Below are 95,708 nucleotides of genomic sequence, written 5' to 3'. Positions count from 1 at the left end.
CGTCGGCTACCGCGACAACGGCCACACCGTCACCATCGCCGACTCCGCCGACCCCGCCCAGGCCTCCTACCGGATGAACGTCGACAACCTCGCCGACTGGATCGCCACCCGCGGCTACACCGCCTGACCCCGACCCAGCCGAACACCGACAACGACAAGGGCCGGCCCCCACAAGGGGCCGGCCCCTGTCGTCGTACCCCGCGTGATCAGCCGAGGGACGGTCAGGCGACCGGGACCGGCGGGCCGTCGCCGACGAGGCGGAACGACGATTCACCCACCGGTTCCACGAGGCCGTCCCGCACCAGCCCGGTGAGCGCCCGGGCCCGCTGCACCTCGTCGGCCCACACCTGGTCGAGACGCTGGTGCGGCACCGGGCCGGTCGCCTCCCGGAGCACGCCGAGCAGCAGCCCGCGCACCTGACGGTCGGTGCCGGCGTACCGCTGGGGCCGGCGGGACGGACCGGCGGGAGCCTCCCTGCCGGACGCCCGCCACGCGCAGACCGACTCGACGGGGCAGCTTCCGCAGCGGGGCGACCGGGCGGTGCAGATCACCGCCCCCAGCTCCATGAAGGCCGCACTGGCCAGCGCGGCGGCGGCCGGCTCGGCGGGGAGCAGCTCCTCGGTGGCCACCAGATCGGCCGGGCGGGTGGCCGGGCCGGCGTCCGGCTCGCCGGCGACCGCCCGGCAGACCACCCGCCGCACGTTGGTGTCGACCACCGGGTGGCGCTGACCGTACGCGAACGCGGCCACCGCCCGGGCCGTGTACGTCCCGACGCCCGGCAGGGCCAGCAGCTGGTCCAGCCGCTCCGGCACCCGGCCGCCGTGGCGCTCGACGATCGCGACGGCGCAGTCTCGCAGCCGTACCGCCCGACGGGGGTAGCCGAGGCGTCCCCACATCCGGATCGCCTCCGCCGGGCTGTCCGCCGCGAGCGCGGCCGGATCGGGCCAGCGGGCCAGCCACGCCTCCCAGGCCGGCAGCACCCGCACGACGGGCGTCTGCTGGAGCATGACCTCGCTGACCAGGATCGCCCACGGGGTCACGTCGGGCTTCCGCCACGGCAGGTCGCGGGCGTTCTCCTCGTACCACCGGCTGACCAGGGTGGCGAAAGTGGGCTCAGTCATCGCGCCGCCGATGATGTCACGCGGCGGGGCGCCGACGCGGCGCGGGCGGCGGGCTCCCGACACCCGCCCGTGCCGTCCCGCTGGCTGGGCGACCTGGGCGGGGCGCCGCGGAGCCGCCCGGCGGATCGGGCAGAATGCCCGGATGAACGAGCTCGCGATCACCGTCATCGGCCGGGACCGGCCGGGCATCGTGGCCGACGTCGCCGAGGTGCTCGCCCGGCTCGGCGCGAACCTCACCGACAGCACGATGACCCGGCTGCGGGGGCACTTCGCGATGACCCTGGTCTGCGTGGGGCCGGCCGCCGCCGACGTCGAGGCCGCGCTGGCGCCGCTCTCCGCCGACGGCCAACTGCTGGCGACCGTACGCGAGGTCACCCCCGACGGTGAGACGGCCCCGGCCGGCGAGCCGTACGTGATGGCGGTGCACGGTGCGGACCGGATGGGCATCGTGGCGGCGATGACCCGCGTGCTCGCCGACGCCGGCGGCAACGTCACCGACCTGAGCACCCGGCTGACCGGGTCGCTCTACGTGGTCGTCGCCGAGGTGGAACTGCCGCCGGGCGCGGCCGACGAGGTGGCCGGACGCCTCGCGGCGACGGCCGCGGACCTGGGTGTCGGGGTGACCCTCCGGCCGGCCGACCCGGACCTGCTGTGACGGGCGACGAGCGGACCCCGGAGACCGAGGCGTACGCGGGCCTCGGCGACTGGACCCCGGAGTCGCTGGACCTGCCGGGGGAGGTCCGGCCGGTGGTGTCCGCCCCGGACCAGGTGCTCAGCCGGCCCGGCGGCGAGGTCGACCCGACCGCCGAGGAGACCGTACGCCTGGCGGCCGACCTGGTCGCCACCATGCGCGTCTCGCCGGGCTGCGTCGGGCTGGCCGCCCCGCAGATCGGCGTGGGCGCGCAGGTCTTCGCGGTCGACGTGACCGGCCACCCGAAGGCGGTCACCGTGCACGGCACCTTCGTGTTGTGCAACGCCCGGGTCGTCGAGGCGAGCCGGTGGAAGGTGGCCCGGGAGGGGTGCATGTCGGTGCCCGACCTGACCGGCGACGTCAAGCGGGCCAGCCGGCTGGTGGTGGAGGGCGTGCTGCCCGGCAGCGGTAGGTCCGTCCGGCTGGTGACCGACGGATTCGAGGCGCGGGCGCTGCAGCACGAGATCGACCACTGCGCCGGGCTGCTCTTCCTGGACCGGGTGGCCGGCGCCCACGCCGTCTACCAGCGCAAGGTGTATCTCTGACCGGCGACCCAGTGTCGCCGTCGGGACACCGTCGGCAGACATGACCGTCGCGTGTGGAGGGTGGGAACGGTGAGCTGTCGACGACTCGGCGCGTCGCGCCGGGCTGCCGCGCCCCGCGCCGCTACGGTGGGGGCATCATGCGTCTGACGGTCGGCCCCCTGCCACCCGCCGTGTACTGGCGGCGTCGCGCCGTCGTACTCGGAGCGGGGCTTCTCTTCCTGATTGTCCTGCTCTATTCGTGCACCGGTTCGGACCGGAACGCCGGCAGGAGCGGCGACGCGCAGCCCTCGGCGGGCGCGGCGTCACCCGGCGCCTCACCGGAGGCGACCGGCCCGGTGCTCAGCCCGCAGACCGGGGAGCCCTCGCCCGGCGCGTCGGGCGGCCCGGGCGCCGCCGACCCCTCGGGCGGCACGACCACCACCGACACGCCGCCGCCTGCGCCGGTCGTGCCGGCCGCCGACGACGGCACCTGCACGGACGCCGAGATCACCGTGACCCCGGTGGCCCTGCCCACGTCGGTGGTCCGGGGCGCCGTGGTGGACCTCCAGCTGAAGATCAAGAACCGGTCCGAGCGGACGTGCAGTCGCGACGTCGGTGCGGACGTGCAGGAGCTGTTCATCAAGTCGGGGGCCGAGAAGATCTGGTCGTCCGACACCTGCGGCACGGGCAAGGGCTCCGATGTGCAGTCCTTCACGCCCGGCTTCGAGCGCTCCTACCAGGTGGGCTGGAACGGCCGCGACAGCAGCAAGTGCGCCAGCGGGGTGGCGGCCGGCCCGAATCCGCCGGCCGGGACCTACCAGGTCTTCGCCCGGGTGGGCACCAAGCTCAGCGAGCCGGTGAAGCTCACCGTCACCGACGGCTGAGCGACCCCGGGGCCGCCCGGTGGCGAACGCCGGACCGGCCGGCAGGACGGACCCGCGCCGGGCCGCCCGGGTCAGACGTAGCGCTCCAGGATGGACGCCTCGGCGAGTCGGGACAGCCCCTCCCGGACGCCGCGCGCACGGGCGTCGCCGACCCCCTCGACGGCCTGGAGGTCCTCCACGGTGGCGCCGAGCAGGCGCTGGAGGCTGCCGAAGTGCACGACGAGGCGGTCGACCACGGTCACCGGCAGCCGGGGCACCTTGGCCAGCAGCCGGAAGCCGCGCGGGCTGACCGCGGCGTCCAGCGCGTCGGAGGCGGCGGGATAGCCGATCGCCTTGGCGACGGCGACCAGGTCGATCAGCTCGGTCGCGCCGAGCAGATCCAGCTCGACCAGCGCCTCGTCCAGGGTGCGGGACTTCCGGCCGGCCGGGAGGTAGTCCCGGATGACCAGGGTGCGGTCGGCGTCGACGCCGGCCATCAGCTCGTCGAGCTGGAGGGCCAGCAGGCGGCCGTCGGTGCCCAGCTCCACCACGTAGCCGGCGATCTCGTCGGCGATCCGGCGGACCATCTCCAGCCGCTGCACCACCGCGACCGCGTCCCGTACGGTGACCAGGTCCTCGATCTCCAGGGCGGAGAGGGTGCCGGAGACCTCGTCCAACCGGAGCTTGTAGCGCTCCAGGGTGGCGAGCGCCTGGTTGGCGCGGGACAGGATCGCCGCCGAGTCGTCCAGCACGTGCCGCTGGCCGTTGACGTAGAGGCTGATGATCCGCATCGACTGGCTCACCGAGATCACCGGGTAGCCGGTCTGCCGGGCGACCCGCTCGGCGGTGCGGTGGCGGGTGCCGGACTCCTCGGTCGGGATGCTCGGGTCGGGCATCAGGTGCACGGCCGCCCGGACGATCCGGGTGCCGTCGCTGGAGAGCACCACCGCCCCGTCCATCTTGCACAGCTCGCGGACCCGGGTGGCGGAGAACTCGACGTCGAGCGGGAACCCGCCGGTGCAGAGCCCTTCGACGACCTTGTCGTAGCCGAGGACGATCAGCGCGCCCGTCCGGCCGCGCAGGATCCGCTCCAGGCCGTCGCGCAGGGCGGTGCCCGGGGCCATCAGTGCCAGGTTGGCCCGCAGCGGGTCGCCGGCGCCCCCGGCGCCGCCGGTCACGCTCACGCTGATCGGGCGGGCGGGCGAGCCCACGGCGCCGGTGCGGGCGTGGGGTGTCGCGCCGGCTGGCTTGGTGGTATCGCGGTCGATCGGCACGGGCACAGTCTACGGACTGCCCTGCGGTGGGTGCTGTCGTGGTTACTGTGATGTGTCGCGATGTCCCAGCTCGCCCGGCCCGGGGGCCGGCGCCCCGGCTGTCCGGTATCGCCCGTGCGGTCCCGTCGTCGGCCCACCGTCGGTCACTCCGCGGACGCGCGCGCGACGGCCTGGAGCGCCGAGCGGACGTCCGTGACCTCGATCACGGTCATGCCGCCGGGGGTTACGCCGGTGCTGTCGGGGCCGCACCCGGTCGGCACCAGCGCGAGCCGGAACCCCAGCCGCGCCGCCTCGGCCAGCCGACGCGGCACCGCGCCGACGCGGCGCACCTCGCCGGTCAGCCCGACCTCGCCGATCGCCACCAGGTGCGGCGCGATGGCCAGGTTGAGCCCGCCCGAGGCGACGGCGAGGGCGACGGCGAGGTCGGCCGCCGGCTCCACCACCCGGATGCCGCCGACGGTGGCCGCGAAGACCTCCCGGTCGTGCAGGGTCAGCCGCTCGGTGCGCCGCTGGAGCACGGCCAGCACCATGGCGAGCCGGGCCGAGTCGAGCCCGGACACCGTGCGTCGGGGCGAGCCGGCGACCGTCGCGCCGATCAGCGCCTGCACCTCGGTGACCAGCGCCCGCCGGCCCTCCATCGCCACCGTCACGCAGGTGCCGGGCACCGGCTCGGAGTAGCGGGTCAGGAAGAGCCCGGACGGGTCGGCCAGGCTGCTGATGCCGCCCTCGTGCATCTCGAAGCAGCCCACCTCGTCGGCGGCGCCGAACCGGTTCTTGACGCCGCGCACCATGCGCAGCGAGGAGTGCTTGTCGCCCTCGAAGTGCAGCACCACGTCGACGAGGTGCTCCAGCACCCGGGGGCCGGCGACCTGGCCGTCCTTGGTGACGTGGCCGACCAGCACGGTGGCGATGCCGCGCTCCTTCGCCACCGCGACCAACGCCGCGGTGACCGCCCGCACCTGGGTCACCCCGCCCGACACCCCCTCGGCGCCGGTGGTGGAGATGGTCTGCACCGAGTCGAGCACCAGCAGGCCCGGCTTGACCGCGTCGAGGTGGCCGAGCACCGCGGCGAGGTCGCTCTCGGCGGCGAGGTAGAGCTGGTCGTGCAGGGTGCCCATCCGCTCGGCGCGCAGCCGGACCTGGCTGACCGACTCCTCGCCGCTGACCACCAGCGAGGGGCTGCCGGCCCCGACGGCCCACTGCTGGGCCACGTCGAGCAGCAGGGTGGACTTGCCGACGCCCGGCTCCCCGGCGAGCAGCACCACCGCGCCGGGGACCAGACCGCCACCGAGCACCCGGTCGAGCTCGCTCACCCCGGTGGGCCGCGCCCGCGCCGGGGCGGCGCTGATGGTGGCGATCGGCCGGGCCGGCTCGGCCGGCATCCGCGAACTGACGACCTTGCCCGAGACGGTCGGGCCGGTCACGGTGCACTCGACCACCGAGCCCCACTCGCCGCACTCCGGGCACCGCCCGACCCACTTCGGCGGCTGGTGCCCGCAGGCGTCGCACTCGTAGGCCGGTCGGGGCTCGCGGCTGGCCGCCCGGCCGCGCCCGGTGGCAGCGCCGGCGCGCGGGGACGTCGATCGGGAGGTGGTCACAGGGGGACGTTAGTCCCCGGGTACGACGAAGACACCGCCGGCGTGGTGGTCGCCACGTCGGCGGTGTCGTCGAAGTCGGGAGCGGGGGTCAGTGGCCGCCGCCGTGGCCGCCCTCTTCCTCCTGGCCCTCGTAGCCGCCCTCGCGCTCGATGATCGGCGACGGGGGCGCGGCCGGGGTGAGCGGCACGGCGACCGGCGCGGGGCCCGTGACGGTGACGCCGTTGCCGAAGTCGAAGGTCAGGAAGACGTTCTGGCCGGAGCGCAGCGACTCGTTCAGGCCGATGAGCTGGAGGACGCGGTCCGCCTGGGTGTTGAGCTGCACGTAGCTCAGCGGCGGGATCTCGATCCGGGCCGGCTCGCCGGCGGGCGCGGCCGGGCTCTCCGGGGCCGCCGGGGTCTCCGTGGCGCTCGGGCTCCCCGTGGCGCTCGGGCTCTCCGTCGCGCTGGGGCTCCCCGTGGCGTGCGGGCTCCCCGTGGCGTGCGGGCTTCCCGTGGCGTGCGGGCTTCCCGTGGCGTGCGGGCTCGGCGACTCCGACTGGGTGGGCGTCGCCGACGGGCTGGCCGCGGCACCCTTGCCGGTGATCACGATCTCGCGGGCGCTGTCGGTGGTCACGGTCACGGTGACCGGCTGCTCGGAGTCGTTGTAGATCACGGCGTTCAGGACGGCGTTGGCACCCGCCTTGTAGCCCTCGACGCCCGGGAACTCGACCAGCAGGCCGCGGACCGCGTAGTCGCCGTTGCGGGCCGAGAGGTTGACGCCCTGGACCGACGGCTCCTTGTTGGCGGTCTCGGCGACCTGGCCGGTGCCGCAGCCGGACAGCAGCAGCCCGGTCGCCGCCGCCATCCCGGACAGCAGCAGGGCCGCCCGCCGGGAACCCCTGATCGAGCGCGTCACGTCGGTCCTCCTCGTCACGATCCCACCCGGTGCTCACGCCGGGCACGGTGGCCATGCCCGCGCAGACCGCGCTCCAGGGTAGTTGGGCCTGATCCACCCCCGCACGCCGACCCGGGGATGCCACCCCCGGGGCGGACCTCAGACCAGGCGACCGTTCGTGACCAGCAGGACGACGTCGATGAGGGCGATCAGCATGACGGCCCGGAACGCGGCCACCGGCCGACCCCCGGCCCGGGCGGTGGCGCGCCCGCCGTACCAGCTCAGGGGCGGCACCACGACGGCGGCCGCGACCGCGGCGACGCCGACGCCCGACGGGCGCCCGGGCGGCCCGAGGACCAGGGTGGCGGTCGCCGCGAGCAGCAGGGCGGCGGCTGCGGCGCGGCTGCCGGCCGGGCCCAGCCGGTGCGGCAGCCCGCGCACCCCCGTCCGGGCGTCGTCGGCCAGGTCGGGCAGGACGTTGGCGAAGTGGGCGCCGGCGCCCAGGCAGGCCGCGGCGGCGACCAGCCAGACCGGTGGGGCCGGCGCCCCGGGCAGCGCCAGGACGACGAAGGCGGGCAGCGACCCGAAGGAGACCGCGTAGGGCACGACCGACACGGGTGTCGACTTCAGCGGCCAGTCGTAGAGCAGCGCGGAGACCAGCCCGACGGTGGCGCAGAGCGCGGCGGCCGGGTTGGTGGCCAGCGCCAGCACCGGGGTGGCGAGCGCGGCCACCGCCGCGGCCACGGCCGTGGCGCGCCGGCCCACCGCGCCGGTGGCGACCGGCTTGTCGGTACGCCCCACCGTGGCGTCCCGGTCGGCGTCGAGCGCGTCGTTGGCCCAGCCGACGGCGAGCTGGCTGGCCGCCACGGTGAGCGCCACGGCGAGCACGCCGGCCGGCCGGTGCCCGACGCCCCAGGCCAGCAACCCGGCCACCGTGGTGACGGCGGCGGCCGGCTCCGGGTGACTCGCCCTGACCAGCCCTAGCACCGTTGACGACATGAGGGAAGTCTGGTCGTTACCGGGCAGTCGTGCCACGCTCGGTCCATGCGAGACGCGGGCCGCACCCTGCCGCGCAACGATCCGCGCCAGTACGACGACCTGGCCGGCGAGTGGTGGCGCCCGGACGGCGTGTTCGCGATGCTGCACTGGCTCGCCGAGGCGCGGGCCGCCCTCGTGCCGCCGGCGTCCCGCCCCGGCGCCCTCCTGGTCGACCTCGGCTGCGGGGCCGGTCTGCTCGCCCCGCACGTGGCCGGCAAGGGCTACCGGCACGTCGGCGTCGACCTCACCCGGTCGGCCCTGGCGCAGGCCGCCGCGCACGGGGTGACCCCCGTCAACGGCGACGCCACCGCCGTCCCGCTGGCCGACGGCTGCGCGGACGTGGTGGCCGCGGGCGAGATCCTGGAGCACGTGCCGGACTGGCGGCGCGCGGTGGCCGAGGCGTGCCGGCTGCTCCGACCCGGTGGGCTGCTCGTCCTGGACACGTTGAACGACACGGCGCTGAGCCGGCTGCTGGCCGTCCGGGTCGCCGAGCGGCTGCCCACCGTGCCGAGGGGCATCCACGATCCACGGTTGTTCGTGGACGCCCGGGCGCTCGTCGCCGAGTGCGCCCGGCACGGTGTCGGGCTGCGCCTGCGGGGCATCCGCCCGGGCGTGCCCGGGCTGCTCGGCTGGCTGGCCCGCCGGGTCCTGGCCGCCTGCCGGCCCCACCGGACGGGCGCCGGCGGTCCGGGGGTGGCGCCGGCCGACCGTCCGCACCCGACGGTGGGCGGCCCGGCACCCCGGATCGTGCCGACCTGGTCGACCGCCGTTCTCTACCAGGGTCGTGGCACGCGGAGCGGATAGCGGGGCCGGTCGCTGGGTAGGGACAGGCCGAGAAGGGGGCTGTATGACGCAGCACGCGCTGGAGGCGGCTCGCCGCCTGGCACCGAGGCTGGCCGCCCGCGCGGCCGAGCACGACCGGGACGGCTCGTTCCCGGTCGAGGACTTCCGGGATCTGCGCGAGGCCGGGCTCCTCGGCCTGATGGTCCCCACCGAGCTGGGCGGGATGGGCGCGACCTTCGCCGAGTACGCGGCGGTCGCCACCGAGCTGGCCCGGGGCAACGGGGCGACCGCCCTGGTGTTCAACATGCACGCCTCGGTCACCGGCGCACTGGGCGCGGTCACCGAGGAACTGGCCGAGGCGCTCGGTGTGCCGGTGGAGGCGTTGGCCGCCCGGGACCGGCTCCTCACCGCCGCCGCGCAGGGCGCCTGGTACGCGGTGGCGATGAGCGAGCGCGGCGCGGGCGCGAGGCTGTCCCAGCTCAGCACCGTCTACGAGCCGGTCGACGGCGGTTGGCACCTGAAGGGCAGCAAGACGTTCTGCTCCGGGGCCGGGCACGCCGACGGCTACCTCGTGGCCGCCCGCAGCGCCGCCGACCAGTCGGTGGTCTCCCAGTTCCTGGTGCCGGCCGGGGAGGGGCTGACCGTCGAGCCCACCTGGGACTCGCTCGGCATGCGGGCGACCTCCTCGCACGACCTGCACCTGGATGTGACCGTGCCGGCCGACCGGCTGCTCGGCGGCGTGGAGGGGCTGGCCCTCGTGGTCGCCCAGCTCATGCCGCACTGGCTGGTGGCCAGCTACGCCGCCGTCTACGTCGGGGTCGCCCGGGCGGCGGTCGACGCCGCGGCCGAGCACCTCAACGCCCGCGGTCTCGCCGGGCTGCCGGCCGTCCGGTCCCGCCTCGGCCGGGCCGACGCGGCCGTGGCGGCGGCGCACCTGGCGGTCGCGGAGGCCGCCCGCCGGGTGGACGAGGCGCCGGGGGACGCGGAGACCAACCGCTGGGTCTGGCGGGCCAAGCTGCTCGCCGGCACGACCGCGGCCGACGTGGCGGCGTCCCTGCTGGAGGCGGCGGGCACGTCCGCCACCCGGCGGGGGCATCCGCTGGAGCGGCTCTACCGGGACGCCCGCTGCGGCTCGCTGCACCCGGCGACCTCGGACGTCTGCGCGGACTGGCTCGGCATCGCCGCGCTCGGCGGGGACCCGGACCGGGACGGATCGGTTCCTCGTTGGTGACCGTGAGGTGTTCGCCGGGGTCGCGGACGGAAGCGGCCCCGGTGCGGGGGACGGCGGCCCCTCCCGGGGCGGGGCGGGCCGCCCGGCGCGCAGGGCCGGACGAGAGGTGGGCATGGTGGCCGTACCGGTGATCGCGGGGCTGGGGACGGCGCACCCGCCGTCGGCCGCGCAGGGCGATTTGTGGGAGGGCTTCTTCTCGAAGCACTTCTCCGGCGGCACGCGGGCGCTGGCCGAGCGGATCTTCGCCCACTCGGGGGTCACCCGCCGCCAGGCGGCGGTGAACCCGCTGCTGGAGGACGTCTCCGACTGGCCGACCGAGCGGCGGATGCGCCGCTACCAGGTCGAGGCGCTGCCGCTGGGCAAGGAGGCGGTCGGCCGGGCGCTGACCGCGGCCGGCCTGGCCGCCGGGGACCTCGGCCTCTTCGTCGTCTGCTCGTGCACCGGGTACGCCACCCCGGGGCTGGACATCCTGCTCGCCCGGGACCTGGGCATGGCCCCGGACACCCAGCGCATGTTCGTCGGCCACATGGGCTGCTACGCGGCCCTGCCGGGGCTGGGCGCGGCGAGCGACTTCGTCACCGCCCGCGGCCGGCCGGCGCTGCTGCTCTGCGCGGAGCTGACCAGCCTGCACATCCAGCCCTCCAGCGCCCGGGTGGACACCCAGCAGATCGTCTCGCACGCGCTCTTCTCGGACGCCGCGGTCGCCGCCGTGGTCGTCCCGGGCGGCCGGGGGTACGCCCTGCGTGAGGTCGCCTCCGTCACGGACACCTCGACCGCCGACCACATGACCTGGGACGTCACCGACACCGGCTTCCGGATGGGGCTGTCGCCGAAGGTGCCGCAGGTGCTCTCCAGGCACGTCCGGGGCCTGGTCGAGGGCCTGTTGGGCCGGCACGGCACGGCGCTGTCCGACGTGGACGGCTGGGCGGTGCACCCGGGCGGCCCGCGCATCCTCAACGTGGTCGAGCGGGAACTGGCCCTGCCGCCGGAGGGGCTGGCGGCGTCGCGGGCGACGCTGGACGAGCACGGTAACTGCTCGTCGCCGACGGTGCTGCTGATCCTCGATCGGCTGCGCCGGGCCGCGTCGCCGCCGCGGCGGGTGGTGATGCTGGCGTTCGGGCCGGGCCTGACCCTCTACGCCGCGCTGCTCGAACGGCGGGACTGACCGGGACGCCGTGGGCACCCCGAGGTTACCCTCTGGTAATGGACGCCGAGGCGGCAGACCGGCCGGGACGTGTGCCGGACGCCGGTGAGCACGCGACACCCGTCGGGGTCGACGACCGGCCACGCGCGACGGTGCTGGCCGTGGCGATGCTCGCCGCCCTGGTCGGCGGTGGCTGGTGGTGGCAGGCCCACCCGCCCCGCAGCGGTCCCGTGGCGACCGCGTCGAGCGCCGCACCGGACGCCCCGCTCCGGGTCGTCGTGCCGGCGCAGTCAGACCGGGGCGCCACCTTCCGGGTGGATCCGAGCACCGGTGCCGCCTTCCGCGTGGACATGGTGCCGGAGGGGCCGGATCCGCGCCGCCTGGTCGAGGGGCGGCTCGACGAGGCGGCGCGGCGCAGCAGCCTGGGCAGCTTCCCCGGCACCATCTGGACGACCCGCGTCCGGCTCGACGGGACGCAGAGGCACGTCCGGCAGGCGTTCGCCGAGGAGGGTGTCCGCCACCTGCTGCAGTACCGGTGCGTCGGCCCGGGCGAGCTGCTGGTGGTGGTGGACGGGGCGCGGGCGGCCGACCCGATCACGAGCGCCTGCGACGGTTCGGTCACCTCCACGGAGGTCACCGGCACCGGCGGGCCGTTCCAGGTCTTGCTGGCGAGCGCCAACGCCCAGCCGCTCCGGGTCGAGGCGCAGCTCGTAGCACTGCCCTGACGCGCTCCGGCCCCGCACGGCCGTCCCGAGACGCGGCTCGTCGCCGTGCCCTGACGCGGCGCCGGGGCACGGGCACCGGCGGTCCACGGTGGACCCGGCTCAGGCGGCGAGGCCCGCCAGCTCGGCGCGGTAGTCCTCGGCGGAGCGGATCTCGGGCACCACCGCCACCAGCACGCCGGCCCGGTCCACCAGCAGCGCGGTGGCGGCGCCGGGGCGCGACGGCAGGTGCAGGAACGCGCGCAGCCCGCCGGCCGGGTCGGCCAACGGCCGCAGGGTGGCCCCGGCGGGTAGGGGCGGGGCGGGCGCCGGCCGGCCTCCGGCGACGGTGACGACGGTGACCCCGGTGGGCGCCAGGGCGGCGGCGGTGGCCACGTCGTCCGGGCAGGGGCACCCGTCGACCAGGATGATCATTGCCGGCAGCAGTCCGCGTAGCGGCACCGGTGACTGCCGCGCGTCGACCAGGTCCAGCGCCGGCAGCGGTCGACCCGTCATCCCGGGCGTCGGTGCGTACGGCGCGGGGGCGGCCTCCGGCGCGGACCGGCCGGCGCGGGGCCACGTCACCGCCACCAGGCCGGCGACGGTGGCCAGCACCGCCACCAGCAGGACCAGCAGGGGCAGGGCGAGCGGGGACCGGGCGACCCGGGATCGGCCCTGACGGGCCCTCGCGCGCAGTTCGCGGCGGACCTGCTCGGCCTCGACCGCCAGGGCGGAGGCGTCGTCCGGCACGACCACCCGACCCCACTCCGGCGGCAGGTCGGGCAGTCCGGGGCCGTCTGCGTCGGGCTTGCCCATCGGACCCCCAGGACGTCTCGGTGAGCGGACAGCGGCTCGACCTCCAGCGTCCCGCACGGGGCCTCCTACCGCTACACCTGGGCGCGTAACCGGACGGCGGGATACCATGGGAGGAGCGCATAGCCCTTGATCTCGACGTTCGCGTCACTCGTACCGGCCCGTCATCTACAGGTTACGGAGCGTGTTCGAACCATCGGTTTGGCGGCCTGTCAAGCCGAAGAAATACCTCTCACAGGGCCCCTGAGCTGCGCCAACGGTCAGGACAGCGGTGAGACATCGGTGCCTGAGCGTGTTACCCTAGACACAGCGAAAGGGGTTTCGAACCTATGGTTTTCAGTGTCGGCGAGACCGTTGTTTACCCCCACCACGGGGCCGCACTCATCGAGGCAATCGAGACTCGGGTCATCAAGGGCGAGCCTAAGCAATACCTCGTCCTGAGGGTCGCGCAGGGTGACCTGACGGTCCGGGTGCCCGCCGAGAACGCCGAGATCGTGGGTGTGCGCGAGGTGGTCGGCGAAGAGGGCCTCGGCAAGGTCTTCGACGTGCTCCGTGCACCGCACACCGAGGAGCCGACCAACTGGTCGCGGCGTTACAAGGCGAATCTTGAGAAGCTGGCCTCCGGTAACCCGCTGAAGGTCGCCGAGGTCGTTCGCGACCTGTGGCGCCGGGAGCGGGAGCGGGGCCTTTCCGCGGGTGAGAAGCGCATGCTCGCCAAGGCCCGCGACATTCTCGTCGGCGAGGTCGCGCTGGCCGAGAAGAGCACCAAGGACGAGGCGGAGACGCTGCTCGACAAGGTGCTCACCGAGGCCTAGTCCCCACAGCATCGTCGTACCCGATTCGTAGCGAAGAAACCACCGAGGACCGCGACGTGACCGCGCAGCTCAATCCGCGCGGTGACGTCGCGGTCCTCGTGCCTGCGGCCGGTGCCGGCGTACGCCTCGGGCCCGGCCGGCCCAAGGCGCTGCGCCTGCTGGCGGGGGAGCCGCTGCTGGTGCACGCCGTCCGCCGGCTCGCCGCCGCGCCCTCGGTGCACACCGTCGTCGTGGCCGCCCCGGCGGCCGAGGTGGCGGCCGTCCGTGACCTGCTCGCCCCGGTCGCCCCGGTGACCGTGGTGCCCGGCGGCGCGGAGCGGCAGGCGTCGGTGGCCGCGGCCCTCGCCGCGGTGCCCGCCGGCCCGGAGATCGTCCTCGTGCACGACGCCGCCCGGGCGCTGACCCCGCCCGACCTGGTGGAGTCCGTGGCGGCGGCCGTCCGCGCCGGTCACGACGCGGTGATCCCGGTGCTCCCGGTGGTCGACACGATCAAGGAGGTGGGCGCCGGCGAGGTCGTCCTCGGCACCGTCGACCGATCCGCCCTGCGCGCGGTGCAGACCCCGCAGGGTTTCCGCCGGGCGGTGCTGACCGCCGCGCACGCCGCCGCCGGCGATCCGCTCACCGACGACGCCGGCCTGGTCGAGAAGCAGGGCGTCCCGGTGCTCTGCGTCCCCGGCTCGGAGTACGCGCTGAAGGTCACCCGCCCGTTCGACCTGGCGTTGGCCGAGCACCTGCTGGCCGCCGGCGGCTGACGCGTACCCTCGTCGCATGATCGTTCCCCGGGTCGCCATCGGCACCGACGTGCACGCCTTCGAGGCGGGCCGGCCGTGCTGGGTTGCCGGCCTGCTCTGGCCCGACCAGGACGGCCTGGCCGGGCACTCGGACGCCGACGTGGCCGCGCACGCCGCCTGCAACGCGCTGCTCTCGGCGGCCGGCCTCGGCGACCTGGGCGCCAACTTCGGGGTGGGCCAGCCCGAGTGGGCCGGCGCGTCGGGCGTCGCCCTGCTCGCCGAGAGCGCCCGCCGGGTGCGGGCCGCCGGCTTCGCGATCGGCAACGTCTCCGTGCAGGTGATCGGCAACCGGCCCAAGATCGGGCCGCGCCGCGAGGAGGCCCAGCGGGTGCTCTCCGAGGCGGTCGGCGCGCCGGTCACCGTCTCCGCCGCCACCACCGACGGCCTCGGCTTCCCCGGGCGCGGCGAGGGCCTCACCGGGATCGCGGTGGCCCTGGTGTACGAGGCTCCGGCCGCCTAGGCTCGCCGCGATGTCCAGCGACGCCACCTCCGACCGCTCCGCCTTCCACGGCTACCTCCAGCGCGCCCAGCTCCTCGCGGAACTGGGCCGCTACGACGAGGCCGCGGCCGAGGTCTCCTACGCGGTCGCCCTGGAGCCGGCCAACGCCGGGGCGCTGACCATGCTGTCCCGGGTGCACCTCGCGGCCGGCCGGCCGACGGAGGCGCGCACCGCCGCCGACGCCGCCGTCGCCGCCGCCCCGGACGCCGTGCCGGCGCTGCTCGCCCGCGCCCTCGCCCTGACCGACCTGGAGGAGTACGCCGAGGCGGCCCGGACCGCCGACCGGATCCTGGCGCTCGGCCCCGACGACGCGTACGCCCAGCGCAGTGCCGCGGCGATCCTGGCCGGCTCGCGCAACGGGCAGCCGGCGCTGAACGCGGCCTGGCGCGGGGTCGAGCTGGCCCCCGAGGAGCCGGAGGCGCACCTGGTGCTCGGCCTGGTCGCCGCCAACATGGAGCTGTTCGACCTGGCCGAGCGGGCCTACCGCGAGGCGCTGCGGCTGGATCCGCAGCTCGCCGAGGCCCGGCACGACATCGGGGTGCTCCGGCTGGAGCAGCGGCGCTGGAGCGAGGCGCTGGAACACCTCGCGGAGGCCGCCGCGATGAGCCCCGGCCGGGTCGACTCCGGCCGCACCATCTCGGCCGGCCTCCGTCAGCTCGTCGTCTACGGCGCGGGCTGGACGATGATCACCGCCGTGCTGATCGCCTGCATGGCGCCGGGCAGCGCCGGCCTGTCCCGGATCGCGGCGGCGTTCGCGGCGCTCGGCGGGGCGCTCGTGGTGTGGCGCTTCGCCGCCAAGCTGCCCGGCCTGACCCGGACCGTCCTGCCCGGCCTGCTGCGCTCCGACCGCACGCTGGCCCTGGCCGTCTACGCGGCGGCCGCCGCGCCGGCGCTGATCCTGCTCTACGCGCTGGTCGGCACCCCATGGCCGCTGGTGCTCGCGATCGCGATGGCCACCGCCGCCGAGATCGCCGTCCTGTCCCGCGTCACGGCCTGACCCGTTCTCCGGCTCGGTCACGAGCCGTAGGGGTCGCCGAGGGGCTGGCGGGAACGTGGCCGCCCCGCTCCGCGCCGGACACCGTCGACCTTCCGCGAGCCGGTCAGTGACCGGGGCGGACGGCGTAGTCGCTGAGGGCGGGCTCCACGGCGGTGAAGGCGGTGTGCGCGTGGACGGCGACGATCGCCGCGATCTCGTGGTCGGCGTGACCGTCGAGCGTCAGGCGCAGCAGCTCGTCGCGGAGGAGCCGCAGGACGCCGCCGAGCTGGGCGGCGGCGACGCGCGGCAGGATGTCGTCGGGCGCCGCGCCCGTCTCCTCGGCGAACGCCCGGGCCAGTGCCCGTTCCCGGTCGTCGTGGAACTCGCGTAGCCGGGCGACGAGGGCCGGACTGCCGGTGATCATGCGGGCGAACTCCGGGCCGGTGAAGCCGATGACCGGGTCGTGTGCGGCCACCGCGGCCAGGTGGGACCGACGCAGCGCGGCCAGGGCCGACTCGCCCGGCGGGCGTTCGCGCAGGGCGGCGACCGGCCCGTTGACGAAGGCGTCGCGCAGGTCGAGCGCGAGGTCCTCCTTGCGCGGGAAGTAGTTGGTGACGGTCGTCTTGGCCACCCGCGCGGCGGCTGCGACCTCGGCGATCGTCACGTGGTCGAAGCCCCGTTCCAGGAACAGCCTGGTCGCCTGGTGCGAGATGTTCGCCCTGGTCCGGCGCTTCTTCGAGGCCCGCAGGCCGGTCGTCTGTCCGCTCACTGGGCCATCATACCTGTACTCATCCTAATTTTATTCTTGACACAATTCTTGGTTCGTCATAAGTTTAGGTCGTGCCCTGGACGCGTTCGCCGGGCCGGTGGAAGGGAGACCGCTCATGACCGTCACCGATTCCGTAGGTGCCTACCTCAAGGGCATCGGCCGGGTTCCGCTGCTGACCGCCGAGCAGGAAGTGGAACTGGCCACGCGCATCGAGGCCGGGGCGATCGCCCGGGGGCGTCTCGACGCCGACCCGGATGGTCTCGGCGGGGACGAGCGGGCGAGGTGGGAGCGGCTGGTCGCCGACGGCCGGCGAGCCCGGCGTCACATGATCGAGGCCAACCTCCGGCTGGTCGTCTCGATCGCCCGGCGCTACGTCCGGGAGGGCGGGCTGCCGCTGCCGGACCTAATCCAGGAGGGCGTCATCGGGATGATGCGGGCGGTGGAGAAGTTCGACCACCGGCGTGGGCTGAAGTTCTCCACCTACGCCACCTGGTGGATCAAGCAGGCGCTCGGTCGCGCGCTGGCCGACCAGAGCCGGACGATCCGGGTCCCCGCGCACATGGCCGAACTCATCAACCGGGTGAACCGCACCCGCCGCGACCTGCTGTGGGATCTCGGGGAGGAGCCGACCCCCGCGCGGATCGCGGTCGAGCTCGGCCTGACCCCGGAGAAGGTCGAGCAGGCGCTGCGGTACGACCGGGAGCCGGTCTCCCTGCACGCCCCGATCGGCGGGGACGGCGCGCAGCTGGGCGACTTCCTCGCCGACGACGCGGCGGATCCGGCCGCCGAGGTGGCCGCCTCCTCCCTCCGCTCCTACCTGGACACGGTGCTGGCGGCCCTGACCGAGCGGGAGGCGACGGTCATCGCCCAGCGGTTCGGCCTGGCCGACGAGCAGCCGCGCACCCTGGACGAGATCGGCCGGGCGCTCGGTCTGACCCGGGAACGCATCCGCCAGATCGAGACCAAGGCGATGACCAAGCTCCGGCACCCCACCCGGACCCGCGTCCTGGCCGACCTCCTGGCCTGAGCGGAAGGGGCGTCACCGGGCCCGGCCGGGGCGCCCCGGGTGCGGCGTGGCTGCCGTCCGGCCCGCACGTGAGCGCAGCCGGCGTGATCGTGGCCCGGTGCGAGGTCACGATCACGCCGGCTGGCGGCTGCCGGGCACGCCTCAGCCGCGGCGGGCCCAGGTCCAGGCGTAGCCGTCGTCCTCGCACGCCTGGGCGGCGTCGCAGAGGTCGAGCGGGCGGAAGGTGTCGACCATGACGGCCAGTTCGTCGAAGTAGTCGGCGCCGATCGAGCGCTCGGCGGCGCCCGGCTGCGGACCGTGGGTGAAGCCGGAGGGGTGCAGCGAGATCGAGCCCTGCTCGATGCCCGAGCCGCGCCGGGCCTCGTAGTTGCCGCCGGTGTAGAAGAGCATCTCGTCGGAGTCGACGTTGTGGTGGTTGTACGGCACCGGGATGGCGTCCGGGTGGTAGTCCACCTTGCGCGGCACGAACGAGCAGATCACGAAGTTCGGACCCTGGAACGTCTGGTGCACGGGCGGCGGCTGGTGGATCCGGCCGGTGATCGGCTCGAAGTCGTGGATGGAGAACGCCCACGGGTACATGTGGCCGTCCCAGCCGACGACGTCGAACGGGTGGTGCGCGTAGACGTAGCGGGTCCAGCCACGGCGGTGCCGGACGAGCACCTCCACGTCGGTCCCGTCCACCAGCAGCGGCGCGTCCGGCCCGCGGACGTCCCGCTCGCAGTACGGCGAGTGCTCCAGGAACTGGCCGCGGACGGAGAGGTAGCGCTTGGGCGGGCCGATGTGGCCGGCCGCCTCGACCGCGAGCAGGCGGGTCGGCTCGTCGCCGGTGGGCACCAGCCGGTGGATCGTCGAGGTGGGGATGACGACGTAGTCGCCGGCGACCGCGTCGAGGACGCCGAACGTCGACTCCACCCGCAGCGTGCCCGACTCGACGTAGAGGCAGTGGTCGCCGGTCGCGTCGCGGAACAGCGGCGACGGCCGGTCCGCCAGCACGTACGCGATCCGCACGTCGTCGTTGGCGAGCAGGTACTGCCGGCCGAGCACCGGGTCGGCGCCGGCCCCGTCGAGCTTGTGGGTGCGCAGGTGGCGGGGCTTGAGCGGCAGGTTGGGCACCCGGGTGAACGCCGGCGGCGCGAACTCCTCGGCCGCGACGATCGCGGTCGGCGCGTGCCGGTGGTAGAGCAGGGACGAGTCGGAGGAGAAGCCCTCCTGGCCCATCAGCTCCTCGGCGTAGAGGCTGCCGTCGGGCTGACGGAACTGGGTGTGGCGCTTGCGGGGCACCTCGCCGACGCTGCGGTAGTACGGCATCTCGCCTCCCGGTTCGTCCCGTTCATCGAAACCCACGACGTCCGATAGTCGGACGCTGTTGTCCGTTCCTTGTAGCGTCCCGTACATTCTTGTCTCGTGTCAACGCAGGTGCCCGCGCTTCTCGACGGCCTCGTCGACGACGCCGCCGTCTTCCCGCCCGGCAGCGCGCCGCTGCCCGACGCCGTCGCCGCGCACCGGCGGCACCGCACCTCCTGGTACGCCGACCTCGTCGGCCCGCTCCTGGTTCCCGCCACGCGGCTGACCGAGCTGGCCGGCCTGCTCGACCCGGGAGAGCGGATCGAGATCGGCGTGATCGGCGACGTGCCGCTCGCCCGGCTCGACGAGGCGCGGACCGGGGTCGACCCGCGCATCCTCGTCCGCCAGGTGGAGGCGGCGGTCGCCAAGCGCGGCGAGGACCCGCTGCCGGGCCTGACCGAGCTGGTCGAGCTGGCCCGCCGGGCGAACCGGCCCGAGGCCGCCGGCGCGGAGGAGCTCACCGTCTACGCCGAGGTGCCGCTGACCTTCGGGCTCACGGGGGCGCTGGACGCGCTCGCCGAGGCCCGCGCCGGCGGGCTGCCGGTCGCGGCGAAGTTCCGCACCGGTGGGCTTGCCGCCGAGCTCTTTCCGACCCCGGCCGAACTGGCCGCCGTCATCGGCGCCTGCCGGGACCGGCACCTGCCGTTCAAGCTGACCGCCGGGCTGCACCAGGCGGTCCGGCACCTCGACCCGGAGACGGGCTTCACCCACCACGGCTTCGCCAACGTGCTGGCCGCGACGCTGGCCGCCGCCGACGGCGCCGGGGTGCAGCGGATCGCCGAGCTGCTCACCGCGACCGACCCGCGCCCGCTGGTGCAGTGCGTGGAGAGCGACCTGGCCGCGCCGCGCCCGCTGTGGGCCGGCTACGGCTCGTGCAGCATCCTGGAACCACTGACCGATCTGATCCGGCTGGGGCTGGTGAACGGGGGCTTCGACGCATGACGTGGGTGACGGGTGCCGACGGTTCGCCGTACGGGGTGGCCAACCTGCCGTACGGGGTGTTCCGCCACGGCGGGCGCGAGCCGCGCGTCGGCGTACGGATCGGCGACTTCGTGCTCGACCTGGCCGGCGCGGAGGCGGCCGGCCTGGTGCTGGCCGCCGGGACGCTGGGCCGGCCCGCCCTCAACGACTTCATGGCCCTGGGCCGCCCACAGTGGACCGCGGTCCGGCAGCGGGTGACCGAGCTGCTCACCGACGCCGCCCACCGGCCGGCGGTGGAGCCGCTGCTGGTGCCGCTGGCGGAGGTTCGGATGGCGCTGCCGTTCGAGGTCGCCGACTATGTCGACTTCTACTCCTCCGAGCACCACGCGGCCAACGTGGGGCAGATCTTCCGCCCCGGCCAGCCGCCGCTGCTGCCCAACTGGAAGCACCTGCCGATCGGCTACCACGGCCGGGCCGGCACGGTGGTCGTGTCCGGCACCCCGGTGGTGCGGCCCAGCGGGCAGCGGGCCACCCCGCAGGGCCCGGTGACCGGCCCGTCCGTACGCCTCGACATCGAGGCCGAGGTCGGTTTCGTGGTGGGCGTGCCCAGCGCGCTGGGCGACCGGGTCTCCGTCGACGACTTCGCCGACCACGTGTTCGGCGTGGTGCTGGTGAACGACTGGTCGGCCCGGGACATCCAGGCGTGGGAGTACCAGCCCCTCGGCCCGTTCCTGGGCAAGTCCTTCGCGACCTCGGTGTCCGCCTGGGTGACCCCGCTGGACGCGCTCGGCGACGCCTTCGTCCCCGCACCCGACCAGGATCCGCCGGTCGCCGACTACCTGCGCGACGTGCCGCACCTCGGGCTCGACCTGCGCCTGTCGGTCGAGTGGAACGGCGAGCGGGTCAGCGAGCCGCCGTTCGCCACCATGTACTGGACCCCGGCCCAGCAGTTGGCCCACCTCACCGTCAACGGCGCCTCGCTGCGCACCGGCGACCTCTACGCCTCGGGCACCGTCTCCGGCCCGGAGCGGGGGCAGGTCGGCTCGTTCCTGGAACTCACCTGGGGCGGGACCGAGCCGGTGAAGTTCGCCGGGGGCGAGACCCGCACGTTCCTGGAGGACGGCGACACGGTGACCATCACCGCCACCGCGCCGGGGCCGGACGGCACCACCCTCGCCCTAGGCGAGGTGACGGGGACGATCCGCGCGGCGCGCTGACCCGTCCGCCCGCCCCGCGCCAGAGGTGTTCGCACGCGCCGGACCCCGGTCGCACAGATGGTGCGACCGGGGTCCGTCGTTGCCCCGTTGATCGTCGCGGATTCCGACGCCATGCCACGCCGCGCCGGGCCGGATGCCCCCTTTCCGGTCGTCGGCCCGGCCGCCGGCTGGTGTCCCGACGACAGGAAGGGTGACGACGATGAACGATCTCCCGGGTGCGGTCTGGCGTACCAGCAGCCGCTCCAACGACCAGGGCCTCTGCGTGGAGGTGGCGGACAACCTGGTCGACGTCCTCGGTGTGGTGGGCGTACGCGACTCGAAGGACCAGGCCGGCCCCACGCTGGCGGTCAGCCCGCCGGGCTGGGCGGCCTTCGTCGGCGCGATCCGGGCCGGCCAGTTCGGCCGTTGACGGGCCGCTACTCGTGATCGGGGCCTCCGGCGGTGGAATTTCCGCTCCGGGGGCCCCGTTCCGCGCTCACCCGGCGTACCGTCGGTGCCACGGGAGGTGGCATGTCGACGGTGGCGGTCACGCAGTTCGTGGAGGCGCACGACGCCGACCTCTGGCGGCTGCTGACCGACCTGACCACCCGCACCCGGCGTTTCACCGGCCCGGTGGAGGTGCTGACCCCCGGCCGATTCGGCCCGGGGACCGCCTGGCGGGAGACCCGGTCCCAGCCCGACGGCACGGCGCTGGTCGAGGAGTTCGTCGTCATCGAGGCCGAGCCGCCCCGACGGCTGGTGCTCGGCTCGAGCGGCGCCGGGGTGGACTACCGGATCACCTGGACGTTGCGCCCGGTCGAGCGGCGCCGGCGCGGCTGCACGGCCGTCACCGTCGAGCAGGAGTCGTCGCCGACGGCCCCGTACGGCCGGGTGGTCGCGCTGCTGCTCGGCGGGCTGGCCGCCCGGGCGGTCGAGCGCGCGCTGCGGCGGGATCTCGCCGACCTGGCCGCCGCGGCCGTCACGGGCGCCGCCGAGGCGGCCTGAGCGCGGCCGCCGCCGGTCGGCAGGTGCTTCCGCCTCTGCCGGGCGACCGACGCGCCCGAGGGGCGCCCGGCCGGGCCTGCGGGCTCCGCCTCCACCGGTCGGCCGCGCCCGGCGCGGCTCCTGGGCGGTGAGCCGGGCCCGGCGCAGCCGCGCGGGTGCGCCGCCCGACCTGACAGGGCTCTGACCGGCCCCGCTGGGTAGGGTGCCGGGCGGAGGTGCGCATGGGGTTCCCGAAGGGCCGGCGGCGGATCGTGGTGGCGGTCGCGGCGCTGCTCGCCACCGCCGTCCTCGCGGCGACGGTCTACCGGGTGCTCGCCCCCGCCGAGGTCAGCACGCCCGCGCGGGGCACGTACCCGGCGGCCGCCGATCCCGCCGTCGGCGTGGTCGGCCGGCTCCCGGTCGCCCCGCTGATCGTGGACGGCCGGCTGCGGGTCTACGCCGCCCACCGCCAGGTCTACGCGGACCGGCCGGTCGACGGCCGGCACCGGACCACGCCGTACTGGTCCTACCGGCGCTGGCCGGCGGAGCTGGACTCGGTGGTGGCGAGCGGGACGACGGTGGTCACCCGCTGGTCGGACGGGCGGCTGGTGGCGCTGGACGCGCGTACCGGCCGGGTGGCCTGGGACGCGGACGGGCCGGCGCCGGTCGGGGAGCGGACGGTCCGGCGCACCGGAGCGGCCACGGTCTGGGCCCCCCGGGGCGTCTTCGTCGCCCGGGCGCCGGACGGTCGGCAGGTCGTGGCGGCGGCCGGGGCGGAGTGGATGCGTGCCGTGGACCTGGCCGACGGCCGTGAGCTGTGGCGGTCGCACACCACCGTGACGGTGCCACCCGGCGCCGGCGCCGGCCCCGACCCGGCCGCCGGCTGTCGCGATGTCGTCGGCACGACCGGCTCGGGCCAGTTGCTCATCGTCGATTCCTGCGCGGGTCCGGCCGTGGTGGAGTTCCGCGACGCCGCGACCGGCGCGGTCGGTGTTCGCTGGCGGCCGCCGGGCGCCGGCGACCGGCTGGTGGCCACCCCCGTGGGCTGCGGGAACGGCCGGACCGGGTGCGCCGGCCTGCGGACGGCCGCGCCGGGCGACGACACGGGCCGGGGCTGGCTGCTCGGCGCCGGCGAGCCGGTTCCCGCCCCGGCCCTGGACCGGCCGGACGCCGAACTCGTCGGCGGGACGGCGGTGGCGGTGGTCGACGGGGTGCCGGTCGGGCGCTCGGCGCGCACGGGCGCGGAGCTGTGGCGTCGTCCCGACCTGCCCGAGGCGCGGCTGATCGCCGTCCAGCCCGGTCGGGTGCACCTGCTGACCGAGGCGAACGACCTGGTGACGCTGGACCCGGCGACCGGGACGCAGCGGTCCTGGTTCGCGTTGAACGCGGGCTCGGACGGCATCGGCTGGGCGCCCGGCGCGGCGTACGCGGCCGACGGCTTCGTGGCCGTGGAGCGGCTCCGCGAGCCGGTCGACCCGACGGGCGACGACCAGCGCTACTACCTCACCTCGGAACCGGTGATCCTGGCCGCGACGTGAAACGCCGGAGCGGCCGGACATGCTCGACAAAACGGACATAAGTTACCTATAGTCCCACTGTGCGTCTCCTGGCCGCCCTCTTGGGCGCGATCCTGATCCTGGTCACCGCGTCGCCCGCCGACGCCGCGCCGTCCGGCCGGGCGGTCCGGCTCGCCCGGACCGTGGGGGTGGACATCACCGTGCCCGCCGCGGTGAACCTCGGCGCCGGCTTCGTCGGCGGCACCCTGACCGGGCAGTTGGGCGTGGTCGAGGTGCGCGACTCGCGCGGGCCGGTGAATCCGAACTCCTGGGTCGCGACCGTCTCCGCCACCGTCTTCGTCACCGGCGCCGGTGGTCCCCAACGCACCATCGCCCCCGGCCGCATCTCGTACTGGTCCGGGCCCGCGGTGAGCAGTGCCGGTGGCGGCACGCTGGTGCCCGGGCAGCCCACCTCGGCGCAGGCGGTGACCCTGGACGTCCCCCGCGAGGCGTTCCGCAAGAGCACCGGCACCGGCAGCAACGAGGTGTCCTGGCGGCCGACGATCCGGATCGCCATCCCGGCCGACGTCGTCAGGGGGGCGTACCGTGGCACGATCACTCACTCTGTCGCCTGATGAGCGATTTGTCCGAAAAATGGGTTAGGGCCCACTCCGGCGCGTCTAGCGTCCCTGCCATGAAGAAGCCACTTCTTGCCCTGACCGCCGCCGCGGCCGCCTTGGTGGCCATGGCGGCGCCCGCTGCCGCCGCGCCGACCGGCGACACCATCGTCACCTTCACCGTGGCCACCGCCGACCTGAACATCACCGTGCCGGCGTCGGTGAACCTCGGTTCCGTCTTCTCCGGCGGCGTCCTCACCGGCGAACTTGGCACGGTGACCGTCACCGACAGCCGAGCCGCGCTGAATGCCACGTGGACCGTCACCGTGTCGGCCAGCTCCTTCACGACCGGCGCCGGTACGCCGGCGGAGACCATCTCGCCGGGCCTGGTGGAGTACTGGTCCGGTGGAGCGACCAGCACCACCGGCGCCGGCGTGTTCGTGCCGGGGCAGCCCACCCAGGCGGACGCGGTCAGCCTGAGCGTGCCCCGCACCGCCTTCTCGAAGACGTCGGGCAGCGGCAACAACACCGCGAGCTGGGCGCCGGACATCCGGATCGCCGTCCCGGACACCGCCGTCGGCGGCACCTACACGGGGGTGATCACCCATTCGGTGGCATGACCGGGCAGGTGCCCTCGCCCTGGCCGTGAGCGTCCTCGTCACGGCCGGGGCGCCGGCGTCGGCCGCGCACCCCGCGCCGGCGTCGGCCGTCCGCGCCCCGGCGCTCGCGGAACCGGAGGGCCCGGAGGCGGACGTGCCGGCCGCCGAGCCCGACGGGCGGAACGGCCGGCACCGGCCCTCGGCGCGACCGAGCCCGGGCGGCCCCTCCACGACGGTCGGGATACGCCTGATCGACGCCCCGGTCGACCGGCGCGACGACACCCGGGCGCACAAGTACATCGTGGACCACGTCCGCCCCGGCACGACGATCATGCGGCGGGTCATGGTGCGGAACAGTTCGGAGGTCCGCCGGACCGTCGCCCTCTACGCCGCCGCCGCAAACGTCGGGCAGAAGGGGTTCGTGCTCGCCCCGGACCGCACCGAGAACGAGCTGAGCAGCTGGATCCGCATCGCGCCGGCGGAGGAGGTGCTGGCTCCCGACGAGGAGGCGGAGGCCCTCGTCACCATCACCGTGCCGCGCCGCGCCGAGGCTGGCGAGCGGTACGCGGTGATCTGGGCCGAGGTCGCCGGTGTGGACGGGCGCAACGTGCGCAACGTCGGCCGGGCCGGGATCCGGGTCTACCTCTCCGTCGGGCCCGGCGGCGAGCCGCCCTCCGGCTTCGAGATCGGCCCGCTGACCGGCGGGCGGGAGAAGGACGGCACCCCCGTGCTGACCGCCGAGGTGCGCAACACCGGCAGGCGGGCGCTCGACCTGGCCGGCGAACTGCGGCTCGCCGAGGGCCCCGGCGGGCTCTCGGCCGGGCCGGTGAAGGTGGAGGCGGGCACGCTCGCACTGGGCGGCAGGGCCACCGTCCGGGTCGCGCTGGACCGTCGGCTGCCGGACGGCCCGTGGGCGGCGACGCTCGACCTCGCCAGCGGCTGGACGAAGCGGTCGGCCACCGGGCAGGTCAGCTTCGGACCCGTACCGGTGGCGGCCGTCACCGCCGTGGACCGCTCCGGCCAGGTGCTCACCGGCGGGCTGGCCACCTCGGGTCTGGTCCTGGTGCTGTTCGCGGTCTACGCGTACCGGCGTCGGACCCGGGTCCGGCAGCCGGCGACGGTCGCCTGAGATTCGCCGGTCCGGTCCGCGAGGGGATGGCGGACCGGACCGGCACGGGCCTCAGACCAGGGCCGCCTCGGCGGCGGCGAGGAAGGCGTCGTTCTCGGCCGGGGTGCCGATGGTGACCCGGACCCCGTCGCCGGGGAACGGCCGGACGATCACGCCCCGCGCCTCGCACGCCTTGCCGAAGTCGACCGCCCGGTCCCCCAGCGGCAGCCAGACGAAGTTCGCCTGGCTGCCCGGCACGTCCGGGACGAGCTTGCGCAGCGCCTCGGTCACCCGGTCGCGCTCGGCGACGACGAGGGCGCACCGCCGCTCCACCTCGTCGGCCTGGGCCAGCGCGGCCAGCGCGCCCGCCTGCGCGGCCATGCTGGTAGAGAACGGCGTGACGACCTTGCGCACGGCCGCCGCCACCGCCGGCTGGGCGACCAGGAAACCGATCCGCAGGCCGGCCAGGCCCCAGGCCTTGGAGAGCGTCCGCAGCACGACCACGTTCGGCCGGTCGAGGTAGGTGAGCCCGTCCGGCACCTCGGGGTCGGTCACGAACTCCCGGTACGCCTCGTCGATCACCACGAGCACGTCCTCGCCGACCGCGTCGAGGAACCGGTCCAGCTCGGCCCGGCGCACGGACGTGCCCGTGGGGTTGTTCGGGTTGCAGACCAGGATCATCCGGGTCCGGTCGGTCACCGCCGCCGCCATCGCGGCCAGGTCGTGCCCGTGCCCGGCGTCGTTGGGCACCCGCACGCTGGTCGCGCCGCTGGTCGCCGCGATGATCGGGTACGCCTCGAAGGAGCGCCACGAGTAGAGCAGCTCGTCCCCGGGCAGGCAGGTGGCCCGGACGAGGTGCTCGGCCAGCGCCACCGAGCCGCAGCCGGTGGCGATCCGGTCGGCGTCCACGCCGTACCGCTCGGCCAGCGCCTCGCGCAGCGCGACCACGCCCATGTCCGGGTAGCGGTGCACCCCGGCGGCGGCCTCGGCGACGGCCTCCACCACGCCGGGCAGCGGCCCGTACGGGACCTCGTTGCTGGCCAGCTTGATCGCCTCGGGGAGCCCGAGCTCGCGGGCCAGGTCGGCCGGGCTGCGGCCGGGCACGTAGTTGGGCAGCGCGTCCAGGTCGGCGCGGGTCAGCCGCAGCGCCGGCTGCTGGCGTCCGGTGTCGGTCATGGGGTGTCTCCCGAGGGGTCGGTGCGGTCGTCCGGGGCGGTCCGGCGGGTGCGGGGGAGCTGGACCACCACGGTCTGCGCCCGCTTGTCGTGCAGGGCCTGACGCAGCGGGTGGTCGAAGAGCGGGGAGAGCGCGTCGACGAGCTGGAGCAGCAGGCCGAGGCCGCAGCAGTACCACAGCAGGGTGGGCAGGCCGAGGGTGTTCCACCGGCGCAGCGCCCGGCCGAAGCCGAGCGGCTCGTCGGCGGCCGTCGGGACCACCCTGACGCCCACCACGCGCTTGCCGAAGGTCTGCCCGTTGGCCGCCGTCGTCGGCACCTCGTACGCGAGCCAGAGCGCGGTGGCGATCAGCAGGATGACGACCTGGAGGCCGCCGGCCTGCTCGCTGGGCTGCGGCAGCCCCTCGGTGGAGGTGTCGCCGGCCATCGCCCGCCGGAACACCTCCCGCCAGTACGGGGTGACCTCCTCGACCAGCCGCCACACGAACCAGCCGTTGACCACGGCGTTCAGCGCGAACACGATGGCGAAGTCGATCAGCCGGGCGACCAGCCGGGCGCCGAACCCGGCCAGCGGCAGACCGTGCGGGCGGGGCTCGGGCGGCCGGCCGGGCCAACTCCCCGGCGGCCAGCCGGGCGGTGGGCCCTGCGGGTGCGCGTGGGCCCCCGGCGGCTGCCAGGGGTGGGGCTGGCCGGGATGCGGCTGCCCGGGGTGGGGTTGCCGGGCCGCGGGCGCGCCCGGTGCGGAGACCGGGGCCGCGGGCGGCGTCGGGGCGGGCACGGGCGGCGGCTCGGCCGGCGGCGGCCCCTCGGGCGGGGTGGCGTCGACGGGGATCGGCGCGCCGATCCAGCCCTCGCCGTCCCAGTAACGCCGGGTGTCCGGATCGGCCGGGTCGACGTACCAGCCCGGTTCGACGCTCACGGCCTGGCCTCGCTGCGCTCGCTCACGCAGACACCTTAACGACGACGGTGCCGGCGAACTTGTCGTGGAGGCACTGCTGCCAGGGCTTGTCCCACAGTTGCCAGAGCCCGTCGAGGTAGCTGAGGCCGGGCAGGAACATCGCGGCGACGTGCTGCACGGCGTACCGCTTGCCGGCCATCCGCCGGTCGAGCGTGCGGGCCGGATCGAGCGGCACCACTCGCAGCTTCATCACCTTCTTGCCGAACGTCTGCCCGGTGCGCTTCATGTACTCCACGTGGTAGAGCCAGTAGAACCCGAGCATCAGCACGAACAGGCCCAGTTCGAGCAGGAGCAGCGGCAGGAAGAAGTCGGTCATGAACGCCCCGGGGTCCGGCTCGACGAGGGTGCCGTCCGGGTTGGTCCGGGTCAGGTCGTCCATCATGTTCCAGAAGAACAGCAGGAACGGCGGCAGGAAGAGGACCATCGCCACCAGCGTGCTCAGCCCGACGTCGATCAGCGCGGCCAGCAGCCGGTCGGCGAAGCCGGCGAGCGGCTGGCCGCCGGGGCCGAGCGGCGGCGGGGCGGGGTGCGGGGCCCAGCCCGGGGACGGCGGAACCCAGCCCGGCGGGGGATGCCCGGGCGGGGCATACTGCGGCGGCACCGCGTACCCCTGGCTGGTCGGACCGGAGGGCGGCGCGAAGCCGCCGGCGGCGGGCGAGGGCCCACCGGCCGGCGGCGTCGGGTACGACGGAGGCTGCGTCACGCTCGACAGTGTTACAGGTTGCCGCGCTTCTCCTGCTCCCGCTCGATGGCCTCGAAGAGCGCCTTGAAGTTGCCCTTGCCGAAGCCGAGCGAGCCGTGCCGCTCGATCAGCTCGAAGAAGACGGTCGGGCGGTCCTGCACCGGCTTGGTGAAGATCTGGAGCAGGTAGCCGTCCTCGTCCCGGTCCACCAGGATCTTGCGGGACTTCAGCTCCTCGATGGGCACCCGCACCTCGCCGATGCGGGCGCGCAGCTCCGGGTCGTCGTAGTACGAGTCCGGGGTGTCCAGGAACTCGACGCCGGCGGCGCGCATCGCGTCGACGCTGGCCAGGATGTCGTTGGTGGCCACGGCGATGTGCTGGGCGCCCGGGCCCTGGTAGAACTCCAGGTACTCGTCGATCTGCGACTTCTTGCGGGCGATCGCCGGCTCGTTGAGCGGGAACTTCACCTTGCGCGTGCCGTTGGCGACGACCTTGCTCATCAGCGCCGAGTAGTCGGTGGCGATGTCGTCGCCGATGAACTCGGCCATGTTCGAGAAGCCCATGACCCGCTTGTAGAACTCGACCCACTCGTCCATCCGGCCGAGCTCGACGTTGCCGACCACGTGGTCGACGGCCTGGAAGAAGCGCTTCGGCTGGAGGCCGGCGTCGATCATCGGCTGCCGGTCCACGATCGGCTTGCGGGCCACGAAGCCGGGCAGGAACGGGCCGGTGTAGCGGGACCGGTCGACAAGCGTGTGCCGGGTGTCGCCGTACGCGGCGATGGCCGCCATCCGGACGGTGCCGTGCTCGTCGCTGACGTCGTGCGGCTCGACCAGGCCGGTCGCGCCCTGCGCGGTGGCGTGCGCGTACGCGGCGTCGACGTCCGGGACCTCCAGCGCGATGTCGGAGACGCCGTCGCTGTGCTTGGTCACGTGCTCGGCGCCGGGGGCGTCCGGGCGGACCGCGCCGGTCAGCACGAACCGGGCCGAGCCGCTGGTCAGCACGTACTGGGCGTGGTCGCGGTAGCCCTGCTCGGGCCCCCGGTACGCCACGCAGGTCATGCCGAACGCGGTCGAGTAGTAGTGCGCCGCCTGCTTGGCGTTGCCCACCAGGAAGTGCACGTGGTCGAGGCCCTTGACGGGGAACGGGTCGCGGCTGATGTCGTGGTCGACGGCACCGACGAGCACGTCGATGTCGACATCGTCGGTCGCCTGGGGTCGGTCGATCGCCTGGGTCATCGCGGTCTCCCTCAAGTACCGGTCGGCCTCGTGGCCGCCGCCGTGGTCTGTGCGGTCTTCTGTGGCGAGGATCGCGGTGACCCGGCGCACTGGGCAACTGTCAGCGTTGGAGCTGGTCAGGTTGCGCATTAAGTAGGGTGTTCAGTCATGAACGCTGGTCAGGCTGTACAGCTCGACACCCTCGACGCGCGGTTGATCGAACTGCTCACGGAGGAGCCGCGGATCGGGGTGCTGGAGTGCTCCCGCCGCCTCGGGGTCGCCCGGGGCACCGTGCAGGCCAGGCTCGACAAGCTGGTCGAGCGGGGGGTCGTCGGCGGGTTCGGCCCGGAGATCTCCCCGGCGGCGATCGGGTTCGCGGTGACCAGCTTCGTCACCCTGGAGATCAGCCAGCGGCACGGGCACGACCGGGTCGCCGCGCACCTGGCCGCGATCCCCGAGGTGCTGGAGGCGCACACCATCACCGGCTCCAGCGACCTGCTCTGCCGGATCGTGGCCCGCTCGAACACCGACCTCCAGCGGGTGATCGACCAGATCGTCTCGTACGAGGGCATCCGCCGGGCCTCGACGATCATCGCCCTCGCCGAGCAGATCCCGTACCGCACCCTGCCGCTCGTGCGCTCCGCCGCCGCCAAGGGGTGAGGGTCCCGAGGCGACACCACCCCTCGGGCTCGGGGAGAAAGGGCGGCGACACGGCGGCGCGGGACCACGGGAGCACGGCGGTCGTCGCTACCGTGTGCGTGTGGCGAAGGCGGGCGGCCCCGGGTGGCGTGGGGGGCTGCTGCTCGCGCTGATCGTGGTCGTCGTGCTCGCCGCGACCGGGGTGTGGAACCCGTTCCCCGCCGTGTGGGACTGGGTCGACCGCAGCGAGCCGATCTCCGAGCCGGACGTGGTCTGGCAGCAGCGGGTCGGCGGCACCCCGCGCAGCGTCACCATCGCCGGCGAGACCGTGGTGGTCGAGCAGCGCACCCGGGTGGAGGCGCGCAGCCTGGCCACCGGCACCCAGCTGTGGGAACGCAAGGCCGACTGGTCCGCGGTGGCCGGGGGCGACCGGGACCCGGTCGTCGTCGTGGGCAAGCTCCTGGTCAAGGGGTACGAGGTGCTCGACCCGACCACGGGCGCCACGCGGCGGCGCGACGGCGACGCGGTGGCCGTGTGGACGTACCGCAACCTGCTGCTCGACGCCCGCTGCGTCGACGCCACCGACTGCACGATCAGCGCCTGGGAGCCGCGTGGCACCGCCCCGCTCTGGACGGCCTTCGTCCCCGGGGTGCGCAGCGGGCTGCTCGGCGACAACCCGGGGCTGCTCGGCACCCGCCGGCTCGACGCCGTCCGGGTCGACGAGGACGTGGCGGGGCCGGAGGCGGTGCCGCCGCTGCTCGGGTTCCCCATCGACGGCCGGGTGCACGTGCTCGACACCGCCACGGGCCGCGTGCTGCAGAACGTCGAGCCGGGCCGGGACGAGCGGCTGTCGGTGGTCGGCGGCCGGCTGCTGCGGATCACCGCCCGCTCCCAGGACGGCACCTGCTACTTCGCCATCTCGGGCCGCGACCCGGCGACCGGCCAGGAGACCTGGCAGCGGGCGGGGGTCAACCTGCGCACCGCCGACAACGCCGGCTGCGTGCAGCGGGAGGATCCACAGGGCGCGCGGAACGTGCTGATCGGTGTCGCCCCGGACGCCCGCGAGGCGGTCCTCGACGGGTACGACGGGCGGCTGCTGCTGGTCACCGCCGCCGGGCAGCGGCTGCTCGCGGTCGACGACCGGTACGCCCTGGTCCGGGCGGCCGACAAGCGCGCGGTGGTCAGTCACGAGCTGGGCGGCGGGCGCGTCCGGTGGACCCGTCCCGCCGGGGCGAAGGCGGGCGCGGCGCTCACCCCGTACGCCGCCGTGATCGCCGACGAGAAGCCGTCCCGGCTGGTGGCGCTCGACCCGCGGACCGGTCGCGAGCTGGCGAACCTGCGGACCGCGGCGAACGCCCTCGCGGTCGGCCCGAACGGCATGATCATCGGTGAGGGCCGGGAGATCGGGTACGTCCGCTTCGGCGGCGCGGCCGTCGCACCGCCGCCCCCGGGCGACGGCGGCGTCCCCCGCCCCGGCGGCACGGCCGGGGTGCCCGCGCCGGCGGACAGCTGCGGCCCGAAGCGGGAACTCTGCCCCGGGTGAGAGCGCCGTCCCAGGACCCACCCGGCGGGTGACACTGATCGACCCTTCTGCCCTAGGCTTTCCGCTCATGAGCAGTGCCGCCGCGTTCTCGTACGCTCCCTTGCTGCCGACCGGTCCCGACCAGACGGAATACCGCCTGGTCACCGACGAGGGCGTCGACGTCGTCAACGGTCCGGGGGGTCGCCGGTTCCTCACCGTGGAGCCGACGGCGCTCACCGCGCTGACCGCCGAGGCGATGCACGACATCGCGCACTTCCTGCGCCCCGCGCACCTGGCCCAGCTGCGGTCGATCATCGACGACCCGGCGGCCTCGCCGAACGACCGCTTCGTCGCGCTCGACCTGCTCCGCAACGCCAACATCGCGGCCGGCGGCGTCCTGCCGATGTGCCAGGACACCGGCACGGCGATCGTGATGGGCAAGCGCGGCCGGCACGTGCTCACCGACGGCCGCGACGCCGAGGCCGTCTCGCGCGGCGTCTACCAGGCATACACCCGGCTCAACCTGCGCTACTCGCAGCTCGCCCCGCTCACCATGTGGGAGGAGCGCAACACCGGCAGCAACCTGCCGGCGCAGGTCGAGCTCTACGCGGAGGACCCGGACGGCCACCCCGACGCGTACAAGTTCCTCTTCATGGCCAAGGGCGGTGGCTCGGCCAACAAGTCGTACCTCTACCAGGAGACCAAGGCGCTGCTGAACCCCACGCGGATGATGCAGTTCCTGGAGGAGAAGCTGCGGCTCATCGGCACCTCGGCCTGCCCGCCCTACCACCTGGCCATCGTCATCGGCGGCACCTCCGCCGAGTACGCGCTGAAGACCGCCAAGTACGCCAGCGCCAAGTACCTCGACACGCTGCCCACCTCCGGCTCGATGACCGCGCACGGCTTCCGGGACCTGGAGCTGGAGGCGGAGGTGCTGGAGCTGACCCGCAACTTCGGCATCGGGGCGCAGTTCGGCGGCCGCTACTTCTGCCACGACGTGCGGGTGGTCCGGCTGCCGCGGCACGGCGCCTCCTGCCCGGTGGCGATCGCCGTCTCCTGCTCGGCGGACCGGCAGGCGGTCGCCAAGATCACCCCGTCGGGCGTGTGGCTGGAACGGCTCGAGACCGACCCGGCGCGTTTCCTGCCCGACGTCACCGACGAGACGCTGGACGCCGAGACGGTCGTCAAGGTCGACCTCAACCGGCCGATGGACGAGATCCGCGCCGAGCTGTCGAAGTACCCGGTGAAGACCCGGCTGTCGCTGACCGGCCCGTTGGTGGTCGCCCGCGACATCGCCCACGCGAAGATCGCCGAGCGGCTGGACGCGGGCGAGCCCATGCCGCAGTACCTGCGTGACCACGCCGTCTACTACGCCGGCCCGGCCAAGACCCCGGAGGGCTACGCGTCCGGCTCGTTCGGCCCGACCACGGCCGGCCGGATGGACGCGTACGTGGCGAAGTTCCAGGCCGCCGGCGGCTCCCAGGTGATGCTCGCCAAGGGCAACCGCTCCGCCCAGGTCACCCGCTCCTGCCAGCAGCACGGCGGGTTCTACCTCGGCTCGATCGGCGGCCCCGCCGCCCGGCTCGCCCAGGACTGCATCAAGCACGTCGAGGTCCTGGAATACCCGGAGCTGGGCATGGAGGCGGTCTGGAAGATCGAGGTGGAGGACTTCCCGGCCTTCATCGTGGTCGACGACAAGGGCAACGACTTCTTCGCCGAGGTCACCAAGCCGGTGCTGACCGTCGGCCGCCGCTGACCTCGCGTACGCGGGAGGGGCGCCGGGCAGCAGCCCGGCGCCCCTCGTCGTTTCCGTACGTCAGCTCGCCCGGCTGGCGTAGAACGTGCCGCTGAAGGTCTCCGACACGATCCCGTCGCCGGTGCGGGTGTACACGGTGATCCGGTGCAGCCCGGCGGTCGTCGGGGTGTAGCCCACCGACGCCGAGCCGTCGGCGCCCGCCGCGACCGTCTGGGCGGGGAGCCCGTCGAACGAGTAGACGAACTCCGTCACCCCGGGCATGCCGGGCTGGAAGACGAAGGTCCCCGGCGTGCCGGCGACCGCCCCCTGGAACTTGTTGATCGGGTACTCGACGGAGCTGACCGTGGGCTTGGTCGCCAGGTAGAAGCGGTAGGTGCCCTCACCCGACGGCAGGCCGCCGGCCGTCCGGCTGCGGACGTACACGTCGTTGTAGCCGGGCTTGGCCGGCGTGATCGTGACCGTGGCCGTGCCGTCGGCGACCGCGGCCACGGTCTGCTCGGGACCGTCGTTGAGCCGGTAGGTGTACTCGACGACGTCCTCCATCCGGGGCGTGAAGGTCAGGGTGCGCGGCTGGCCGTACCCGGCCGTCGGGTCGCCGTCGGTGATCGTCGGGCTGGTGGTGCGGACCCGGAACCCGTAGCTCGTGGCCGGGGAGCGGTTGCCGGCCGCGTCGACCGCCTCGACGCTCAGCGTCATCGGCCCGTCCCGGTCCGGCGTGATGGTGACGGTCGCCGAGCCGCCCGGCGCGTCGGCGGCCACGTAGATCGCCGGCCCGGACATGAGGGTGTACCGGAATCCCACGGCGTCGGTGTCGCCGCCGGCCGAGAAGGTGAACCGGCCCGGGATGCCCGGACCGCCGTACCACCCGTCGCCGGCCGGGTAGTCCGTGGAGCTGACCGTCGGCTGCGCGGGGCTGGTGGTGTCGACGGTGAACCGGCACTCCGGCGACCAGGGGGAGGTGCCGCCGGCCCCGTCCGTGGCGCGGACGGCGAAGGCGTACGTCCCGTCGACCAGCTGACCGGCCGTGACGTCGTACCGGAAGACCGACCCGGCGGCCTTGGCCGGGGACGTCCACTCGGTCCGCCCGGTCGGGTCGCTCACCGGCCACCAGGCGAAGGTGGCGGTCACCGGCTCGGTGTTCGGCGGTACCGCGTCGGGGTCGGTGACCTTCGCCGCCAGGTACGGCGTGGTCGTGCCGACGTAGAGCCCGTCGGCGCAGGGGGACCCGCTGACTCCCAGGTCGGTCGGTACGTCCGGCGGCGTGTTCGCCTCGATGGAGATGCCGAGTTCCCTGATCCAGCGGCCGTACGGCAGCTTCTCCTCGTGGTCTCCGGCGATCCGCGCCATGAAGGTGATCGAGGTCTGTCCGGCCTCGACCGCCTGCCGTACCGCCTCGGTGAGCGGCACTTCCAGCTGTCCTCGGCAAGGAGCGGTCGGCGCGATGTCAGCAACCTTCTCTCGAACCGCGGGCGACGTCTCCCAGGTCGGTGCGCTGGTCGGTACGTCGGTCCGCCACAGCTCGATCTCGCGTGGCTTCGAGCAGTCGTTGACCGCCGTCTCCTCGGTGACACCGAGGGCACGGATGATCTGCTTGCCCTGGAACGGGGAGAGGTTGTAGGTGAAGTAGGCCCGCGAGGTGTGTTTGTCGTCGTCGGACTCCCAGGTGCCGACCGGCACGGTGCCGTCGGTCTCGGCGGAAGCGGTCGACGGCTGACGGGCGTCGGTCCAGCTGCCGCTGGTCGGCAGGATGAACCGGCTCGCCCCGGCGGTTGCCGGCCCAGCGGTCAGGACCAGGGCGCTGGTCGTGATCAGGAGGGCGGCGAACCCCGCGGTGGGGAGGATCCGGCGCGTGCGCCGGGCGGCCGAACTGATGGGACTCCGTGGGTCGGGCAAATGGACCTCCGTGACGTGAGAGTTCCACGATCTTAAGTTCTTTGAATTCTTTGGGGGCCCCGTTTTCCGCCGCCGTACCCGCCACTGATCGTCCACAGGCCGCCGGACGCATGCCTGTAAGCGTGGCTTTGGGCAGGCCGGCGAGATGTGACGGAACGGTCAGTGCGATCATCTGCGGCCCGGCGCTCGGCGCGGCAGGATGGTACGCGTGACGACTCCAGAGGCGACGGGCTACCGGATCGAACGCGACTCGATGGGCGAGGTGGAGGTGCCCGTCGAGGCGCTGTGGCGGGCCCAGACACAGCGCGCGGTGCAGAACTTCCCGATCTCCGGCCGGGGGATCGAGCCGGCCCAGATCCGGGCGCTGGCCCAGATCAAGGGGGCGGCGGCCGAGGTCAACGGCGAGCTGGGCGTGATCGACGCGAACGTGGCCGCGGCGATCGCCGCCGCGGCGGCGCACGTGGCCGACGGCGGCTACGACGACCAGTTCCCGATCGACGTGTTCCAGACCGGGTCCGGCACGTCGTCCAACATGAACACCAACGAGGTCATCGCCACGCTGGCCAGTCGCGAGCTGGGCCGGGACGTGCACCCGAACGACGACGTGAACGCCTCGCAGTCCAGCAACGACGTCTTCCCGTCGTCGATCCACCTGGCCGCCACCGAGGCCGTGGCGCGGGACCTGCTGCCCGCGCTGGCCCACCTGGCGGAGGCGCTGGAGGGCAAGGCGGCGGAGTTCGAGACGGTGGTCAAGGCCGGGCGTACCCACCTGATGGACGCCACCCCGGTGACCCTCGGGCAGGAGTTCGGCGGGTACGCCGCCCAGGTGCGCTACGGCATCGAGCGGTTGGAGGGCGCGCTGCCCCGGCTGGCCGAGCTGCCGCTCGGCGGAACCGCCGTGGGCACCGGCATCAACACCCCGCTCGGCTTCGCCGCGAAGGTCATCGAGAAGCTGCGCGGATCGACCGGGCTGCCGCTGACCGAGGCGCGTAACCACTTCGAGGCGCAGGGCGCCCGGGACGCCCTGGTGGAGACCTCCGGGCAGTTGCGCACGATCGCCGTCGGCCTCTACAAGATCGCCAACGACATCCGTTGGATGGGCTCGGGCCCGCGCGCGGGCCTGCGCGAGCTGCGCATTCCCGACCTCCAGCCCGGCTCGTCGATCATGCCGGGCAAGGTCAACCCGGTGGTCGCCGAGGCGATGCGGCAGGTCTGCGCCCAGGTGATCGGCAACGACGCAGCCGTCGGCTTCGCCGGCTCGCAGGGCGACTTCGAACTGAACGTCATGCTCCCCGTGATGGGCCGCAACCTGCTGGAGTCGATCCGGCTGCTCGCCGCGTCGAGCCGGCTCTTCGCCGACCGCCTCGTGGTCGGCCTGGTCGCGGACGCCGAGGTCTGCCTGGCGTACGCGGAGGGCTCGCCGTCGATCGTCACCCCGCTCAACCGCTACCTCGGGTACGACGAGGCCGCCTCGATCGCCAAGGAGGCGCTGGCCAGGCAGGTCTCGATCCGCGAGGTGGTGATCTCCCGGGGGCACGTCGACTCCGGCAAGCTGAGCGAGACCCAGCTCGACGAGGCGCTCGACCTGCTCCGCATGACCCACCCCTGAGCGGTGCCGCCCCTGGCCGGGTGTCGGCCCCAGGTCGCTTCAGGACGGCAGCCGGTTCAGGGGCGGGTGGCGGCCTTGCGGGCCCGGTAGGCGGTGACGGCGGCCCGGTTGCCGCAGCCCGCGTCGCAGAACCGGCGGGAGCGGTTCTTCGACAGGTCGACCAGCACGTTCGCGCAGTCCGGGTGGTCGCAGATCCGCAGCCGGCTCAGCTCGCCGTAGCGCACCAGGTCCGCCACCGCCATCGCGGCCTCCACGGCGATCCGGGCCGCCAGCGGCGCGTCGCGCGGCACGGCGTGGAAGTGGTACGGCTCGTCGTCGTGCTTGATGAGCTGCGGCAGCGCGTGGTTCTCGCGGAGCAGCCCGTTGACGACGGCGACGACCTCGTCGGTGTCGGCGTACCAGATGCGGCGTAGCCGGGGGCGCAGGTCGCGGACCGACCGCAGCTCGGCCTCGGTGTGCTCGTGCCGGCCGGTGTAGGCGTGCGCGAGGTAGAAGGCGTCCAGGGCGGCGATGTCGGGCAGGCCGTCGCCATCGGGGCCGTCGGTGTTGACGAGCGCGGCGGCCGCGATCAGGGAGCAGTCCGTGTCATGGGCGAAGAGCAACTTGACTCCTGTCGGGGGGCCGACCTAGCGTCATGAGCATACCGACGATTGACTGATGACAGCTAGGAGCGGATCGATGCGCCAACCACCCGCCGCCGGGCTCGGCCTGGGCCTCGCCCTGCTCTCCGCCGTCACCTTCGCCACCTCCGGCACGTTCGCCCGGTCGCTGATCGACGCGGGGTGGTCCGCCGAGGCCGCCGTGGTCGCCCGGGTCGGCATCGCCTCCCTGGTGGTGGCGATCCCGGCGGCGCTGTCGCTGCGCGGCAAGTGGGACGTGCTGCGGCGCAACCTCGCCACGATCGGCGTGTTCGGGCTGCTCGGGGTCGCGGCGGCACAGGTCTGCTTCTTCAACGCGGTCCGCTACCTGCCGGTCGGCGTCGCGCTGCTGCTGGAGTACCTCGGCATCATCCTGGTCGTGGGCTGGATGTGGCTGGTCCACGGGCAGCGCCCCCGCCGGCTGACCGTGGCCGGCTCGGTGGCGGCCCTCGCCGGCCTGTTCTTCGTCCTCGACCTGACCGGCGCCACCCGGCTCGACCCGGTGGGCGTGCTCTGGGGGCTGGGGGCCGGGGTCGGCCTCGCCGGCTACTTCGTGCTCGCGGGGCGGGTCGACGAGGGTCTGCCCTCGGTGGCGCTGGCCAGCGGCGGCATGGCGGTCGGCGCGGCCGTCCTGTTGCTGCTCGGGGCGGTCGGGGCGCTGCCGCTGCGGGCCACCTTCGGTGAGGTCACGTTCGCGGGGCAGCGCACCAGCTGGCTGCTCCCGATCGCCGGCCTGTCGTTGGTCGCCGCGGTGGTCGCGTACCTCGCCGGGATCGCCGGGGCCCGGATCCTCGGAGCCCGGCTGTCGTCGTTCGTCGGGCTGACCGAGGTGATGTTCGCGGTCCTCATCGCCTGGCTGGTGCTGGGCGAGCTGCCGACCGTCGTGCAGCTCCTCGGCGGGGCCCTGATCGTGGCCGGTGTCGCACTGGTGCGCGTCGACGAGCTGCGCGCGCCCCGCGCCGAGGAGCACCCGGAGCCGCGACCCACCGAGGCCGCCCTGTCGTAAACCGTCGTCGTGCTGACCACGGTGGTGTTCGACGCCGACGAGACCCTGCCCGACCTGCGTCCGGCGGTGACCGGTGGGCGGGTGGCCGTACTCGGGGAGACGCGGCGGCTGACACCGCCGTCGGGCAGCCCCTCGGCCTCTGAGGGCCCGGCAGGCGGGTCAGTTCCGCCAGCCGCGGGCCGCCAGGGCGGCGCGGACCTCGACCAGCAGGGCCGGGAACTCCTGGCGCAGGCGTCGGCTCGTCGCGGACAGCACGAGCCAGCCCGCTGCGGCGAGCTGGTCGAGCTGCGGGTGGTCGAGCTGCGGGTGGTCGGCGTCGACGTGTCGGCGTCCGGCGTACCGGACGGCGACCCGGTATCGCGGCCAGGCCAGGTCGGGACGCAGGACCAGCCCCGGGGCCAGGACGACGGGGTGCCGGGCGACCGGGCGCGGCAGCCCGGCCAGCACCAACCGGACCCGCAGCTGCGACTCGGCCGGCGACCCGGCGTCCGGATCTGCCAGGTCGAATACCCAGCGCGCCCGCCGGCCGCCGGGTCGGTCGGCGTTCCGGTCGGCGGTCTCGGCGAGCTCGTCGCGGCTGGTGAGGCCCTGTCCGAGCAGGGCGTCGACGATCCCGACCGCACGCAGCGGCTCCAACCAGACCGCCGTCTCCCACGCCGCCGCGGCCGGCGCCGTCCTGGGCGGTGGCCCGGCGGTCCGCAGTGTCGCCGTCATCGCGTCGTCGGTCGGACGGGCGGACGCGTGGGGCCGGTCGCGCGACAGGTCGGCGACCGGCGCCGGTGCGGACGGTGGCGTCGTGGGCGGCCCCACGGAGTGCGCCCGCAGGCCGCGCTGGGGGCTCACCCGGATCGTCCTGGGCAGGAGGACGTGCACGTCGTCGGTGAAGGCGGCGGCATGCGCGACGCCGTGCAGGTACGCCGCCGAGGGGCCGGCGGCCACCGCCTCGGGCGGCAGGCGAAGGGTGGCCGCCCGGCACGCCAGGGCGTGATCGCGGTCGAGCCGGGCATCGGCGTACACGTCGTGGCGCAGACGCGTCCAGGCGGAACTGCGGAGCTGGTGCTCGGTGACGAGGCCGCGCCGGATCGCGTCGGAGCCTCGGAAGACCTGCCAGGCCAGGGCGCTGGGCCGGTGCGGTGAGGGTGGCATGTGGACCAGCGTCGCGGCCACTCCGCCCGCCCCGACGCCCCTGTGGACGAGCCGGCCCGCCTGCCGGGCGGCCCGCTGTGGACGACCACCACGACGACCGGCGGATGTGGTAAGGGCCCGCTGGCCGGCGAGCCACCGCGGGCCGGTCAGCCACCGCGGATCGGTGAGCCGCCGCTGGCCGGCGAGGGCCGTGGGCCGGCGAGGGCCGTGTTCCGGTGAGCCACCGCTGGCCGGCGAGCGGCCGTGGGCCGGCGGTCGGCGGGCGGTCAGGAGAGGGCGGCGGCGATGGCGGTGGCGGCGGCGAGGACCTGGGCGCCGACCGTCTCGCTGTCCAGCGGCGCCAGCGCGACGACCCCGACGCTGGCCTCCAGGCCCGGCACGCCGAGCACCGGTGCGGCCACCCCGTACGCCCCGGCCTGGAGCTCCCCGGCGGTGCTCACCGGGCCGGCGGCGCCCGCCCGGCCGGCGAGGATGGCCCGCCCGGCCGCCCCGCGCTCCAGCGGGTGCCGCGCCCCCGTCCGGTACGCGACGTGGAACGACGTCCAGCTCGGCTCCACCACGGCGAGCGCGACTCCCTCGCCGCCCTCGACCACGGTCAGGTGGGCGGTCGCGCCGGCCTGCTCGGCGAGCCGGCGCAGCGCCGGCAGCGCCCCCTCGGCCAGCAGCGGCTGGGCACGCCGGGCCAGGTGCAGCACCCCCGCGCCGAGGCGCAGCCGGCCGTCGCCGTCGCGGCGCAGCATCCCGTGCGCGGTCAGCGCGCTGACCAGCCGGTAGACCGCCGCCCGGCCGATGCCCAGCCGGTTCGCCGCCTCGGTGACGGTCAGCCCGCCCGGCGCGTCGGCGACCAGGTGCAGCAGCCGCAGCCCCCGGTCCAGGGTCTGCGCCGTCTCCCCGCCCCGCGCCGTCGTGTCCACGCCGAGCAGCGTACGACCCGGCTCCGGCCGACCCCGGAAAGCGTGGACGGCTACCCTTGTACGGTGACGCTACGCCTGTATGACACCGCCACTCGATCGGTGCGGGACTTCGTCCCGCGGGAAGCCGGCAAGGTGGGGGTCTACCTGTGTGGTCTCACCCTCCAGGCCCCGCCGCACATCGGTCACCTTCGCTCCGGCGTCAACTACGACGTGCTGCGCCGCTGGCTGCTCGCCGCCGGCTACGAGGTCACCTTCATCCGCAACCTGACCGACATCGACGACAAGGTCCTGGTCAAGGCGGTGGAGCGGGGGCGGCCCTTCTGGTCGATCGCGTACGCCAACGAGCTGGTCCTGGCCGAGTCCTACCGGGCGCTCAACGTGCTGCCGCCGACGTACGAGCCGCGGGCCACCGGGCACATCCCGGAGATGCACGAGCTGATCGCCAAGCTGATCGCCGACGGGCACGCCTACCCGGCCACCGACGGCTCCGGCGACGTCTACTTCGACGTCTGCTCCTGGCCGGCCTACGGGTCGCTGTCCAACCAGTCGGTGGACGCGATGCAGTCCGCGGGGGACGCGCCCGACCGGGGCAAGCGGGACCCGCGCGACTTCGCGCTCTGGAAGGGCGCCAAGCCCGACGAGCCGGCGGACGCCTACTGGCCGTCGCCGTGGGGGCGGGGCCGGCCGGGCTGGCACATCGAGTGCTCGGCGATGTGCTGGCGCTACCTCGGCGCCGAGTTCGACATCCACGGCGGCGGGCTGGACCTCACCTTCCCGCACCACGAGAACGAGATCGCCCAGTCGCAGGCGGCCGGGCTGCCGTTCGCCCGCTACTGGGTGCACCACGGGCTGCTCAGCATCGGCGGCGCCAAGATGGGCAAGTCGCTCGGCAACGCCCTCGACCTGACGTACGTCGACTCGCTCGGGGTGCGCCCGGTGGAGCTGCGCTACTACTACGCCGCCGCGCACTACCGCTCGCGCATCGACTACTCGGAGGAGGCGCTGCGGGAGGCGGCCGTCGCGTACCGCCGCATCGAGGGCTTCGTGCAGCGGGCCGTCGAGCGCGTCGGCGCCGGCCAGCTCGGCGAGCTGCCGGGCGCGTTCGCGGCGGCGATGGACGACGACCTGAACACCTCCGCCGCGCTCGCCGTCCTGCACGAGGTGGTTCGCGACGGCAACACCGCGCTGACCGACGGCGACGATGTGACCGTCCGCACGGCGCTGGCCGCCGCCCGCGCCATGCTGGATATCCTCGGGGTCGACCCCCTCGACCCGGCGTGGACCGGTGGCGGCCGCGCGGACGACCTGCGCGCCGTGGTGGACTCCCTGATCGCGCTGGCCCTGGAGCAGCGTGCCCAGGCCCGCGGTCGCAAGGACTGGGCCGCCGCCGACGCGGTACGCGACCAGCTCAAGCAGGCCGGCGTCGTGGTGGAGGACACCCCCCAGGGCCCCCGTTGGACTATTGGAGAGCAGGACTGATGGCCGGCAACTCGCAGCGCCGTGGCCGGCGACTGACGCCGAAGGCGGGAGCCCCGAAGGGCTCCGGTGGCAAGAACAAGGACGCCCTCGCCGGGCGGGGCAGGACCCTGCCCGCCGACGAGCGGCCCTGGCACAAGGCGTACTCGGGCACCGAGAAGCTGCCCCAGCGCACCGCCTGGAAGCAGGAGAAGGAGCGCCGGGCGGCGGCCGAGGAGGGGCGCGCCCCCAAGATCGGTCAGCCGGGCAGCAAGGACACCACCTGGGGCAAGGGCGGTGGCCGGGGCGCGCCGGGCGGCGGGCGCGGCACCGTCGGCCGGGGCGGTCGGCCGGCCGGCCGCGGCGGCCCCCGGGTCGCGCCGGGCCGCAAGTCCAACCCGTCGAAGGACACCCCGGAGCTGCTGGTCGGGCGGAACCCGGTGCTGGAGTCGCTGCGCGCCCAGGTGCCGGCGACCGCGCTCTACACCGCCCAGGGCATCGACATCGACGACCGGGTCAACGAGATCGTCCGGACGGCCGCCGACCGGGGCATCGCCATCCTGGAGATCAGCCGCGCCGAGTTGGACCGGATGACCGGCGGCGTCCTGCACCAGGGCGTCGGGCTCCAGGTGCCGCCGTTCGCGTACGAGCCCTTCGAGGACCTCGTCGCGGCGGCGCTGGAGCAGACCGCCCCGCTGCTGGTGGCGCTGGACGGGGTGACCGACCCGCGCAACCTCGGCGCGGTGATCCGGTCCGCCGCCGCCTTCGGCGCGCAGGGTGTCTTCGTACCCGAACGGCGTGCCGCCGGGATCACCGCGACCGCCTGGCGGACCAGCGCCGGCGCGGCCGCGCGGGTGCCCGTCGCCCAGGTGACCAACCTGACCCGCTCGCTCAAGGCGTGCCAGGACGCCGGCTTCGTGGTGGTCGGCCTGGACGCCGACGGCGAGACCGACCTCTACGACCTGGAGGCCGCGGTCGGCCCGCTGGTCGTCGTGGTCGGCTCCGAGGGCCGGGGGCTCTCCCGGCTGGTCGGCGAGACCTGCGACCTCACGGTGAGCATCCCGATGGTCTCCGAGGTCGAGTCGCTCAACGCCAGCGTCGCCGCCGCGGTCACCCTCGCCGAGGTGGCGCGCCGCCGGGCCGCCGAGGGCTGAGCCCGCTGACACGGCAGAGGGGCGGTCCGCCGGTGGCGGGCCGCCCCTTTCGCTCGTTCGTGGGTCCTACAGCTGCCGGCTCCAGGCGAAGATGACCAACGCTCCGAACAGGGCGACCACCACCGTGGCCGGGATGAGCCAGGGCGCCCGTCGTGCGCCGTGCAGAGCGAGCGTCAGCCGCTGGTGGATCGCGGCGATGCCGGCCAGCGCGGCCAGCCCGGCCAGCGCGAACGGGATGCCGATCAGGAAGTGCGCGAGCCAGGCGCCGGCCAGGGTCGGACCGCCCCACGCGTCGTCGAACGGGCCGGGCTCGACGAAGCCGTACAGGGCGCCGCGTGCCACGGTGAGCAGCGTGGCCCCGAGGGGCACCAGCGCGGCGGCGCCCAGCAGCAGGCTCAGCACGGCGTGGTTGACGACGGCCACCGGCCCCGGCCGACCTGCCGGCTCCACATCCGGCCGGCCCCGCAGGCGGGCGCGCAGGGCGCCCCACCACCCGGCGACCGACGGCCCCCGACCGAGCAGCCCGGCCGGTAGCGCGGCCACGGCGACCGGGACCAGCGCCGCGCAGTAGAGCAGGCTCCGGATCGCCGAGCGGCCCAGGCGGTACCCGCTGCCAGCGCGTGACACAGGGGCCTGGGGCGGGGTGTGGACCATGGTCGGCACGGGCTCCTCGGTTCGCTACGAGTCGCGTCGAACCTATGCCGGGCCGGCGCGGCGGCGCTTCGGTGACAACCCGGATGCCGGCCCGGAGACGACGATGGGGGTGTCCACCGACCGGCGGACACCCCCTCTCGTCGTACGTCAGATGCGGTTGCCGGTGGCCGCGTTGAACACGTGGCTGCGGCCCTCGCGCGGCTTGACGAACACGGTGTCGCCCATGTTCGGCATGGTGCGCCGGTCGGTGCGGACCACGAAGCGCTCGTTGTTGCCCTCGAGCGCGGCGTGACCGTAGACGTTGGCGTCCGAGCCGAGGTCCTCGACCAGCTCGACGACGACCGGCATGCCGCCCTCGGTCGGGCTGACCAGGTCGCAGTCCTCCGGCCGGAAGCCGACGGTCACCTTGCCGTCGCCGCCCTCGGCGCGGGCGGCCTCGACCTGCTCGCGGGTGAGCGGGATGTGCATCTCGGCGAACGCGGCACCCCGCTCGTTCAGCGGCACGGTCTTGATGTTCATGGCGGGGGAGCCCATGAAGCCGGCGACGAAGACGTTGGCCGGGGTGTCGTAGAGCGCCCGCGGGGTGTCGACCTGCTGGAGGACGCCGTCGAGCATGACCGCCACCCGGTGGCCCATGGTCATGGCCTCGATCTGGTCGTGCGTGACGTAGACCGTGGTGACGCCCAGCTTGGCCTGCAGCGACGCGATCTGGGTACGGGTCTGCACACGCAGCTTCGCGTCGAGGTTCGACAGCGGCTCGTCCATGAGGAAGACCTGCGGCTCGCGGACGATCGCCCGGCCCATCGCGACCCGCTGGCGCTGACCGCCGGAGAGGGCCTTCGGCTTGCGGTTGAGGAACTCCTCCAGCTGGAGCAGCCCGGCCGCCTCCTTGACCCGCCGGTCGATCTCGGCCTTCGAGGTCTTGCGCAGCTTGAGCGCGAACGCCATGTTCTCGTACACCGTCATGTGCGGGTAGAGGGCGTAGTTCTGGAAGACCATCGCGATGTCGCGGGCCTTCGGCGGCAGGTGGGTGACATCCCGGTCGTCGATGTAGATCGAGCCCTGGTCGACGTCCTCCAGGCCGGCGAGCATGCGCAGGCTGGTGGACTTGCCGCAACCGGAGGGGCCGACCAGGACGAGGAACTCGCCGTCGCCGATCTCCAGGTCGAGCTGGTTGACGGCGGGACGCTCCGTGCCCGGGTAGATCCGGGACGCCTTGGAGTAGGTGACCGTAGCCATGGTCAGGTGCTTCCTTTCACCGGCAGGAACGTGCCGGACGATCCGAGTGGAAGGAGCGGCCGGCACGTGCGTGCGCCGGCCCACGGGCGACGCGCCGATGATCGAGGTGTCATCCGTGTCACTGCACGGTAAACGGCTTTCCGTATCCTGCCAAGACGGGGAGCATCGGGTGGGACGGATGGCATACGCATTCCGGGCACTCGGGCACGGGGAGACATCAATCGACCCGGACGCTTGGCGGGCAGGTCCGAGATGACGACGTTTCCCGTGCTCGCGGGGCCTGCCGAGGGGGAAATCCGGACGTCAGTCGCTATGCTGACGTCGACGCCACGCGCCCCTGTAGCTCAGCTGGCCAGAGCACTCGCCTTGTAAGCGAGATGTCGCCGGTTCGATCCCGGCCGGGGGCTCCAATTCCATCAGGCATTCCTCGCCGGGCACTGTCGCGAGCCGGCCGGTTCACAGCAGCCGGGGTCATGACAGCCGCCCGTCGAGCTTGCCGAGCGCCTGACGCATCGCGTCGAGGTTGGCGTGGGCGTAGACCCTGAGGGTGATCTTCACGTCGGCGTGCCGAGCGATGGCCTGCACGACGTGTGGCGGCACACCCAGCTCCATCAGCAGCGACACGACGGTGTGCCGTAGGTCGTGCAGGCGGACACCAGGCAGGCCGGCGGCCTCCCGAAGCCGGGCGAACGAGCGACTGAGGTTGGTGGGCTCGATCGGGGTGCCCCGTTCCGAGTTCGCGGCCGGTTGCCCTGGGTGGGCAGGGTGATGGTGGGGGCGTCGACGTCGGGCAGGTCCAGAGCCGTCGGCAGGACCGGCGAGGGCCGGTCGGTGGCGGGGGCGTCGCCGGTGATGACGTCGACGAGCGGGGAGCCCACCTGAGCGGTGAGCACCTCGCGGCGCTTGATGTCGAACCGCAGATACGCGGCGTTGCCGTCCGAGGCCCGCTCGACCAGAGCGGTGGAGGCGTGGCAGGCGACCGCGATGCGGTCGAGACGCCCTTCCAGGTCGCTCATCGAGAGGCCGGGGCGTAGGTAGACCCAGACGCGCTCATCGACAGGGGTGGGCTTGGCCCAGAGGATCAGCGGAAGCGAACCGGACTGGTTGGCGATGATGAACTGCGCGAAGCACACGCGCAGGCGGTGGCGGACCACGAAGACCCAGGTCCAGGCGACCAGGGCGCGGCGGGTGGCCGGGATGGCGGCGGGGACGCCGACGACCAGGGCCACGACCGCGAGGGTCACCGGGCCGGGAGTGTGGTCGGCCAGTTGTACCCAGAAGGTGATGGCGGCGGTGGTGAGCACGATCTCGGGAAGCCACCACCACAGCAGCCGCAGCACCGGCCACACACGAACGAGGACCCAGGCGAGGCCGCCGGTTGGTACACCGATGAGCGCGCCGACGACCGACGACGAACTCAAGGGTCCACGGTTCCTGGCCTACGACGACGCGGTGCCGCTTCTCCGGCCGTCCATGGCACGCAGGGTGCGAGCTGCATTTGACGCACTCGACGATGACCAACCGCACTACGCCGAGTTCGGCCGGTTCCAGTAGTCAAGCTGGCGGCCGGCTGCCGGCGATGCCTGGTCTCACATGATGGTTGACGGAACGGCGTCGCAGGATGCTTGACGCCTTGGTCATGGTCGAAGCACATCCCGGTTAGGAGATGCCACCGTCGCTGTGTAGTAGTTGGCCGTTGATCCAGCCCCCGTCGGGTGAGCACAGGAACGCGACGAGGTTCGCGCAGTCCTGTGGGCGCCCGAGTCGTCCGAGCGGCGTGGTCCGTAGGACGGATGCCTTGATCTCTGCAGTCATCCAGCCGGTATCGGTCGGGCCCGGGTCGATGGCATTGGCGGTCACGCCGAGGTGGGCCAGTTCTTGGGCAGCGGCCAGGGTGATCCGATTGAGAGCGCCTTTGCTGGCTCCGTAGGGAAGGTTGCCGACGGTAGCGTCACTGGTCAGACTGACGATGCGACCCGTGCCATGAGTCCCCTGGAACCGTTGGGCGTACTCCCGAATCATGAGCCAGCTCGCACGGGCGTTGACCGCGAAGTGACGGTCGAAGCTGTCGACGGTGGTGTCGAGCAGCCCCGAGTTGACGCTCTCGCAGTGCGCGAGGACCAGCGCGGTGACCCGCCCCAGCTCACGCTCCACAGCCTCGAAGATGTCAGCCGCGGCTTTGGGGTCACTGAGATCCACCTCGATCGCCGCAGTTCTCGCCCCGTGTTTGGCGGCCCGGTCCCTGAGCTGCGTCACGGCGTCGGGATCTGCTCCCCAGGGCATCCTCTCGTCGTAGGGGGTCCAGAAAGTGAACCCGACATCCCAGCCGGTCTCAGCCAGCTTCGACACCAGTGATGCAGCGATGCCCGCGCTGCGGCCGGCACCGGTCACCAGGGCGACGGGTCGATGCTGTTGATCTGTGCCATCCATGAGCGCCATCCGCGGTCGCACCCCCTCGACGCACCATCCTTGCCGTCGAGCCAAAGACCGTCACCGCTATTACCTCGCTTACATGGCGGAGGCGGCCGCACACCGCCGCAACGTCAAGCATCAACCGAGGCCGCAGTGTCAACCATCAACCGGAGTCGGACACCGGCTGCCGGCGAAGTGGTTCAAAGTTTCTGTACGTCTTCAAGGCGGCCCTGAACGGGCCGCGCGCGCCGCCGCCTGGGCGCGCGCCGGCCGCTGCCGCTGGCGCTCTGCGGCCGTCACGCCTGATGCCCGGCGGCTGGCGCGGAGGGCGGGGAGCCGGGAGCGACCGGGCCGGGCCGGCGCTCAGTCGGCGGGCTTCTCCCAGACCGAGACGTGCTGGCGGCTCTCGCTGGTGAACGGCTCCCGCGTCCAGCCGTCCCAGCGGTCGCACAGTCGCAGCCCGGCGAGCTGGGCCATCAGGTCGAGTTCCGACGGCCACACGTACCGGAAGGGGATCGACCGGTACTCCCCGCGACCGTCGACGATGCGCACGTAGTGGGAACTGGTCGCCTGGGTGGCGACGTCGTAGGTGTCGTACGCCCACCCGGTCGGGCCGACGTGGAAGGGCACGACGGTCTGGCCGGGTGGGAGCCGGCGCAGCTCGGGCACCAGGACCTCGACGACGAAGCGACCGCCGGGCGCGAGCTGCCCCGCGACGTTGCGGAAGCAGGCCACCTGGGCCTCCTGGGTGGTCAGATTCATGATCGTGTTGTAGACGAGGTAGGCCACGGAGAACGGTCCCTCGGCCTTCGCGGTGGCGAAGTCACCGATCGTCACGCCGATCGCGTCGCCGCCCGGCTTGGCCCGCATCCGTTCGACCATCGCCCGGGACAGGTCGATGCCGTGCACCGGTACGCCGCGGCGGGCGAGGGGCAGCGCGACGCGCCCGGTCCCGACGCCCAGTTCGAGGGCGCGACCCCGCCGGCGAGGTCCGCCAGCACGTCGACCGTCGTCGCCACGAGGTCGGGGTCGAACATCGCGTCCGCCGGGTCGTCGTAGCGCGCCGCCACCTCTTCGCCGAAGTATCCGTCCGCATCACGCATCGCCGGACCGTACCGCGGTGTTTGTGGCGGTGCATCCGAATTAGAGCCGCGACCGTCGATCCCCCGCTGGCGGGCGCGTGCGGTGGCGTGCCCGGCCCGGGGGCGCGCCGCACGGTGCCGTCCACCCGCGCGGACCCGCGCCTATGCTGGGCGGCGTGAGCAGGGCGACGGAGGAGGCGAACCGGGCCATGCTGCGGGCCCGGGACGCCATGGACCGCGCGTACGACCAGCCGCTGGACATCCCGGCGCTGGCGCGGATCGCGTACGTCTCGGAGGCGCACTTCATCCGCACCTTCCGGGCCACCTTCGGCGAGACCCCGCACCGCTACCTGCAGCGACGGCGGGTGGAGCGGGCGATGTACCTGCTGCTGCACAGCGACCGGGACGTCACCGACATCTGCTACGCCGTCGGGTTCTCCAGCCTCGGCACGTTCAGCCGCACGTTCCGGCAGATCGTCGGCGAGCCGCCGTCGGAGTACCGCAGGCGCAAGGCCCCGATCGCCGCGACCGTGCCGAGCTGCTTCGCCAAGGCCTGGACCCGGCCCAGCAGTTTTGGATAAGCAGCAGGTGAGGGCCGGCCCGTAGCGTCTTCGGCATGACGATGAACGCGATCACCCGCTCCCAGATCTACGTCCTCGACCAGGACGAGGCCCTCGACTTCTACGTCGGCAAGCTCGGCCTGGAGGTCAACACCGACCAGGACCTCGGCTTCATGCGCTGGCTCACGGTCAACGTCCCCGGCGACCCGAACCGCGAGATCCTGCTGGAGAAGCCCGGCCCGCCGGCGCTGGACCCGGCCACCGCCGAGCAGGTCCGCGAGCTGCTGACCAAGGGGGCGCTGGGCGGTTTCCTCTTCATGACCACCGACGACGCGCACAAGACGTACGAGGACCTGGTCGCCAAGGGCGTCGAGATCACCGACGAGCCGATGGAGCGCCCGTACGGGATCGACTTCGGCATCCGCGACCCGTTCGGCAACAAGATCCGTATCGGCCAGATGTTCCCCCGGAGCTGACCTGGCGGCGGCCACCCCGCCCGGGTGGTCGCCGGGCCCCCGCCGTTATGGTCGCCGCACCGGCGCCGCCGATCCGGGCGGCCGGCGCGGCGGGCCGGCGGCACGGCCGGGACGAAGGGGTGGTGACGGTGGCGGACGCGGAACTCCTCGTCGGGGTGACGGGTGCGGTGGCCACGGTGGTGATCCACAACCCGGCCCGGCGCAACGCGATGACCACCGCGATGTGGCGGCGGCTGCCGGAACTGCTCGACGGCCTGGAGGCCGACCCCGCCGTCCGGGCGCTGGTGCTCACGGGCGCCGAGGGCACCTTCTGTGCGGGCGCGGACCTGGGTGACCTGGACGACCTCTTCGACGGCGGCGACCTCACCCTCGCGGTCGCCGCCGAGGAGCGGCTGGCCGCCTTCGCCAAGCCGACCGTCGCCGCCGTCCGGGGCGCCTGCGTGGGCGGTGGCTGCCAGCTCGCCGTCGCCTGCGACCTGCGGATCGCCGCCGCCGACGCGCGGTTCGGCGTGCCGCCGGCGCGGCTGGGCCTGGTGTACCCGGCGCCCACCACCCGCCGGCTGGCCCGGCTGGTCGGTCCGGCCGCGGCCAAGCACCTGCTCTTCACGGCCGAGCTGATCGACGCCGAGCGGGCGTTGCGGATCGGCTTGGTCGACGAGGTGCCGCCGGTCGACCGCCTCGCCGCCCGGGTGGACGAGATCACCGGCGCCGTGGTCGCCCGGTCGCAGCTCAGCGTCGCGGCGGCCAAGGAGATCATCGACGGTCGGGCGGACGAGGACCGGATCGCCTGGTGGCACGGGCAGGTTCGGGCCAGCGGCGAGGCCCGCGAGGGCGTCGCCGCCGTCAACGAGCGCCGCCCGCCCCGCTTCGGCTGGACGCCGCCCGCCCGCCCCTGACCGTCGGCCGTCGCCCTCCTGCCGTTCGGGTTGGCCGAACGGACCGACTGACCGCGCCGCGGCGGACACGGTCCGCACGTGGGTGGTGTCGGGCGGTGCGGTGGGGCAGGCTGTCCGCTGTGCAGCGTGATCAGTTGCTCGCGGGCCGCTACCGGCTCGGCGAGCGTCTCGGCAAGGGCGGCATGTCCGTGGTCCACCGGGCGCACGACGAGGTGCTGGAACGCGACGTCGCGGTGAAGGTGCTGGTGGCGGCGGACCCCCCGGCGCGGCGGCGGATCCAGGACGAGGCGAAGGCGGCGGCCCGGCTCTCGCACCCCAACGTCACCAACGTCTACGACTACGGGGAGTCCGTCCTCTTCGGCCGGTGGGTGCCCTTCGTCGTCATGGAACTGCTCACCGGCCGTACGCTCGCGCAGCGGCTCGCCGCCGGGCCGCTGCCGCCCCGGGACGCCCTGCGGGTCTGCGCGGACGTGGCCGCCGGCCTCGCCGCCGCCCACGCGCAGGGGCTGGTGCACCGCGACGTCAAGCCGGAGAACGTCATGCTCACCCCGACGGGGGCGAAGGTGGTCGACTTCGGCATCGCCGCCGTCGCCGGCACACCCGAGATCGACTTCGAGGGGCGGCTGCTCGGCACCCCGGCGTACCTGGCCCCCGAGCGGCTCGCCGCCGGGGAGGTGCTGCCCGCCTCCGACGTCTACGCGCTCGGCCTGCTCGTGCACCAGGTGCTCGCCGGTCGGCTGCCGTGGCACAGCGAGACGCAGACGGGGATGCTGCGCGCCCACGCGTACGCCGAGCCCGGCCCGCTGCCGGAGGTCGACGGCGTGCCGCCCGAGATCGGCCGGCTGTACCGGCGGTGCCTGGCGAAGGCCCCGGGCGACCGGCCCTCGGCCGCCGACGCGGCGCGCGTCCTCGCCGGGGCGCTGACCCGGATGCCGGACCCGGCGGCGTGGGACGCGGACGTTCCGGTCGCGCACCTGGACGCGCCCTTCGGGCCCGCGGACCTTCCGGCGGCGGGACACGGGGACACCGCGGCGGGGCCGGAGGACGGGCCGGTGCGGCCTCCCGGCGGGTCGCCCGGTGCCGACGTGGCGCCGGCCGCCGGGGACGACGTGGCGCCGGCCGCCGGTGCCGACGTCCGCCCGGCGCGCCGCGGCTGGCGGTCGGGGCGGGGCTGGCGGTCGAGGCGGAGCTCGCGGGTGCTGATGGCGCTGGGCGCGGCGGTGGTCGGGGTGGTGGCCGTGGCCGGCACGCTCGGCGACCCCTCGGTCCGACGGCCGGGCGCGGCCGCCGAGCCCCGAACCGGCATCGGCACCGGCACGGTGGGGTCCACCAGCGTCGCCCTGCCGGTCACCGCCGACGCCCCGAAGCGGCCGGCCGCCCCCGGTGCCGGCCCGCCGGCCGGGTCCGCGACGGCGGCCGGTCGGTCCAGCCCCGGACCGGTCGCGCCCACCGCGTCGGGCCCCACCGGCGTGAGCCCGAGCGCGCCGGTGCCGACCGGCGGCGTCGAGCCGTCCCCCATGCGGCCGCCGGGGACGGACGTGAGTTCCCGGGGCGGGGTGGTGACGGTCCGCTGCGACGGGAAGCTCGCCGAGGTGGTCGACGTCGCGCCCGCCGCCGGCCACCACGTCGAGGCGTACGCGCCGGGCCCGGCGCGGGAGGTGCGGGTCGAGCTGGTCTCCGCCGGGAGCCGCAGCGTGGTCACCGTGCGCTGCGCCAACGGTCGCCCGGTGCCCCGGGTCAAGGAGGAGGGTCGGTAGCCGCTGTCCGTGGCCCCGTCCCCGGTGAGGGGCCGGCGGGCGCCGCGCCGGGAGTCGTACCCCCGACGCGGCCCCCCGTTCCCGCCGGCCGGTCCGTCACCGCCCGGCCAGCGCCGCCCAGCTCGGGGTCGCCGGCTCGCGCCGCAGCGGCATGCCCGCCTCGGCCGGCGTCCGGTCACCCTTGCGCTGGTTGCACTCGTAGCAGGCGGCGGTCGTGTTCCGCCACGTGTTCCGGCCGCCGCGCGAGCGGGGCAGGATGTGGTCGATGGTGCCGGCCGGCCCGCCGCAGTACGCGCAGCACCGACCGTCCCGGCGCAGCACCCCGGCCCGGGACCAGGCCGGTCCGGCGCTGAACCGCCAGCGGGTCACCACGTACCGGACGAGGCGGACCACCCGGGGGACCGGGAAGACCCCGATCACCCGGTCCGGCTCGGCCTCGTGGATCTCGGCGACCCGCCGGCAGAGCATCCGGATCGCGTGTTGAACGGTGACCCGGTGCAGCGGGCCGAGGTCGGCGTTGACGACGAGGACGGCGTCCACCGGTGTCTCCCTTCGTGGCGGTGACGGTCTCGACGGGCCGGACAGCGAAAGAGCCGCCCGGTCCGGTACGTGCGGACGGGCGGCTCGACGTCGTGCGGGCACGCGTCAGTCGGGCCGGCCGCCCCCGGGGCCTTCGGCTCGGCAACCGCCGCCGCTCGCCGGCGACGCGGGATGCGCCCGGTCGGGCAGCCACGACGGCACTCGGATGACGTGCGACATCGACATGACGGGCTCCCGTGGCGGTGGTTGACCTTGCGGGATCACGGTAGGTCGGCGGGCGACAGACGGGCAACGGATTTCGATCGAGGGGCCGCCTCGTCGGGGCGGCGCTGCCGGCGGGCCCGGCCGGCGGCCCGCGCGGCGGCCAGCGGCCGGTCGATCCGCAGCGCCATCCGCACGGTCAGCTCGCTCTCCAGCAGGGGCCGGTTGACCTCCCCGGCGACCGCCAGCGCCGGCCCGGAGACCGTGCGCCAGATCGCGGCCATCCCCGCGCCCAGCCCGAGCAGGGCCACGGCGGCCCGGGTCGCCGGCGAGCCGGCCGCCGCGAGCGCGCTCACCCCCACCACGGCGAACAGCACCGCCAGCAGCGGTACGAGCACCGGCCAGAAGATCCCCCGGGCGGCCTGCACCACCAGCCGCCGGTCCCGGATGATCAGGTTGCGGGCGACGACCGCGTAGTCCTCCTCGTCCAGCAGGTCCCTCGGGTGCAGGCCGCCGGTGAGCACCCCCCGCCACAGCTCGCCCTGGTTGCGCAGTTCGCGGGCCAGGTCGGGCAGCCCCGCCTCGGCGGGATCGCCGACGCCCGCCCGGGCGACCGCCGACGCCCACGTCGCCAGCGACCGGCGGACCACCGCGGCCGAGTACGGGGGCAGCACGCTGGCCAGCTCGCCCAGCCAGCGGCTGAGCTGGATCTGCCGGCCGCCGAAGCGGCGGGTCACCTGCTCGGCCTCGCCGTGCCGGACGGTGTCGGCCAGCGAGCGCCCCAGCCGGTACGCCAGCCCCACCCGGTGGTTGGTCGCCATCGTCCAGCGCAGCACGTCCACGTTCAGGTCGTCGAGGGCGAGCAGCAGGTCGTCCCGGACGCCGGCGGTCACCCGGTCCCTCGCGTCGGCGGTGGACGGCGCGGGGCCGTCGCGCCGGGTCAGCTCGGCGATCTGGCCGAGGGCGACCTCCACCCCGTCGAGGTACATCTGCATGCGCCGCCGTCCCGACATCTCGGTCAGGTTGGACAGTTTCGCCGGCGCGCCCGTCGGTCGGTCCTCCCCGGCGTCGAGCGGCTCGGCGGTCTGCGCGTGGTGGTACGCGTCGGCCATCCACCAGCCGAGCCGCAGGGCGGTCACGATGCAGGCCCGCTCGTCCCGGATCAGCGGGTACGCGTCGTCCCGCGGCACGTCGGTGACGAGCGGGCCGTCGTCTCCACGCGGCGACATCCCGCTGACCTCCCGGCTCACCCCAGACGATCAGCCTAGGCGAGCCGAGCGACCTGTTTGCCCTTTTCATCACCATTGCCGTCCGCCGTCCGCCTCGGCGGCTCCCGTCAGCGTCGGCCGGCGAGCAGGCCCCGGGGCCGGATCGAGCGCACCGGTTCGGCCGCGCCGCCCTCGGCCCGCAGGATGTGGTTGGCCGCGACGATCCCCGTCGCCGCCGACCGCTCCATCAGCGCGCTCGGGAAGTCGGTCCGGATGCCGTCGCCCGCCAGGTAGAGCCCGTCGGCATCGGTGCGCACCCCCGGCCGCCAGGCGTGGCTGCCGGGCGTGAACGCCGGCGCCTGCGCCGCCACCCGGGCTCGCACCTCCCGGACCCGCAGCTGCGCCGCCTCCGGCCAGAGCGCGGTCAGCTCGGCCCGCATCCGCTCGGCCAGCTCGCCGGCGGGCACGCCCGGCTCGCAGGCGTACGCGTGCAACTCCACCACCGAGCCGCCGGTGCGTCCGGCCCAGCGCCGGGACTCCTTCTCCAGCCGGTGGTAGAGGGTCACGGAGTCCAGGGTCGGCTGCCGGGACACCCCGCTGAACACCGCCCGGTCGGCGGCCACGTCCCCGTCGGACCAGTAGCGCGCCACCGCGTACGGCGGACCGGGCCGGCCGAAGTCGGGCATCCGCTCCACCAGCGCGGGCGCGTGGTCGCGCAGGCCGGGCGACGCCGCGACCAACGCGGCGAGGGCGGGCGGGTCGACGGCGAGCACCACGTGCCGGGCGGCGTACGACGTGCCGTCGGCGGTCGTCACCCGCCATCCGGCGCCGTCGCGGGTCAGCGCGGTGACGGTGGCACCGGTGAGCACCCGGCCCCCGTGCTCCTCGACGTGCCGGGTCAGCGGCTCCCAGATCGCCGTCGCGTAGTCCTCGTCGGGGCAGTCGAAGGCCAGCCCCTCCGGGTTGCCCAGCAGGTAGAAGTGGAACTGCGCGATCATCTCGGCGGCCGACATCTCCGCCTCGTGGTTGAAGAAGGAGTGGGAGAAGACCTCGAAGAGCATCGCGCGGGCCCGGTCCGGCAGGCGCAGCGAGGTGAGCAGCTCGTCGGCGGTGGTGTCGTCGAACTCGGCGTACGTGCGCACCGGATCGTAGGTGAGCAGCGGCAGCGCCGCGTCCCGGTCCATCCCGCGCAGGTCGCGAAGGCGCAGGCTGGGGCTGCGCAGCAGCAGCGCCAGCAGGTTCGCCGGCGGCGCGGGCGGCAGCCTGCCGAACTCCTCGGTCGGCCACCGCTCGCTCAGGATCGGGTAGCCCGGGACCGGCCGGAGGAAGCCGAGCCCCGGGTCGGCGCGGCGCAGGATCGACCGCCAGTTGTAGTACTGCCGGAAGAACGCGTGGAACCCGTGCTCGTTCATCTGCCGGGTGCCGTCCGCGAGCGTCTCCCGCCAGGCCCCGAGCCGGCCGCCGAGGGTCGGCGCGGCCTCCAGCACGGTCACCGCCACGCCGCGCTCGGCCAGCACCACCGCCGCCGACATGCCGGCGATCCCGCCGCCGACCACCACCGCCCCGACCGGGTGCGGCACCCGGGGGGCGCCACCGCCGCCCGGGTCCACCTCGTGCTGGCGTACGCCGACGAGCCGGCCGACCACTTGCGACAGCGCCATGTGCACCTTCCCGCCCGGGTGGGCCTCCAGTCTGCCCCCTCAGGCGTCCGGAGGGGCCCTCGCGCGACACGGGTCGCCAGCGAGGTGCCCGTCCCGTCACCGCGGCGCCAGGCAGCGCCGCTCCCGGTCGGAGGCGGGCCAGACGTACTCCAGATCGGGCGGGACGTCGTCGCCGAAGATGGGGCGGTAGTGCCCGGGGTCCTTGCGCAGCAGGGACGAGCGGTGGCTCAGGTGCAGGTCCTCGCGGCCCAGCCAGGGCGGCAGCTCGCCGGCCTCGGCCAGCTCCGCCTGGGTGCGGACGCGGGTCAGGCCGCAGGCGGCGGCCAGGTCGGCGGTCATCGTGGTGGCGCAGGTGTCGGCCCGGCCCGGCTCGCACCAGACCGCGCACACGTCCAGCCCGTACCGGGTGAGCGCCTCCTCGTACCCGGCCCACATCTTCACCGCCGGGTGGTTGCGCCAGCCGTACGTGGGGCGGGTGAGCCCCCGCAGCACCTGGATCGTCTCCACCCGCTGCTTGCCCAGCCGCTTCTGGTCCAGCGTCCGGGCGCTGGCCAGAAAGTCCGGGTACGGCAGGAACGTCTGCATGCCGCTCGTCTACCCGCCCACGGGCCGGGGAATCTGCCCGGAGCGTCGGGACATGCCGGCCGAGCAGCGTTCATGATCACGGGGCTGCGCGGGGTGCGACCGGCTGACTACCATGCGGCGCATGGCGGAGCCCCTGCTGGATCGTGCGCGGCGGGCGGGGCGTCGGCTCCGGGTCAACGGGGACGCGCGGGCGCACTACGTGGTCTGTGGCCGGGACGCGCTGGCCTACTGGGTGGTGCGGGCGCTGCTCGCCACCGAGCTGCAGGCGACGGGCCGCGTCCGGATCACCCTGGTCGTGCCGGAACGCCCGCGCTCGGACGAGCCGGACGGGCGGGACCTCCAGGGCGTCGAGGTGGTGCGGGCGGACCGGCTGGACGAGGTCACCTTCCGGCGGGCCGGGCTGGCCGGCGCCGACGGGCTGGCCCTGCTGCACCAGGACGACGTCGGCAACATGCACGCCGCGCTCTGCGCCCAGGAGGTCGAGCCCCGGCTGCGCCTGGTGGTGCGGATGTTCAACACCGGCCTCGCCAACGGGGTGCGGCAGATCTTCCCCGACTCGGCGGTGCTCTCCGACGCGTCGATGGCCGCCCCCGCCTTCGTGGCCGCCGCGCTCGGCGAGGTCGCCCCGACCCACTTCCGGCACGGCGGGCGCACCCTCTACGTGGCCCGCCGCGACGACGTACGCCCGGGCGACGTGATCTGCGGGGTGGCGGACACCCGCGACCCGCAGCAGGTCCGGGTGCTGCCCGCCGACGGGTCCGCCGCCGACGTGGTGCTCGCCGAGGCGACCGGGGCGCCGCCCGGCACCGAGGTGGCCGCGCGCCGGCTGAGGCGGGCCCGGCGGCGTCGCCGCCCGCTGACCGTGCTGCTCCGCGCGGTACGCAGCTTCGCCACCCGCAAGATCGGCATCGCGGTGATCACGCTGCTGGCGGTGATCGGGGTGCTCGGCTGGCTCAACGGTCGCGCCACGCACGCCAACTGGGGCGACTCGCTCTACCTGACGCTCGTGACGACGCTGAGCGGGCAGGACCCGGATCCGAACAAGCCGATCGCCCAGCAGGTCATGCAGGTGGTGCTCAACCTCGCCGGGCTGGCGCTGATCCCGCTGATCACCGCCGTGGTGGTGGACGGGATCGTCAACGCCCGGCTGGCGCTGCACTCCGGCCGGATCCAGCCCGAGCGGTCCCGGCACGTGGTGGTGGTCGGGCTGGGCAACGTCGGCACCCGGGTGATGGCCCAGCTCTGCGACTTCGGCGTCGAGGTGGTGGCGATCGACAAGGTGCCCGAGCCGCGCGGTGCGGCGCTGGCCCGGCGGCTCGGCGTGCCGCTGATCGTCGGCGACGCCGCGCTGGAGGAGACCCTCCAGGCAGCCTCGGTGGGCAGCTGCCAGGCGCTGGTGGTGGTCTCCACCGACGACGAGACCAACCTCCAGGCGGCGCTGAACGGCCGGGCCGTCAACCCCGAGCTCCAGGTGGTGCTGCGCCTCTTCGACGGCCACTTCGCCGAGCGGGTCCAGCAGGCGTTCGGCATCGGCGTCTCACGCAGCGTGTCGTACCTGGCCGCGCCGTCGTTCGCCGCCGCGCTGCTGGACCGCGCGGTGATCGCCACCATCCCCGTCGGTCGGCACGCGCTGCTGGTCACCGAAGTCGTCGTCGCCGCCGGCTCGTCGTTGGACGGGCGGCCGCTCGCCGCCGTCGGGCGGGCCGAGAGCGTACGCCTGCTCGCGCACGCCCGGGCCGGGCAGCGCCTCGACTGGGAGCCCGATCCGCGGCTGGTGATCGTCGCGGGGGACCGGCTGACGGTGGTGGCCCGCCGGGCCGGCCTGAACGCCCTGCTCCGCGAGGCCGCGCCGCCCCCGCCGGAGGATCCGGTCACGCCGGCGCCCCGGCCGCCGGAGGACTGACCGTCGCCGTCGCCGTCGCCGTTGCCCCGGCTTCGGCCGCTGCCCGGATGTTGACGGCCGGCGGCGGTCGCCGCGCCCCGGCGTGCCGCCCCCCGGTGCTGCCCGGCGTCAGGCCCGGCGGGGACGCAGGGCGTACCAGGCGGCGCCGGCGGCGAGCACGGCGAAGCCCGTGAGGACGCTGGACAGCGGCAGGTTGACCGCGAGCAGCAGGCAGCCGGCCAACCCCAGCACGGCGAGCGCCCGCACCGGCAGGCGTCGGGCCGGGTCGCGACCCAGGGTCAGCGCGGCGGCGTTGGTGATCGCGTAGTAGACCAGCACCGTGCAGCTGGAGAAGCCGATCGCGTCCCGGACGTCGCCCAGCAGCACGATCAGCACCACCACGGCGGCCACGGCCAGCTCGGCCCGGTGCGGCACCCGGTGGACCGGGTGGACGTCGGCGAGCGCGCCGGGCAGGTCGCGGCGGCGGGCCATCGCCAGCGCGGTGCGCCCGACCCCGGCGAGCAGGGAGAGCAGCACCCCGGTCACCGCCACGGTCGCCCCGGCCCGGACCAGCCACGCGAGACCGGGCAGCCCGGCGGCTGTCACCACGTCGGCCAGGGGCGCGGCGGACGCGGCGAGCCGGTCGGCCCCGAGCACGCCGACGGCGACCACCGCGAGCACCAGGTAGATCGCCAGCACCACGCCGAGCGCCAGCGGCACCGCCCGGGGGATGGTCCGCTCCGGATCGCGTACCTCCTCGCCGAGGGTGGCCACCCGGGCGTACCCGGCGAAGGCGAAGAAGAGCAGCCCGGCGGCGGTGAGGACGCCCCGCCCAGAGCCGCCGAGGTCGCCGAGCCGGTCCAGCGAGACGTCACCGCCGACCGCGCCCGCCGCCGCGACCAGGGCCAGCACCGCCAGCACCACGCCGACCAGCACCCTCGTCGCGGTCGCGGTCTTGCCGATGCCGCGCAGGTTCACGGCGGTCACCGCCAGCACCGCGCCGACGGCGACGAGCCGGGCCTGCCCCGGCCAGAGGTACGCCCCGATGGTCAGCGCCATCGCCGCGCAGCTCGCCGTCTTGCCGACCACGAAACCCCAGCCGGCCAGGTAGCCGGCGAACGGGCCGAGCCGCTCCCGGCCGTACACGTAGGTGCCGCCGGACTCCGGGTAACGGGCCGCGAGCCGCGCCGAGCTGGTCGCGTTGCAGAAGGCGATGAATCCGGCCAGCACCAGCGCTGCCAGCAGCCCCGCCCCACCGGCCGCCGACGCGGCGGGCGCGAAGACCACGAAGACGCCCGCGCCGAGCATCGACCCCAGGCCGATGACCACCGCGTCGGGTACGCCCAGTCGGCGCGCCAGTTGATCCACGCCGGGCACCCTAGGGGGTCGAGATGAACGGGCGGTCCCAGTCGCGCAGCGCTCCGGGCAACGGCAGGTCGTCCCAGGGCACCCGGTGCAGCACCCGATCGAGGACGACGCCGAGCAGCAGGGCGGCCAGCCCGTCGGTGAGCCAGTGGAAGTTCAGATAGGTGGTGGTGACCAGCAGGATCGCCGGCGGCGCGAACCGGACCAGCCGGTACGCGACCGGAGGCAGCCGCCCGGCGGTCAGCGCGGTCAGCAGCACGGCGATCACCCCGTACCAGACGATCGCGTTGGCGACGTGCCCCGACGGGTAGGACATCGAGTAGGCCCCCGCCGGCAGCCGGTTGAAGATCTCCACCGCCTCGCCCGGCGGCAGGAACGGTTCCTTGACCGTCGCGCTCGGCGCGGCCCGGTCGGTCCACAGCTTGAGCGGGCCGATGGTCAGGTAGGTCAGCACGAACGCGCCCGCCACCAGCAACAGCGGGCGGACGGAGTGCCGGCGCCACCCCACCGCGAGGGCGAGCGCGCCGGAGACCGGCATCAGCAGCCAACCGCCCTGCCCGAGCAGGTTGAACACCCGGGCGGTCCAGTACAGCGGCGCCGGGTCGTGCGCGAACGCCCACTCGCTGACCGCCAGGTCGAGATCGTGGAGCAGCCCCTCGGCGAGCGCCAGGGTCAGGGCCGCGAATCCGGCGAGCAGGAGCGCGTCGAACCACCAGCCGGCCGGCCGGACCGGCCTCAGCCGTGCCCCGGACCGTACCGTCGTGGTCTCCCGCACGGCGACCACGCTACCGGCCCCGGACGGCGCGGGACCGGGACGGGCCGGGGCGGCTGTGTGCCGAGCCACGAAGGGAGGCGCTCGCCGGGGCGAGCCGTCAGACTTGTGCCCGTGCGGATCACCTCAGCCCTCGTCGACCCGGCGCTGCTCGACCTCCCGTGGTCGACCCCGCTGGAGGAGTGGCCTGCGGAACATCTGGTGGCGCTGCCGCAGGGCATCTCCCGGCACATCGTCCGGTTCGTCCGCCTCGGCGGCTACGTCTACGCGGTCAAGGAGACCGGCGAGCGGGTCGCCGAGCGCGAGTACGACCTGCTCCGCGCCCTGGAGCGGATCGACTTCCCGTCGGTGGAGGCGGTGGCGATCGTCGCCGACCGGCAGACCGACGACGGTGAGCCGCTCGACCCGGTGCTGATCACCCGGCACCTGCAGTTCTCGCTGCCCTACCGCGCGCTCTTCTCGCACACGCTGCGCCCGGAGACGATGGGCCGGCTGCTCGACGCGCTGGCGGCCCTGATCGTGCGGATGCACCTGACCGGCTTCTTCTGGGGCGACTGCTCGCTGTCCAACACGCTGTTCCGGCGGGACGCCGGCGCCTTCGCCGCCTACCTCGTTGACGCGGAGACGGGGGCGCTGCACCAGTCGCTCTCCAACGGGCAGCGCGGCGAGGACCTGGAGATCGCGCGGGTCAACATCTTCGGCGAGGCGCTCGACCTCCAGGCCGCCGGCCTGCTGCACGAGTCGATCGACCCGGAGGTGGTCTGCGAGGAGGTCGTGCAGCGCTACGAGCGGCTGTGGCACGAGATCACCTACGAGCAGCAGGTCGAGCGGGAGGCCCGGCACGACATCGAGGGGCGGATCCGGCGGCTCAACGAGCTGGGCTTCGACGTGGCCGAGGTGGCGATGTCGACCATCGACAACGGGCGCTACCTGATCCGGCCGAAGGTGGTCGACGCCGGCTACCACACCCGGCGGCTGCTCCGCCTGACCGGCCTGGACGCGGAGGAGAACCAGGCCCGCCGGTTGCTCAACGACCTGGACGCCTACCGGGCCGAGAGCGACCTGACCGACGAGCAGCAGGCCGCCCACCGCTGGCTGACCGAGGTGTTCGAGCCGGTGGTCCGGGCGGTCCCCGCGCACCTGCGCCGCAAGCTGGAGCCACAGGAGCTCTTCGCCCAGATCATCGAGCACAAGTGGCTGCTCTCCGAGCGGGCCGGCCGGGACGTCGGCATGGCCCCGGCCGTGCACTCGTTCCTCTCCGACGTGCTCGTGCACCGTCCCGACGAGCAGGCCGTGCTCGGCGTCGAGGTCCCCACCACCGGCTGACCCCCGGACGCCCGACTCCGCCTCGAATCCGGCGGCGCCCGCGCTGGTGGGGCGGTGGTGCGGCGGTTCGGCGGTTCGGCGGTTCGGCGGTGACGGTCCTCTGGGGGACGGGACCCTGTCCGCGAGCGCTGTCGAGCTGATGTCGTAGACGATTCAGCCTGCGCGGTCCGCGCGATGTCGTAGACGATTCAGCTCGACAGCGCGGACACGAACCCTCCCGCCCTGGGCGCCGGTGACCCTGCACGCACGGCCGAGCGCCGAACGCCCTGCGCGCGGCCTGTGCCAGCCGACGCGATCGTCCGGCCGGGATCACTCCACCCAGGAACCGCCGCGCATCACGCGGACCACGTTCAGGTCGTCGTCGAGCACCACCAGGTCGGCGCGGAGCCCGACCTGGAGCGCGCCCAGCCGGTCGCCGAGGCCGATCGCGCGGGCCGGCGTGGTGGCCGCCATCCGTACGGCGTCCGCGATCGGGATGCCGGCGGCCACCGCGTGCCGCAGCGCCGCGTCCATGGTCAGGGTGCTGCCGGCGATCGCGCCGTCGCGGGTCAACCGGGCCACCCCGCCCGCCACCGTGACGGCCTGGCCGCCCAGCTCGTAGTCTCCGTCGGGCATGCCGGCGGCGGCCATCGCGTCGGTGATCAGGGCGGCCCGCTCCGGGCCCGCCGTCGAGGTGGCGAAGGCCAACATCCCGTCGTGCAGGTGTACGCCGTCGGCGACCAGCTCGCAGACCACGTTCGGGGCGTCGAGCAGGGCCACCACCGGGCCGGGCTCGCGGTGGTGCACCGGCCGCATCCCGTTGAACAGGTGGGTGCCGACGCTCGCGCCGGCCGCCACGGCGGCGCGGGTCTCGTCGTACGTGGCGTCGGTGTGGCCGACCGCGGCGACCACCCGGTGTGCGGTGAGCAGCTTGACCGCCTCCAGCGCGCCGTCCCGCTCGGGGGCGAGGGTGACCATCCGGATCGCGCCGTCGCCCAGCTCGATCAGCTCGGCCAGTTCGTCCGTCGACGGGTCGCGGAGGAACTCGGGGTTCTGCGCGCCGCAGCGGGCGGAGGAGAGGTACGGCCCCTCGAAGTGGATGCCGGCCAGCACCCCCTCGGCGACCAGCGGCGCGAAGGCCGCGGTGGCCGCACGCATCAGGTCGAACGGCGAGCTGACCAGGCTCGCCAGCAGGGTCGTGGTGCCGTGCCGCAGGTGGAAGTCGGCGGCCTGCCGCGCCTGCTCGGCGTCGCCGGTGGTGAAGGTGTGCCCGCCGCCGCCGTGCGTGTGCATGTCGACGAAGCCGGGGACGATCCAGTGCCCGTCGCGCACCGACGGGTACTCGGCCACCGCCGTGATCCGGCCCCCGTCCAGCTCCACGCAGCCCTGCCGGATCACGCCGGTCGGGGTCACCACCTTGCCGTTCACCCGAATGGCCATCACTTCTCCAGACTGTCGAGAGCGAGCAGGGCGGCGCCGAGGCAGCCGGCCTCGTCGCCGAGGGCCGCCGCGACGAGGCGCGGCTCCCGGTGGAACGTCATCCGCTCGTGCAGCGCGGCCCGCAGCGGGTCGAGCAGCAGCGCGCCGGCCTGCGCCAGGCCGCCGCCGAGCACGACGGTCTCCACGTCGAAGAGGGCCTGGCCGGTGGCGAGGCCGTCGGCGAGCGCCTCGACGGCCTCGCGCCAGACGTCCGCCGCCAGCGGCTCACCGGCCGCCGCCCGGGCGGCCACGTCGGCGGCGGTCGCCGGGACGCCGGCCAGCGCGGCGTAACGCCGGCCGATCGCGCCCGCGGAGGCCACCGCCTCCAGGCAGCCGGGACGGCCGCATCCGCAGGAGGGACCGCCGGGGCGGACCAGCACGTGGCCGATCTCCCCGGCGGCGCCGTGCGCGCCGATGACCGCCACTCCGTCGACCACGTGCGCCGCGGCGATCCCGGTGCCGATGGCGACGAAGAGGACGTGCCGGTCGTCGCGGCCCGCGCCGAGGCGCGCCTCGGCCAGGCCGCCGGCGCGCACGTCGTGGCCGAGCGCCGTCGGCAGCCCGAGCCGCGCCTGCGCCAGGTCCCGCAGCGGTACGTCCCGGAAGCCCACGTTCGCGGACCAGACGGCGACCCCGCGCGCCTCGTCGATCACCCCCGGCACGGCGACGCCGAGCGCGACCGGGGTGAGCCCGTCGGCGCGGGCCTTGCCGGCCAGACCGTCCGCGACCGCCAGGACGGTGTCGACCACGGCGTCCGGGCCCCGCCCGGCGTCGGTGGGGTGCCGCTCGGCGTGCAGCACGGCGCCGTCCGGCCGGACCAGGGCGCACTTCATCCCGGTGCCGCCGACGTCCAGCGCGACGACGACGTCGGCCGGGCTCACGCGAGTACCACGGACCGGCTCAGGTGCCGGGGCGCGTCGGGGTCGAGGCCCCGGCTGGTGGCGAGCGCGACGGCGAAGCGCTGCGCCAGGATCAGGTCGGCCATCGGGTCGACGGGGGTACGGCCGGCGGCCCAGCTGCCCAGCACCGTGCGGCAGCCGTGGGTGCGGCTGTGCACGAACGCCGCGCCCGTCGCGGCCACGTCCTCCGGCAGCCCGTCGGGCAGCTCGCCGAACGCCCAGACCAGCCGGCCGGGGGCGGCGACCGAGATCGGCCCGTGCCGGTAGTCCATCGCCGGGTACGCCTCGGCCCAGAAGGTGGCCGCCTCGCGGCACTTCAGCGCCGCCTCCTGGGCCAGCCCGACCGTCCACCCCCGACCGAGGAAGGTGGCCTGCTCGATCCGGGTGGGGTCGATCGGCAGTGGGGCGCGCACCGCCACCTCCGCGTCGGCGGAGAGCGCGGCGATGTTGTCGCCGAGGTGGGCGCGGAGCAGGGCCAGTGCGGTGGTCGCGAAGCGGGTCTGCACCACCGAGCGCTCGTCGGCGAACGGCATGGGCACCGCCGCGTCGGCCAGCGCGACGGCGGGGGAGGCGGGGTCGCCGACCAGGACGGTCGTCGGCACCCGTCCGCGCAGGGCGGCGAGCAGCTCGGTGACCTCGGTGGTGGTGCCCGATCGGGTGATCGCGACCAGCCGGTCGTAACGCCGCCCGGCGGGGAACTCGGAGGCCTGGAAGGCGTCGGTCTCGCCCTGGCCGGAGTGCTCGCGGCGGGCCGCGTACGCCATCGCCATGAACCACGACGTGCCGCAGCCCACGACGGCGACCCGCTCGCCGGGGCGGGGGAGGTGGTCGGCTGCGGTGGCGGCGACCCGCGCCGCCTCCCGCCAGCAGTCGGGCTGGCTCGCGATCTCCGCGTCGACGTACGACATGAGAACTCCTACGCAGGGGAGCGGTGCGCAATACGGCTCGTTAGAGCCATCTTTCGCGCGTTATTCTGCGCGAACCCGGTTGGCCGTGGCAACCAGCCCCGACATCGAGCAGGCCGTGGTTTTGCGCCCTCGTAGTTTCGCGCACTACTGTGCACGCAATCAATCACCGACCGCGCAGTAACTGGAGGCCCTGGGGTGGACCGGTACGCCAGATGGAACGCCCTGCTCGAAATGCTGACCGACAGCGGACGGGTCAGCGTCGAGGAGGCCGCCGAGCGGCTGGACGTCTCCCAGGCCACCATCCGGCGTGACTTCGACCAGCTCGCCCAGCAGCAGATGATCACCCGGACCCGGGGTGGCGCGGTGGCCAACGGCGTCTCGTACGACCTGCCGCTGCGCTACAAGACCGCCAAGCACTCGGCCGAGAAGCAGCGGATCGGCACCGCCGCTGCGGCGCTGGTCTCGCCCGGCACCGTGGTGGGCCTCAACGGCGGGACCACCAGCACGGAGGTGGCCCGGGCCCTCGCCGTCCGGCCGGACCTGAACACCAGCGCCGAGGGTGCCCAGCTCACCGTGGTCACCAACGCGCTCAACATCGCCAACGAGCTGCTCGTCCGCTCCCGGATGAAGGTCGTGGTGGCCGGCGGCGTGGTCCGCCCCAAGTCGTTCGAGCTGGTCGGCCCGCTGGGCGGGGCGCTGCTGCGCGAGGTCACCCTGGATGTCGCCCTGCTCGGCGTGGACGCGATCGACCCCCAGCTCGGCGCCGCCGCCCACCACGAGGGCGAGGCGGCGATGAACAACCTGATGGTGGCCCGGGCGAAGCGGGTGGTGATCATCGCCGACTCGTCCAAGCTGGGCGGGCACGCGTTCGCCCGGATCTGCCCGGTGGACCGGGTGGAGACGCTGGTCACCGACTCCGGCGCCAACCCCGAGGTGGTCGAGGCGTTCCGCGCCGCCGGCGTCAACGTGATCTGCGCCTGAGGTGAGGGAGGGGAGGGCGCCCTCCTGACGTCCGGCGCACGAGTGGCGGCGGCACTTCTCCTCACCCGATCGGCGCGTCGGTGCATACCGGGTATTGCGCTCGGCTGCATACCGCGTATGGTGTCGCGTGTCATACGCCCATCGGGGGAGGTGCAGCTTGCCAGCTGTCCTGGAGATCGAAGGTCTACGCAAGACGTACAAGAGTCGTCGGCGCGGCACCCGCAACGCGCTGGACGGCTTCGACATGCTGGTCGAGGCGGGGCAGGTGCACGGCTTCCTCGGCCCCAACGGGTCCGGCAAGACCACCACGCTGCGCACGCTGCTCGGCCTGATCCGGCCCAACGGCGGCCGGATGGCCATCCTCGGGCACGAGGTGCCCGCGGCGCTGCCCAGCGTGGCGGGCCAGGTCGGCGCGATCGTGGAGAGCCCGCAGTTCTTTCCGCACTTCTCCGCGCGCGACACGCTGTCCCTGCTCGCCGGCGCGGGTGACGTGCCGCCGCAGCGAATCGACGAGGTGCTGGAGCTGGTCGGGCTGCGCGACCGCGCCGGCGAGCGGGTGAAGACCTACTCGCTGGGCATGAAGCAGCGGCTCGCCGTCGCCTCGGCCCTGCTGAAGAACCCGAAGCTGCTGATCCTCGACGAGCCGGCCAATGGGCTCGACCCGGGCGGCATCCGGGAGATGCGCACGCTGATGCGTACCCTCGCCGAGTCGGGGATGACCGTGGTGCTCTCCAGCCACATCCTCGGCGAGATCCAGCTGATCTGCGACTCGGTCACCATCATCTCGCTGGGCCGGCGGGTGGCCTTCGGCCCCGTCGAGCAGGTGCTCGCCCAGCACTCCTCCGGCGCCGTCCGGGTGCGGCTGGAGGCGGTCACCGACCTGCCGGCCGCCGCCGAGGCGCTGACCCGCGCCGGGATCCGGGTGAACGGCCAGCCCGACCACCTGATGCTCGCCGGGGTCGACAAGCCGGCCACGGTGACCCGGCTCCTCGCCGAGCAGGGCCTCTACGTCAGCGAGCTCGCCCCGGTCGCCGTCGACCTGGAGAGCGTCTTCCTCGAACTGACCGCCACCGCGCCGGTACCCGGCCAGCACCGGCAGGTCGACCAGTCCACGAAGGTCGGTGGGGCGGGGCAGCCCGGCACCGCCGGAGGAGGGTGGGGCGCGTGAGCCTCTACCGTACGGAGCTGCGCCGGCTCGCCAAGCGGCGCTTCACCCGCTGGATGAGCCTGCTGGGCCTGGTGGTGCTCGCGCTCGTGGTGGTCGGGGTCTTCCTCACCAACGAGAAGATCGACGCCGCCGCGCTGGCGAAGGCCGAGCGCGCCGCCGAGCAGCAGTGGCAGCAGGACGTCCGCCACAACGAGCAGTACCGCGCGGAGTGCGAGAAGGCGAAGGCGGCGGGGGCGGGCGAGCCCGGTCAGTACCCCGACGACTGCGCCATGATCCAGCCGCCGCCCCGGGAGGCGATCGAGGCGGAGTGGTTCCTGCCCTCCACCTTCGACTTCCGGGAGAACTTCGGCTCCACGCTGCTGCCGCTCGCGGCGATGCTGGCGCTGGTCGGGTTCGTCGTCGGCGCCTCGTTCGTCGGGGCGGAGTGGAACACCGGCGGCATGATGAACCTGCTGCTGTGGCGGCCGAAGCGGCTGACCGTACTGCTGACCAAGCTGGCGGCGCTGCTCACCGGGTTGCTCGCCCTGGCGGTGCCCACGACGGCGCTCTGGTTCGGCAGCTTCTGGCTGGTCGCCACCTTCCGCGGCAGCACGGCGAAGATGACCTCCGGAGCCTGGCAGTCCTTCGCCCTCACCGGGCTGCGCGGGCTGGTGCTCGCCCTGGTCACCGCGACCATCGGCTTCGCGCTCGCCTCGCTGGGGCGGCACACCGCGATGGCGCTGGGCGGGGTGATCGCCCTGATGGTCGTCGGCCAGTTCGGCCTGGGCATCCTGCTGCAGATGGCCGGGGTGCGCTTCGCCGAGGCGTGGCTGCTGCCCACGTACGCCGTGGCGTGGATGGAGAAGAAGGTGACGCTGGAGGACTGGGACGCCTGTCAGGCCACCTTCTTCGGCGAGTGCAAACCGGACACGATGGACATCACCTGGCAGCACTCCTCGGTGTTGCTGGCGGTCGGGTTCACGGTGATCCTCGGCGCGGCCCTCTGGGCGATGCGCCGGCGGGACATCTCCTGACCCACGGTGCGACCGGCGGGCTCTCCCCGGCCCCCGGTCGCACCGTCGCCCTCCCGCTGTCCGGGCCCCCGCACCGCAGGGGCCGCCGGGGCGGACACGGGGTGAACCGGCGCGGTCACGGTCCGGCACCGTCGTCCGATGCGAACCGGGTGGGCCCTCGTTAGGCTGGGGTCCCCCGGTCGGCGTCGTGGTGTGCCGCCCGCCTGCCCACGAGGAGCGCCATGCAGCCCGCCGACGCCGCACCGGCCGCCACCGAGCCGTCCACGGCGGACGGGGCTGCCGCGACCGGCGAGGCGCGCGGCGCGGGAGGCGTCGTCCCCCAGCCCCGGACCGGCCCCGACGCCGGGGTCCCGGCCGTGCCGCAACCCCGGTCGGCGGTCGAGCCGGGCGTCGGCGCCGCCGGGGCGCCACCCCACGAGGTCGACCCGCCCGCGGGCGACCGGCCGGACGGCGGGCTCACCGAGCGGGAGCGCGGCATCCTCGCCTTCGAGCAGCAGTGGTGGCGACACGCCGGCGCCAAGGAACAGGCCATCCGGGACACCTTCGGCCTCTCCGCCACCCGCTACTACCAGTTGCTGAACGCGCTGCTCGACAATCCGGCGGCCCTGGCCGCGGAGCCCGTGCTGGTCGGTCGGCTGCGGCGGCTGCGTTCCTCCCGGGCCCGCAACCGCCGCCGCTGACCGCTCTGGCACCTGCCGACGGTCCCCCGCAACCGTCGCGGCTGGGCGGTCGTGCCCCGGCCGTTCGTCCCGCACCAGTGGTCGCTGACCGCTGTCGCGCCTTCCGACCGTTCCGCCCCGGCGGGCCACCCGGTGTCCGGTTCTCGTTTCCTGTCCCGGCCCCGGGGCCGGAATGCCGGCGAGCCGCGCGGGTAGGCGGGTGACGTTCCGAGCCGCGTCCCGCGGCCGGTTCACGTTCCGGGCCGTGACCCTGCGGCCCGGGGCCGACGGAGGGAGCGGGCGATGACGGGAATCAACCCGAGCCGGCCACCGGACGGTGCGACCGGCGCCGGGCGACAGGCCCGGCAGGAAGCGTCCCGGGTCGGGCACCAGGCGACCCAGGCCGGGGGCCAGATCGCGCACGCCGCCGCCGAACAGGGCGGACACGTGGCCTCGGAGGCCCGGCGGCAGGCGCGCAACCTCACCGGTGAGGCCACCACGCAGTTGCGCGACCAGGCTCAGGCGCAGCAGCGGCGGGCCGCCGAGGGGCTGCGCGGCATCGGGCGCGAACTCGGCTCGATGGCGGAGCGCAGCGAGGACTCCGGCATGGCCGCCCAGCTGGTTCGTCGCGCGGCCGACGCCGCCCAGCAGGCGGCCGGCTGGCTCGACGAACGCGAGCCCGGAGCGGTCTTCGACGAGGTGCGGTCGTACGCGCGCCGGCATCCGGGCACCTTCCTGACCGGCGCGGCCGTGGCCGGCATGCTGGTCGGGCGGCTCACCCGGAACCTCACCGCCTCCGGCGACGGGGCGCGGGGCGGCGCCGGCCGGCAACCGACGCCGCCGCCGGCCGCCACGCCGACCACGGGCGGGCCCCGGCCGTACGAGCGGGACGTCGAGGCGCCCTACCTGGCCGAGGAGGCGTACCCGCGGACGGAGGCGTACCCGCGCGAGGAGGCGTACCCGCGCGAGGAGGCGTACACGGGGACGGCCCGGGTGCGCAACGCCTCGCCGCCCGGCCGGCAGGGGCCGGACATCCCGGGCGGGGTGGCGCCGTGAGTGCCCCGGAGAAGGAGCGGGCCCAGGCGTCGGTCGGCGACCTGCTCGGCGACGTGACGCGGGACGTCTCCACGCTGGTCCGCAAGGAGATCGAACTGGCCAAGGCGGAGCTGCGCGAGGAGGCGACCCAGGCGGGCAAGGCCGGCGGGATGTTCGGCGGCGCCGCACTGGCCGGTTTCCTCACGGTGCTGTTCGTGTCGTACGCGCTGTGGTGGGGCTTGTCCAACGTGATGGACCAGGGTTGGGCCGCGCTGATCGTGGCGGTCATCTGGGCCGCGGTCACCGGGGGCCTGCTCTCCAACGCGCGGACGAAGATGAAGGAACTCCGCGCCGTGTTGCCGCGTACGCAACAGACCGCCCGGGAGATGCCGAGGGCGATGCGAGGCCGGTGAACCAGCCGGGAGGGAGCAGATCATGTCCAACGATCCGGACCGGATCCGGTGGGAGATCGAGAACACCCGGAACGAACTGAGCAGCGACGTCGACGCGCTGGCCGACAAGGTCAACCCGCGACGGATCGCCGGTGACCGCGTCGGGCAGGCCCGTGGCGCGCTCACCCGGGCCAGGGAGAAGGTGATGGGCGTGCAGTCGGACGGGCACGGTGTCGCACAGCGGATGTCGCACGCGGCCGGAGAGCGGATGTCGCACGCCGCCGGCACGGCACGGTCGTTCGGGGAACAGTCCCGGGACCAGATGTCGCACGCCGCGGTGTCGGTGCGGGACGAGGCCCGCTCGCTGGGGCAGCAGTCCCGTGAGCAGGCGCAGGGCAACCCCCTCGCCGCCGGTCTGATCGCCTTCGGCGCCGGGCTGCTGGTCTCGTCGCTGCTCCCACCCAGCCGACCCGAACGGCAGTGGGCCGGGCAGGCCAAGGGCAAGGTGGCCGAGCACTCCGGGCAACTGCGCGAGCAGGCCAGCCAGGTCGGCCACCAGGTGCGCGACAACCTGCGGGACAACCTGCGGGAGCCGGCGCAGCACGCGGCGCAGTCGGTGGGCTCGACCGCGATGCACGGCGCGTCCGCCGTACGGGAGCAGGGCCGGTCGGCCGCCCACCAGGTGCAGGGGCAGGCGCATGAGGCCGCCGACGACCTCCGTCGCCGCTGAGGCGACCCGGGTGGTCGGGGCGGCGCGGACGATGCGGGTACGCTCCGCGTCCGCGCCGCCTCCCGGCCGGCCGGTGAACGAGGACCTGGTCTTCCGGTTCGGGCCGCTGGTGGGCGTGCTGGACGGGGCGACCGTGCCGGAGGGCTTCGACACCGGCTGCGTGCACGGCCCGTCCTGGTACGTGCGGCACCTCGCCGCCCGGCTCGGGCTGGCGGAGGCGGCCCGCCCGACGGCGACGCTGATGAGCAACCTGGCGGCGGCGATCCTGGCCGTGCGGTCCGACCACGGTGACGAGTGCGACCTGGACCACCCGGGCACCCCGTCGAGCACGGTCTGCCTGCTGCGCGACGGCGGCGACCACCTCGACTACCTGGTGCTCTGCGACAGCCCGCTGGTGCTGGACGCCGGTGGCCGGGTCGGCGTGGTCACCGACGACCGGCTGGACGCCGCGACGGCGGAGCTGCGGGCCACGGTCGCGGCGGTGCCGGCCGGGTCGGCCGACCGGGCCACCCGGTTCCGGCAGGCGGTCGCCCTGCAACGGGAACGGATGAACCGGACCCACGGCTACTGGGTGGCGGCCGCCGACCCGGACGCGGCGTTCCACGCGGTGACCGGCACGCTGCCGCTGCGCGGGCCCGGTGCGGTACGCCGGGCGGCGCTGCTCAGCGACGGCGCGTCGGCCGTGGTGGAGCAGTTCGGCCTGCTCGACTGGGCGGGGCTGCTGGACGTGGTGACCGCCGAGGGGCCGGGCGCCCTGGTCGACCGGGTACGCGCCGCGGAGCGCGACCACCCGGACCGGCTGCGCCGGCACAAGCCCGCGGACGACGCCTCCGTGGTCCTCTGCGAGTTCGACACCGACGTGCCGTGACCCGGGGCCGGGGCGCGGCGGCGGCCGGCGGGGCGGTCGACAGCGGAGCGTGAGGTGGAACACGATGCGGTCCGACCGGCCCGTACCTTCGGCCGGACCGCCAGTCGGTGCCCGATGGGGTGGACTTGGGCCGGTGGGGGCGGCAGACTGCGGCACGTGGCGGGAACGGTCCGGTTGGAGCCGGTGGACGAACGGAACCTGGAGCCGTTGCTGTCCGTAGCGGCGGCTGAGGCGGAGCCGGGTGACGTGATGCCGCCGGTGGAGGCGCCGGCCGGCTGGTCGCACGCCCGTCGGGAGGCGTTCCGCGAGTTCCACCGGGCGAGCTTCGCCGGCCTGCACGGTCCCACCGGCACCCAGATGTACGCGATCCTCGCCGGGGGCGAGGTGGTCGGCATGATCCGGATGAGCCGTCGCGACGAACCGGGCACGGTCGAGACCGGGATGTGGCTGGGCCGGTCCGCCCGGGGCCAGGGCATCGGCCCGGCGGCCCTGCGCGAGCTGTTGAACGAGGCGGCGGCGGCCGGGATGCGGATCGTGGTCGCGGAGACCACCGTCGACAATCACGGGGCGTTGTCGGTGCTCGAAAAGTGCGGGGCGAAATTGCGCGAGGATGCGGGCCGGGTGCACGCCGAGATATCCCTCGATTCGACTCCGCCGGCATTGTGACGACAATTCCGCAATTCCTCTCGCTCTGAGGTTGTCGCTGCTCGTAGCGGCCTCACTGACCGTTTTGCGCGGTTGGCGAGCCTCGTCTCGGAGGCTCCGAAAATGGTTCGGGGATTAGGCGCGGATGTTTCGCCGATAAGTCCTCGGGTATTGCCCGGCGGGTCCGATTGAACGCGACACCCGATTGCGGTCCGGCACGTGCTGATCCCCGGCAGCCATTTCTTTTGGACCGCTGCTTGTCAGGTGTCTGCCGCCGCTCCGGGGAGCGAAGGAGAACAGATGAACAGCGGAGCACGAATCGGGCTTGCCGTGGGCTTCGGCTATCTGCTCGGCCGCCGGCGCAAGCTGCGTACCGCCCTCACCCTGGCAGCCGCGGTCGCGGCCGGCCGCGCGAGCCGGGAGCCCGGAGGGCTGCTGAAGGCGGGCGGCAACCTCCTCCAGTCGTCCCCCCACCTGACCCACCTGGGCCGCCTCGGCGGCCCGCTCGCCACGGCCTCGAAGGCGGCCGCGACCGCCGCCGCCGGGAGCGGCATCGACGCGATCAGCGGCAAGCTGCGCGGCTCGGCCGACGCGCTGCGCCGCAAGGGGGGTGCCGGCGCGCCCGCCGACCGACCGGACGGCGACGGGTCGCCCGACGACAGGTCGGACGACGGGGACCGGCCGGACCGGGACGCCGACGCCGACACCGACGCCGGCCAGCGGGGGCGGTGACCATGGCGGACACGACGAACTCCGGCGGCCTCGGCGACAAGGTCCGGGGCCAGCTCGCCGGCGAGGCGCGGAACCTGGCGAGCGCCATCGGCGAACGCGCCGTGCAGGTGGTGACCGAGCGGATCACCGGCGCGACCGGTCGGCTCAGCGACTACGCCAGGCAGGGCGGCGGTCCCGGCCTGATCGCCGCCGCGACGGGTGCGCAGAAGCTCGCCGAGGGCGGCTCACCGGTCAAGGCGATGGTCCATGCCGGGCTGGCCGGCGGTAAGGAGAAGGTGATGGCGGCTCTCGGCAAGGGCGGCAAGGGCGGCGGCAAGAAGCTCAAGGTCACCAACATCGTGGAGGCGATCGAGGTCGGCGTGCCGGTCCGGGTCGCGTACGACCAGTGGACCCGGTTCGGCGACTTCCCGAGCTTCATGAAGAAGGTCGAGAACGTCGACACCGAGGCGGACGAGAAGCTGACCTGGAAGGCGCAGGTCTTCTGGTCGCACCGCACCTGGGAGTCGACCATCGTCCGGCAGATCCCGGACAAGTTGATCCACTGGCGCTCCAAGGGCGAGAAGGGCTCCGTCGACGGCACCGTCAGCTTCCACGAGCTGTCGCCCGACCTGACCCGGATCCTGGTCGTGCTCGAGTACCACCCGCAGGGGCTCTTCGAGCACACCGGCAACCTGTGGCGGGCCCAGGGCCGCCGCGTCCGGCTGGAACTCAAGCACTTCGTCCGGCACGTGATGACCCAGACGGTCCTCGACCCGGACTCGGTGCAGGGCTGGCGCGGCGAGATCAAGGACTCGCAGGTGGTCAGGGACCACGAGACCGCCCTGCGCGAGGAGCAGGAGGAGCGCGAGCGGCAGGAGGAGCGCGAGCAGCGCGGCCGGCGCGAGCCCGAGCCGGAGGAGGAGGCCGAGGAGGCCGAGGAGCAGCCGCGCGAGGAGCGCCGGCCCGCCGAGCGCGGCCGCCGCCGGCCGCCGCAGCGCCGCCGTCCGGCCGAGGAGGAGTACGAGGACGAGTACGACGAGGGCGACTACGACGAGTACGAGGAGGAGCCGGAGGAGGAGCAGCCGCCGCCGCGTCGCCGTGCCCCGGAGCGGGCCCGTCGCCCGCAGCCCCGGGAGGAGCCCCGGCCCCGCGAGGAACCCCGGGCGCGTCGTGCCCCGGAGGCGCCCCGCCGACCCGTGGTCCGCCGCCGACGGGAGGAGCGCGAGTGACGATCGCGACGAGTGAGGGTCAGGCCGGCGGCGCCCTGGAGCGCGGTGGAGGGGGCTCCAGCCTGGCCGACGTCGTCGAGACGGTGCTGGACAAGGGCGTGGTGATCGACGCCCAGGTGTCGGTCGCCGTGGTCGGCATCCAGTTGCTGGAGATCAACGCCCGGATCGTCATCGCCAGCGTGGAGACGTACCTGCGTTTCGCCGAGGCGGTCGACCGGTTCGACATCACCCCGAAGAACCAGAAGGGACTGCCCGACCTGGTCGAGGGCGCCTCCGGGGCGATCGGGGCCGGCAAGGCGGCATCCGGGATCGGCCGGACCGTCGGCGCGATCGGCGGCGCGGTGAAGGACGCCGTCGACGAACTCGGCTCCGACCGGGACCGCGACCGGGACCGACCCCGGCGGCGCCGGGACGAGGAGCGCTGAGATGGCCGAGGAGACCGGACTGTTCATCTACGGCATCGTGCCCTCCGACGTGGAGCCGACCCAGGACGCCGCCGGGGTCGGCGACCCGCCCGGGGAGGTGGCCGCGATCCGGCACGGGGAACTGGCCGCGCTGGTCAGCGAGGTGAGCCTGACCGAGCCGATCGGCCGGCCGGCGGACCTGACCGCGTACCAGGAACTGGTGGACGGCACGGCGGCCGTGGCCCCGGTGCTGCCGGTGCGCTTCGGCACGGTGGTCACCGGCCCGGACGCGGTGGCTGACCTGCTGGAGGCGCACCATGACCGGTTCGCCGCCGCCCTCGACGAGTTCGAGGGCCGGATCCAGTACGTCGTGCACGGCCGCTACGACGAGCAGAACCTGATCGCGGCCGTACTGGCGGAGCAGCCGGCCGCGGCCGAACTGGCCGACCAGGTGCGCGGGCAGCCGGAGGCGGCCACCCGGCCGCAGCGGATCCGGCTCGGCGAGATGATCAGCCAGGCGGTCGAGCTGCGCCGCGAGGCGGAGAACCGGCAGCTCGTGGACGCGCTCGGTCCGGTCGTCGTGGCGAGCGCGCCCCGACCGCCGAGCAACGAGCTGGACGCGGCGAACGCCGCCTTCCTGGTCGAGCGAGACCGGGAGGACGACTTCGTGGCGGCCGTCGAGGAGTACGCCGAGCAGCGCCGGGAGCTGATCCGCACGCGCCTGCTCGGCCCGCTCGCCCCGTACGACTTCGTCAGCGCGCACCAGTTGGCGGAGTGACGGGTGGACATCCTCTGGACGCTGCTGACCCTGCCGTACGCGCCGGTGCGCGGGCTGACCGCGGTGGTCAAGGTGATCGCCCGGGAGGCCGAGTCGCGGCAGCGCAACCCGGTCGACGTCCGGCGCGAGCTGGAGGCGCTGGACGCGGCGGAGGCCGCCGGGGAGATCACCGCCGCGGAGCGGGACCGGGGGCAGCAGCAGGTGCTGGCGCGGCTGACCGGCGGCGCCGGTCGGCCGGCGCCGCCCCGGGCCCGGGACCAGGGTCGGGGCGGCGAGCAGGGCCGGGGCGGCGATCCGGCCGGGGACGCCGTCGGGGCCCGCCGGGGTGCCGGCGGCCCCCGACGGCGGGCCGGCACGGAACGGGCGCGGCGGGTGTCGCGCGACGGTGGCGAGGGAGGTGAGCGGCATGGCGGACCGGATCCGCGGCGACGGCGGCCGGGCGCGTAGCAGGGAGCCGGACGACGACCGGTACGACGACGAACGGTACGACGACGAGGAGGAGTACCTGGAGCCGATCTCGGCCGCCGAGGCCGCCCGCGAGGGGATGCGGCAGATCGTCGAGCTGACCGGCCGCGACCCGGTGGGGACCACCTCGCTGAAGTCGGTGCGGGACGGCTGGCTGGTCGGGGTGGAGGTGATCGAGGATCGCCGGATCCCCGCCTCCACCGACCTGCTCGGCCTCTACGAGGTGGAGCTGGACCTGGAGGGCGGCCTGCTCGGCTACCGGCGGGTGCGGCGCTACCAGCGCGGGAAGGGCGAGGTGGGTTGAGATGACCGTGCAACCGCCACCGGTGGTGCAGAACTCCGGCCAGGTGCTGCCCGCCGGGCACGAGCCGGCCAACCTCGGCGACATCCTGGAACGGGTGCTCGACCGGGGCATCGTGATCGCCGGCGACATCCGCGTCAGCCTGCTCGACATCGAGCTGCTGACGCTCAAGCTGCGGCTCGTCATCGCCTCCGTCGACACGGCGCGGCAGATCGGCATCGACTGGTGGGAACACGACCCGTGGCTCAGCTCGCGGGCGAGGCCCCCGGTCGAACCCGGCCCCCGCGACCCGGAGCAGGTGGAGGCGGAGCGCCGCCCCCGGGTCGCCCGGCGGGCCGCCCGGAGGGAGGAGTGGGATGAGCTCGACGGCTGACCTCGCGCCCGCCGGCCGGACGGCGCGCTCGGACGCCGGGGTGTGGCTGCACGGCGTGGTGCGGGAGGCCGACCCGGCCCTGCTCGCCGCGACCCCCGGGATGGACGGCGCGCCGGTACGCGCGGTGCCGGCCGCCGGGCTGGTCGCGGTGGTCAGCACCGCCCCGCTGGCCGAGTACGGCGAGGAGGCGCTGCGCCGCAACCTGGAGGACCTGGCCTGGCTGGAGCGCGCCGCCCGGGCGCACCACGCCGTGGTGGCGGCGCTGTCCCGGGCGGGCGCGGTGGTGCCCGCCCGGCTGGCCACGGTGCACCACGACGACGCCCGGGTGGCGGGGCAGCTCACCACCCGCCGGAGCGAGCTGACCGCCGTCCTGGACCGGCTCGCCGGTCGGGACGAGTGGGGCGTGAAGGGCTACGTCGTGCCGGGGGTCACGCCCCGGAGCGCGGAGCCCGCCGGGCCGGGCGGGGCCGGGGCGGCGTACCTGCGGCGACGCCGGGCCCAGCTCACCGCCCGCGAGGAGGGGCAGCGGATCGCCGCCGACGCGGCCTCCGCCGTGCACACGGCCCTGGCCGGGCACGCGGTGGCCGCCCGGCGGCACCCCCCGCAGGACCGCCGGCTCTCCGGCGCGCCCACCGCCATGGTGCTCAACGGGGCGTACCTGGTCGAGCAGGTCACGCTCGCTGACTTCCGCCGGTTGGTCGACGCGCTGGCCGGCCGGCATCCGGAGATCCGGTTGGAGTTGACCGGCCCGTGGCCGCCGTACTCCTTCGCCGAGCAGCGTCCGCCCGAGCCGGCGCTCACCGTTCGGGAGCCGGCGTGCTGACCGCCCGGGAAGCCGGCGTGCCGATCGCCCGGGAAGCCGGCGCGGCGACCGCCCCGGAACCGGGCGTGCCGATTGCCCCGGAACCCGGCCGGGGGCCCGCGTGGTGACCACCTCGCTCGCGCCGAGCAGCGCCGACGACCCGCTGGCCTACCGCCCGGTGGCGCTGGTGGACCTGCTGGACCGCGTCCTCGCCACCGGCGTGGTGATCAGCGGCGACATCACCATCGCCATCGCCGACGTCGACCTGGTCCGGATCTCGCTGCGCGCCCTGGTCGCCTCCGTCGGCGCGCTCGCCCCGCCGGAGCTGCGGGACGCAGCCCCGGCCGACGCCCTTGCCCCGGGCTGCGGAGTCCCCCTCCTCGTGGGTCCACCGGAAGGCGCCACAGGGACACCGGGAGCGCCCGAATGACCGCGGCGGGCGGCGGGCCGACCGCCGCGCCGGATGGCGCCGACGGTCCCGGACAGGCCCGCGTGGCCGGTCGGGCCGGAGCCCCGGACGGTCGGGGCGGGGGTGCCGGCCGGCGGGACGAGGCGGCCGAGCTGGCCGCCGCGCTCGGCGACACCCGGTGGCAGGCGCCCCGGGTCACGCCGCTGGACCGGCGGCTCGCGGTCGACCGGGACTCCGTCGAGCGGGGACTGGCCAGCCTCGTGCTCACCGTGATCGAGCTGCTGCGTCAGCTCATGGAGCGGCAGGCGCTGCGCCGGGTCGACCTCGGCGACCTCACCGAGGAGCAGGTCGAACGGATCGGCATGACGCTGATGGCGCTGGAGGAGCAGATGACCGGGCTGCGCGAGTACTTCGGCCTGGCGCCCGAGGACCTGAACCTCGACCTGGGGCCCCTCGGCCCCCTGCTGCCGACCGACTGACGCCCGCCGGCTCGGCGTCCCTGCGCGCTGGCGAATCGTCTACGACATCAGCTCGACAGCGTCCCGGCGGGCATACCCGGCCCCGCCGTCGCCGAGCTGGCCGTCAGCCGGCGCGCTTCTCGGCGTACGCGGCGAGCCAGGCGACCTGGGCCGGGTCCAGGGACGGACGGACCCGGGCGCGGGCGGCCGCCACGTGCGCGGCGGTGACGGTGGAGGCGGTCAGCGACTCCCGCATCGCGGCCAGCGCCGCCTCCCGCACCAGCGCGGCGCAGTCCGCCGCCGAGAAGCCGTCCAGCTCCGCGCCCAGCGCCGCGAGGTCCACCTCGGGTGCCAGCGGCACGTTACGCGCCGAGGCGCGCAGGATCTCCGCCCGCGCCGGCCCGTCCGGCGGCGGCACGTAGACCAGCCGCTCCAGCCGCCCGGGGCGCAGCAGCGCCGGGTCCACCAGGTCGGGCCGGTTCGTCGCGCCGACCACCACCACGTTGCGCAGCGTCTCCACCCCGTCCAGCTCGGTGAGCAGCGCGGCGACCACCCGGTCGGTGGTGCCGCCGTCGGTGGCCTGGCCGCGTACCGGGGCGAGCGCGTCCACCTCGTCCAGGAAGACCAGCGTCGGCGCGGCCTCCCGGGCCCGGCGGAACAGCTCGCGGACCGCGCGCTCGCTCTCGCCGACCCACTTCGACAGCAGCTCCGCCCCCTTGACCGAGAGCACGTTCGCCCGCCCCGACCCGGCCAGCGCGGTGACCAGGTAGGTCTTGCCGCAGCCGGGCGGGCCGTAGAGCAGCACCCCGCGGGGCGGCTGCACGCCGAGCCGGGCGAACGTGTCCGGGTAGGTCAGCGGCCACAGCACCGACTCCGTCAGCGTCTCCTTGACCTCCGTCAGGCCGCCCACGTCGTCCAGGGTCACCGCGGCCAGCTCCAGGGTGGACGCCGCCATCGTGGTCGGCCGGACCACCTCCAGCGCGGCGGCGAAGTCCGCCATCGCCACCGTCGGCGTCTCGGCCGACTTCTGCCGCAGCGCCGCGCGCACCCCGGCCTCGCGGACCAGCGCGGCCAGGTCGGCGGCGACGAAGCCGGGGGTACGCCCGGCGACCTCGTCGAGCCGCACGTCCTCGGCGAGCGGGACCTGCCGGGTCAGCACGGTCAACTGTTCCCGGCGCAGCGCCGCGTCCGGCAGCGGGACGCTGATCCGCAGCGAGAGCAGGTCCGGCCCGCTCAGCACCGGGTCGACCGCCTCGGGCCGCCCGGTCGTGCAGACCACCGCCGCCCCCGCCCGGACGGTCTCCGCGACCACCTGGCGGAACACGGTCGCCACCGGTCCCGGCCCGTCGGCGGGGGCGAGCGCCTCCACGTCGGTGACGAGCAGCACCGCGGGGCCGTCCGCCTGTGCCTCGGCCGCGGCCGCGCGCAGCCGGTCGGCGGCGGCCTGGTTGGTCAGCGCGGCCACCTCGGGCGCCCAGAGCGGGCAGACCCGGGCCCCGACCTGGGCGGCCACCGCGCGCACCAGCGCCGCCTTGCCCGAGCCGGCCGGCCCGGCGACCAGCACGCCCAGCGAGACGGTGGTGCCCAGCCGGCCGAGCACCTCCCGGTGGTGGAAGCCGAGGTCGAGCAGCTCGGTCAGCTGCTCGGCCTGGGCCCGCAGTCCCGGCAGCTCGTCCACCGACGGCGCGGCCTCCGCCCGCGCGTCGTCGTCGCGCGCGGGACGCGGCCCGCCCGGGGCGCCCGCCCACCCGTGACCCGCCGGGGCGGAGGGCCCCGCGCCGGGTGCGCCCGCCGCGCCGACGGAGCCGTGGGTCGCCGGGCCGTGCTCCCAACCGACCAGGGTGTCCATGGTGACCAGAGAGCCGTCCGGCTCGGCGTCGGCCACGGTGAGCAGGGTGCTGGTCCAGGCGTACCCGACGCTGTTGGAGAGGCTGCGCCGGGCGGCCTCCACCAGGCTGCGCACCGAGGCGTCCGGCAGGACGTCCTGCGGCAGCAGCGACACGTCGTCCCCGGTCGTCACCACCTTGCCGAGCAGGGCCAGCCGGAGCATCTCGGGGGACACCACCGCGGCGATCTGCGCCGGGCCGGCGAGGACCACCCGCTGGGCGGCGCTGACCGGCAGGGGGCTCACCGTGACCTGGCCGCCGTCGCGGACCCCGAGGTTGCCCAGCATGAGGTCGTCGGCGTAGAGCAGAGCGGTGCTCGCGGTCGGCTCGGCCGGCACGACGACGCCGGCGGTCACCCGCCGGCCGGACAGCCGCACCGGATCGCCCGGGCGCAGCGCCAACGCGGTGAGCGCCTCCGGGTGCAGCCGGACGATGCCGCGTCGGGCGTCCAGCGCCGCCGGCCGCAGGCTCGCGGTCAGGGTCAGGTCGGGTTGCGCCACCGCCCGACCCTAGCCGCCGCCGTCACCCCACGCGTCTCCCCGGCGGATCAGTTCGGCCAGCCGCGCCGCCGGGTCCGGGCGCACCCCCTCCTGGCCGGGCGTCCAGGCCGGCACCGTCTTGGCCGACATCGGCCAGGCCGGCGGCGGTACGGCGGGTGCCTCGGTGTCGACCGTCACGCCCGTGCCGGTCCAGGCGACCCGCAGCGGGTACGCCTGCCCGTCGTGCTCGACCCGGACGGTGACCGCCATGCCGGGGTGACCCGCCACCACCCGCCGGACGGCCTCGGCGACCTCCGTCACCGGGTCGCGGGGCTCGCCGGTCCGCCGGGTGTCGGCCCAGCCGGGCCCGGCGTTGCGGCCCTCGCCCCGGCCGTCGGCGCGGCCCGGAGCGGCCCCGTTCTGCCCGGCCGGCGCTCCCGGCGCCGCGGTGACCTCCCCGTCCGCCGCGCCGCCCTGCTCGGCGGCCCGCCGGCGCAGCGCCTCCTCGCGCCGGGCCAACCGGGCCAGTGTCTCGTCCAGTCCACCTCTCATCACGACCACCCCTTCACGTGAAACGGGTCGAACCGCCGGCCGGTTCAGGTCTTCCTCTCCCGGGTGGCCCGGTCCAGCGCGCGGTCCAGGACGACCAGCAGCGCGTCCCGCACCGAGAGCCGCTCCCGGGCGTCGAACTGCACCAGGGGCACGTGGTCGCCGACGGCCAGCGCCCACCGGATGGCGTCGAGGTCGTGCGCCAGCCGCCCGTCGAAGGCGTTCACCCCGACCACGAAGGGCAGGCCGGCCCGCTCGAAGAAGTCGATCGCCGGATAGCAGTCGTCCAGCCGGGCGCTGTCCACCACGACGAGCGCGCCGAGCGCGCCGCGGGCCAGGTCGTCCCACATGAAACCGAACCGGGCCTGCCCCGGCGTGCCGAACAGGTACAGCTTCAGGCTGCGGTCGATGGTGACGCAGCCGAAGTCCATCGCCACCGTGGTGGTGGTCTTCGCGGAGCGGACGCCGGGGTCGTCGACGCCGATCCCGGCGCTGGTCATCTCCGCCTCGGTGGTCAGCGGGGCGATCTCGGAGATCGCGCCGACCGTGGTGGTCTTGCCCACCCCGAAGCCGCCGGCGATGAGGATCTTGACCGGGATCGGCGGCGCGGCGGCCGGCGCGGGACGGGGCACCGGGGCCGTCCCCGACGCGCCCGTCGGCCGGTACGGCGGCGGGGGAACCGGCGCGGCCCGCCCGCTCGGCGGCGCCCCCGCCGGGGAGCCGTACCGGGCGGTGGCGCTGTTGGCGGCGGGGCCGCCCTGCGGGGCGACCGGCCATTCAGGAGATCGCACGGAGTCCATCAATCACTCGCAGGATGATGTCGGGGTCGAGGGCGTCGGCGACGTCGTGCACGTCCAGGTGGCCCGTGGCGCGGAGGTCGCCGACCAGCACCCGCGTCACGCCGAAGTGCAGCCGGGTCCGGGCAGAGATCTCGGCGACCGAGATCGGCTCGCCGCAGAGCGAGACGATCGCCTGCAACTCGGGCGCCAGTCGGGTGAGCGGGGTGGCCCACTCGGCCGCCAGCCGGGCGGTCACCTGGGTCTCCAACCCGATCGCCGGGTCGGCGCCGGCCACCCGCCCGGCGGTGAGCACGAACGGGCGCGGGCCGGCCGGCCCGCGCGGCTCGGGCTCCGGCGCGGCCGGCACCGCCCGCGGGCCGGGCGGTGCGTCGTCCGGGAGCGGCGACCGCAGGTAGGGGCGGATCCGGACCGTCGGCTCCGGTCCCTCGCCGGGGGCCTCCGGGGTCATTGCTGGACGGCGTTCTTCAGCTCGGCGATCAGCCTCGGCGTGAGGGCACCGCCGGCCCGCCCGGCGAAGAGCGTCATCTCGTACGCGACCGTGCCGAGGTTCGCGGACCGGTCGGCGACCACCCCGAGCACGGAGCCGCTGCTGATCGCGCTGATCAGCAGGTAGCCCTCGGCCATGTCCACGATCACGCGGTTCAGCCCGCCCAGGGCGTACCAGCTCGCGGCGCCGCCGGCGAGGCTGGTCATGCCGGAGACCACCGCGGCGAGCCGCTCCGCGTTGGACCGGTCCTTGATCGCCGACATGGCCATCAGCAGCCCGTCGGACGAGACCGCGATCGCCTCCAGCACGCCGGCCGTGCTGGAGGTGAAGGAGTCCAGCAGCCAGTTGAACGTGCGCGCCTCCGGGCTGAGGTCGCCGGGCGTCGGGTGCGGGTGGTCGACGTTGTCGTGCAGGAAGGGGCTGGTCACCGTGATGGTCCCTCTTCGTAGCGGCGGTCTTGGCTGACTTCACGCAGAGCACGGGCGACGCCCGCCTCGAACTCGGTGAGGAGGTCGCGGACCTCGGCCGGGTCGCCCGGGTGCGGGCTGGTCGGCGGGCTGGGCGGGCACGCGGTCAGGTTGGCCCCGGGCACGCGCCGGGTCAGGCCGGGGCGGCCCGGACCGGCCGGGGGGCGCCCCAGCCCGACCGGCGCGTCGACCGCGACGGACGGCGCGTCGATCTCGCGGAGGGGCGTGCCGCCGGCCGCTGTGTCCGGGGCGGCGGAGTCCGGCCCGTCGCCGGCGCCGAACGCGTTCCACGACTCGCCGGACTCCATCGTCCGGGTGGCGCGGCTGAGCAGCGCCGCGTCGAACCCCGGCCCGGGGCTGTCCGGCGCGGCCGCGACCACCGTGCCGGCCCGGGCGGCGTCGGGCGCGGCGACCGGGGTACGCCGGTCGCGGGCGGGCACGGCGGCCCGGGCCACGGTCGCCCCGGCCCGCGCGTCGTGGTGGACCACCAGCGACGCCTGCGGGATGTCCAGGTGCGCGGTCACGCCGCCCCCGGCCGTCGGGGCGAGCCCCACCGCCCAGCCGTGCCGGCGCGCCAGCCGGCCCACCACGAAGAGCCCCAGCACCTCGGTCGGGGCGAGGTCCAGCCGTTCCCGGCGGGTGAGCCGGGCGTTCTCCTCGGCCAGCCGCTCCCGGGGCATGCCGATGCCGCGGTCCACCACGCTCAACCGGGCCCCGGCGCCCGTCGGCTCGCCGCCCACCGTGACCCGGGTGTGCGGCGGGGAGAAGACGGTGGCGTTCTCCATCAGTTCGGCCAGCGCCAGGACGAGGTCGCCGACGACGCCCGGCGCCACCGAGACGCCCGGCGGGACCTGCACGTCGACCCGGGTGTAGTCCTCGATCTCGCCGAGCGCCAGCCGGACCACGTCGCCGAGCGGCACCGGCGCCACGTGGGGGTCCGCGCCGGCCGAACCGGAGAGCACCACCAGGCTGCCGGCGTTGCGGCGCAGCCGGCTGGAGATGTGGTCGAGCCGGTAGAGGTCCTCCAGCCGGCCGGGGTCCGTCTCCTGCCGCTCCAGCCGGTCGATCAGCGCGATCTGCCGGCCGACGAGGTTCTGCGTACGCCGGCCGACGTGACCGAACATCTGCGCCACGTTGCGCCGGCCGGCCACCTGCCGTTCGACCAGCCGGGCCGCGGTGCTCTGCACCCGGTCGAAGGCCCGGGCCAAATCGCCGATCTCGTCGCGGGCCCGTACGTCGACCGGGTCGAGGCGGACCGGCGGGGCGCTCTCGGCCTCGTCGTCGGCGACCCGGGTCAGCTCCGCCTCGGCGACGTGGGCCACCCGCTCGGCCGAGCGCGTGAGCCGGGTCAGCGGCCGGGCCACCGTCCGGGCGACGGCCGCGCTGAGCAGCAGCACCACGGCCAGGACCAGCGCGGCCGCCCCGCCGACCAGGTACGCGGCGGTCAGCGCGCGCCGCTGCTGGCTGGTCACCTCGGCGATGACGTCCGCGACGATCTTCTTCTCGATGAACTGCCCGAGGGTGATCATCGAGCGGACCGACGGGAAGAGCGCGTCCAGCGGCACGTTCCTGATCGCGCCGGCCGGGTCGAGCACGCTCGTGGTGAGGAAGTCCGCGCTGGTGCGGGCGGCCACCGCCGCGTCGTTCAGCGCCGCCAGCTTGAGCTGCTCCGCGGTGATCAGGTTGCGAAACCGCTGGTTGTCCACCCGGAGCGCGGCCATGCAGGCGACGTACGAGGCGGTCGACCGGGGGGTGCCGGTCGCCTTCACCAGCACGATCAGGGTGGCGCAGGCGCCCAGCCCCTCGTCGGCGCGGAGCAGCCCGTCCAGGGCCAGCACCTGCCGCCCGGCCGCCGTGTCGGTGTCCACGCCGAACGGCAGTCGCAGCGACTCGATCAGCGCCCTGTTGACCGGCCCGTAGGCGTCCATGATCTGGTCCGGGGTGGCCGTCCCGGCGAGCACCGCCGCCCGCAGGTCGGTCAGGCCGCGTACGCCGTCGAGGGCGTCGGCGACCCGCTGCGGCAGCAGGTCGGCCCCGGCGGCGCGCAGGTCGGCGACCCGGTCGTCCACGGTGGCCGTCCGCTGCACGAGTTCGGTGCGGGCGACCCGGTTGAGCAGCAGGCCCACGGAGAGGACGCGCTCCTGTTGCAGGTCCTGCACGAGGGTGCCGATCCGGCTGGCCACGCGGACCCGGTCGGCGATGTCGCCGGCCCGTTGCGCGGCGGCCACCCGGTCGAGCACCACCGGCACGGCGAGCCCCACCGTGCTGACCAGCGGGATGACGACGAGCAGCGCGAGCTTGGCCCGGATCCGGAGCCTACCGAGCAGCATCGAAGGGCCCCCACTGCGCGCGCCCGGGCTCGCGGACCGGCCCGGCCGGCTGGAGCTGGCGCGGTTCGCCGTCACGGGTCGGCGGCTGCCACGGGGTGTCCGCCGCCGGGGCGTCGGGGCCCACCTGTTCGCGCCGGTCCTCCGCCGCGCGACGCCGGGCCCGCCGGACGGCGGCGAGCCAGACCGCGCCGAGCGCCCCGCACAGCAGGACGGCCAGCACCCCGGCTGCGACCGTCAGCCGGCGGTCCCGGTCCAGGCCGTCGGCCCGCTCGGCGAGCAGGGCGTCGAGTTCGCCCAGGATGACGGGCTGGAGCAGCCGGGCCGCGGCCTGCGCGTTGAGCCGGGCGCCGGCGACCTGCGCCGGGTCGACCACGCCGCTGCGGCCGGCGGGCGCGGAGTGGGCCGCGAGCGCCTCCACGGCGCGTTGGTAGGTGTCCAGCGGGGTCAGCACGTTCGGGCCCAGGTCGGTGCTCGCCGAGCTGTCCACCGCCGCCCGCAGGTCGGCGACCAGGTCGCCGGCCGGGGCGAGGGCGGCCACCCGGAGGGCCGCCAGTTCGCCCGCGGTGCGGTCCCGGTCGGCGGCGGGCCGGCGGGCGGCGAGCACCGTCAGGTCGGCCAGCCGCCCGGTCGCCACCACCGCCTCGGGCAGGTCCCGGCCGGCGGCGTCCTGGAGGAAGAAGGAGTCCGACCGGGGGTCGCGGACCAGCCCGGAGGTCTCCCGGACCTTGCGGTGCAGCGCCAGCAGCAGGTCGGTTACCTCGCCGTACGCGGCGAAGGCCGCCTCCGGGTCGGCCGGTCCCCGGTCGCCCAGCGCCTCGATCTTGGCCCGCAGGCCGGCCCAGCGCTCCTGGCTGCGCAACTCGCCGCCGATCCGCGCGTCGACCGAGGCGGCGGCCTCGACCGCGCGGGTCAGCGCCGCGCCGGAGGCGGGCCGGGCGGCGACGGCGGCCGACTGGGCGTCCACCAGGGCGTCGGTGACCGGGGCGAGGGCCCGCAGGTACTGCACGCCGAGCCGTTCCCGGGCGGCCAGGTCACGGTCGTCGCCCGTGAGCCGCCACGACTGGGCGAACAGCAGGGCCAGCGGCGCGAGCAGGGCGACGAGGAGCAGCAGCGGCAGTACGCGGCCCGCCGCGGACGGCCGCCGACGGGCCTGCGGCGCGGGGACTGTCATGGTCTGTCTCCTCCGGCGGGAGCGGGGGATCGGCGGGTGTCGGGTATCGACGGTGAAGTCCCGTCCACCGGACCGGAAAAGTAACCGACCAGCGAGTAGCTGTTCTTGGCGTAGAACAGTCAGTTTTGCGTCATGAAGCGCGATGTGACCGTCCGTCCGTCCGGCAGCCACCCTGTGTGCCGCGCCAGAGAACGACATGGATGGATCGGAGCGGATTTCCGCGGAACATCGGAATTCACATGATCCGAATTCATCTCCCTGGGACGGCCTGGATCCGCGGCGGTCGCACCGGCCGGGCCGCCGATCGGACCAACCGGACGGACGTACGGAGGATCTCAGCCAACGCTCAGGGTCCGGGCCGTACCGTGTGCCGCATGAGATCGCCGTTCTCGGCCGCGTGGATCCGGCGTGCCCTGCCCACCCGCCGGCGCGCGGTCGCCGCGGCGACGGCCGTCGTGCTGCTCGGCGCCGCCGTGACCTGGGCGGTCCTGCCGCAGGGGCCGGACGTCCGCACCGAGGCGGCGATGCTGACCGTCCGCTCCGGGCCGACCGGCGACCAGCCGGTCGACCTGGACACCACGCTCTACCTGCCGGAGGGCGCCTCGGCGTCGCGCCGGGTGCCGGCGGTGCTGCTGGCGCACGGTTTCGGCGGCACCAAGGAGTCCGTCCGCGCCGACGCCGAGGAGTTCGCCGGGCGCGGCTACGCGGTGCTCACCTGGACCGCGCGGGGCTTCGGCCGCAGCGGCGGGCAGATCCACCTGGACCACCCCGACTACGAGGTACGCGACGCCCAGCGCCTGCTGGACTGGCTCGCCGCCCGCCCCGAGGTCCGCACCGACGCCGCCGGCGACCCGCGGGTCGGCGTCGTCGGCGGCTCGTACGGCGGCGGCCTGGCTCTGCTGCTGGCGGCGCAGGACCAGCGCGTCGACGCGATCGTCCCGATGATCACCTGGAACGACCTGTCCCGCTCCTTCCTGCCGGAGAGCACCGGGAAGCAGCCCACCGAGGGCGTGTTCAAGTCCGGCTGGGCCGGCCTCTTCTTCGGCGGCGGCGGAAACGTCGGCTCCGGGCCGGCCGGGCTATCCGGGGCCGGTGCGGCCCGGCCCGAGGGGGCACCCGCCTCCGCCGGGCCGCCCAGCCCGGGGCCGGGCGCCGGTCCGGGGACGGGGCCGGGGCACGCGCCGGCCGGGGCCGGCGACCCGTCGTGCGGCCGGTTCGCCGCCGACATCTGCGCCGCGTACCTGCGCATCGCCACCACCGGCCGGGCCGACCAGGCCGCCGTGGACCTGCTGCGCCGCTCCAGCCCCGCCGGCGTGCTCGACCGGATCACGGCGCCGACCCTGCTGGTGCAGGGCGAGGCGGACACCCTCTTCCCGCTCGGCGAGGCGGACGCCAACGCGCGCGGCATCGCCGCCGCCGGCACGCCCGTCCGGGTGGCCTGGTTCACCGGCGGGCACGACGGCGGTGAGGGGCCGAAGACCGATTCGGACCGGGTGAAGTTCCTGACCGTGCAGTGGCTGGACCACTACGTCAAGGGCGAGGGCGAGGCCCCGGGGGACGGCTTCACCTGGTCCCGCATCGCCGGCTTCGACGCCCTCGACCGGGGCCTGGTGGCGACCGGCTACCGCACCGCCGACTACCCGGGCGTCGCCGGCACGGCCCGCCGGGACGTTCCGGTGGCCGGCCCGGCCCAGCCGGTCGCCAACCCGCCGGCCGGCAACCCGGCCGCCATCTCCTCGGTGCCCTTCGCCGGCGAGCTGTCGTCGCTGCTCGGCGGCGTGGCGGGGGACATCCCCGGCCAGCACGCCCGGTTCGAGTCGGAGCCGCTGGCCGAGGCGGTGGACGTGGTCGGCGCGCCGACCGTCGACATCCGGGCGGCGTCGCCGACCGGTGAGGCGGTGCTCTTCGTCAAGCTCTACGACGTCGACCCCAACGGCGCGGCCACCCTCCCCAACGGCCTGGTCGCCCCGGTGCGGCTGACGGGCCTGCCGCGCGCGGTCGAGGCGGCGCGGCCGGTCACTGTCACCCTGCCGGCGATCGTCCGCCGGATCGAGGCGGGGCACCGGCTGCGCGTGGTGGTGGCGACCTCCGACCAGGCGTACGCCACCCCCGTCGAGCCCACCGTCCACACCGTCGCGGCCGGCGGCGCGGTCAGCCTGCCGACCGTCGCCGGCGACCCCATCCCCACCACGGCCACGGTGTGGCGCTGGGTGCTGGCCGCCCTGGTCGCCGTGATCGCGGTCGGGCTCGTCGTGGTCGTCGCCGTGGCCCGCCGCCGGCACCGCCGCCAGGACAGCTCCGTGCACCCCGCGTACGCGGGCGTCCCGCTGGCCGTGCGGCAGCTCCGCAAGGAGTACGCGGACGGCTTCGTCGCCGTCTCCAACGTGGACTTCGAGGTGCACCCCGGTCAGGTCGTCGGCCTGCTCGGCCCGAACGGCGCCGGCAAGACCACCACGCTGCGGGTGCTGATGGGGCTGACCCAGCCCACGGCCGGCGAGATCTACGTCTTCGGGCACCGGCTGGTGCCCGGCTCGCCGGTGCTGTCCCGGATCGGCGCGCTGGTCGAGGGGCCGGGCTTCCTGCCGCACCTGTCCGGCCTGGAGAACCTGAAGGCGTACTGGCGGGCCACCGGGCGGCCGGCCGAGGACGCGCACTTCGACGAGGCCCTGGAGATCGCCGGTCTGGGCGCCTCCGTCCATCGGAAGATCAAGAACTACAGCCACGGCATGCGGCAGCGCCTCGCCATCGCGCAGGCCATGCTGGGTCTGCCCGAGCTGCTGGTGCTCGACGAACCGACCGACGGGCTCGACCCGCCGCAGATCGCCGAGATGCGCCGGGTGCTCCAGCGCTACGCCACCGACGGCCGCGCGGTGCTGGTCTCCAGCCACCTGCTGGCCGAGGTGGAGCAGACCTGCACCCACGCGGTGGTGGTGAACAAGGGCCGGATCGTCGCCTCCGGCCCGGTCGAGGAGATCGTGGGCGAGTCGCCGAGCGTGCTCTTCGAGGTGACCGACCCGGCGGCCGCCCGGGCGGTGCTGGACCGGCTGCACGGGGTGCGCGTGCTCCCCGACGGCGAGGGTCAGCTCGTGGTGGACACGAACGGGACGGCCCGCAGCGAGGTGGTCGCCGAGCTGGTCCGGGCCGGCATCGGGGTGGACCGGGTGGTGCCCCGGCGCCGCCTGGAGGACGCGTTCCTCGCCCTGGTGGGCGAGAACTCTCGGGGAAGCGGGGACCGATGATGGCGGAGACGTCACCCACGGTGGGGGCGGCGGCGGGCTACCGGCCGTCGGCCACCCTGCCGTTCGGCGCGGAGTTCCGGCGGCAGGCATCCCGGCGGCGTACCCAGCTCGCCCTCGGGTTCATGGTCCTGTTGCCGCTGATCATCCTGATCGCGTTCCAGTTCGACACGGGCGACGACGAGGACAACGGGCGCGGGGAGTTCGGCAGCCTGGTCGAGTTCGCCACCTCGGGCGGGCTGAACTTCACCCTCTTCACCATCTTCGTCTCGGCGTCGTTCCTGCTGGTCGTGGTGGTGGCGCTGTTCTGCGGCGACACCGTCGCCAGCGAGGCGAGCTGGGGCAGCCTGCGCTACCTGCTCGCCGTGCCGGTGCCCCGGGCCCGGCTGCTGACGGTGAAGCTGCTGGTCGCGCTCGTCTACTCGGCGCTGGCGCTGCTGCTGCTCGCCGGCACCGCCCTGCTGATCGGCACCCTGCGCTACGGCTGGGAGCCGCTGCGCAGCACGGTAGCGGCCCAGCTCGAGCCGGGGGAGGGACTGCTGCGGCTGCTGGGCGTCCTCGGCTACCTGGCCGTCGTGCTGCTGGTGGTGGCCGGCCTGGCGTTCCTGCTGTCGGTGGTCACGGACGCCGCGCTCGGCGCGGTCGGCGGCGCGGTGCTGCTCTGGATCCTCTCCAGCATCCTGGACCAGATCACCGCGCTCGGCGCGCTGCGGGCGTTCCTGCCGACGCACTTCAGCACCGCGTGGCTGGGCCTGCTGTCGACGCCGGTGCAGACCGACGACGTGGTGCGCGGCGCGATCTCCGCGATCAGCTACGCGACGCTGTTCTGGGGCCTGGCGTTCTGGCGCTTCACCCGCAAGGACGTCGTCTCATAGCAGCGGCGCCGACCTGGACGGCGTCGGCGCGTCCGGGGAGGCGGTCTCCGTCGCCGCCGGATCGGCCTTCTTCCACGCGCTCACTCCGAGCCGCCCGGTGTTGCCGAGGTCGATCGGGCCGTCCAGGTCGAGGACCCGCGCGGGCCGGCCCACGGCCGGTGCGACCTCCAGGCGCTCGCCGGTGGTGGCGGTCACGGTCGCGTCGGTGACCAGGTTGCGCCACAGCACGGCGGCACGGGCCCGTTCGCCGGGTCGCAGGGTCAGCGCACGGGGCGGCTGGTCGAAGCCGGAGGTGATGCCGGTCGCCCCGTTGACCACCTGGACGGGGATCGGCGTTCCGTCGGCGTCCAGCAGGCGCAGCACCGGGTAGCCGTGGAGCGGGTAGGGCCGGGTGCCGCAGTTGACCAGTTCCAGGCCGAGCGCCCGCAGCCCCATCGCGGCGTCGGTGCCGAGCGACCTGATCCGGACGCCCTCCTCCGGGCAGCCGGTGGGCGCCTCGGGCCGGGAAGCCGTCGTCGGTGCCGTCGGGCCGGGTGCCGGCGCCGCCCGGTCGGTCGCCGGCGAGCAGGCGGCCAGCAGCACGAGGCCGGTGATCGCGAGCCCGACCGCGCGAGCGCGACCCGGACCCGCGCCGTCGAGGTGCGGCGCGGAGCGGTGCGTCGGGCGTGCCATCAGCCGATCATCGCACCGGTCGGCTGGTGCCGGTGGTCACGGACGCCGCGCCCGGCGCGGTTCATCGGCAGGAACGTCACGAGCTGATCAGCGTGCCCGCCGGCCGTCGGTGGCGCGCCGGACCGCCTCGGCGGCGGCCAGCCGCCCGGCCGCCCGGTTGATGGCCGCCGACGAGTCCACGTCGTGGACCAGGATGCGGCGCAGCACGACCCGGACCGGGGGCGGCTGTCCGCCGCAGAGCCGAGCCAGCTCGGCCCGCATCCCGTCGGCGAAGCCCTCGACGCACTCCTGGCGCAGGTCGGCCGGGCCGGGCGGTCGCCCGTCGAACCGTGAGGTGAAGACGTACGTCGGATGCGGCTCGACGTCGGCGAGCACGACGGCGATCCCGCCGCAGGCCGTCTGGGTGCCGTGCCGCACGTGCACCGCCCGGATGGCTCTGGTCCAGTCCGGTTGGTCGGTCATCGCTTGATCATCGCACCGGCCGTCCGGTCGTGGATCGGTCCGTCCGTGGGCGCCGTCGATTCGCCCCTCCGTAGCCAGGCGCGCCGGGCCGACCGGACTCCCTGCCGGGCCTGTCGAGCTGAGTCGGCTACGACATCGGGCCGTCGTCGGGGCGTCCGCCGGCGCGCTCGGCCGGCACCGGTAGGTGCCGAGGATGCCGCCCCGATTGCCGGGCGGATCCGGCCCGGTGCGCGTGTGGTGGGGACGTCCCTACCGGATGTTCGGGGGATCACCGGCGTGGCCGGGCCGCCCCAGAACCAGACCGTGCCGAGCAACAGGTAGCGGCGGCCCGCCGAAGCCCGGACGACCCGCAACCTCGTCCTGGCGAGAGCGCACCCGGCGGATGGCTCACGTGACAGGCGGATCCCCGACGATGGAGTGGCGCATCGTCCGGGATCCGCCTGTTCGCCATGGTCACGCCCCCGGGCGCGCCAACCGCGTCGGCGGCGCGTCAGGAGCGGTACGGGGCGTCGGTGTGGCTCAGCTCGGTCAGCGACGTGCCCGCGAGCTGGTAGACGGCGGTGCGCCGGATGTTCAGCTCGGCCATCGCGCTGTCCGGCGTACGGGTCAGGTAGACCACCGTCGCCTTGCCGTCGCGCACGCTGACGCTCGTCACCGGGGTGCGGTCGCCGAGGTCCGTCTGCGCCTGGTAGGACGGGTCGCCGCCGACGTTCCGCCAGACCGCGAGGGTGAAGAAGCTGCCGCTGCCACCGCCGTTGAGCACGACCACGCCGACCGCGTCGTCCGCGCCGTCGCCGTCGAGGTCCCCGATCGCGCAGGGCTTCTGCAGCTCCACGGTCGCGCCGTCCTCGCCCGACCAGCGACCGCCGGCGAGGGGGATCGGATCGGCGTACCCGTTGTAGCGGACCTTGCTGCTGCCGACCTGGGCGTCGCGCAGCTCCGCGCAGGTCAGCCGCTCCGCATGTCGGGGCGTGCGGCGGGGGGTGGGGGTCGCCTCGTTGACGTCGACGTCCTTCTTGACCGAGGTGCCCGCAGGCCGGTCGGAGGAGCGGTTGCGCTTCTTCCGGCTGCCCGAGGAGCAGGCGGAGGTGACGACCAGCAGGCAGGCCATGGAGAGCGCGACCACCGGGACGAGCTTGCGACGCATCGTGCGATCCCTTTCCGTCGATGTGCTCGCACCGTAACGGGTCAGCGCCAGCCCTGTCGTAGCCCGGTCGGGCGGAGCCGGCGAATCGTGGGAGCGTTCCCACGAAGAGGGAATGCATCGACACGGCCGAATGGCCCCCGGCATCCTGGGTTCCCCGTGGTCATCCTGATCGGAGGTGCCCGAATGCTCGCTGACCGGCTCGGCGGCCCGGCCCTGTCCCTGTTCCGTGCCGTCGTCGGACTGCTCTTCCTCTGCCACGGCCTGGCCTCGCTCTTCGGGATCCTGGGTGGAAACCGGGGCACCGGCGAGGCCGTCCCGTTCGGCGAATGGCCGGGTTGGTGGGCCGCCTTGATCCAGGCGGCCTGTGGTGGCCTCGTGCTCGTCGGCCTCCTGACCCGGGCGGCGGCCGTCCTGGCGTCCGGCTCGATGGCCTACGCGTACTTCGTGGTGCACCAGCCCGACGCGCTGCTCCCGCTGCGCAACGGCGGCGAGCTGGCCGTCCTGTTCTGCTGGTCGTTCCTGCTGATCGCGGTGTTCGGCCCCGGCGCCTGGGCGGTCGACACCCTGCTGCGCGCCCGCCGTCCCGCCAACCCGCGCTCGGTGACCGTCTGAGCGCGAACCGGGTCCGGGGCCGGGCCCGCCGACGCCCTCGGCGGGCCCGGCGACCGCCCGGCGGAGCCGCCGGCCGGGTTCACACCGTGGGAACCCGGCTCGGCGGGCCCGGCGGTTGCCCTTAGACTCGACGGCACAACTGCATACCTCATCCAGAGGGGCTGAGGGATACGGCCCGACGACGCCCCGGCAACCACCCCGCGCGCTCATCGCTGAGCGACCGGCGGGGCAGGTGCCAATTCCGTCCCCGCCGCAGAGCGCGATGCGGGGAAAGATGAGAGGAATCTCGACATGACGTCGACGCTCGCCCCCTCCGGCATCGACACCACGGCCAGCCCCGCCCGTGCCCTCGTCTGCCGCGCCTGCTCGGCCCGCTACCCGCTGGCCGCCCAGCACGCCTGTTACGAGTGCTTCGGCCCGCTGGAGGTCGACTACGACGCCGCCGCGCTGGCGAAGGTCACCCGGGAGCAGATCGAGGCCGGTCCGCAGAACATCTGGCGGTACGCGGCGCTGCTGCCCGCCGGCCAGGACCCGGCCGCCCGGGTCACCCTCGACCCGGGCTTCACCCCGCTGGTCGCCGCCCCGAATCTCGCGGCCGAGCTCGGCATCACCGCCCCGCTCTGGGTCAAGGACGACAGCGCCAACCCGACCCACTCGTTCAAGGACCGGGTGGTCTCGGTCGCGTTGACCGCCGCCCGGGCGCTCGGCTTCAGCCGCTACGCCTGCGCCTCCACCGGCAACCTGGCCAACTCGGTGGCCGCGCACGCCGCCCGGGCCGGCGCGCCGTCGGTGGTCTTCATCCCCAGCGACCTGGAGCAGGGCAAGGTCGTCACCACCGCCGTCTACGGGGGCGAGCTGGTCGCCATCGACGGCTCGTACGACGACGTGAACCGGCTCTGCGGCGAGCTGGTGGAGACGGACGAGTTCGAGGACACCGCCTTCGTCAACGTCAACGTGCGCCCCTACTACGCCGAGGGGTCGAAGACGCTCGGCTACGAGGTGGCCGAGCAGCTCGGCTGGCGGATTCCGGCCCAGGTGGTCATCCCGATGGCCTCGGGGGAGCTGCTCACCAAGATCGACAAGGCGTTCGCCGAGCTGGTCGAGATCGGCCTGGTGGAGGCGCCGGCCGGCGGCTGGAAGGTCTTCGGCGCCCAGTCGGCGGGCTGCAACCCGATCGCCGCCGCCCTGCACGCCGAGACGGACACGATCACCCCGGTCAAGCCGTCCGGCATCGCCAAGTCGCTGAACATCGGCGACCCGGCCGCCGGCCTCTACGCGTTGGAGGCGGTGCGCCGCACCGGGGGGTGGATGGAGTACGTCGACGACGACGAGATCCGCGCCGGCATCCGGCTGCTGGCCCGCACCACCGGCGTGTTCGCCGAGACTGCCGGCGGCGTGACCGTGGCGGTGCTGCGCAAGCTGGTCGAGTCGGGCCGGCTCGACCCGGCCGCCGAGACCGTCGTCTTCAACACCGGCGAGGGCCTCAAGACCCTCGACGCGGTTGCCGGCCAGGTCGGCCCGACCCACCGCATCAAGCCCTCGTTGCGCGCCGCCCGCGACGCCGGCCTCCTCGGCTGACCGGCCGCCCCACCCCTCCTCCTCCCCGCGATCTTGCACTTGCTGCCCCGGCCCTCCGGGCCTTCCGGACATACCGAGGGCACAAAGTGCAAGAT

At 74.8% G+C, this 95,708-nt stretch carries 97 protein-coding genes, 1 tRNA gene, 2 pseudogenes and 1 riboswitch; of the genes and pseudogenes, 59 read left to right on the top strand and 41 right to left on the bottom strand.

From position 1 onward, the window contains the following. A pseudogene (locus ACSNOB_RS06550) lies at positions 1–127 on the top strand (C39 family peptidase); the annotation flags it as partial. 94 nt (positions 128–221) lie between these two features. On the opposite strand, the gene ACSNOB_RS06545 reads toward ACSNOB_RS06550, so the two are convergent. Beyond that, positions 222–1,121 carry an A/G-specific adenine glycosylase gene (locus ACSNOB_RS06545; protein WP_436685710.1) on the bottom strand — a complete coding sequence of 300 codons (900 nt, stop codon included), beginning with the start codon at positions 1,119–1,121 and terminating at the stop codon, positions 222–224. A 142-nt stretch (positions 1,122–1,263) separates the two neighbouring features. Here ACSNOB_RS06545 and ACSNOB_RS06540 point away from each other — a divergent pair, with 142 nt between their 5' ends. From ACSNOB_RS06540 to ACSNOB_RS06530, 3 genes are all read left to right on the top strand, one after another. After that, positions 1,264–1,776 (top strand): glycine cleavage system protein R, encoded by a 513-nt coding sequence (locus tag ACSNOB_RS06540; RefSeq protein ID WP_393106231.1) that lies wholly within the window; start codon positions 1,264–1,266, stop codon positions 1,774–1,776. Beyond that, positions 1,773–2,357, top strand: a complete 585-nt coding sequence (locus tag ACSNOB_RS06535) for a peptide deformylase (RefSeq protein WP_436685709.1) — start codon at positions 1,773–1,775, stop codon at positions 2,355–2,357. Before ACSNOB_RS06540 ends, ACSNOB_RS06535 begins: the two co-directional genes overlap by 4 nt. Before the next feature lie 137 nt (positions 2,358–2,494). After that, positions 2,495–3,220 carry a hypothetical protein gene (locus ACSNOB_RS06530; protein ID WP_436685708.1) on the top strand — a complete coding sequence of 242 codons (726 nt, stop codon included), beginning with the start codon at positions 2,495–2,497 and terminating at the stop codon, positions 3,218–3,220. A gap of 71 nt (positions 3,221–3,291) precedes the next feature. On the opposite strand, the gene disA is transcribed toward ACSNOB_RS06530, so the two are convergent. The 4 genes from disA to ACSNOB_RS06510 form a co-directional block, all read right to left on the bottom strand. Further along, positions 3,292–4,473 carry a DNA integrity scanning diadenylate cyclase DisA gene (disA, locus tag ACSNOB_RS06525; protein WP_393106225.1) on the bottom strand — a complete coding sequence of 394 codons (1,182 nt, stop codon included), beginning with the start codon at positions 4,471–4,473 and terminating at the stop codon, positions 3,292–3,294. Between the two features lie 143 nt (positions 4,474–4,616). Further along, the gene (gene radA / locus ACSNOB_RS06520) at positions 4,617–6,071 is read right to left on the bottom strand and encodes a DNA repair protein RadA (protein ID WP_436685707.1); all 1,455 of its coding nucleotides are present in this window, start codon (positions 6,069–6,071) and stop codon (positions 4,617–4,619) included. 88 nt (positions 6,072–6,159) lie between these two features. After that, positions 6,160–6,966 (bottom strand): hypothetical protein, encoded by an 807-nt coding sequence (locus ACSNOB_RS06515; protein WP_436685706.1) that lies wholly within the window; start codon positions 6,964–6,966, stop codon positions 6,160–6,162. 138 nt (positions 6,967–7,104) lie between these two features. Then, on the bottom strand, positions 7,105–7,944 hold the full coding sequence (locus tag ACSNOB_RS06510; RefSeq protein ID WP_436685705.1) for a UbiA family prenyltransferase: 840 nt from the start codon (positions 7,942–7,944) through the stop codon (positions 7,105–7,107). 45 nt (positions 7,945–7,989) lie between these two features. Here ACSNOB_RS06510 and ACSNOB_RS06505 point away from each other — a divergent pair, with 45 nt between their 5' ends. From ACSNOB_RS06505 to ACSNOB_RS06490, 4 genes are all read left to right on the top strand, one after another. After that, a complete protein-coding gene (locus ACSNOB_RS06505) occupies positions 7,990–8,787 on the top strand; it encodes a methyltransferase domain-containing protein (RefSeq protein WP_436685704.1) in 798 nt (265 codons plus the stop codon). Between the two features lie 43 nt (positions 8,788–8,830). Beyond that, positions 8,831–9,997 carry an acyl-CoA dehydrogenase family protein gene (locus ACSNOB_RS06500; RefSeq protein ID WP_436685703.1) on the top strand — a complete coding sequence of 389 codons (1,167 nt, stop codon included), beginning with the start codon at positions 8,831–8,833 and terminating at the stop codon, positions 9,995–9,997. Between the two features lie 106 nt (positions 9,998–10,103). Next, a complete protein-coding gene (locus tag ACSNOB_RS06495) occupies positions 10,104–11,162 on the top strand; it encodes a type III polyketide synthase (RefSeq protein WP_436685702.1) in 1,059 nt (352 codons plus the stop codon). Positions 11,163–11,200: 38 nt separating this feature from the next. After that, positions 11,201–11,866, top strand: coding sequence for a hypothetical protein (locus ACSNOB_RS06490; protein ID WP_436685701.1), 666 nt, complete (start codon positions 11,201–11,203; stop codon positions 11,864–11,866). A 99-nt stretch (positions 11,867–11,965) separates the two neighbouring features. Here ACSNOB_RS06490 and ACSNOB_RS06485 read toward each other — a convergent pair whose 3' ends face one another. Then, complete coding sequence (locus ACSNOB_RS06485) at positions 11,966–12,658, bottom strand: hypothetical protein (protein WP_436685700.1); 693 nt, start codon at positions 12,656–12,658, stop codon at positions 11,966–11,968. Between the two features lie 326 nt (positions 12,659–12,984). Here ACSNOB_RS06485 and ACSNOB_RS06480 point away from each other — a divergent pair, with 326 nt between their 5' ends. From ACSNOB_RS06480 to ACSNOB_RS06465, 4 genes are read left to right on the top strand one after another with little or no spacing between them, the layout of a single operon-like run. After that, on the top strand, positions 12,985–13,470 hold the full coding sequence (locus tag ACSNOB_RS06480; protein ID WP_007073334.1) for a CarD family transcriptional regulator: 486 nt from the start codon (positions 12,985–12,987) through the stop codon (positions 13,468–13,470). 56 nt (positions 13,471–13,526) lie between these two features. Next, positions 13,527–14,222, top strand: a complete 696-nt coding sequence (gene ispD, locus ACSNOB_RS06475) for a 2-C-methyl-D-erythritol 4-phosphate cytidylyltransferase (RefSeq protein ID WP_393106207.1) — start codon at positions 13,527–13,529, stop codon at positions 14,220–14,222. Between the two features lie 16 nt (positions 14,223–14,238). Further along, positions 14,239–14,721, top strand: a complete 483-nt coding sequence (gene ispF, locus ACSNOB_RS06470) for a 2-C-methyl-D-erythritol 2,4-cyclodiphosphate synthase (RefSeq protein WP_393106205.1) — start codon at positions 14,239–14,241, stop codon at positions 14,719–14,721. A gap of 10 nt (positions 14,722–14,731) precedes the next feature. Then, the gene (locus ACSNOB_RS06465; protein ID WP_436685699.1) at positions 14,732–15,757 is read left to right on the top strand and encodes a tetratricopeptide repeat protein; all 1,026 of its coding nucleotides are present in this window, start codon (positions 14,732–14,734) and stop codon (positions 15,755–15,757) included. Positions 15,758–15,860: 103 nt separating this feature from the next. Here the strand turns inward: ACSNOB_RS06465 and ACSNOB_RS06460 are convergent, their stop codons facing one another. Then, entirely contained in the window at positions 15,861–16,505 is a 645-nt protein-coding gene (locus ACSNOB_RS06460; protein WP_436685698.1) for a TetR family transcriptional regulator, read from the bottom strand. 115 nt (positions 16,506–16,620) lie between these two features. Here ACSNOB_RS06460 and ACSNOB_RS06455 point away from each other — a divergent pair, with 115 nt between their 5' ends. Next, positions 16,621–17,532: a sigma-70 family RNA polymerase sigma factor gene (locus ACSNOB_RS06455; protein ID WP_436685697.1), complete on the top strand. Its 912-nt coding sequence runs from the start codon at positions 16,621–16,623 to the stop codon at positions 17,530–17,532. A 141-nt stretch (positions 17,533–17,673) separates the two neighbouring features. Here ACSNOB_RS06455 and ACSNOB_RS06450 read toward each other — a convergent pair whose 3' ends face one another. Next, entirely contained in the window at positions 17,674–18,840 is a 1,167-nt protein-coding gene (locus ACSNOB_RS06450) for a homogentisate 1,2-dioxygenase (protein WP_436685696.1), read from the bottom strand. 96 nt (positions 18,841–18,936) lie between these two features. Between ACSNOB_RS06450 and ACSNOB_RS06445 the strand changes: the two genes are divergently transcribed. The 8 genes from ACSNOB_RS06445 to ACSNOB_RS06410 all read left to right on the top strand — a co-directional run bounded on the left by ACSNOB_RS06445 (position 18,937) and on the right by ACSNOB_RS06410 (position 25,818). Then, entirely contained in the window at positions 18,937–19,818 is an 882-nt protein-coding gene (locus ACSNOB_RS06445; RefSeq protein WP_436685695.1) for a hypothetical protein, read from the top strand. Beyond that, positions 19,815–21,014: a fumarylacetoacetase gene (gene fahA / locus ACSNOB_RS06440; protein WP_436685694.1), complete on the top strand. Its 1,200-nt coding sequence runs from the start codon at positions 19,815–19,817 to the stop codon at positions 21,012–21,014. Before ACSNOB_RS06445 ends, fahA begins: the two co-directional genes overlap by 4 nt. 199 nt (positions 21,015–21,213) lie before the next feature. Further along, complete coding sequence (locus ACSNOB_RS06435; RefSeq protein ID WP_091101629.1) at positions 21,214–21,423, top strand: DUF397 domain-containing protein; 210 nt, start codon at positions 21,214–21,216, stop codon at positions 21,421–21,423. Positions 21,424–21,524: 101 nt separating this feature from the next. After that, positions 21,525–21,998, top strand: coding sequence for an SRPBCC family protein (locus tag ACSNOB_RS06430; protein ID WP_436685693.1), 474 nt, complete (start codon positions 21,525–21,527; stop codon positions 21,996–21,998). A gap of 221 nt (positions 21,999–22,219) precedes the next feature. After that, on the top strand, positions 22,220–23,515 hold the full coding sequence (locus ACSNOB_RS06425; protein WP_436685692.1) for an outer membrane protein assembly factor BamB family protein: 1,296 nt from the start codon (positions 22,220–22,222) through the stop codon (positions 23,513–23,515). Positions 23,516–23,574: 59 nt separating this feature from the next. After that, a complete protein-coding gene (locus ACSNOB_RS06420; RefSeq protein WP_436685691.1) occupies positions 23,575–24,108 on the top strand; it encodes a hypothetical protein in 534 nt (177 codons plus the stop codon). Between the two features lie 59 nt (positions 24,109–24,167). After that, the gene (locus ACSNOB_RS06415) at positions 24,168–24,710 is read left to right on the top strand and encodes a hypothetical protein (RefSeq protein WP_436685690.1); all 543 of its coding nucleotides are present in this window, start codon (positions 24,168–24,170) and stop codon (positions 24,708–24,710) included. A gap of 25 nt (positions 24,711–24,735) precedes the next feature. After that, positions 24,736–25,818 carry a hypothetical protein gene (locus ACSNOB_RS06410; protein WP_436685689.1) on the top strand — a complete coding sequence of 361 codons (1,083 nt, stop codon included), beginning with the start codon at positions 24,736–24,738 and terminating at the stop codon, positions 25,816–25,818. Positions 25,819–25,869: 51 nt separating this feature from the next. On the opposite strand, the gene hisC is transcribed toward ACSNOB_RS06410, so the two are convergent. From hisC to hppD, 4 genes are read right to left on the bottom strand one after another with little or no spacing between them, the layout of a single operon-like run. Next, positions 25,870–26,973: a histidinol-phosphate transaminase gene (gene hisC / locus ACSNOB_RS06405; protein ID WP_436685688.1), complete on the bottom strand. Its 1,104-nt coding sequence runs from the start codon at positions 26,971–26,973 to the stop codon at positions 25,870–25,872. Further along, positions 26,970–27,890, bottom strand: a complete 921-nt coding sequence (locus ACSNOB_RS06400) for an RDD family protein (RefSeq protein ID WP_436685687.1) — start codon at positions 27,888–27,890, stop codon at positions 26,970–26,972. Before ACSNOB_RS06400 ends, hisC begins: the two co-directional genes overlap by 4 nt. 22 nt (positions 27,891–27,912) lie before the next feature. Continuing rightward, entirely contained in the window at positions 27,913–28,632 is a 720-nt protein-coding gene (locus tag ACSNOB_RS06395) for an RDD family protein (protein WP_436685686.1), read from the bottom strand. Positions 28,633–28,643: 11 nt separating this feature from the next. Next, positions 28,644–29,849: a 4-hydroxyphenylpyruvate dioxygenase gene (gene hppD / locus ACSNOB_RS06390; protein ID WP_436685685.1), complete on the bottom strand. Its 1,206-nt coding sequence runs from the start codon at positions 29,847–29,849 to the stop codon at positions 28,644–28,646. 147 nt (positions 29,850–29,996) lie between these two features. Here hppD and ACSNOB_RS06385 point away from each other — a divergent pair, with 147 nt between their 5' ends. The 3 genes from ACSNOB_RS06385 (at position 29,997) to ACSNOB_RS06375 (ending at position 33,745) form a co-directional block, all read left to right on the top strand. Continuing rightward, a complete protein-coding gene (locus tag ACSNOB_RS06385; protein ID WP_436685684.1) occupies positions 29,997–30,488 on the top strand; it encodes an Lrp/AsnC family transcriptional regulator in 492 nt (163 codons plus the stop codon). 151 nt (positions 30,489–30,639) lie between these two features. Continuing rightward, positions 30,640–32,010: an outer membrane protein assembly factor BamB family protein gene (locus tag ACSNOB_RS06380; protein ID WP_436685715.1), complete on the top strand. Its 1,371-nt coding sequence runs from the start codon at positions 30,640–30,642 to the stop codon at positions 32,008–32,010. Between the two features lie 67 nt (positions 32,011–32,077). Beyond that, a complete protein-coding gene (locus ACSNOB_RS06375) occupies positions 32,078–33,745 on the top strand; it encodes a fumarate hydratase (RefSeq protein WP_436685683.1) in 1,668 nt (555 codons plus the stop codon). 60 nt (positions 33,746–33,805) lie between these two features. On the opposite strand, the gene ACSNOB_RS06370 is transcribed toward ACSNOB_RS06375, so the two are convergent. Further along, positions 33,806–35,638: a hypothetical protein gene (locus ACSNOB_RS06370; protein ID WP_436685682.1), complete on the bottom strand. Its 1,833-nt coding sequence runs from the start codon at positions 35,636–35,638 to the stop codon at positions 33,806–33,808. A gap of 199 nt (positions 35,639–35,837) precedes the next feature. Here ACSNOB_RS06370 and ACSNOB_RS06365 point away from each other — a divergent pair, with 199 nt between their 5' ends. After that, positions 35,838–37,247 carry a class II fumarate hydratase gene (locus ACSNOB_RS06365; RefSeq protein ID WP_393106170.1) on the top strand — a complete coding sequence of 470 codons (1,410 nt, stop codon included), beginning with the start codon at positions 35,838–35,840 and terminating at the stop codon, positions 37,245–37,247. Between the two features lie 56 nt (positions 37,248–37,303). Here ACSNOB_RS06365 and ACSNOB_RS06360 read toward each other — a convergent pair whose 3' ends face one another. Further along, a complete protein-coding gene (locus tag ACSNOB_RS06360; RefSeq protein WP_436685681.1) occupies positions 37,304–37,849 on the bottom strand; it encodes a CGNR zinc finger domain-containing protein in 546 nt (181 codons plus the stop codon). Between the two features lie 76 nt (positions 37,850–37,925). Here ACSNOB_RS06360 and ACSNOB_RS06355 point away from each other — a divergent pair, with 76 nt between their 5' ends. Together ACSNOB_RS06355 and ACSNOB_RS06350 are read left to right on the top strand one after the other, a co-directional pair. Beyond that, positions 37,926–38,891, top strand: a complete 966-nt coding sequence (locus ACSNOB_RS06355; protein ID WP_393106166.1) for an EamA family transporter — start codon at positions 37,926–37,928, stop codon at positions 38,889–38,891. Positions 38,892–38,900: 9 nt separating this feature from the next. Beyond that, a pseudogene (locus tag ACSNOB_RS06350) lies at positions 38,901–39,012 on the top strand (HAD family hydrolase); the annotation flags it as partial. A 38-nt stretch (positions 39,013–39,050) separates the two neighbouring features. Here ACSNOB_RS06350 and ACSNOB_RS06345 read toward each other — a convergent pair. Both ACSNOB_RS06345 and ACSNOB_RS06340 read right to left on the bottom strand, forming a co-directional pair. Further along, positions 39,051–40,037 carry a hypothetical protein gene (locus ACSNOB_RS06345; RefSeq protein WP_436685680.1) on the bottom strand — a complete coding sequence of 329 codons (987 nt, stop codon included), beginning with the start codon at positions 40,035–40,037 and terminating at the stop codon, positions 39,051–39,053. Between the two features lie 266 nt (positions 40,038–40,303). Next, on the bottom strand, positions 40,304–40,951 hold the full coding sequence (locus tag ACSNOB_RS06340; protein WP_393106162.1) for an IclR family transcriptional regulator: 648 nt from the start codon (positions 40,949–40,951) through the stop codon (positions 40,304–40,306). 63 nt (positions 40,952–41,014) lie between these two features. Here ACSNOB_RS06340 and cysS point away from each other — a divergent pair, with 63 nt between their 5' ends. Beyond that, positions 41,015–42,430 (top strand): cysteine--tRNA ligase, encoded by a 1,416-nt coding sequence (gene cysS, locus ACSNOB_RS06335; RefSeq protein ID WP_436685679.1) that lies wholly within the window; start codon positions 41,015–41,017, stop codon positions 42,428–42,430. Continuing rightward, a complete protein-coding gene (gene rlmB, locus ACSNOB_RS06330) occupies positions 42,430–43,560 on the top strand; it encodes a 23S rRNA (guanosine(2251)-2'-O)-methyltransferase RlmB (protein WP_436685678.1) in 1,131 nt (376 codons plus the stop codon). Before cysS ends, rlmB begins: the two co-directional genes overlap by 1 nt. 66 nt (positions 43,561–43,626) lie before the next feature. On the opposite strand, the gene ACSNOB_RS06325 is transcribed toward rlmB, so the two are convergent. Next, on the bottom strand, positions 43,627–44,223 hold the full coding sequence (locus ACSNOB_RS06325; RefSeq protein ID WP_436685677.1) for a hypothetical protein: 597 nt from the start codon (positions 44,221–44,223) through the stop codon (positions 43,627–43,629). 138 nt (positions 44,224–44,361) lie between these two features. Next, positions 44,362–45,453: an ABC transporter ATP-binding protein gene (locus tag ACSNOB_RS06320; RefSeq protein ID WP_393106154.1), complete on the bottom strand. Its 1,092-nt coding sequence runs from the start codon at positions 45,451–45,453 to the stop codon at positions 44,362–44,364. Positions 45,454–45,786: 333 nt separating this feature from the next. On the opposite strand from ACSNOB_RS06320, the gene ACSNOB_RS06315 reads away from it, so the two are divergent. Next, positions 45,787–45,863, top strand: a tRNA-Thr gene (locus ACSNOB_RS06315). A gap of 61 nt (positions 45,864–45,924) precedes the next feature. Here the strand turns inward: ACSNOB_RS06315 and ACSNOB_RS06310 are convergent. From ACSNOB_RS06310 to ACSNOB_RS06295, 4 genes are all read right to left on the bottom strand, one after another. Beyond that, positions 45,925–46,170 (bottom strand): tyrosine-type recombinase/integrase, encoded by a 246-nt coding sequence (locus ACSNOB_RS06310; protein ID WP_436685714.1) that lies wholly within the window; start codon positions 46,168–46,170, stop codon positions 45,925–45,927. Further along, positions 46,065–46,874, bottom strand: coding sequence for a hypothetical protein (locus ACSNOB_RS06305; RefSeq protein WP_436685676.1), 810 nt, complete (start codon positions 46,872–46,874; stop codon positions 46,065–46,067). The genes ACSNOB_RS06310 and ACSNOB_RS06305 overlap by 106 nt, the downstream gene beginning before the upstream one ends. Positions 46,875–47,112: 238 nt before the next feature. Further along, positions 47,113–47,892, bottom strand: coding sequence for an SDR family oxidoreductase (locus ACSNOB_RS06300; protein ID WP_436685675.1), 780 nt, complete (start codon positions 47,890–47,892; stop codon positions 47,113–47,115). Positions 47,893–48,228: 336 nt separating this feature from the next. Next, entirely contained in the window at positions 48,229–48,828 is a 600-nt protein-coding gene (locus tag ACSNOB_RS06295) for a class I SAM-dependent DNA methyltransferase (RefSeq protein ID WP_436685713.1), read from the bottom strand. Positions 48,829–49,111: 283 nt separating this feature from the next. On the opposite strand from ACSNOB_RS06295, the gene ACSNOB_RS06290 reads away from it, so the two are divergent. The 4 genes from ACSNOB_RS06290 (at position 49,112) to ACSNOB_RS06275 (ending at position 52,636) form a co-directional block, all read left to right on the top strand. Continuing rightward, positions 49,112–49,528, top strand: coding sequence for a helix-turn-helix domain-containing protein (locus ACSNOB_RS06290; RefSeq protein ID WP_436685674.1), 417 nt, complete (start codon positions 49,112–49,114; stop codon positions 49,526–49,528). Between the two features lie 35 nt (positions 49,529–49,563). Beyond that, positions 49,564–49,983, top strand: a complete 420-nt coding sequence (locus ACSNOB_RS06285; RefSeq protein ID WP_393106148.1) for a VOC family protein — start codon at positions 49,564–49,566, stop codon at positions 49,981–49,983. Between the two features lie 122 nt (positions 49,984–50,105). Continuing rightward, the gene (locus ACSNOB_RS06280; RefSeq protein WP_436685712.1) at positions 50,106–50,879 is read left to right on the top strand and encodes an enoyl-CoA hydratase/isomerase family protein; all 774 of its coding nucleotides are present in this window, start codon (positions 50,106–50,108) and stop codon (positions 50,877–50,879) included. 119 nt (positions 50,880–50,998) lie between these two features. Continuing rightward, positions 50,999–52,636, top strand: coding sequence for a protein kinase domain-containing protein (locus tag ACSNOB_RS06275; protein ID WP_436685673.1), 1,638 nt, complete (start codon positions 50,999–51,001; stop codon positions 52,634–52,636). Between the two features lie 96 nt (positions 52,637–52,732). On the opposite strand, the gene ACSNOB_RS06270 is transcribed toward ACSNOB_RS06275, so the two are convergent. The 4 genes from ACSNOB_RS06270 to ACSNOB_RS06255 form a co-directional block, all read right to left on the bottom strand. Further along, positions 52,733–53,176 carry an HNH endonuclease gene (locus ACSNOB_RS06270; protein ID WP_393106142.1) on the bottom strand — a complete coding sequence of 148 codons (444 nt, stop codon included), beginning with the start codon at positions 53,174–53,176 and terminating at the stop codon, positions 52,733–52,735. Positions 53,177–53,436: 260 nt separating this feature from the next. After that, entirely contained in the window at positions 53,437–54,606 is a 1,170-nt protein-coding gene (locus tag ACSNOB_RS06265; RefSeq protein ID WP_436685672.1) for a hypothetical protein, read from the bottom strand. 107 nt (positions 54,607–54,713) lie between these two features. Then, on the bottom strand, positions 54,714–56,246 hold the full coding sequence (locus tag ACSNOB_RS06260; protein ID WP_436685671.1) for an FAD-dependent oxidoreductase: 1,533 nt from the start codon (positions 56,244–56,246) through the stop codon (positions 54,714–54,716). Positions 56,247–56,342: 96 nt separating this feature from the next. Beyond that, positions 56,343–56,831 (bottom strand): MSMEG_6728 family protein, encoded by a 489-nt coding sequence (locus tag ACSNOB_RS06255; protein ID WP_393106136.1) that lies wholly within the window; start codon positions 56,829–56,831, stop codon positions 56,343–56,345. A gap of 112 nt (positions 56,832–56,943) precedes the next feature. Between ACSNOB_RS06255 and ACSNOB_RS06250 the strand changes: the two genes are divergently transcribed. Next, on the top strand, positions 56,944–58,734 hold the full coding sequence (locus tag ACSNOB_RS06250; protein ID WP_436685670.1) for an NAD-binding protein: 1,791 nt from the start codon (positions 56,944–56,946) through the stop codon (positions 58,732–58,734). A gap of 108 nt (positions 58,735–58,842) precedes the next feature. On the opposite strand, the gene ACSNOB_RS06245 is transcribed toward ACSNOB_RS06250, so the two are convergent. Together ACSNOB_RS06245 and ACSNOB_RS06240 are read right to left on the bottom strand one after the other, a co-directional pair. Then, positions 58,843–60,081, bottom strand: coding sequence for an APC family permease (locus ACSNOB_RS06245; RefSeq protein ID WP_436685669.1), 1,239 nt, complete (start codon positions 60,079–60,081; stop codon positions 58,843–58,845). 10 nt (positions 60,082–60,091) lie between these two features. Beyond that, entirely contained in the window at positions 60,092–60,862 is a 771-nt protein-coding gene (locus ACSNOB_RS06240) for a phosphatase PAP2 family protein (protein ID WP_436685668.1), read from the bottom strand. A gap of 102 nt (positions 60,863–60,964) precedes the next feature. Here ACSNOB_RS06240 and ACSNOB_RS06235 point away from each other — a divergent pair, with 102 nt between their 5' ends. Continuing rightward, positions 60,965–62,176 carry a DUF4032 domain-containing protein gene (locus ACSNOB_RS06235; RefSeq protein ID WP_393106128.1) on the top strand — a complete coding sequence of 404 codons (1,212 nt, stop codon included), beginning with the start codon at positions 60,965–60,967 and terminating at the stop codon, positions 62,174–62,176. 309 nt (positions 62,177–62,485) lie between these two features. On the opposite strand, the gene nagA is transcribed toward ACSNOB_RS06235, so the two are convergent. The 3 genes from nagA to ACSNOB_RS06220 are packed head-to-tail and all read right to left on the bottom strand — an operon-like array spanning position 62,486 to position 65,441. Continuing rightward, entirely contained in the window at positions 62,486–63,595 is a 1,110-nt protein-coding gene (gene nagA, locus ACSNOB_RS06230; RefSeq protein ID WP_436685667.1) for an N-acetylglucosamine-6-phosphate deacetylase, read from the bottom strand. Then, positions 63,595–64,515: an ROK family protein gene (locus ACSNOB_RS06225; protein WP_436685666.1), complete on the bottom strand. Its 921-nt coding sequence runs from the start codon at positions 64,513–64,515 to the stop codon at positions 63,595–63,597. Before ACSNOB_RS06225 ends, nagA begins: the two co-directional genes overlap by 1 nt. Then, entirely contained in the window at positions 64,512–65,441 is a 930-nt protein-coding gene (locus ACSNOB_RS06220; RefSeq protein WP_436685665.1) for an SIS domain-containing protein, read from the bottom strand. The genes ACSNOB_RS06225 and ACSNOB_RS06220 overlap by 4 nt, the downstream gene beginning before the upstream one ends. A 195-nt stretch (positions 65,442–65,636) precedes the next feature. On the opposite strand from ACSNOB_RS06220, the gene ACSNOB_RS06215 reads away from it, so the two are divergent. The 19 genes from ACSNOB_RS06215 to ACSNOB_RS06125 all read left to right on the top strand — a co-directional run bounded on the left by ACSNOB_RS06215 (position 65,637) and on the right by ACSNOB_RS06125 (position 78,883). Continuing rightward, entirely contained in the window at positions 65,637–66,422 is a 786-nt protein-coding gene (locus tag ACSNOB_RS06215; RefSeq protein ID WP_436685664.1) for a DeoR/GlpR family DNA-binding transcription regulator, read from the top strand. Positions 66,423–66,666: 244 nt separating this feature from the next. Continuing rightward, the gene (locus ACSNOB_RS06210) at positions 66,667–67,590 is read left to right on the top strand and encodes an ATP-binding cassette domain-containing protein (RefSeq protein WP_436685711.1); all 924 of its coding nucleotides are present in this window, start codon (positions 66,667–66,669) and stop codon (positions 67,588–67,590) included. Beyond that, entirely contained in the window at positions 67,587–68,603 is a 1,017-nt protein-coding gene (locus ACSNOB_RS06205; RefSeq protein ID WP_436685663.1) for an ABC transporter permease subunit, read from the top strand. The genes ACSNOB_RS06210 and ACSNOB_RS06205 overlap by 4 nt, the downstream gene beginning before the upstream one ends. Before the next feature lie 221 nt (positions 68,604–68,824). After that, complete coding sequence (locus ACSNOB_RS06200; protein ID WP_393106116.1) at positions 68,825–69,283, top strand: DUF3263 domain-containing protein; 459 nt, start codon at positions 68,825–68,827, stop codon at positions 69,281–69,283. Positions 69,284–69,565: 282 nt separating this feature from the next. Continuing rightward, positions 69,566–70,318 carry a hypothetical protein gene (locus ACSNOB_RS06195; protein WP_436685662.1) on the top strand — a complete coding sequence of 251 codons (753 nt, stop codon included), beginning with the start codon at positions 69,566–69,568 and terminating at the stop codon, positions 70,316–70,318. Further along, positions 70,315–70,710, top strand: a complete 396-nt coding sequence (locus ACSNOB_RS06190; RefSeq protein WP_436685661.1) for a phage holin family protein — start codon at positions 70,315–70,317, stop codon at positions 70,708–70,710. Before ACSNOB_RS06195 ends, ACSNOB_RS06190 begins: the two co-directional genes overlap by 4 nt. A 22-nt stretch (positions 70,711–70,732) precedes the next feature. Continuing rightward, entirely contained in the window at positions 70,733–71,419 is a 687-nt protein-coding gene (locus ACSNOB_RS06185) for a DUF3618 domain-containing protein (RefSeq protein ID WP_436685660.1), read from the top strand. Then, the gene (locus ACSNOB_RS06180) at positions 71,388–72,287 is read left to right on the top strand and encodes a hypothetical protein (RefSeq protein WP_436685659.1); all 900 of its coding nucleotides are present in this window, start codon (positions 71,388–71,390) and stop codon (positions 72,285–72,287) included. The genes ACSNOB_RS06185 and ACSNOB_RS06180 overlap by 32 nt, the downstream gene beginning before the upstream one ends. Positions 72,288–72,443: 156 nt before the next feature. Then, positions 72,444–72,953, top strand: coding sequence for a GNAT family N-acetyltransferase (locus ACSNOB_RS06175; RefSeq protein WP_436685658.1), 510 nt, complete (start codon positions 72,444–72,446; stop codon positions 72,951–72,953). Between the two features lie 279 nt (positions 72,954–73,232). Then, complete coding sequence (locus ACSNOB_RS06170) at positions 73,233–73,664, top strand: hypothetical protein (protein ID WP_436685657.1); 432 nt, start codon at positions 73,233–73,235, stop codon at positions 73,662–73,664. Positions 73,665–73,666: 2 nt separating this feature from the next. Further along, positions 73,667–74,872 carry an SRPBCC family protein gene (locus tag ACSNOB_RS06165; protein WP_436685656.1) on the top strand — a complete coding sequence of 402 codons (1,206 nt, stop codon included), beginning with the start codon at positions 73,667–73,669 and terminating at the stop codon, positions 74,870–74,872. After that, on the top strand, positions 74,869–75,297 hold the full coding sequence (gvpJ, locus tag ACSNOB_RS06160) for a gas vesicle protein GvpJ (protein WP_436685655.1): 429 nt from the start codon (positions 74,869–74,871) through the stop codon (positions 75,295–75,297). The genes ACSNOB_RS06165 and gvpJ (ACSNOB_RS06160) overlap by 4 nt, the downstream gene beginning before the upstream one ends. 1 nt (position 75,298) lies before the next feature. Next, positions 75,299–76,054 (top strand): GvpL/GvpF family gas vesicle protein, encoded by a 756-nt coding sequence (locus ACSNOB_RS06155; RefSeq protein ID WP_436685654.1) that lies wholly within the window; start codon positions 75,299–75,301, stop codon positions 76,052–76,054. Between the two features lie 3 nt (positions 76,055–76,057). Continuing rightward, positions 76,058–76,501, top strand: coding sequence for a gas vesicle protein GvpG (locus ACSNOB_RS06150; RefSeq protein WP_436685653.1), 444 nt, complete (start codon positions 76,058–76,060; stop codon positions 76,499–76,501). Next, positions 76,461–76,823 (top strand): gas vesicle protein, encoded by a 363-nt coding sequence (locus ACSNOB_RS06145; RefSeq protein WP_436685652.1) that lies wholly within the window; start codon positions 76,461–76,463, stop codon positions 76,821–76,823. The genes ACSNOB_RS06150 and ACSNOB_RS06145 overlap by 41 nt, the downstream gene beginning before the upstream one ends. Before the next feature lies 1 nt (position 76,824). Then, positions 76,825–77,193, top strand: coding sequence for a gas vesicle protein GvpJ (gene gvpJ, locus ACSNOB_RS06140; protein WP_436685651.1), 369 nt, complete (start codon positions 76,825–76,827; stop codon positions 77,191–77,193). Then, complete coding sequence (locus ACSNOB_RS06135) at positions 77,177–78,016, top strand: GvpL/GvpF family gas vesicle protein (RefSeq protein ID WP_436685650.1); 840 nt, start codon at positions 77,177–77,179, stop codon at positions 78,014–78,016. The genes gvpJ (ACSNOB_RS06140) and ACSNOB_RS06135 overlap by 17 nt, the downstream gene beginning before the upstream one ends. 103 nt (positions 78,017–78,119) lie before the next feature. Continuing rightward, entirely contained in the window at positions 78,120–78,425 is a 306-nt protein-coding gene (locus ACSNOB_RS06130; RefSeq protein ID WP_436685649.1) for a gas vesicle protein, read from the top strand. Continuing rightward, positions 78,422–78,883: a gas vesicle protein K gene (locus ACSNOB_RS06125; protein ID WP_436685648.1), complete on the top strand. Its 462-nt coding sequence runs from the start codon at positions 78,422–78,424 to the stop codon at positions 78,881–78,883. The genes ACSNOB_RS06130 and ACSNOB_RS06125 overlap by 4 nt, the downstream gene beginning before the upstream one ends. A 103-nt stretch (positions 78,884–78,986) precedes the next feature. Here ACSNOB_RS06125 and ACSNOB_RS06120 read toward each other — a convergent pair whose 3' ends face one another. Genes ACSNOB_RS06120 through ACSNOB_RS06090 form a run of 7 tightly spaced genes read right to left on the bottom strand, consistent with a single transcriptional unit; the run spans position 78,987 to position 87,031 of the window. Continuing rightward, positions 78,987–81,248 carry an AAA family ATPase gene (locus tag ACSNOB_RS06120; RefSeq protein WP_436685647.1) on the bottom strand — a complete coding sequence of 754 codons (2,262 nt, stop codon included), beginning with the start codon at positions 81,246–81,248 and terminating at the stop codon, positions 78,987–78,989. Between the two features lie 9 nt (positions 81,249–81,257). Continuing rightward, positions 81,258–81,779 carry a hypothetical protein gene (locus tag ACSNOB_RS06115; RefSeq protein ID WP_436685646.1) on the bottom strand — a complete coding sequence of 174 codons (522 nt, stop codon included), beginning with the start codon at positions 81,777–81,779 and terminating at the stop codon, positions 81,258–81,260. Positions 81,780–81,823: 44 nt separating this feature from the next. Beyond that, positions 81,824–82,576 carry a GTP-binding protein gene (locus ACSNOB_RS06110; RefSeq protein ID WP_436685645.1) on the bottom strand — a complete coding sequence of 251 codons (753 nt, stop codon included), beginning with the start codon at positions 82,574–82,576 and terminating at the stop codon, positions 81,824–81,826. Continuing rightward, positions 82,554–83,024 (bottom strand): DUF742 domain-containing protein, encoded by a 471-nt coding sequence (locus ACSNOB_RS06105; RefSeq protein ID WP_436685644.1) that lies wholly within the window; start codon positions 83,022–83,024, stop codon positions 82,554–82,556. The genes ACSNOB_RS06110 and ACSNOB_RS06105 overlap by 23 nt, the downstream gene beginning before the upstream one ends. Next, the gene (locus ACSNOB_RS06100; RefSeq protein WP_436685643.1) at positions 83,021–83,491 is read right to left on the bottom strand and encodes a roadblock/LC7 domain-containing protein; all 471 of its coding nucleotides are present in this window, start codon (positions 83,489–83,491) and stop codon (positions 83,021–83,023) included. The genes ACSNOB_RS06105 and ACSNOB_RS06100 overlap by 4 nt, the downstream gene beginning before the upstream one ends. After that, entirely contained in the window at positions 83,488–85,860 is a 2,373-nt protein-coding gene (locus ACSNOB_RS06095) for a nitrate- and nitrite sensing domain-containing protein (RefSeq protein ID WP_436685642.1), read from the bottom strand. The genes ACSNOB_RS06100 and ACSNOB_RS06095 overlap by 4 nt, the downstream gene beginning before the upstream one ends. Beyond that, positions 85,847–87,031 (bottom strand): hypothetical protein, encoded by a 1,185-nt coding sequence (locus ACSNOB_RS06090; RefSeq protein ID WP_436685641.1) that lies wholly within the window; start codon positions 87,029–87,031, stop codon positions 85,847–85,849. The genes ACSNOB_RS06095 and ACSNOB_RS06090 overlap by 14 nt, the downstream gene beginning before the upstream one ends. Positions 87,032–87,405: 374 nt before the next feature. On the opposite strand from ACSNOB_RS06090, the gene ACSNOB_RS06085 reads away from it, so the two are divergent. After that, positions 87,406–90,270, top strand: coding sequence for an alpha/beta fold hydrolase (locus ACSNOB_RS06085; protein ID WP_436685640.1), 2,865 nt, complete (start codon positions 87,406–87,408; stop codon positions 90,268–90,270). After that, entirely contained in the window at positions 90,267–91,142 is an 876-nt protein-coding gene (locus ACSNOB_RS06080; RefSeq protein WP_393106072.1) for an ABC transporter permease, read from the top strand. Before ACSNOB_RS06085 ends, ACSNOB_RS06080 begins: the two co-directional genes overlap by 4 nt. On the opposite strand, the gene ACSNOB_RS06075 is transcribed toward ACSNOB_RS06080, so the two are convergent. The 3 genes from ACSNOB_RS06075 to ACSNOB_RS06065 all read right to left on the bottom strand — a co-directional run bounded on the left by ACSNOB_RS06075 (position 91,137) and on the right by ACSNOB_RS06065 (position 93,423). Then, on the bottom strand, positions 91,137–91,814 hold the full coding sequence (locus ACSNOB_RS06075) for a DUF4232 domain-containing protein (protein ID WP_436685639.1): 678 nt from the start codon (positions 91,812–91,814) through the stop codon (positions 91,137–91,139). The genes ACSNOB_RS06080 and ACSNOB_RS06075 overlap by 6 nt on opposite strands. 87 nt (positions 91,815–91,901) lie before the next feature. Beyond that, entirely contained in the window at positions 91,902–92,276 is a 375-nt protein-coding gene (locus ACSNOB_RS06070) for a hypothetical protein (RefSeq protein ID WP_436685638.1), read from the bottom strand. A 490-nt stretch (positions 92,277–92,766) separates the two neighbouring features. Beyond that, a complete protein-coding gene (locus ACSNOB_RS06065; RefSeq protein ID WP_436685637.1) occupies positions 92,767–93,423 on the bottom strand; it encodes a hypothetical protein in 657 nt (218 codons plus the stop codon). 183 nt (positions 93,424–93,606) lie between these two features. Between ACSNOB_RS06065 and ACSNOB_RS06060 the strand changes: the two genes are divergently transcribed. Then, positions 93,607–94,035 carry a DoxX family protein gene (locus ACSNOB_RS06060; RefSeq protein WP_393106064.1) on the top strand — a complete coding sequence of 143 codons (429 nt, stop codon included), beginning with the start codon at positions 93,607–93,609 and terminating at the stop codon, positions 94,033–94,035. Positions 94,036–94,180: 145 nt separating this feature from the next. Continuing rightward, positions 94,181–94,316: riboswitch (SAM riboswitch) on the top strand. Positions 94,317–94,326: 10 nt separating this feature from the next. Next, the gene (gene thrC, locus ACSNOB_RS06055) at positions 94,327–95,613 is read left to right on the top strand and encodes a threonine synthase (RefSeq protein WP_436685636.1); all 1,287 of its coding nucleotides are present in this window, start codon (positions 94,327–94,329) and stop codon (positions 95,611–95,613) included. Positions 95,614–95,708 lie beyond the last annotated feature (95 nt).

Origin of the sequence: Micromonospora sp. URMC 106 (genome assembly GCF_051386395.1) — a bacterium.
In the GTDB taxonomy this organism is placed as follows: Bacteria; Actinomycetota; Actinomycetes; order Mycobacteriales; family Micromonosporaceae; genus Micromonospora.
Note: the sequence above shows the minus strand (reverse complement) of the source record. Positions and strands in the feature narration are given on the sequence as shown.

Coding starts and splice junctions, on each gene's coding strand:
- ACSNOB_RS06545 (WP_436685710.1), bottom strand. CDS start 1,121: ATGACTGAGCCCACTTTCGCCACCCTGGTCAGCCGGTGGTACGAGGAG.
- ACSNOB_RS06540 (WP_393106231.1), top strand. CDS start 1,264: ATGAACGAGCTCGCGATCACCGTCATCGGCCGGGACCGGCCGGGCATC.
- ACSNOB_RS06530 (WP_436685708.1), top strand. CDS start 2,495: ATGCGTCTGACGGTCGGCCCCCTGCCACCCGCCGTGTACTGGCGGCGT.
- ACSNOB_RS06510 (WP_436685705.1), bottom strand. CDS start 7,944: ATGTCGTCAACGGTGCTAGGGCTGGTCAGGGCGAGTCACCCGGAGCCG.
- ACSNOB_RS06505 (WP_436685704.1), top strand. CDS start 7,990: ATGCGAGACGCGGGCCGCACCCTGCCGCGCAACGATCCGCGCCAGTAC.
- ACSNOB_RS06500 (WP_436685703.1), top strand. CDS start 8,831: ATGACGCAGCACGCGCTGGAGGCGGCTCGCCGCCTGGCACCGAGGCTG.
- ACSNOB_RS06490 (WP_436685701.1), top strand. CDS start 11,201: ATGGACGCCGAGGCGGCAGACCGGCCGGGACGTGTGCCGGACGCCGGT.
- ACSNOB_RS06485 (WP_436685700.1), bottom strand. CDS start 12,658: ATGGGCAAGCCCGACGCAGACGGCCCCGGACTGCCCGACCTGCCGCCG.
- ACSNOB_RS06480 (WP_007073334.1), top strand. CDS start 12,985: ATGGTTTTCAGTGTCGGCGAGACCGTTGTTTACCCCCACCACGGGGCC.
- ispF (WP_393106205.1), top strand. CDS start 14,239: ATGATCGTTCCCCGGGTCGCCATCGGCACCGACGTGCACGCCTTCGAG.
- ACSNOB_RS06465 (WP_436685699.1), top strand. CDS start 14,732: ATGTCCAGCGACGCCACCTCCGACCGCTCCGCCTTCCACGGCTACCTC.
- ACSNOB_RS06455 (WP_436685697.1), top strand. CDS start 16,621: ATGACCGTCACCGATTCCGTAGGTGCCTACCTCAAGGGCATCGGCCGG.
- ACSNOB_RS06450 (WP_436685696.1), bottom strand. CDS start 18,840: ATGCCGTACTACCGCAGCGTCGGCGAGGTGCCCCGCAAGCGCCACACC.
- fahA (WP_436685694.1), top strand. CDS start 19,815: ATGACGTGGGTGACGGGTGCCGACGGTTCGCCGTACGGGGTGGCCAAC.
- ACSNOB_RS06435 (WP_091101629.1), top strand. CDS start 21,214: ATGAACGATCTCCCGGGTGCGGTCTGGCGTACCAGCAGCCGCTCCAAC.
- ACSNOB_RS06430 (WP_436685693.1), top strand. CDS start 21,525: ATGTCGACGGTGGCGGTCACGCAGTTCGTGGAGGCGCACGACGCCGAC.
- ACSNOB_RS06425 (WP_436685692.1), top strand. CDS start 22,220: ATGGGGTTCCCGAAGGGCCGGCGGCGGATCGTGGTGGCGGTCGCGGCG.
- ACSNOB_RS06415 (WP_436685690.1), top strand. CDS start 24,168: ATGAAGAAGCCACTTCTTGCCCTGACCGCCGCCGCGGCCGCCTTGGTG.
- hisC (WP_436685688.1), bottom strand. CDS start 26,973: ATGACCGACACCGGACGCCAGCAGCCGGCGCTGCGGCTGACCCGCGCC.
- hppD (WP_436685685.1), bottom strand. CDS start 29,849: ATGACCCAGGCGATCGACCGACCCCAGGCGACCGACGATGTCGACATC.
- ACSNOB_RS06385 (WP_436685684.1), top strand. CDS start 29,997: ATGAACGCTGGTCAGGCTGTACAGCTCGACACCCTCGACGCGCGGTTG.
- ACSNOB_RS06375 (WP_436685683.1), top strand. CDS start 32,078: ATGAGCAGTGCCGCCGCGTTCTCGTACGCTCCCTTGCTGCCGACCGGT.
- ACSNOB_RS06365 (WP_393106170.1), top strand. CDS start 35,838: ATGGTACGCGTGACGACTCCAGAGGCGACGGGCTACCGGATCGAACGC.
- ACSNOB_RS06355 (WP_393106166.1), top strand. CDS start 37,926: ATGCGCCAACCACCCGCCGCCGGGCTCGGCCTGGGCCTCGCCCTGCTC.
- ACSNOB_RS06345 (WP_436685680.1), bottom strand. CDS start 40,037: ATGCCACCCTCACCGCACCGGCCCAGCGCCCTGGCCTGGCAGGTCTTC.
- rlmB (WP_436685678.1), top strand. CDS start 42,430: ATGGCCGGCAACTCGCAGCGCCGTGGCCGGCGACTGACGCCGAAGGCG.
- ACSNOB_RS06320 (WP_393106154.1), bottom strand. CDS start 45,453: ATGGCTACGGTCACCTACTCCAAGGCGTCCCGGATCTACCCGGGCACG.
- ACSNOB_RS06300 (WP_436685675.1), bottom strand. CDS start 47,892: ATGGCGCTCATGGATGGCACAGATCAACAGCATCGACCCGTCGCCCTG.
- ACSNOB_RS06290 (WP_436685674.1), top strand. CDS start 49,112: ATGCTGGGCGGCGTGAGCAGGGCGACGGAGGAGGCGAACCGGGCCATG.
- ACSNOB_RS06285 (WP_393106148.1), top strand. CDS start 49,564: ATGACGATGAACGCGATCACCCGCTCCCAGATCTACGTCCTCGACCAG.
- ACSNOB_RS06265 (WP_436685672.1), bottom strand. CDS start 54,606: ATGTCGCCGCGTGGAGACGACGGCCCGCTCGTCACCGACGTGCCGCGG.
- ACSNOB_RS06260 (WP_436685671.1), bottom strand. CDS start 56,246: ATGGCGCTGTCGCAAGTGGTCGGCCGGCTCGTCGGCGTACGCCAGCAC.
- ACSNOB_RS06255 (WP_393106136.1), bottom strand. CDS start 56,831: ATGCAGACGTTCCTGCCGTACCCGGACTTTCTGGCCAGCGCCCGGACG.
- ACSNOB_RS06250 (WP_436685670.1), top strand. CDS start 56,944: ATGCGGCGCATGGCGGAGCCCCTGCTGGATCGTGCGCGGCGGGCGGGG.
- nagA (WP_436685667.1), bottom strand. CDS start 63,595: ATGGCCATTCGGGTGAACGGCAAGGTGGTGACCCCGACCGGCGTGATC.
- ACSNOB_RS06220 (WP_436685665.1), bottom strand. CDS start 65,441: ATGTCGTACGTCGACGCGGAGATCGCGAGCCAGCCCGACTGCTGGCGG.
- ACSNOB_RS06210 (WP_436685711.1), top strand. CDS start 66,667: ATGCTGGTCGAGGCGGGGCAGGTGCACGGCTTCCTCGGCCCCAACGGG.
- ACSNOB_RS06200 (WP_393106116.1), top strand. CDS start 68,825: ATGCAGCCCGCCGACGCCGCACCGGCCGCCACCGAGCCGTCCACGGCG.
- ACSNOB_RS06195 (WP_436685662.1), top strand. CDS start 69,566: ATGACGGGAATCAACCCGAGCCGGCCACCGGACGGTGCGACCGGCGCC.
- ACSNOB_RS06185 (WP_436685660.1), top strand. CDS start 70,733: ATGTCCAACGATCCGGACCGGATCCGGTGGGAGATCGAGAACACCCGG.
- ACSNOB_RS06180 (WP_436685659.1), top strand. CDS start 71,388: ATGAGGCCGCCGACGACCTCCGTCGCCGCTGAGGCGACCCGGGTGGTC.
- ACSNOB_RS06170 (WP_436685657.1), top strand. CDS start 73,233: ATGAACAGCGGAGCACGAATCGGGCTTGCCGTGGGCTTCGGCTATCTG.
- ACSNOB_RS06165 (WP_436685656.1), top strand. CDS start 73,667: ATGGCGGACACGACGAACTCCGGCGGCCTCGGCGACAAGGTCCGGGGC.
- ACSNOB_RS06155 (WP_436685654.1), top strand. CDS start 75,299: ATGGCCGAGGAGACCGGACTGTTCATCTACGGCATCGTGCCCTCCGAC.
- ACSNOB_RS06145 (WP_436685652.1), top strand. CDS start 76,461: ATGGCGGACCGGATCCGCGGCGACGGCGGCCGGGCGCGTAGCAGGGAG.
- gvpJ (WP_436685651.1), top strand. CDS start 76,825: ATGACCGTGCAACCGCCACCGGTGGTGCAGAACTCCGGCCAGGTGCTG.
- ACSNOB_RS06135 (WP_436685650.1), top strand. CDS start 77,177: ATGAGCTCGACGGCTGACCTCGCGCCCGCCGGCCGGACGGCGCGCTCG.
- ACSNOB_RS06125 (WP_436685648.1), top strand. CDS start 78,422: ATGACCGCGGCGGGCGGCGGGCCGACCGCCGCGCCGGATGGCGCCGAC.
- ACSNOB_RS06115 (WP_436685646.1), bottom strand. CDS start 81,779: ATGAGAGGTGGACTGGACGAGACACTGGCCCGGTTGGCCCGGCGCGAG.
- ACSNOB_RS06110 (WP_436685645.1), bottom strand. CDS start 82,576: ATGGACTCCGTGCGATCTCCTGAATGGCCGGTCGCCCCGCAGGGCGGC.
- ACSNOB_RS06105 (WP_436685644.1), bottom strand. CDS start 83,024: ATGACCCCGGAGGCCCCCGGCGAGGGACCGGAGCCGACGGTCCGGATC.
- ACSNOB_RS06095 (WP_436685642.1), bottom strand. CDS start 85,860: ATGCTGCTCGGTAGGCTCCGGATCCGGGCCAAGCTCGCGCTGCTCGTC.
- ACSNOB_RS06090 (WP_436685641.1), bottom strand. CDS start 87,031: ATGACAGTCCCCGCGCCGCAGGCCCGTCGGCGGCCGTCCGCGGCGGGC.
- ACSNOB_RS06085 (WP_436685640.1), top strand. CDS start 87,406: ATGAGATCGCCGTTCTCGGCCGCGTGGATCCGGCGTGCCCTGCCCACC.
- ACSNOB_RS06080 (WP_393106072.1), top strand. CDS start 90,267: ATGATGGCGGAGACGTCACCCACGGTGGGGGCGGCGGCGGGCTACCGG.
- ACSNOB_RS06075 (WP_436685639.1), bottom strand. CDS start 91,814: ATGGCACGCCCGACGCACCGCTCCGCGCCGCACCTCGACGGCGCGGGT.
- ACSNOB_RS06070 (WP_436685638.1), bottom strand. CDS start 92,276: ATGACCGACCAACCGGACTGGACCAGAGCCATCCGGGCGGTGCACGTG.
- ACSNOB_RS06065 (WP_436685637.1), bottom strand. CDS start 93,423: ATGCGTCGCAAGCTCGTCCCGGTGGTCGCGCTCTCCATGGCCTGCCTG.
- ACSNOB_RS06060 (WP_393106064.1), top strand. CDS start 93,607: ATGCTCGCTGACCGGCTCGGCGGCCCGGCCCTGTCCCTGTTCCGTGCC.
- thrC (WP_436685636.1), top strand. CDS start 94,327: ATGACGTCGACGCTCGCCCCCTCCGGCATCGACACCACGGCCAGCCCC.